Source organism: Paenibacillus sp. JGP012 (assembly GCF_014203995.1).
Taxonomy (GTDB): Bacteria; Bacillota; Bacilli; order Paenibacillales; family Paenibacillaceae; genus Paenibacillus; species Paenibacillus silvae.
The window spans coordinates 1-90,778 of the sequence record NZ_JACHKG010000022.1 but is presented as its reverse complement, the minus strand read 5'-3'; the positions used below and the strand labels follow the sequence as shown (position 1 = coordinate 90,778).

General features: G+C 46.9%; 74 protein-coding genes and 2 CRISPR repeat arrays. Of the genes, 28 read left to right on the top strand and 46 right to left on the bottom strand.

What is annotated here, in order from left to right; genetic code table 11:
• Nucleotides 1-126: 126 nt before the first annotated feature.
• Nucleotides 127-630: direct repeats of the CRISPR family, unit length 32 nt; unit sequence ATTTCAATCCACGCACTCGTGTAGAGTGCGAC.
• A 231-nt stretch (nt 631-861) separates the two neighbouring features.
• The gene (locus HNR77_RS22290) at nt 862-1,224 is read right to left on the bottom strand and encodes a hypothetical protein (protein WP_184189330.1); all 363 of its coding nucleotides are present in this window, start codon (nt 1,222-1,224) and stop codon (nt 862-864) included.
• A 225-nt stretch (nt 1,225-1,449) separates the two neighbouring features.
• Here HNR77_RS22290 and HNR77_RS22285 point away from each other — a divergent pair, with 225 nt between their 5' ends.
• The 3 genes from HNR77_RS22285 (at nt 1,450) to HNR77_RS22275 (ending at nt 6,777) form a co-directional block, all read left to right on the top strand.
• Nucleotides 1,450-1,680 (top strand): helix-turn-helix domain-containing protein, encoded by a 231-nt coding sequence (locus HNR77_RS22285; protein WP_184189327.1) that lies wholly within the window; start codon nt 1,450-1,452, stop codon nt 1,678-1,680.
• A 565-nt stretch (nt 1,681-2,245) separates the two neighbouring features.
• A CRISPR array of direct repeats spans nt 2,246-3,212; the repeat unit is 33 nt; unit sequence ATTTCAATCCACGCACTCCATACGGAGTGCGAC.
• 723 nt (nt 3,213-3,935) lie between these two features.
• Nucleotides 3,936-4,514 carry a TetR/AcrR family transcriptional regulator gene (locus HNR77_RS22280; protein ID WP_184189324.1) on the top strand — a complete coding sequence of 193 codons (579 nt, stop codon included), beginning with the start codon at nt 3,936-3,938 and terminating at the stop codon, nt 4,512-4,514.
• A gap of 220 nt (nt 4,515-4,734) precedes the next feature.
• Nucleotides 4,735-6,777, top strand: a complete 2,043-nt coding sequence (locus tag HNR77_RS22275; RefSeq protein WP_311768663.1) for a YhgE/Pip family protein — start codon at nt 4,735-4,737, stop codon at nt 6,775-6,777.
• Nucleotides 6,778-7,096: 319 nt separating this feature from the next.
• Here the strand turns inward: HNR77_RS22275 and HNR77_RS22270 are convergent, their stop codons facing one another.
• The 13 genes from HNR77_RS22270 to HNR77_RS22210 form a co-directional block, all read right to left on the bottom strand.
• Nucleotides 7,097-7,432 (bottom strand): DUF4190 domain-containing protein, encoded by a 336-nt coding sequence (locus tag HNR77_RS22270; RefSeq protein WP_184189321.1) that lies wholly within the window; start codon nt 7,430-7,432, stop codon nt 7,097-7,099.
• A 936-nt stretch (nt 7,433-8,368) separates the two neighbouring features.
• Entirely contained in the window at nt 8,369-9,121 is a 753-nt protein-coding gene (locus HNR77_RS22265) for an amino acid ABC transporter ATP-binding protein (protein WP_184189318.1), read from the bottom strand.
• Nucleotides 9,122-9,154: 33 nt separating this feature from the next.
• Nucleotides 9,155-9,814, bottom strand: a complete 660-nt coding sequence (locus HNR77_RS22260) for an amino acid ABC transporter permease (RefSeq protein ID WP_184189315.1) — start codon at nt 9,812-9,814, stop codon at nt 9,155-9,157.
• Nucleotides 9,815-9,995: 181 nt separating this feature from the next.
• The gene (locus HNR77_RS22255; protein ID WP_184189312.1) at nt 9,996-10,766 is read right to left on the bottom strand and encodes an amino acid ABC transporter substrate-binding protein; all 771 of its coding nucleotides are present in this window, start codon (nt 10,764-10,766) and stop codon (nt 9,996-9,998) included.
• Between the two features lie 127 nt (nt 10,767-10,893).
• Nucleotides 10,894-11,454 (bottom strand): DUF4825 domain-containing protein, encoded by a 561-nt coding sequence (locus tag HNR77_RS22250; RefSeq protein ID WP_184189309.1) that lies wholly within the window; start codon nt 11,452-11,454, stop codon nt 10,894-10,896.
• Nucleotides 11,451-12,155 carry a permease prefix domain 1-containing protein gene (locus tag HNR77_RS22245; protein WP_184189306.1) on the bottom strand — a complete coding sequence of 235 codons (705 nt, stop codon included), beginning with the start codon at nt 12,153-12,155 and terminating at the stop codon, nt 11,451-11,453. Before HNR77_RS22245 ends, HNR77_RS22250 begins: the two co-directional genes overlap by 4 nt.
• Complete coding sequence (locus HNR77_RS22240) at nt 12,152-12,511, bottom strand: PadR family transcriptional regulator (protein ID WP_184189303.1); 360 nt, start codon at nt 12,509-12,511, stop codon at nt 12,152-12,154. Before HNR77_RS22240 ends, HNR77_RS22245 begins: the two co-directional genes overlap by 4 nt.
• A 203-nt stretch (nt 12,512-12,714) precedes the next feature.
• The gene (gene melA, locus HNR77_RS22235; protein ID WP_184189300.1) at nt 12,715-14,220 is read right to left on the bottom strand and encodes an alpha-glucosidase/alpha-galactosidase; all 1,506 of its coding nucleotides are present in this window, start codon (nt 14,218-14,220) and stop codon (nt 12,715-12,717) included.
• Nucleotides 14,221-14,601: 381 nt separating this feature from the next.
• Nucleotides 14,602-15,366 (bottom strand): carbohydrate deacetylase, encoded by a 765-nt coding sequence (locus tag HNR77_RS22230; RefSeq protein ID WP_184189297.1) that lies wholly within the window; start codon nt 15,364-15,366, stop codon nt 14,602-14,604.
• Nucleotides 15,367-15,394: 28 nt separating this feature from the next.
• On the bottom strand, nt 15,395-17,293 hold the full coding sequence (locus HNR77_RS22225; protein ID WP_184189295.1) for a beta-glucoside-specific PTS transporter subunit IIABC: 1,899 nt from the start codon (nt 17,291-17,293) through the stop codon (nt 15,395-15,397).
• 186 nt (nt 17,294-17,479) lie between these two features.
• Nucleotides 17,480-18,331, bottom strand: a complete 852-nt coding sequence (gene licT, locus HNR77_RS22220; RefSeq protein ID WP_184189291.1) for a BglG family transcription antiterminator LicT — start codon at nt 18,329-18,331, stop codon at nt 17,480-17,482.
• Between the two features lie 237 nt (nt 18,332-18,568).
• Nucleotides 18,569-19,660, bottom strand: coding sequence for an AraC family transcriptional regulator (locus HNR77_RS22215; protein ID WP_260410769.1), 1,092 nt, complete (start codon nt 19,658-19,660; stop codon nt 18,569-18,571).
• Between the two features lie 74 nt (nt 19,661-19,734).
• Nucleotides 19,735-20,349, bottom strand: a complete 615-nt coding sequence (locus HNR77_RS22210) for a Type 1 glutamine amidotransferase-like domain-containing protein (protein ID WP_184189289.1) — start codon at nt 20,347-20,349, stop codon at nt 19,735-19,737.
• A 156-nt stretch (nt 20,350-20,505) separates the two neighbouring features.
• On the opposite strand from HNR77_RS22210, the gene HNR77_RS22205 reads away from it, so the two are divergent.
• The gene (locus tag HNR77_RS22205; protein ID WP_184189287.1) at nt 20,506-21,129 is read left to right on the top strand and encodes a histidine phosphatase family protein; all 624 of its coding nucleotides are present in this window, start codon (nt 20,506-20,508) and stop codon (nt 21,127-21,129) included.
• A 309-nt stretch (nt 21,130-21,438) separates the two neighbouring features.
• Here HNR77_RS22205 and HNR77_RS22200 read toward each other — a convergent pair whose 3' ends face one another.
• Together HNR77_RS22200 and HNR77_RS22195 are read right to left on the bottom strand one after the other, a co-directional pair.
• Nucleotides 21,439-23,865, bottom strand: a complete 2,427-nt coding sequence (locus HNR77_RS22200) for a rhamnogalacturonan lyase (protein ID WP_184189285.1) — start codon at nt 23,863-23,865, stop codon at nt 21,439-21,441.
• Nucleotides 23,866-24,091: 226 nt separating this feature from the next.
• Nucleotides 24,092-25,075, bottom strand: coding sequence for a LacI family DNA-binding transcriptional regulator (locus HNR77_RS22195; protein ID WP_184189283.1), 984 nt, complete (start codon nt 25,073-25,075; stop codon nt 24,092-24,094).
• 86 nt (nt 25,076-25,161) lie between these two features.
• On the opposite strand from HNR77_RS22195, the gene HNR77_RS22190 reads away from it, so the two are divergent.
• A complete protein-coding gene (locus tag HNR77_RS22190) occupies nt 25,162-25,989 on the top strand; it encodes an HAD-IIB family hydrolase (protein WP_184189281.1) in 828 nt (275 codons plus the stop codon).
• A gap of 125 nt (nt 25,990-26,114) precedes the next feature.
• Here the strand turns inward: HNR77_RS22190 and HNR77_RS22185 are convergent, their stop codons facing one another.
• The 8 genes from HNR77_RS22185 to HNR77_RS22150 form a co-directional block, all read right to left on the bottom strand.
• Nucleotides 26,115-28,556 (bottom strand): glycoside hydrolase family 6 protein, encoded by a 2,442-nt coding sequence (locus HNR77_RS22185; RefSeq protein ID WP_184189279.1) that lies wholly within the window; start codon nt 28,554-28,556, stop codon nt 26,115-26,117.
• A gap of 469 nt (nt 28,557-29,025) precedes the next feature.
• Nucleotides 29,026-29,199, bottom strand: a complete 174-nt coding sequence (locus HNR77_RS22180) for a hypothetical protein (RefSeq protein WP_184189277.1) — start codon at nt 29,197-29,199, stop codon at nt 29,026-29,028.
• 108 nt (nt 29,200-29,307) lie between these two features.
• Nucleotides 29,308-30,384, bottom strand: coding sequence for an efflux RND transporter periplasmic adaptor subunit (locus tag HNR77_RS22175; RefSeq protein ID WP_184189275.1), 1,077 nt, complete (start codon nt 30,382-30,384; stop codon nt 29,308-29,310).
• 71 nt (nt 30,385-30,455) lie between these two features.
• Nucleotides 30,456-31,823, bottom strand: a complete 1,368-nt coding sequence (locus tag HNR77_RS22170) for an ABC transporter permease (protein ID WP_184189272.1) — start codon at nt 31,821-31,823, stop codon at nt 30,456-30,458.
• A gap of 23 nt (nt 31,824-31,846) precedes the next feature.
• Nucleotides 31,847-32,530 carry an ABC transporter ATP-binding protein gene (locus HNR77_RS22165; RefSeq protein ID WP_184189269.1) on the bottom strand — a complete coding sequence of 228 codons (684 nt, stop codon included), beginning with the start codon at nt 32,528-32,530 and terminating at the stop codon, nt 31,847-31,849.
• A gap of 237 nt (nt 32,531-32,767) precedes the next feature.
• Nucleotides 32,768-33,925 (bottom strand): hypothetical protein, encoded by a 1,158-nt coding sequence (locus HNR77_RS22160; protein WP_184189267.1) that lies wholly within the window; start codon nt 33,923-33,925, stop codon nt 32,768-32,770.
• The gene (locus tag HNR77_RS22155) at nt 33,922-35,388 is read right to left on the bottom strand and encodes a sensor histidine kinase (RefSeq protein ID WP_184189264.1); all 1,467 of its coding nucleotides are present in this window, start codon (nt 35,386-35,388) and stop codon (nt 33,922-33,924) included. The genes HNR77_RS22160 and HNR77_RS22155 overlap by 4 nt, the downstream gene beginning before the upstream one ends.
• A complete protein-coding gene (locus HNR77_RS22150) occupies nt 35,385-36,098 on the bottom strand; it encodes a response regulator transcription factor (RefSeq protein WP_110898261.1) in 714 nt (237 codons plus the stop codon). Before HNR77_RS22150 ends, HNR77_RS22155 begins: the two co-directional genes overlap by 4 nt.
• 210 nt (nt 36,099-36,308) lie before the next feature.
• Between HNR77_RS22150 and HNR77_RS22145 the strand changes: the two genes are divergently transcribed.
• From HNR77_RS22145 to HNR77_RS30830, 5 genes are all read left to right on the top strand, one after another.
• Nucleotides 36,309-36,785 (top strand): RNA polymerase sigma factor, encoded by a 477-nt coding sequence (locus HNR77_RS22145; protein ID WP_167434013.1) that lies wholly within the window; start codon nt 36,309-36,311, stop codon nt 36,783-36,785.
• Between the two features lie 217 nt (nt 36,786-37,002).
• On the top strand, nt 37,003-39,810 hold the full coding sequence (locus HNR77_RS22140; protein WP_397367353.1) for a DUF5689 domain-containing protein: 2,808 nt from the start codon (nt 37,003-37,005) through the stop codon (nt 39,808-39,810).
• A 398-nt stretch (nt 39,811-40,208) separates the two neighbouring features.
• Nucleotides 40,209-40,526, top strand: coding sequence for a transposase (locus tag HNR77_RS22135; RefSeq protein ID WP_090921784.1), 318 nt, complete (start codon nt 40,209-40,211; stop codon nt 40,524-40,526).
• An 11-nt stretch (nt 40,527-40,537) separates the two neighbouring features.
• Complete coding sequence (locus HNR77_RS22130; RefSeq protein ID WP_311768662.1) at nt 40,538-41,209, top strand: IS3 family transposase; 672 nt, start codon at nt 40,538-40,540, stop codon at nt 41,207-41,209.
• Complete coding sequence (locus HNR77_RS30830; RefSeq protein ID WP_184189261.1) at nt 41,188-41,400, top strand: IS3 family transposase; 213 nt, start codon at nt 41,188-41,190, stop codon at nt 41,398-41,400. Before HNR77_RS22130 ends, HNR77_RS30830 begins: the two co-directional genes overlap by 22 nt.
• A 615-nt stretch (nt 41,401-42,015) precedes the next feature.
• Here the strand turns inward: HNR77_RS30830 and HNR77_RS22120 are convergent.
• From HNR77_RS22120 to HNR77_RS22090, 7 genes are all read right to left on the bottom strand, one after another.
• Entirely contained in the window at nt 42,016-42,276 is a 261-nt protein-coding gene (locus HNR77_RS22120; RefSeq protein WP_184189259.1) for a hypothetical protein, read from the bottom strand.
• A gap of 206 nt (nt 42,277-42,482) precedes the next feature.
• Nucleotides 42,483-42,761 (bottom strand): hypothetical protein, encoded by a 279-nt coding sequence (locus HNR77_RS22115; protein WP_184189256.1) that lies wholly within the window; start codon nt 42,759-42,761, stop codon nt 42,483-42,485.
• A 187-nt stretch (nt 42,762-42,948) separates the two neighbouring features.
• A complete protein-coding gene (locus tag HNR77_RS22110; protein ID WP_184189253.1) occupies nt 42,949-43,323 on the bottom strand; it encodes a hypothetical protein in 375 nt (124 codons plus the stop codon).
• A 69-nt stretch (nt 43,324-43,392) separates the two neighbouring features.
• Nucleotides 43,393-44,205, bottom strand: coding sequence for a phosphonate ABC transporter, permease protein PhnE (phnE, locus tag HNR77_RS22105; protein ID WP_184189251.1), 813 nt, complete (start codon nt 44,203-44,205; stop codon nt 43,393-43,395).
• Entirely contained in the window at nt 44,202-45,068 is an 867-nt protein-coding gene (phnE, locus tag HNR77_RS22100; RefSeq protein WP_184189248.1) for a phosphonate ABC transporter, permease protein PhnE, read from the bottom strand. The genes phnE (HNR77_RS22105) and phnE (HNR77_RS22100) overlap by 4 nt, the downstream gene beginning before the upstream one ends.
• On the bottom strand, nt 45,065-45,862 hold the full coding sequence (gene phnC, locus HNR77_RS22095; protein ID WP_111270275.1) for a phosphonate ABC transporter ATP-binding protein: 798 nt from the start codon (nt 45,860-45,862) through the stop codon (nt 45,065-45,067). Before phnC ends, phnE (HNR77_RS22100) begins: the two co-directional genes overlap by 4 nt.
• Nucleotides 45,863-46,008: 146 nt before the next feature.
• Entirely contained in the window at nt 46,009-46,995 is a 987-nt protein-coding gene (locus tag HNR77_RS22090; RefSeq protein WP_184189245.1) for a phosphate/phosphite/phosphonate ABC transporter substrate-binding protein, read from the bottom strand.
• Between the two features lie 107 nt (nt 46,996-47,102).
• On the opposite strand from HNR77_RS22090, the gene HNR77_RS22085 reads away from it, so the two are divergent.
• The 3 genes from HNR77_RS22085 to HNR77_RS22075 all read left to right on the top strand — a co-directional run bounded on the left by HNR77_RS22085 (nt 47,103) and on the right by HNR77_RS22075 (nt 49,799).
• Nucleotides 47,103-47,243, top strand: coding sequence for a hypothetical protein (locus HNR77_RS22085; RefSeq protein ID WP_184189242.1), 141 nt, complete (start codon nt 47,103-47,105; stop codon nt 47,241-47,243).
• Between the two features lie 26 nt (nt 47,244-47,269).
• On the top strand, nt 47,270-49,033 hold the full coding sequence (locus HNR77_RS22080; RefSeq protein ID WP_184189239.1) for a bifunctional metallophosphatase/5'-nucleotidase: 1,764 nt from the start codon (nt 47,270-47,272) through the stop codon (nt 49,031-49,033).
• 595 nt (nt 49,034-49,628) lie between these two features.
• Nucleotides 49,629-49,799 carry a hypothetical protein gene (locus HNR77_RS22075; protein ID WP_184189236.1) on the top strand — a complete coding sequence of 57 codons (171 nt, stop codon included), beginning with the start codon at nt 49,629-49,631 and terminating at the stop codon, nt 49,797-49,799.
• A gap of 574 nt (nt 49,800-50,373) precedes the next feature.
• Here HNR77_RS22075 and HNR77_RS22070 read toward each other — a convergent pair.
• The 3 genes from HNR77_RS22070 to HNR77_RS22060 form a co-directional block, all read right to left on the bottom strand.
• Nucleotides 50,374-52,215 (bottom strand): ABC transporter ATP-binding protein, encoded by a 1,842-nt coding sequence (locus HNR77_RS22070; protein WP_184189233.1) that lies wholly within the window; start codon nt 52,213-52,215, stop codon nt 50,374-50,376.
• Entirely contained in the window at nt 52,196-54,166 is a 1,971-nt protein-coding gene (locus tag HNR77_RS22065) for an ABC transporter ATP-binding protein (RefSeq protein WP_184189230.1), read from the bottom strand. The genes HNR77_RS22070 and HNR77_RS22065 overlap by 20 nt, the downstream gene beginning before the upstream one ends.
• A gap of 268 nt (nt 54,167-54,434) precedes the next feature.
• Nucleotides 54,435-55,487 carry a CotH kinase family protein gene (locus tag HNR77_RS22060; RefSeq protein WP_260410767.1) on the bottom strand — a complete coding sequence of 351 codons (1,053 nt, stop codon included), beginning with the start codon at nt 55,485-55,487 and terminating at the stop codon, nt 54,435-54,437.
• Between the two features lie 342 nt (nt 55,488-55,829).
• Here HNR77_RS22060 and HNR77_RS22055 point away from each other — a divergent pair, with 342 nt between their 5' ends.
• From HNR77_RS22055 to HNR77_RS22040, 4 genes are read left to right on the top strand one after another with little or no spacing between them, the layout of a single operon-like run.
• On the top strand, nt 55,830-56,552 hold the full coding sequence (locus HNR77_RS22055; RefSeq protein WP_184189225.1) for an LSm family protein: 723 nt from the start codon (nt 55,830-55,832) through the stop codon (nt 56,550-56,552).
• Nucleotides 56,553-56,604: 52 nt separating this feature from the next.
• On the top strand, nt 56,605-56,742 hold the full coding sequence (locus HNR77_RS22050) for a hypothetical protein (RefSeq protein ID WP_184189223.1): 138 nt from the start codon (nt 56,605-56,607) through the stop codon (nt 56,740-56,742).
• Nucleotides 56,743-58,104, top strand: a complete 1,362-nt coding sequence (locus HNR77_RS22045) for an arsenic transporter (protein ID WP_184189220.1) — start codon at nt 56,743-56,745, stop codon at nt 58,102-58,104.
• A gap of 13 nt (nt 58,105-58,117) precedes the next feature.
• Nucleotides 58,118-58,786, top strand: a complete 669-nt coding sequence (locus HNR77_RS22040; protein ID WP_184189217.1) for a DUF2642 domain-containing protein — start codon at nt 58,118-58,120, stop codon at nt 58,784-58,786.
• A 119-nt stretch (nt 58,787-58,905) separates the two neighbouring features.
• Here the strand turns inward: HNR77_RS22040 and HNR77_RS22035 are convergent, their stop codons facing one another.
• A complete protein-coding gene (locus tag HNR77_RS22035; RefSeq protein WP_184189214.1) occupies nt 58,906-59,652 on the bottom strand; it encodes a nuclease-related domain-containing protein in 747 nt (248 codons plus the stop codon).
• Between the two features lie 313 nt (nt 59,653-59,965).
• Nucleotides 59,966-60,859: an NAD(P)-dependent oxidoreductase gene (locus HNR77_RS22030; protein ID WP_184189211.1), complete on the bottom strand. Its 894-nt coding sequence runs from the start codon at nt 60,857-60,859 to the stop codon at nt 59,966-59,968.
• Between the two features lie 645 nt (nt 60,860-61,504).
• Here HNR77_RS22030 and HNR77_RS22025 point away from each other — a divergent pair.
• From HNR77_RS22025 to HNR77_RS22015, 3 genes are read left to right on the top strand one after another with little or no spacing between them, the layout of a single operon-like run.
• Nucleotides 61,505-62,641: a GerAB/ArcD/ProY family transporter gene (locus tag HNR77_RS22025; protein WP_184189208.1), complete on the top strand. Its 1,137-nt coding sequence runs from the start codon at nt 61,505-61,507 to the stop codon at nt 62,639-62,641.
• Nucleotides 62,598-64,103, top strand: coding sequence for a spore germination protein (locus HNR77_RS22020; protein WP_184189205.1), 1,506 nt, complete (start codon nt 62,598-62,600; stop codon nt 64,101-64,103). The genes HNR77_RS22025 and HNR77_RS22020 overlap by 44 nt, the downstream gene beginning before the upstream one ends.
• The gene (locus HNR77_RS22015; RefSeq protein ID WP_184189202.1) at nt 64,100-65,263 is read left to right on the top strand and encodes a Ger(x)C family spore germination protein; all 1,164 of its coding nucleotides are present in this window, start codon (nt 64,100-64,102) and stop codon (nt 65,261-65,263) included. Before HNR77_RS22020 ends, HNR77_RS22015 begins: the two co-directional genes overlap by 4 nt.
• A gap of 127 nt (nt 65,264-65,390) precedes the next feature.
• Here the strand turns inward: HNR77_RS22015 and HNR77_RS22010 are convergent, their stop codons facing one another.
• From HNR77_RS22010 to HNR77_RS21990, 5 genes are read right to left on the bottom strand one after another with little or no spacing between them, the layout of a single operon-like run.
• Nucleotides 65,391-65,795 carry a RidA family protein gene (locus HNR77_RS22010; RefSeq protein ID WP_184189199.1) on the bottom strand — a complete coding sequence of 135 codons (405 nt, stop codon included), beginning with the start codon at nt 65,793-65,795 and terminating at the stop codon, nt 65,391-65,393.
• Nucleotides 65,782-67,011 carry an MFS transporter gene (locus HNR77_RS22005; protein ID WP_184189196.1) on the bottom strand — a complete coding sequence of 410 codons (1,230 nt, stop codon included), beginning with the start codon at nt 67,009-67,011 and terminating at the stop codon, nt 65,782-65,784. The genes HNR77_RS22010 and HNR77_RS22005 overlap by 14 nt, the downstream gene beginning before the upstream one ends.
• Nucleotides 67,008-67,880 carry an alpha/beta fold hydrolase gene (locus tag HNR77_RS22000; protein ID WP_184189193.1) on the bottom strand — a complete coding sequence of 291 codons (873 nt, stop codon included), beginning with the start codon at nt 67,878-67,880 and terminating at the stop codon, nt 67,008-67,010. Before HNR77_RS22000 ends, HNR77_RS22005 begins: the two co-directional genes overlap by 4 nt.
• Nucleotides 67,877-74,059, bottom strand: coding sequence for a non-ribosomal peptide synthetase (locus HNR77_RS21995; protein WP_184189190.1), 6,183 nt, complete (start codon nt 74,057-74,059; stop codon nt 67,877-67,879). The genes HNR77_RS22000 and HNR77_RS21995 overlap by 4 nt, the downstream gene beginning before the upstream one ends.
• On the bottom strand, nt 74,059-77,238 hold the full coding sequence (locus HNR77_RS21990; protein WP_184189188.1) for a non-ribosomal peptide synthetase: 3,180 nt from the start codon (nt 77,236-77,238) through the stop codon (nt 74,059-74,061). The genes HNR77_RS21995 and HNR77_RS21990 overlap by 1 nt, the downstream gene beginning before the upstream one ends.
• A gap of 318 nt (nt 77,239-77,556) precedes the next feature.
• Here HNR77_RS21990 and HNR77_RS21985 point away from each other — a divergent pair, with 318 nt between their 5' ends.
• On the top strand, nt 77,557-78,084 hold the full coding sequence (locus HNR77_RS21985; RefSeq protein ID WP_184189185.1) for a hypothetical protein: 528 nt from the start codon (nt 77,557-77,559) through the stop codon (nt 78,082-78,084).
• A gap of 103 nt (nt 78,085-78,187) precedes the next feature.
• Here the strand turns inward: HNR77_RS21985 and HNR77_RS21980 are convergent, their stop codons facing one another.
• Nucleotides 78,188-78,469, bottom strand: coding sequence for a hypothetical protein (locus tag HNR77_RS21980; protein WP_184189182.1), 282 nt, complete (start codon nt 78,467-78,469; stop codon nt 78,188-78,190).
• Nucleotides 78,470-78,748: 279 nt separating this feature from the next.
• On the opposite strand from HNR77_RS21980, the gene HNR77_RS21975 reads away from it, so the two are divergent.
• Complete coding sequence (locus HNR77_RS21975) at nt 78,749-80,077, top strand: MFS transporter (protein WP_184189179.1); 1,329 nt, start codon at nt 78,749-78,751, stop codon at nt 80,075-80,077.
• A 111-nt stretch (nt 80,078-80,188) separates the two neighbouring features.
• Here HNR77_RS21975 and HNR77_RS21970 read toward each other — a convergent pair whose 3' ends face one another.
• From HNR77_RS21970 to HNR77_RS21960, 3 genes are all read right to left on the bottom strand, one after another.
• Entirely contained in the window at nt 80,189-81,484 is a 1,296-nt protein-coding gene (locus HNR77_RS21970; RefSeq protein ID WP_184189176.1) for a galactokinase, read from the bottom strand.
• A 431-nt stretch (nt 81,485-81,915) separates the two neighbouring features.
• On the bottom strand, nt 81,916-82,404 hold the full coding sequence (locus HNR77_RS21965; RefSeq protein ID WP_184189173.1) for a copper amine oxidase N-terminal domain-containing protein: 489 nt from the start codon (nt 82,402-82,404) through the stop codon (nt 81,916-81,918).
• 139 nt (nt 82,405-82,543) lie between these two features.
• Entirely contained in the window at nt 82,544-83,917 is a 1,374-nt protein-coding gene (locus tag HNR77_RS21960) for a lipase family protein (protein WP_184189170.1), read from the bottom strand.
• A gap of 73 nt (nt 83,918-83,990) precedes the next feature.
• Between HNR77_RS21960 and HNR77_RS21955 the strand changes: the two genes are divergently transcribed.
• The 6 genes from HNR77_RS21955 to HNR77_RS21930 all read left to right on the top strand — a co-directional run bounded on the left by HNR77_RS21955 (nt 83,991) and on the right by HNR77_RS21930 (nt 87,889).
• Complete coding sequence (locus HNR77_RS21955) at nt 83,991-84,335, top strand: outer membrane protein assembly factor BamD (protein ID WP_184189168.1); 345 nt, start codon at nt 83,991-83,993, stop codon at nt 84,333-84,335.
• Entirely contained in the window at nt 84,332-84,547 is a 216-nt protein-coding gene (locus HNR77_RS21950) for a hypothetical protein (protein ID WP_184189165.1), read from the top strand. The genes HNR77_RS21955 and HNR77_RS21950 overlap by 4 nt, the downstream gene beginning before the upstream one ends.
• A gap of 29 nt (nt 84,548-84,576) precedes the next feature.
• Nucleotides 84,577-84,939: a hypothetical protein gene (locus HNR77_RS21945; RefSeq protein ID WP_184189162.1), complete on the top strand. Its 363-nt coding sequence runs from the start codon at nt 84,577-84,579 to the stop codon at nt 84,937-84,939.
• A 168-nt stretch (nt 84,940-85,107) separates the two neighbouring features.
• On the top strand, nt 85,108-85,707 hold the full coding sequence (locus HNR77_RS21940; protein ID WP_260410763.1) for an RNA polymerase sigma factor: 600 nt from the start codon (nt 85,108-85,110) through the stop codon (nt 85,705-85,707).
• Nucleotides 85,655-86,629 carry a DUF4367 domain-containing protein gene (locus HNR77_RS21935; RefSeq protein ID WP_184189156.1) on the top strand — a complete coding sequence of 325 codons (975 nt, stop codon included), beginning with the start codon at nt 85,655-85,657 and terminating at the stop codon, nt 86,627-86,629. Before HNR77_RS21940 ends, HNR77_RS21935 begins: the two co-directional genes overlap by 53 nt.
• Nucleotides 86,630-87,043: 414 nt before the next feature.
• Nucleotides 87,044-87,889, top strand: coding sequence for a DUF4367 domain-containing protein (locus HNR77_RS21930; protein WP_311768661.1), 846 nt, complete (start codon nt 87,044-87,046; stop codon nt 87,887-87,889).
• 429 nt (nt 87,890-88,318) lie between these two features.
• Here the strand turns inward: HNR77_RS21930 and HNR77_RS21925 are convergent, their stop codons facing one another.
• Complete coding sequence (locus HNR77_RS21925) at nt 88,319-90,685, bottom strand: DEAD/DEAH box helicase family protein (RefSeq protein WP_184189153.1); 2,367 nt, start codon at nt 90,683-90,685, stop codon at nt 88,319-88,321.
• Between the last annotated feature and the right edge of the window lie 93 nt (nt 90,686-90,778).

Below are 90,778 nucleotides of genomic sequence, written 5' to 3'. Positions count from 1 at the left end.
CCATGATACTTTAATTATAAGCGAAAAAGGTACAGTCTCCACAATTTTCTTGAGAGCTGTACCTTTAACATGGAATGGACTTTTTCAGTGGCCTCCGTTTAATGAGATATGTCTTTTTGGGATTTTAGTTCATTTCACGCACTTGTGTAGAGTGCGACATGATTTTACATATTTAATTATCGATTTAGCCTATATCATTTCAATCCACGCACTCGTGTAGAGTGCGACTTGAACATGGTCATCGAATTGAATTACATCACAAGATTTCAATCCACGCACTCGTGTAGAGTGCGACGACGGCTGCTGCGCAACATCTAAAAACTGGTCAAACATTTCAATCCACGCACTCGTGTAGAGTGCGACTGCTCTGGAGCGACATTTACAACCTGACCACGCTGATTTCAATCCACGCACTCGTGTAGAGTGCGACTACTGGAAAAGTCCTTTGATCCGATGAGCCACGAAATTTCAATCCACGCACTCGTGTAGAGTGCGACCGTTCTATCTTTGCGCTAATCCAGACGAAGGCAGCATTTCAATCCACGCACTCGTGTAGAGTGCGACTTAGCTTGGTCTGATACCAGCGATAAACGTAAAGATTTCAATCCACGCACTCGTGTAGAGTGCGACAGCGAAAAATAACGTATAAACATTTCAACAAACGAAAATGTTCCGTAATTCCGCACTTTCTAAACAAGATTTCACACTGATTTTATACAAAACAATCAATTAATTCAACAAATATGTTGCCAAAAGGGAATGAGAAGAGCGATTTTTGGTGCGAATCCCCCAGGAAAATCGTGTGAGCTTAGCATTCGCACCCGTCGTATTTGAACTCATTTAGAAAAATTTACTAGATTCCTATTGAAAACGATCCAGTTTCAAGCTCATATCTACCCGTTCTGGAGTCCACAACAATACATCTGTTAGAAATGTAAGAGCATCCATTCCAGATAAACGATCAACGATCCTTTGGACTATCTCTGTGATATCTCCTCGTGTTTGCTCAATCAGCATAATCCCTCCTCCATCTCCGTTTATGTATAAATTATCTATATGTTCCACCTTACACACATGACGAAGCCATAGCACTCCAGAACTCTCTTCAAGAAAAATGAAATAACATTCATTTACAACATAACCTTGGTAAAGACAAAAATCATTAGCGTAGTCTAATGGACCAAGTATTAATGAAGCAAGTTTCAACTTTCCTGATGTCTTCATTGCGTATCTCCTTCACAAGTTCTATACACACCAAAAGTAGAAAATGTAATGACTACGTGGACATGTTGATATTGCTATAGATAATTCCTTTTGTTAGGATTAAAGTAAAAACAAATACTAATGTCACTATGTCAACATATTGACATTACTTATATTCCCATCATATTAGTTCCTTGAACATATGTCAACATATTGTGCAAAAATATTTTTATTGGAGGAAATTTCATGAATGAATTACTTATCCGCTGTCGTCTTGGTGATATCATGAAAGAACGTGGATTACAAAATAAAGACGTGGTCGAATTAACAGGTGTGAGTCGCAATACGATTACTTCACTGGCAGGTAATGCTACCAAACGTATTGATTATGATACTCTTGGTGCACTTTGTAGAGGTCTGAATGTTTCACCAGGGGACCTATTAGAATATATCCCTGCTAATTCAAAAAGCAACTAATCACGGGCTCTTTACATATTTCCATTCACTCGGGAGCTCTTGTACATATTCTCGAAGAAATGTATTTAACTTTTCCGAGGAGCCTTTTCACTTCATAAGAATAAATATATGTATGTAGGGGTTGTATGCGGTAAAGATGTTTAATAAAATGAAAGCAAGAAAAAAAAGAGTAGCCACGCCAATGGCTACCCCTGCACAGCTTATATGGTGTGATCACCTATGAGTGGTGCTCATTCAAAGTGAAGTGACCCTACCTCTGGCGGTCAACCTGTGGTGGGTCACCTGTTCTTACGATCAGTGTATGTCAGCAACGCGATTACCAACATTGCTATAAGCATCACTTGTTCGATAGTAAAGTTCATGCGATCACCTCCTTTCAGGAGATGGCCATTTCCCACCACAAATTGGCTGTACATTATAAATCATACCAGTGTATAGATGCTCGGACGAGCATCTTTTTTATTTTTTTAAATTACTTCCCTTCCAAGTAAGCAACCACAACAAATATTTCGATCAGTCCATATGGAGTGCGACCAGGGTAACAACCCAAGCAGCCCATTGCATCATTTCAGTCCACGTACTTCATACAGAGTGCGACGCCATGCATTTTACTGGATTCTATTTCAATCAACACATTCCATACAGAGTGCGACGTTGCATCTGTCATGCAGGCCAAGGCACAAGATGTATTTCAATCCACACACTTCATACGAAGTGCGACTACATGAAAAATAGCCCGTTGCACTTGGCTATCTCAATTTCAATCCAAACACTCCATACGGAGTGCGACTCGTTCCTGTATTAGACAATTTAACTGTGAGCTGCATTTCAATCCACGCACTCCATACGGAGTGCGACGGGGATAAATTTGCGCCAGTCATCCGATCAGTTGCGATTTCAATCCACGCACTCCATACGGAGTGCGACGCTGTTACAAGCGCTCCTGCTACGCCTACGGTCATTTCAATCCACGCACTCCATACGGAGTGCGACAATATGGTGGTGGGTGATATGACATGAGCCTAAGTATTTCAATCCACGCACTCCATACGGAGTGCGACTACCAAACCAAAAGGAGCGAATGAACATGTTCACTATTTCAATCCACGCACTCCATACGGAGTGCGACAATACTCGCCATGTGTTACCACCACCTCTCTGAAATTTCAATCCACGCACTCCATACGGAGTGCGACGGAGGATAAATTCAGGCTAGTTGTCGAATGGCTGATTTCAATCCACGCACTCCATACGGAGTGCGACGTTTAAGGATGACCAGTCAGGAACCAGCAAGAAGATTTCAATCCACGCACTCCATACGGAGTGCGACGATATTGCGGCTAATCCTTCCGAACCCGGTACATGATTTCAATCCACGCACTCCATACGGAGTGCGACTGGATTTGCAGGCGAAACTCAAGCTTGGTAGCCTATTTCAATCCACGCACTCCATACGGAGTGCGACTAAAACGCGGCTTCTCCAAGCGCGAGACCTCCAGATTTCAATCCACGCACTCCATACGGAGTGCGACAGCGAAAAATAACGTATAAACATTTTCTCCAACGAAAATATTTCGTAATTCCGCAACTTCTTACCTTGATTCCCCCTAATTTTATACAAAGCAATCAAATAATTCAACAAAAACGTTGCCAAAAGGGAATGAAAAGAGCAATTTTTGGTGCGAATCCCTCAGGAAAATCATGTGAGCTTGGGGTTCGCACCACGAGCAAGCTTGATCTCAGGAACCTAACGATTCACAGCGACGCTATTTGGCCCATTTTGGGCATTCTCATATTCTAACGATCTCCAGAAACCTTATTTACTTGAAATGACGCGTTTTGTGCCACATTTTTGAGGTTTGAACTACAATAGCGCTTCTGGGGATCGTTAGATTTTAAAACTTCACTCAGGTTGCAAAATAAGGTTCTGTGGGATCGTTAGCGTGATGGTTCCCCCTCCTTCTCTTTCACTATGACAAACATCACATCCAACATCTTCCTCAAATGCTACATTAAATAACGACCAAGTGACCGAAATAGTAAAACGGTCAATCGAAAGTTCAGCTTCATGGACTACTTCCATCGTTCCACATGTTCAGCACCACGAGTTACTTACATTTGATTCACATGTTCAGTGCTCCACAGTTTACTTACATTTAGATTCACAACTTCTTCACCTGCAACACCAGTGCTTCGCACGTGTTTCACCCGCCTCACCCATTAAACATATCTCACATCAAGGAGGTGCATATGCCGTGAAAACGATAGATCGAAGGCAACAGGTAATGGACTCTGCCGAGAAATCCTTTGCCCTGTTTGGCTACAAGGCCACAACGATGGAGCAAGTTGCGAGACTGGCCAATGTGGGCAAAGGAACGATCTATACCTTTTTCGAGAATAAAGAAGAATTGTTCGATGAGATCCTGCGCTCGATTATTTCCGATATGAAACAGATCACGGAACAGACGGTGAATGAGGAAAACTCTTTTTTGGATAACGTACATCAGAGTATGGACTCTTTGCTGGAATATCGGGAGGAGCATGAACTGCTGATCAAGCTGTTCCAGGAGGTCAATGAGTTCGGAACGCCGCAAGCGAAGGAGGGTCTGCAAAAGGTAGAGAAAGCCATCCTCGAATACCTCGAGCGTCAGGTCAGTCGTGCCATGGAACTACAGCAGATTCGCACCGACGATCCCAAGCTGGTTTCGTTTGTACTAATGAAGCTGTACGTCAGCCTGACATCCGATTGGAACAAAGCGCATCCTACGCTGCACAAGGATCAGATCAAAGCATTTGTGGGCCTCTTTCTCAAAAATGGATTGTCCCCCACATAGAGAAACGCCCACAGACGCACATAGACCATACTAGAGATAGAAAACAAGGGATTAGCGTAAGATAGGGAGAGAACATCATGAAATCATTGCGTGTATTTGGGCAGGATTTGAAGTCCGCCTTCAAGAAACCAAAAGTGTTTATTCCAATTCTCGTTGTACTGTTCATTCCGGTGTTATATAGCGGGCTGTTCTGAACGCCTTCTGGGACCCGTATGGCAAAATGAATGAATTACCTGTAGCCGTGGTGAACACGGACCAGGGTGCAGTTTACAATGATAAATCGCTTGAGGTCGGCCAGAATCTGGTCGATGAGCTGAAAAAAAGTGATGATTTTAACTGGCAGTTCGTCACCCGCGAACAGGCAGAACAAGGCATGAAAGACAACAAGTATTACATGACGATTGTCATTCCGGAGGACTTTTCCGCCAAAGCAACCACGCTGATGGATGACCACCCCGAGCCCGCAGAGCTGATCTACGAGCCCAACGAAGGCTACAACTTCCTTGCAGGTCAGATCGGCGGTACGGCGGTCAAACAGATTCGCACCAAAGTCTCTGCCAAAGTCACTGAATCGTATACCGAGTCCCTGCTGGATAAGGTCGGAGATGTGTCGGACGGTTTGGCGACTGCCGGAGATGGCGCTGAGAAGATTCACGATGGAGCAAGCAAACTAGACGCAGGAGCGGCTACGTTAAAAGAAAACCTGGCGAAACTGGCGGATGGTGCAGGCAAGCTGCAAAACGGCACAGTTTCGTTAAAAGAAGGCACAGCCTCCCTTGCCAAAGGCGCAGGTGATCTTCACACAGGCGCGAGCACACTATCCAGTGGACTCGCTCAATTAGCTGCTGCCGGCACCAAGCTCGGTGACGGTACAGCTCAGGCAGCAGCCGGCGGCAAGCAGCTGCATGCCGGCGTGCAAGCGGCGCAAGAGGGTGCGTCCAAGCTGGACGCCGGACTCGCCGCTACCGAGCAAGGCAGTGCGAAGCTGACTGCCGGGCTGCAGGCTTCTGTTGAGGGCAGCGGCAAAGTCAGCGAAGGCGCCAAAGCGGTCGCTCAAGGTCTGGAACAGTTAGCCAAATCCAGCCCTGAGCTCGCGGCCAGCCCCGCTGTTCAGCAGCTGCTCGCAGCCAGTCAGGCTGTAGCCGCTGGCAGTGAGCAGGTATATCAAGGCGGGCAGCAGCTCGTTGCCGGAAGCCAGCAGCTTCAAGCTGCACAGCAGCAGCTGCACCAAGGCAGCAGTCAGCTAGTGCAAGGTGAGCAGCAGCTGGTGCAGGGCGCTGCTCAGTTGTCTGGCGGGCAAGAACAGCTTGCCGCTGGACTGGAGCAATTCAACGCCAAATTAAATGAAGCGGCGGCGGGTGGTGCCAAGCTGGCAGCAGGTTCAGAGCAGCTGAATGCTGGTGCGGGTAAGCTTTTGAAAGGTGTGGGCACACTGGAAGATGGAGTCTCTACTCTGACGGACGGTTCTCAGAAGCTTGCAAACGGTGCGGGTGAATTGAAAGAGAGCACGGTCAAATTAACCGATGGCTCCGGGGAGCTCGCCACCAAATTAAAGGATGCAGCCGAGCAAACCAGCAGTGTGCATCAAACAGATGAACTCGTCCAGATGTATGCTGAACCTGTGAAGGTCGATGAACACAAACTGAATCAGGTCCCGAATTACGGCACAGGCTTCTCGCCTTACTTCCTGTCTCTTGGTCTGTTTGTTGGTGCGCTGATTGCTACACTCGTTGTACCGACACGGGGGAGCAGTGTGAGCGACGCTACAGGCTGGAATCGATTTGTGAGCAAAACGCTTGCCTTCACGATCATGAGCGGTGTTCAATCGTTGCTCGCTTCCGGGCTCGTTTTATACGGTCTGGGATTGAAGGTACAGAGTGTCCCATTATTTCTGTTATTCAGCTTTGTAACCAGTCTGACCTTCATGTACATCATTCAGGCACTCGTTACCTGGCTGGAAAATCCGGGGCGTTTCATCGCGATTCTCATGCTGATCTTCCAGCTCACCACAAGTGCGGGCACGTTCCCGTTGGAGCTTATCCCGAACTGGCTTAAAGTGTTTAATCCATGGCTACCAATGACTTACTCGGTAACCGGATATAAAGCTGTTATTTCCAGCGGAGAGTTTGGCGTCGCCTGGGATCAGATCGGAATCTTGTGCCTCTTTGCCATCCTCGGCCTGGCGGGTACATTATCGTATTTCCTGAAGCATCGGACTGCCGAGGACAACAGTGTTAGTCAGGAAGCCGTACTGCAGGCTTAGATTCATTCTTTGATAAATGCAAGAATGCCAGTCACCACATAAAGACGGATAATAGCGAGTGGAAGGTTATTCTGTCATCGGAACGTAATAAAAAGGCATATCCCTCGTCCTGACCTGCTATGTGTAGCAAGTGTGACGTGAAGGATATGCCTTTTACTGATCATGGGCTTTGAGATTTCTAACGCTAGCTCTAGTAACAATCCTTTGCTTTCGGATAAGGCTTTCTTTCAAGAAGCTTGTAGGCTAATCCGCCCTCTACTGGACTTGCTCTCTAATTAGATTGTGCTAACCCGTCGTCATGCTCTCAATACCTGAATACCTAGTATGTAGAATAGCTCGCAAAAAGGAACACGGCCAATAAAATCACAATAATAATCGCATAGAAAGCTGTACCGATAATACCACACACAAGTCCTGCAACGGCTAATCCTTTCCCCTGCTCCATGCGCATACGAATTTCCTTGAAGGATATGGATGCAAAAATAATAGCCACAATCCCGATTAGAAATCCAATGTATGGAATCGTAATTGACAAGATGCCCAAAACCAGCGACACAATCGACTTCGAGTTTGTTTTTGGCGGTGGTGCATAAGGTGTTGGCGCGAAGCTGTCATCATAGTAACGATCAGCACTTTTGTAATTTTGTTGATTCAAGGTAAATCCTCCCTGTTATTGTTGTATTCTCACATTATAAACGATAAGCGGGAATATACCTTTCCATTTTATGGTTTTTTTCAAAAAAATATGATCCTTCGGACGCTACAATAACCAGGTCGTGTCTTGAATACCACTGAAGCGCATTTTGAAACGCCTTTTCTCCCGCTGCTGCGTCACTTTCCATTAACGCGCTCCGACATAACTGCGGGAACTTTCTGGCTTGGAACGAAAGGCATACCATAGATAGCAAAGAATTCTTCAGCATCAGCTTCCTGCAGCATCTCCAGACACACCCTATTGTGTTAACTTTCACTGCTGATATTGCTGAGCTTCATCATGAGTGTCGTAAAATGAACCGCTCTCCTCAGCTACCTGCCCAGGTGCAACACAAACTGAACTTTTGGAAAAAAACTGGACGCTACACACAGAAGTGGACGCATGTCACAAAATTAGACGCTACGCCACTAATTGATCCATAAATTTCGTCACAGCCAGTCAGTTTAAGCAGCACATATGAGTACCGAAAGTTGTAACGATTCCTACAGACGCTATTTTGCTCTTTTTAGCCGATTTAAAATTCTAACGATTCCCACAAACCTTATTTACTCTAAATACTGCGATTTCAGCTACTTTTTGGTCATTTCAGTCTAAATAGCGCTCCTGGGAATCGTTAGATTTACAAACACTGCTTAGGAAGCCAATAAGGCTCCGTGAGATCGTTAGCGTGTCAGGTGCAGTTCAATGCGATAGGTTAGTTCATAGGCAGCTTGGTATGTCTTTCAATTCAATCCAAGATCTCCATTGTAAAATGCGACAACAAAAAACACGTAATCAAAGCATATCATATGCATTCGTTACGTGTTTTCCTTCGATCTACTTTTTAATTAGCTACATCTTTCATAGGAGCGTGGCACTCGCACAGTTTTCACCCTGCTAATCCACATCCACCCGTTGGAGGAAGGTTTGTGTGCGGGCGAGTTTCGGAGCGCCAAAGATTTGTTCTGGCGGACCTTGCTCCGCAATTTCGCCATTGTCCATAAAGAAGACACGGTCCGCGACATCACGAGCAAAGCTCATCTCATGCGTCACGATCATCATTGTCATGTTCTCCTGCGCCAGCTGTTTGATGACACGCAGCACTTCGCCGGTCAATTCCGGGTCAAGGGCCGAGGTCGGCTCATCGAAGAGCAGGATGTCGGGCTGCATCATCAGGGCACGGGCAATCGCCACGCGCTGCTTCTGTCCGCCGGACAGGTTAGCCGGATACGCATCGGCCTTGTCCGACAGCCCAACTTTCGCAAGCAGCTCCATGCTGCGGGTGCGAATGGCTTTGCTATTTTCCTTTTTCAGCGTCTTCGGTGCAAGTTCCAGATTCGCCAGTACAGTCAGATGCGGGAACAAGTTAAAATGCTGGAACACCATGCCCATCCGATCCGTAATCTTCCGAATCTCGCCAACACCCGCATACCGTCCATCGTCCACGAGTGTCTGATTCTGAATACGAATCGTACCGCCTGTAATATCCTCCAGGTGGATCAGGCTGCGCAGCATCGTACTTTTCCCCGAACCCGAAGGACCAATTACCGCAATAACTTCGCCTGGCGCCACGTCAAAAGACACCTGTTTGAGCACATCCAGAGTGCCAAATGATTTTTTCAACTGTTTAACTTCTATACTATATGTCATATGCAGACAGTCCTTTGATTAATCAGATTGGATTTATTCATGGGAGAAGCGTTTCTCCAGAGTCTTGAACAGCAAAGTGAGCACCAGGGTCATAAGCAGATACATGATGGCTGCCACGAAAAATGGGATCAACTGCAAATCCCGATTCACTGCGGCTTGCGCGTAATAGAGCAACTCAGGTACAGCCACTGCATACAATAATGCCGTATCTTTAACCAATGTAATCGCTTCGTTTGCTGTTGCAGGAAGTACGACACGAATCATCTGCGGGATAATGACTTTGACCATCGTCTGCCACTTCGTTAATCCAAGCACCTTCGCGGCTTCATGTTGACCTTTGTCAATCGACAACAGCCCGCCTCGGAAAATCTCGGCAAAATAGGCCGCATAGTTTAGCACAAAAGCAATTCCCGCTGCCACAACCCGATCGAACACCAGATATTCTCCGATGACAGGAAGGAGCGGCAGGCCAAAGCAGAAAAACAAAATTTGCAGCAGCAGCGGTGTCCCACGCATCACATACACATACGTATGCGCGATCCATGCCAAAGGCTTGAACCTGCTTCTCATCGCTAACGTAACCATGAAGCCAAGTGGAACCGAGAGAATGATCGCCACCAGAAACATAAAAATGGTCGTCTGAGCACCCTCAAGCATCGGTTTTAAAATGGTCGATATATAATCCCAACTCATATGAAGTCTCCTCTAATCTGTTAACCCCGCACTCCTCGGAAGCATATTGCTCCAGCGTGGAATACGGGGTCATCATTTTCGTGAGTGCTCTCTATAATAAGAGAACGCCCCACATCGTTATATGTCAGGTCAACGGACCTGTCTGATCTCATCCCGAATGCAAATGCTTTATCGCGTCAGATTACTTCAGAACCTTGTCTTCACCAAGCCACTTTTTGGAGATTTCAGCGGCTTGGCCATCTGCATTCAGCTCATCCAGCGCCTTCTGCAGCTGGTTCAGAAGCTCTTCATTGCCTTTTTTGATCCCGATGCCGTACTGCTCAGGGGCAAGTGATTCATCCAGCAGCTTGAAGGTGCCTTCTTCTTTGGACATATAATATCTTGCAACCACTTCGTCAATGATCACGGCATCCAGACGTTTCGTCTTCAGATCTGTAAGGGCAAGCACGTTATCCTTGAACTCGGAGGCTTTGACCTTGTCCTTCAAAGGACTTGCCGCAAGCGCATCTGCCGCTGAGGACAGTGCTTGTAAGCCTACATTTTTGCCATCCAGCTCATCCAGCTTCGTGATCGGAGAGTCCGCGAGTGTAATTGCAACCTGACTGTTCTCCAGATAAGGCTTGGTGAATAGCACCTTCTCTTTGCGCTCATCCGTAATGGTATATCCGTTCCAGATCATATCAATTCGTCCGCTGTTCAGCTCCGACTCTTTGGAAGACCAGTCGATCGGCTGGAACGTCACCTTTTTCCCCATTTTCTCGGCAGCAGCACGGGCATAGTCAATATCAAAGCCTACAATTTCATTCTGCTCATCCCGGAATCCCATAGGTGCAAATTTATCGTCAATACCGACAATAATCGTGTCATCGTCCTTGCTTGCAGAGCTCGAACAGCCCGCCATAATGACCATACATATGCTGATAAATAATAATAAAATCGCTTTTTTTCTCATCTTTCGTACCCCTCCATGTCTATGACCAAGCCAAATGCTTTAGTTCGTTACCACGTTATCAGAGCCTTATAATAACATAGCATGAGAGAAGAGTCGAGCATCTTGCCCATTTTTCAGCGATGTATTCCTAATATTTGTAAACGATTTGTGAAAATGCAGCCTGCACCTGCGCCGGTTCCACCAGCTTCTGGCGAACAACCGAATCCCATTGCTCCGGCTTTTGCAAAGCTTTTAGCTCCATTCCAGCCCACTGCTCAGCCCGCTTACGGTCAAGTACAATCCGTGTATCCTTGAATTGATAGGCGACCTGCTCCAGATTATCAATCAGGACGAAATTCGCAACCGCGTTATACACAAGTACCCGTTCAAGCTCCACTTTGTTCATTTCATCTGTGTTCATGCTGTAATTGATTTGAGCTGTGAACGTCTCCGGGAACAGCTGATAGCCGTCCAAACGCTCATGCATCGGCAGACTCTGGTTCAAATGGCTAAGATTCGAGAAATTGCCCATATAGGCATTTTGATATTTAGTCACGGCAGTAAAATCATGCGTCAGTGGATGCTTCTGCTGCTCTTCATACCTGCTCTGATCTGCTGCAAGCCTCGGATTAACAAAGCCCTCCACCACAATCAAACTGATTAATCCTATCACCAAAAGGCAGACAATCCATACGTTTCTCGACTTCATACGTTATCACTCACTTCATATTTGCTAACAATCCGGTATGCCCGGTTTACGATTAAAGGAACCATAATGCTAAGCAGTGGTACGGCAAAAGCAATCAGAATAACAGCCAGCTGGTAAGGTCCTTCCACCTCAATCGGTCGGTCAAACCAGATATTGCTTCCGAATCGCAACGCCGCCTGCGTCCCCCACAGCGCAAGCACAAATCCTGCCCACAGCCACCACACTCTGCGCTGCCACTTCTTCATTAGCGGCATACGGATACGTGTTGTTTTTTGACCCAGAGAAGATTCGTTCTCTCCATTTCCCCTATTGCTGATTAAATAAAATACATAACCTGCCCCCACGACCAAACTCACGATCAGGAGTAAATTGTTCAGAGCCGCACCTGCCACCATCACTCGCATAGGAATGGTTACAATCCAGGCTACAAGACTATACATTAGCGCGGATTGCCATAATGTAGTCCAATACGGAACACGTTCTACACTTAGATATTCACCCATCAACTCCTCCACGCCCGAGATATGCTGAATGGCTGTCTGAAACGCCTGCTCCTCACTCATGCCCTCTGATAGATAATCTTCTATGCGTGCTGTCAGATTGCTGCGAATCTCTTCCTTCAGCTCCTGATGCTCGATCGTATTCCGGGTGCCTGCGAACAAACGATCCAGATGCCGATCAATCCGTGTTTCCATTCTCATCTTTGGTCATCTCCCTGTTCACCCATTGCAATCATGCAATCGATTAATGTTTTGGCTGCATGCCAGGCCTGCACCTGCATTTGATAAGCTTCACGCCCCTGGCTTGTGATGCGGTAATATTTTCTTCTGCCGCCTTGCGTCTCTTCTCCCCAGTAAGCCTGCACGTATTCACCTTTCTCCAGTCGTTTCAAGCTGGAATACAGCGTAGGTTCCTTGAGTTCAAACTTCTCTCCGCTTTTGCGATAAATTTCCTTAATAATGCCGTATCCGTAGTTATCCGCTGGAATCAGCACGCTCAATATGATCGGATCGATATTTCCTCGAATCAGATCACTGTTGATTAATTGTATATCCATATGTGGGTTTCACCGACTTTCCTTCTTACCTTCATTTATATGTATAGCATAAGACATATTACTATGTCTGTAAAGGTAATATGCCTTGTGCTGTATAAAAAAAGACGAAGCAGCTCCATTGCTGTTTCGTCCCTTGTAATCATCTAATTAAATTTCACCTTAATGATCATCGTTTGGGTTGCCAGTCTGATTCCTATTGTAAACTATTGCTGAACCTTCTCGCGATCCTTGCCTTTGTCCGATTCCCCCGCGTTTTTGTTCGCGGCGTCCCGGTCCTGCTGCATCTCTTCCACCGTTTTGACCTTCAGACGTGCGGCTCCTTCGTATGCCTTGGTTGGAAGAAGATTGCCCGCTGCAAGTCTCGCTTCAGCAGCCGTGATGGCTTCACCGTATTGCGGCAGCCACTGCGCCTGCGCTACCAGCATCTCATCGACCATCTGCCAGATTTCCTTCGGATTGCAGACCGCACCGACCAGCGGGTCCATCATAAATGCCTGTCGCAGCAGCTTGTCGTCTCCACGTACTGCCGCTTCAACCGCAAGGCGCTGAACCGAAATGCTCACATTACACACGGCTGCCGGCCCCAGCGGCAGATCACCCACATGCGGCATCGAGATGCCATTGCGGTCCACATAACCCGGTGCTTCAATAATGGCATCATCCGGCAGGTTGGAGATCACGCCATTGTTTACCGTATTGAAATGACCGCGGTACACACGCCCTGTCTCCAGCCCTTCAATAATGTACGAGCCATGTTCTTCACCACGTTTTTCCGCTATATATTGCATCGGCTCATCCTTCAGCCAGTTTGGAAAATCGGTTTCAAACCAGTTGCGTCCCTCCGTACAGACTCGCAAATAACCGCCTGTCTCCCCGTTAATCCAGCTCCCGAGATCAATCCAGTCGTTGATTTCCTCCGGGCGTTTCCGATACCATGGCACATATTCGCTCAGATGTCCATTGGATTCCGTGCTGTAATAACCGAAGCGGCGCAGCATATCGATCCGCACCTTCTCGGTACGGCTGTACTCCGGGTGCTTCTCAAACGCTTCAAGCAAGTCGCCCGTAAGGTCCCTGCCTTTATGCGACGCCTGAATATACCACGTTTGATGATTGATGCCTGCACATACGATATCGACTTCACTTTTTTTCAACCCGTATACTTCTGCAATCTGATGGTGACCATGCTGTACCCCGTGACAGAGCCCGATCGTCCGCACACCACCGTATTTATTGCAGGCCCATGTCAGCATCGCCATCGGATTAGAGTAGTTTAGTAGCAGTACATCCGGCGCACTCTGCTCTCCAATGTCCTTGCATATTTCGAGCATCTCGGCAATACCGCGCTGTCCGTACATAATGCCGCCTGCACATAACGTGTCACCCACACACTGATCGACACCATATTTCAGCGGAATATCTACATCGGTTGCAAAAGCCTCCAGCCCGCCCACACGAATGGTACATAACACATACTTTGCGTCTTTGAGCGCTTCTCTCCGGTCTGTTGTCGGCTGAATCTGAATATTCAGTCCATTCTCCCGAATGTCACGCTGACACAGTTCCGTTACCATGTCCAGATTATGCTGATTAATATCACAGAAGGCGATCTCGATGTTATTAAACTCCGGTACAGTAAGTAAATCCCGCAGCAGTCCACGAGTAAATCCAATACTGCCCGCTCCAATAAACGCCACTTTAAACGACATGCACATGTCCTCCCGTAATCCGAACCTTGCGGCTTCGGTTAATGGCTTGCTTCATGGGTTCATTGTAGCAACGGGGCGATAGAGAGCGTTATCAAAATCATGACATGTTCGCAAGCAAGGTGTCAAAAATTCTAACTTATATACGCTTATACTTTTACATCTTCTATTACTAGCTATATAAGTTGAACTAAAGAATTTACACAATCCACTCCGATGACAGAACAAACTTCCAATCGCTGTTATCCCCAGATTTTTTCGATTCCCTTTTCTAAAGGGAAAATCCGGTGATAAAGGCGACCGCTTCGCTTTTTCAGTTTTTTTCTGTCCTCCTCGTTCACGTGTAAATGAATAGTCTAACTTATATAAATGGACCTGACTCTTCTACAGCTGGCTGTAGCTGATGAGTTGAATACCTTGATCTCTCACATACTGTCGCAGTGCCGGATTCATCAATAAAGCGAGATCGTGCTCACGCTCATCTACCAGTGATGAAATACTGCGTAGTTCCTCATCCGCATATCCTGGATGTCCAGCAATTTCAACAATACAATCGGTATCTTTATACTGTTCCAACACACCACGGAACCAGGCTTCCTGAAGAAAAGGCATAGCCGGATCACCACATAACATATCTGTGGACCGAATACCTGCATCCGCAAGCCTTCCTTCCAACTCGGGAGATATGATATCATCTCTTCTCATGGGAACGTTATATTCCCGAGCCAGCTCTATGATCAAATCAAGCATTTGCGCATCTTTTACACTCACACCATGATGCGTGTCCAGATGATTCAACCTTAATCCGGAAGCCAGAAACTTCTCAATCTGCGCCTTCAGCTCCGCTCTGACCTCCCCGGGATTATAGGACGTAGGGATAAGTCCAGGTTTTCGATAGAAATGCCCCGATTCGTTGACGATACTCTGAACAGCCGAAGCTTCCAGCACAGGGGTCATGAACGTCAGGTTCAAATGCACGCCCATAGCTGTGATGCCCGCTTCAAGGGCCATGGCACTACTTCGCTCAAAATGTACCGAATTCACCAGGGCTGAGGTATCCGTAATCAGACCTTGTTTCATCCCCACAATGATACCTTCGCTGACTTTCATGGTGATCCCATAATCGTCTGCATTGACAATCAGCCTCATCTTGCTCCTCCCCTTTTCTGTTTACTTCTTAGGATCGAACAGCTAATAGTTCCTCTTTTACAGCAATCTTGCCTTCTGACAGCAGCGGTGAGATGACACGGAAATGATCGGAATTGGTTACCACAATCGGGGTTGTCAGCTTAAAGCCTTCGTGCTGGATACGATCCATATCAAACTCAATCAGCACCTCGCCTTTACGGACCCGATCACCTTGCTGAACCTTTTGTGTAAAATGCTGCCCTTTTAATCTCACCGTATCTATGCCGATATGCATGAGAATTTCAACCCCTTCATCGGAGGTGACTGCGATGGCATGTGCACTTTTCATCGTAACCGAAACGACCCCGTCTACCGGAGATAGCAGCTGACCTTTGGACGGAATGATGGCTATGCCTTTCCCCATCGACTCCGAGGAAAACACCACGTCCTCCACTTCATGGAGTGAAATAACCGTACCTTCGAGTGGGCTCGTAATCAAGCATTCCATCACTGTGTTCGTGTTGATGCCTGCTGCGTTTTGTTCCATTTTTCCCGTAGATGATTCAACACTCAACAACTGCTTATTTTTATTTTCAGCCGCCTGATCCGTCTTCTTACTCTCATAACCAAACAGCACAACACATAAGGCTCCGCCAGCAATAGCCGTTAATACACCAATGATGTAGAACAGCATTGGACTCTGTGCCGGCAGTGTGAACACATTAAGGAAAAAATTGAATACAATCAGCTTCACGCCGAGATAACCCATCAGACCGCCTCCGATGGCTCCAGCGGCTACCAAATAAATGAGTGTTTTGCGATAACGCAGAATGATCCCATACAGAATAGGTTCAGTAACACCCGACAGGATGGCAGAAATGAATGATGAACCGCTTAAAGCCTTGAGGTCCTTATCCTTCGTTTTTAGGAATACCCCGAGACCGATTCCCATAGAAGCCGCTACCGATGTCCCCGCAAGAGGTGCGATGAGATCTCCCCCTGCACTCAGATTCCCCATAATAATAGGCACTGTCGCCCAGTGTAATCCAAACAGCACAAGAAAGGACCAGGTTCCCCCCAGAATAATCCCGGCGATAACAGAATTACTGTTAATGAGGAAATTAACGATATCCCCAATCCACTGGCCTACATATTGACCGAATGGACCAATCAGCATCGCTGTGAGCGGGACCATAATGACAAGGGAGAAGAATGGAACCGCGAACAGCTGTACATTTTTATGCATGATTTTTTTCAGAAACTTCTCCAGAACCGCATAGATACTAACGGCGATGAACATCGGAAAGACCGATGAAGCGTAATTCATTAACGATACGGGAATCCCTAGAAAATGAGTAGTACTGCCTGCTGCTGTCAATGCTGTAAAATTCGGTTCCATTAACGCAGCTCCGATCGCTGCCGCCACATAAGAATTCACATTCAGAACTCTGGCAATCGTGATGCCGAGCAGGATGGGCAGAAAATAAAAGATTGAGTTGCCTGCCGCAGCCAATATGGCATATGTTCCACTATCTACAGCAATCCAGCCCGCTCTTTCGAGGACAATTAACAGAGCCTTGACCAGACCAGCTCCGGCAAATACCGGGATTAATGGCGTCAGACTTCCTGATATCAGGCCAAAGATGGCTGAACGGATGCTCTTCTTTTCTTGTTCAGAGCCAGCAGCAGCCCCTGCTCCGTCGAATTCCCCTTCCGCAACGATATGTTTGTACACCTCGGACACGTCATTGCCTACAACAACCTGAAACTGGCCGCCGCTTTCAACGACCTTCAGGATGCCCGCCGTGTTTTCCAACGTCTTTGCATCGGCCTTCCGGTTATCGTTCAAGACAAATCTTAAACGGGTAGCGCAGTGAGTCAGCGATTGAATGTTCTCCCTTCCTCCAACGCGGTCTACAATGTTTTGAGCCAATTTGAGATGATCCATGTTGCTCCCCCCATACTGTTGTTATATCACTACAATTCACGTCTTACTCCATCATCATCTACGATGACAAAATAAAAACCTGAACTGAAGCTCGTCTACTGACCTTAGTCAATATACAAGCCTCAATTCAGGTTTCGCCTGCCGAACAGTCACAATCCCTTTATATAAAATTTGTATGAAAACCGTTCATTCATCCGCAAGATCATGCTCACGATTGGTGACCCGATGAATATGGATCATGAAATACACCATTTCTTCATTCGTTGTTTTCTTCTCGTAGTTAATCTCCAGATAGTTTCTAATCTTTCTCGCGCATGCATATGATTCGGGGTACTTGTCCTTCACATGATCATATAACGAATCTCTTTCTTCCGGTATCAACTCATCATGCAAAATTCTGTACGCAAAATATCGCAAGTGTGTGAGGAAACGGCTGTAATTAATCGAGCTTTCGTCCAGTTTGATTCCGAAGTGATATTTGACGATGTTCGCCAGATCGTTAACAATCTTTGTCATCTGATAGGTTTGTTTCATATCCTGCCCACGCTGCTGTGCATTGACAAAATGAAGGGCAATGGAGCCCGCTTCATCCTCTGGCAGCTTGATGCCTGTTTTCTGTTCAATAATGTGCAATGCATTCAGCGCAACCTCGTATTCGGCTGCATAGAATTTTTTGATCTCCCATAACAAAGCATTCTTTACAATGATGCCTTCAGGAAACCTTCTGAGTGCGAAGCTGATATGATCCGTTAGCGTGATGTAGATGTTGTCACTGAATTTAAGAGCAAGCTGTTGTTCGGCATATTCAATAATTTCATTGGATAACTCCAGATGTTCGGTTGGGATCTCCCCAATCAGACTCATCAATTTGTCAGACATCGCTTTTTCAACGACAAACTTTTTCTCCACTTGCGAAAAATCAATCACATCACTGTTATGTTTGTTGTATCCGATCCCTTTTCCCATCACAATCATTTCGTTCCCGTTATCGTCCGTCAATAAAATTACGTTATTGTTAAAGATTTTCCTGATCTTCATCTGCATCACCCCCATCTCATCCATAGCTGCATAAAAAAAACCTAAATTGAAGCAGCAACATGTACAATTCATGTCTACTACGAACAATTTAGGTATCGCCTGCCGAACAGTCACAATCCTCAATATATTATGATATTAAATGCTACACAATTGTCAAATCCGTTGCTTTGAACAAAGGATATCATGAATACCCTTTCAATTCAACATTTAGTTTCTACCAGCCCATCAATCCGTTCCTTACCTTGAATCATCAGGGTAGTTCCACTGAGTGCGCTCTATGGAACTCCGATATTGAACAGGTGTGCTGCCCGTATATTTTTTGAAAAGCATGTGAAAATATTGCCGGCTTCCTACACCAACGTAGTCCGAAATTTCGGAGATCGGAATATTCGTCTGCTGAAGCAGCATCTTGGCCTTCTCCATCCGCAGCATCGTTAGATACTCCGTAGGGGTCTGCCGGGTATAGTTACGGAAAATGCGGTGCAAATATCCCGGATGTAAATTAACTGCAACGGCCATGTCCTTCACCTGAATGCCGCGATCCATATTGTGATGCATGAATTCAATCGTACGTTTCACATACAGCTCTGTATGATCCAGTGCACTCCGTTCCATCTCTCCTCGCAGTCTGGCGATCCGAACGAGCAATTGCATAAATAACGAGCGGACCAGCGTGCCCTGCTCCGGGGATGTCAGATTTCTTGCCTCACGATGAATTATGCGCTCTTCAGCGGGAATAACGCCCATTCGAACAGCCTCACTCCCTGAAGCCTCTGAAGCCTCCCAACCTTGGGGTGGCCCTTGTCCCTGCTTGCGCTCCCTGCGCTCCTGTCTTTGCTCCATGAGACCTCGCTGGTCCAGCTCCAGCACCAGGCTTTTCATCGTGTGATACACATCTTCCGGGTCAGGCAGCACAAGATAAGGAACGGCACAGGTAAGCAAGTTGTGCAGCTCCTCCTCTTCAAACGCGAGCTGCCGGATGGAGGGCTGTCCAGGGGCCAGACGGACAAAGCCAAATTCCACATTCAGCATACGGCACGGTACGCCGTCCTGCACCAGCAGCCGATGGGGAACCCCTGCATCCAGCAGGATGAATTGTCCTTTTTTCAGCACAGCCTGTTCCGAGCTTCCGTCCTTCATCATCACATCCACCCGGCACATGCCTGCCATGATGTACATAATCTCCGTAGAATCATGAGTGTGATAGGACATCTGGTAATTCTCCCACTGCTTGTAATAGTACGCGAAAAAACGCGGTCCACAATCCTCTGTTCTGAGTTGTTCCTGAAAAAGACTGCCCGTCCAGCAGCGAGCCGGATGCATCTCCATCCTGTACACCTCCCTATACCTGCTGTATGGAGTACAGCAGCCTTTATTTTGGAATACACCTCAAGAGACTGACGTTAAACTTCAACGATTCGATGCTGCTCTCCATTCACGACAATGACCTGCGCATTCGTAATCGGAACAAGTGGCAGGGTGGACTCATATTCTGCAATGACTTGTGCCGCCGATTCAACAAACGGGAAGCAGCCCACATGCGGCAAAGGATAAAAATCAACCGAATTCAGCCCGCGGTAATCGGACAGGTCCGGCGCTGCGGCGCAGTCATCCATAGCCTTCACATACGCAATATCTGGAGCCAAGATGATGGAACCCGCCGACTCTCCGATATACATTTTCCCCTCTTGAATATGGGACTGGATTAACAAATCTGCTCCACTTCGACGAAGCTCCTGTAACAGAAAAAAGGTGTTGCCGCCCGATACATAGATCAGATCGCTCTGCTGCAGCTTGCTAGTCACTTCTTCCGGTGTTGCAGTTGATACGTCCAGATCCTCTACGATAAGTCCCCATTTCTCCAAAGCTTCTCTACCCGCATGTACGTAAGCGTCATAGGACTCCGTGGCAGCAGCTGTAGGGATAAATGTAACTCTTCTGCCAGCGAGCTCCTCCTCCAGTGTATGCAACAAGCTTGCTGTCTCCTCAAACGAAGCCGATAAAAACAATTTTTTCACTTTCTTCAACCTCCGGCCATTTCGATTTCATGATATGATTTCATTATAACCCTTTGAAAACAGGATTCCATTATGCATTATCACAGCTTCTATGGAAGTGGAGCAAGATGATTAACCATTTCAGGACATTTCAAATTCGTAAAGGAGAATCCATGGATGAGTACAACCTTTTATCTGGTCAGGCACGGTATCAAAAAAAGTGATGTAGGTGATGTACCGCTTACCACCGAAGGCAGCCACCAAGCCCATTTAACTGCCCAATACTTTGCAAACGCTTCATATCCTGTGCATCGTATCGTGGCAAGTCCGCTCCGACGGGCACAAGAAACGGCCCAGGCCATTGCTTCCCTTACCCAAGCTGCAGTAACGGAGGATGCACGGTTGCGTGAGCGTGCCAATTGGGGTGATGATCCTGAGCAAACCTTTGAACAGTTCGTAGCCCTGTGGGACCAATGTACAGCAGACCCCGAATTTATTCCGCATGTTGGTGATTCCGCCAAACAAGCAGGCAAGCGCCTCGCCTCGCTTCTGGATGAATTAGCCGCACAGGAGCCGGCGGGCAGCCACATCGTACTGGCTACGCATGGCGGACTGATCACCGATTTTCTGGTGCAAAGCTTCTCGGAGCAGGAGCTGAATGGCTGGCATCCCAATTTCCTGGTTGAGCAAAAACGTTTGATTCCCGAATGCTCCATCACCAAGCTGATTTATTCGGATGGACAATTTATACTGGAGTCTTTTGCTTCAGCAGACCACTTGATACAACGCACGGAGGGATAACCTCAGGTGTTGAGGCAGGTCACAGATGAACAGAAGGGTTTGAAGCACAAGTAATACAACAAGCAGTGAGTAGTGAGTAGTGAGCGGTGAGCTTTACTCTTACTGATTTTGCACGTCCAACGATATGTGCGGCAATAAACCTTCCCAACATTACAGAACAAAAGCTCTGGAGTATGCCTGCATCATCGTGCACAGGCATATCCAGAGCTTTATCTGTTATAATGAACTATTCATTAATAAAAGTGAATCCTGATCCTACTTATGCTACTTTTGTTAATATAGCTAACTTTACTAATTTCGCTCCCTATGCTACTTATCCCCTTTCCCTTTCCCCGGAGTGTAGTAATGAGGCAGTGTCACTTTCGACCAGTCGATATCAGATGCCATATAGAAGGACGGATAAGATGGCTGGTTATACCCGCTATTCTGTCCGGCAATGCCTACGCGGTACATCGCATCATGCATCAGCGTATACAGCTTGCGGTCAGTCTTCTCCGTGCTCAGATAGATGCGGATGGCTGAGCTGTCCGCTGTACGAACCAGCATCTCTTCTCGCCAGTCCCCGAAGACATCTGCCACCAGTGATGGCGTGCCTTTCGTATGATTATTTGTCAACGTGCCTGTCGCAGTCAGCAGCGTGCCGCGTTTCCAGTCCTTAATCGAAGGGGTGACATCGATAGAACCGTCTACGATCTGGGTTGTCATGTCGGCAGCCCAGCGAATGCTCATGTTGGTTCCGGGCGCCTGATCGCTTATTTTTTCACCCTGTGCTGTCCATAATCCTACGGCCCATGTTTCCAGTCCGCGCCGGGTTGGATCAACATCTCCGACCATGCCTCGTCCCGTGTCTTTACCCGTGTATCCACCATAGATTACTTCGCCCGTCTTTGCATCACGCAGAGAGTATCCATACGGCGCCCAAGGTCCACCCTCATGCACCATAAAAATCTCAAGCCCCGGGCGATCCGGGTCGATATCTGCAACATGCAGTGCATCACCGTGCCCCAGACGGGCAATCGTTCCCGGTGCGGCACTCTGAGGCGGCATCACATCGGTGGAGCTATACAACACGCTTCCATCATGGTCGATCGTGGCCGAGCCGTAGATAATCTCGTGTTTGCCGTCACCGTCCACGTCCGCCACACTGAAATAGTGTGCGCCTTGTGTTGTAATTGAACCATACTGCGGGTCTGTGCCATCTACTCCATGCGGCCCATCGTTAAATGGATTTTTCATCGGTGTCCAGCCGCTATCCACCATCCATTCCTTCTTTAGCTTTTTCCCATCCCAGTTGTAGGCAACCAGGGTGGAGCGGGTATAATATCCCCGTGCAAAAATCGCAGACGGTTTCTTGCCATCCAGGTACGCAACCCCTGCCAGGAAGCGGTCTACCCGGTTCGCTGGCTCAATGCGCGCCATAGCATAATCGCCCCACATCAGGCCGTCATCATGACGTTCCGGCTCGTACGGGACCGTTTGCAGTTCTTTTCCCGACTTGCCTTCAAACACGGTAATGTATTCCGGGCCATCTACAATAAAACCTTCAAACTGCCGCAGCTCATTGCGAGCGCTCCGTTGCGGTGCGTACACATCAATAAAGTAGTCTGCCAGACTCTCCGCATCCTGCCGGGATAGAGGATAGTTATACGTTTTCTCGATGCCAAATGCCTCTTCCAGCGTTGCAGGCCAGTTACCTTTAACGACCTCCTCATGCTTATGCCAGTCCCTGAACATATCCACAACATGATCATAGTACCCCTCAGCACTAAGTCGATAATCGTCCTCGTTGGTCACTCCTGCCTTACGGTCTTCCTTCGGCAGTGTAATGTACTTCTGTGAGATTGGTTTGCCCTTTTTGTTGTATTTGATGATCTGTGTGCCCGGCGCGGTCTTGAACATCAGCTCGGCTTTGCCATCTCCGTCAAAATCATAAACCAGCATCTGGGTGTAATGCGCTCCCGAACGAATGTTAACCCCGAGGTCGATCCGGTACAGCAGTTGTCCGTCCAGCGTGTAACAGTCTACGTAAGTGTTGCCTGTGTAGCCTTTTTGCGATACGTCCTTGGCGTTGGAGGGGTCCCATTTTACGAAAAATTCATACTGCCCGTCTCCGTCCACGTCCCCCACGCTCATATCATTCGCTGAATAGGTGTATGCTTCACCCGCAGGTGTTACCCCATCAGCCGGCTTCTGCAAAGGAATATCCATGTACCCGTTTGCCCAGGGTTTGACGGATGCACTGCGTTTGCTTTCTTTGCCTTTGCTGTTGACCGCTGCAACTTCATAACGAGAAGCTGTCGTGCCTGTGCCGTCCACATAGTTTGTGCTATCTGTAACCGTAGCAATCTTCCTGCCATCCCGATAAACGTTAAAATCCGTGCCTGTCAGTCCCTTGTCGCTGTGACCCGTCGCCTCGTCCCCAAGCAATCTCCAGCTCAGGAAAACACCTTCGGATGTCGATGCCGCTACCAGCCCGCGATTCAGCTTTTCGAGTTGAATGCCTTTCACCTGGCTGCCTCCTTTGTCTTTGACAAGTTTCTCCGGTTCCATTGCCCCGTTTCCTTGGGACGGTGAAGCCTCCGCTCCGGCAATCCCGCCAAAAATCAGGGCTACACTGAGTACAGATAAGAGCACCTTGGCCGCAACTGGCGAACACAACTCCCCTATTCCTCCACGTCTGGATTGCACTCCTGAAGCCGATCTTTGATGTACCGGTGCAGCTGTTTTTGAATTCATCTGCCTTCACGCTCCTTTGGACTTGATGTTTGCGCTTACATAAATGAAGGACGTTTTTCCAGGCAGCGCTGCCCGCTCCTTCTTCCATTCTTTCAAAATGGATTCCAGTGCACGCATTGCTGCCCACCCGGTACTATTATAGACAGCTTCATCTTCTGACCATAGGCAAATATCCGTCTAAAATAATTAATTATCAGTGTATATCCAAGCGTAGAGATCATCGGAATCATCCGGACTCACGAATAATCAGGGATGTTTTATACGTTTGCACAACAGGGTCAGACTGCAAACCTCCCAGCCTTTGAATCAGGCATTCCGTAACATCCCTGACCATATCCGGGATACGGTTAGGCAATGTGGTCAATTCCGGATTGGTCATCCGACTTACAGGATGATCATCAAAACCGATCACAGACACCTGCTCCGGAATGGATATCCGATACTTCTGAGCTGCCTTCAATAAACCCGCCGCTACGTAGTCACTGCCCGTTATGATTCCATCCGGCCATGCTGACGAGGCAAATAATTGTCCCCCCCACGCATACCCGTCCTGCATCGTGACCAATCCCGAATGGCACTGGGAGCTTGAGCAGGGTAGTCCTGCTTCTTGATGGGCCTGTTGAAACCCGCACCATCTTTTCTCCTGCAGCCGTGTCTCATGATCCATACCAAACAACAGTTGACGATGCCCTCTGGAGAGCAAATAGGCAGCCGCCTGGTACACTGCATCCTGCTCATCCAAGCGAAAGACATCCAGCAGCTCGCCTTCCATAGCTTCATTGCAGATAATGCCCACGCCTGGGCCTATAAACTCTTTAATTTCTTTTTCGGTGTACTGTGAGTGAGCAATAATGACCGCATCCATCTCTCGGTGCAGCAAGCGGGCATATACTTCACGTTCAAGCGTTTGGGATGACTCGGTTTGATAGATGACAACCCGGTATCCTCTGGACCCTAAAGAACGACTTAACTCACTCACGAGCTGACTGAAAAAGGGATGCTCCACATCCGGGACAAGCACGCCGATGTGACGGCTCGCCTGAAGGCGAAGCTGCACCCCGTGTGTGTTGCGGACATATCCCAGCTTTCGGACAGCCTCCTTCACCTTTTCCCTGCTTTCATCGGAGACATGCGGATGATTGTTCAATACCCGGGATACGGTTGATTTGGACAGACCGCTTGCACGTGATATATCAATAATGGTTGGCAACAAAAACACCTCGTCATAAAGAATTGACCTGGGAACGTTCCCAGCCTCTAAGATACAGGTAACTAACCTTAGGAGGTATAACACAGATGGAAACGATACACATCCCGGTTAAGACCCAATATCTGATATTGTTTGATTTTGACGAAACGTATTACCCTCATGAATGTTTGCCGGAACAGCTGGAGAGCGTATACGAACTGGAACAATATTTGAAGACATTGACATTAAGCCATCAAATAAAAACAGCCTGGATTACCGGAAGCAGTATGAAGCAGATTCAGAATAAAATGAAAATGGCCGGCATGACACATCTCCCCCATTTTATTGCGAGCAATCTGGGTACAGATCTGTGGGAGCTCTCTTCAGATGGAACATGGACTGCAGTCCCTTCCTGGCAGCAAAAGATTCAAAGCTCCGGATATTCTCGCGGAGAGGTCGAAGACCTGATCGCAGAATTGAAACAAATCTACAATATTGTTCTCCATGAACAAACACAATTTGGGCAATCCGGATATAAAATGAACTATTACTATTATGCAGAATCCACAGTCAAAACCCAATATGATCTGCCTGTAATTAAACATCTGGCTGCCCGTTCAGGAATTGGAATCAACATCAATCAATGCAATCCCAAAGCAGGCGACCCCGCGGGTGCCTATGACGTCGATTTTATCCCGGCAGGAACGGGAAAAAAAGCAGCGGTTCAATTCCTGATGCAGTATAATCTGGTCCCCCCCTCTAATACACTTGCCTTTGGTGACAGCGGGAATGATATTGAAATGCTCCAGACGGCAGCTCACGGTTATCTTCTCCAGAATGCCACAGCCGAAGCAAAATCATGCCATACATCCATCGCCCCTTATCCCTACGCTAAAGGAATTTTACATGTATGCAGACAGTTCTTTCAGGGGTAACAAATTCGCAGCCAGAAAACATAAAGTACCGCCGCTTTTCCAGAAGGAGAAGGCGGCGGTACTTATGGTTAACAGCGGATTGTTTATCCTTGCTTAATGACCAGGCATTAACAACGATGGATATATTACGGTTCAATTCCCCATACAAGGCTGCCACCTTGATAGAGCGTAACTTTGTCCCAATCCTGATAGGATGTTTTGGTAGGATCATAGGAGTAGTCATTGCTCTCGTCAAAGTTGGACCAGTCTGTTTTGTAGATGCGAAGCTGGATGTCACCCGACTGCCCGCCAGCAGGAATGCTACCCGCGCCGGAAGTAAAGCTCAGCTCCACATATCCGTCTCCAAAGGTACGAACGATGTTGGCCCCGCCAACAACGGCCCAGTCAATCGCAGAATCCAGTGCCGCTGTGCCTTCTTTGGAGAAATAATAACGAATTTTCAGATCACTGAGATCAACTGCGGTGCTGCCCAGGTTTTTGATGTTGAAGAACGGTTTGATCTGGTTGTCCGTTGCATTGCTATCTCCTGCACGGTACTGCAGTACCAGATCACTTGTCGGAGCAACGACACCTGCCGGGGTTGCAGACACAGCAGCCGAATTGGCACTTTGTCCAGCCGCGTTCACCGCACTCACCACATAATAATAGGTTGTACCATTTGTCAGGGAAGTATCGATATATGATGTTGCAGTCACATTCGAGGCAACATTCACAAACGGACCTGCTGCGCTCAGCGCACGTTTCACATTATAGCTGGTTGCACCGGCCGAAGCTGTCCACGACAGACTAACCTGTGCATTGCCAGGTGTTGCTGTTAATGCCGTTGGTGCCGCCGGAGCCGTTGCACCTGCTGCTGGTGTTGCCATAACAGCTGACGAATTCACACTTTCACCTGCTGCATTGCTGGCTGTCACAACATAATAATACGTTGTTCCGTTGATCAGACCCGTATTGGTGTAAGTTGTTCCACTAACATTGGCTGCAACCGTCACAAATGGGCCGCTGGCACTCAGCGCACGCTTCACAGTATAACTTGTAGCACCTGATGAAGCTGCCCATGACAAGGTTACTTGAGCATTACCGGCAGCAGCTGTTACAGAAGCAGGTGCTGCGGGAGCTGTGTTTCCACCTGGAGGATTGCCTCCGCTGCTCTCAGGCAGTACAGGGAAGGAATTTTTCACCAGCTGTACAAATTGATCATGGAACCAATGACCGGATACCGGTGCATTAGGCAGTGCACCTGTGAGCACGCCATCCTTCGTTGTATACGTTGGATCACACATCCGGTCGAAGCCTTTACCTTCATTGTTCGGAATTTCGGAGCTGGAGCCATCGGATTCACCCGGTGGTTTTACCCATACATAGGCATCCAGATGCGCAGGTCCTGGAGCTGCCTTCGGTGCTTCGCCGATACCGGCTCCACTAGCGTTACACCAGTTGCCCCGGTGCTCCCGGCGATCGACACGACCGGAGTTCACATAATCATTGATGTTGTTGCCCGTAGCTGTGGAAGGACGATTCACCCCGCCCCATCCGTTACGGCTGGTATCAATGAGGAAGCCGGTGCTGGCAGGCCATCCTGCCTGTACAAAATCAGCATACAACTTAGCTGTAAAATCGGTTTCGTCAAAGTAAGGATTCCATTCATAGAACTTGGCCGAGCGGATTGGTTGTCCACCAATATTCAGATCCGGGTTGGACAGGTTCGGCTCGGACAACGGTGTTGTATTGGCCGTATTTGTAATGAAGCCATCTGCACTGCTCAATCCACCCAACGTTCCGCCTACCACATCGGTATACAGCGCAACCGCGCCTGTGCGGTTGTTATCCCATCCGAGCCAACCGGAGTGACCGATATCAAGGTAGTTGTATACATTCGGAATGGCGTGCAGCTTGTCCAGCGCATACTTTATTCCAGCCTCATATATGCCAGTTGAAGCGGCTTGACCACAAGCTGGTGTGCTGAGGTTGGTTACCAGGTTCGGCAGACTATCCGGCTCAATAATGGCGATGATCCGGATGTCCTGATATTTCGGATCGGCAAAAATATCGGCAATTACGTCAATATAATCCGTTTTGTACGTCTGCAATGCAGCCTGCGTTAAAGGAAGCTCCCCGTTCGAGGCGAGGGCGTGACAATCCCGTCCCGGTAAATTGTAAATAACGAAGGACGCCGTAATCGGCACGCCTGGCTTCTTCTGGGCAAGCACAGCATCAAGATGCTCTTCCACGCTCTTGCGGCCAGCGTTCTCGGCCCCGCCGTAGATGGCAGCAATCCGGTCAATCCATACCGCTGTTGGATAGGATTTTACCGTCTCCATCTGTGCTTTCAGCTTGGCATCGCTGGTGAGAGCAATGGAGGTATCCACAAGCGCAGAGTAATCCTCATTGAGGTAAGCCGTTGCACCGACAAAAGGATTATTCACATGCGCTTCAGCTGCCTGCGTCACGCCTGGAGACATGCCCGGAAAGATTCCTGCTGCCAGCAAGGCAGCTGCCATCATTTGTTTTACACCTTTACGCAGCAACTTCTTGCCTTTCGATTTTGTCTTCAATGTTGTCTTCATAGTTCCACCTTTCCCTTATATAAGATTGAATTGGACTCGTGTCCGCTGTTCCTCTGTGTGTAAGCAGGATGCATGGCACAAAGAGCATCAAACCTATGGGTGTCTCTTTCACCTCCATACGAAAAATAAAAATAGAGTACAAAAGTCAAAATAAACAATCCGTCAAGGGTATCCAGTACAATTGCTATGTGAGTGTGTGGGGGTCAAAACATGAGAGTGCAGAGCCATTAGAGTACAACGTGGTGGGTGTGGGTGTAACTGATCCAAATTCTAAGGAGCCAGGAGTGAAGGGTCCAATCTGGTGAAGCGATGACTTGTACAACTGTTACTTTTGATGTTACCGTAAGCGCTTACCAATATAACTTGTTTAAAAATCACCTCACGGTGATTCGACTACCTGCTCACCTCCTTTATAGTGTGATTATACGACATGTAAATATTACCTGTAAATTGAATTATATAAAATTAATTATATTTTTTTCCACATTTGAAGCAGGATTTTTACATAACCTGTCATAACAAAAAAAGGCCCATTACGGCTGCAAACTGCAATGAGCCTTATATCGTACAAGGAAAATTCCGAAAGATAGATAGCCTGAGCTTCTCTTTTTCCAAGATAACCTTCGCTTGTTCCCTTTTTCACTTTATGACATCCTCCCCCTCTTCATTCATTCCATCTAATATTACACCTTCACACCATCCACTCTTACACCTTCATGCCATCCTCTCTTCTTCCTTTATGCGCCTCATTCTATGGAATAACCACGACATCGCCCGGCTTCAAGCCGCTTACAATCTCTGTTTTGTCACCTGACTCCATCCCTGTCTTCACGTTCACTTGCTCGGTCTTCCCATTCCCTTTATCCAGCAACACATAAGGCTCGGGCTGATCACGCATAATGGCCAGGCTGGATACTGCCGTTACCTTGTCCTTGCGCATCGTTTCAATATCCCCTTCCAGACTGACACCTCCATACATCCGGGCATCCGGCTTCAGATCAATAACAACATCAAACTGCGAAGCCTGCTTCAGATCGGTATCCGAGCTTTTGCGGGCGAACTTCGATACCTTGCTCACCGTTCCCGTAAATTTCAGATCCTTCTGAGCACTCATCCGTACCTGCACGGGCATTCCCGCCTTGAGCCTGAACATCTCTTCTTCACCAACAATGGTTAGAAATTTCATTTTACCCGTATTCGTAATCGTGCCTATGAGCTGCCCTTCCGTAACGGCTCGGGTTTTACTGTCTCCCTCATTCATCTGAAATACCCCAGAGCTTGCTGCGTACACCACTGCTTTGCTCATCACGTCCTGCTTCTTGCGGATTTCCTTCTCCTTGAGCACCAGTGCCTTCTGATTCAGCTCGTTGGCCAGACGTTTGCTTTCCCGATCTGCAAAAGCCTTCTTGCGCTCCTCCTCCGTCACACCAAGCGTTTCGGTCATGCCAGCCTGATCAATGCTGATCTGATTCATCTCTACATCCAGCTTTGCTTTTTCCAGATCACTCTGCATCTGATCCAATTCGGTCTGTAATGCAGACGTATCCAGCGTGAACAAAATATCCCCTTTTTTAACCTGATCACCGTTCTTAACATGCCACTGTTTGATGCTCGAAGCATACGGAGCGAATACATCCGCCTGCTCGGTATACACCGATTTGCCCTTGACCAGTATCGTTTGTGTCATCGTCTCCTGCGTCACATCAAATGTAATGGGAGGTGGAACCTCCATGGGAGCCTCAGGCTGGGGTTTATACTTCTCATACGCCCAGTATCCCGCCCCCGCCATAAGTACAATCGTAATGATGATGCTGATCCATTTCTTCATGCTCTATATTCCCTTTCACTGATAAGTTTGACTCTGAAAATAAACCGGTAGACTCTACTCGTCCCTTGACGTCACATGGATTTAATGACGCTCAGCGCGTTGGTTCGGGATGCACTGATCGCCGGATAGATCCCGGACACCACACCCACAAGCACTGCAAACACAATTCCGAGCGGCAGCGCCGACTGCTGAATGATTACTGTCATCGGTCCACCCGTCTGATCAGCCATCTGACTGGCAAGCAGGCGGTTCACTCCGTCCAGGGCTGCATATGCAATACCTACACCCGCTACACCGCCCATCAACCCCAGCATGGCAGCCTCCGCTATGAACATCTGGCGTATCTGCCACAGATTGGCGCCCAATACCTTCATGACTCCGATCTGCTTGCGGCGCTGATGGGTAGACATAATCATGGCTACAATGATGGACAACGAGGCCAGCACCATAATAAAGCCGCCAATGCCTATTGCTGCTTTCTGATACATAGCCAGCTGACCAGCCATCGCTTCCTCCTGAAACAGATTGCTTTGCGTGTTTAGCGTCAGCTTTTTAATCTGCTCTTCCACCTGCGCTACATGACTTTTGTTATCCACCTTGACCAGCGCTGAATTGAGACGTTGAAGTGCAGAGCTGTCAGCCTGCTGTAGTCCCAGCTCATCCTGTAAAGCACGTGCCGTATCCAGCGGTATGTACACCTTCTTGTCGCCTTGCGCGCTCATATCATCCATAGTTGAAGGTTTTATCAGCTCACCCGATACACGAATCGATCCGCTTGTTTTGGTCTTGCTTGCATTGGAGAAATCCTGATAACGGAATACAACACGCTGCTGCATCAGCTGATCCTGCTTGCTCATCATCTCGTTGTATTGCTGCAGGAGATCATTGTTATAGGGTTCGGCATTCAGCTGATCAAACAGCTTCTGGGTCACCTTTTGATCAATAAATCCGTAAGTCGCCCCGTAGTTCACTACAGCAATCCGTCCATTCCCTGCTCCATTTCCTTGGGAATAACGGTATCCGAACCCATTTAACGTCTGCATCTCGGTTCCAATTACTTCCACATAGGTACTGCGACCATCGGGAAGCACCATATCGAGCATATCCAGCTTCAACATGGGAGCAACAGCAACGACATGTGGAAGGCGCTGAATAATCCGGATTTTCTCCATCGTTAGCGCGCCGCGCTCAAACTTGGTCTGACCGCCTCCGCTTCCGTTTCCCGTTTTGATTCCCTCATTCGGGCTGATCGTAATTTCATCCATTTTATAATTTGCGTTCAGCGTGTTTTCGCTGTATGTCTGAACCGACTGCCCCACACTAAGTGCAATAATCATCGCTGCTGATCCGATCGACAGACCGATCATACACAGCAATGTAACCATTTTACGGCGAATGATCTGTCCCCAGGCCATGCGCACGACATCCCGTATTTTCACTGTTCCTCTCCTTCTGCTCTGTCTTATACGCTCTGAGCCTGCTGCTCGACCAGTTTTCCCTGCTGCAGGGTCAGCACAACCTGCATCTGCTCCGCAACCTCTGCTTCGTGGGTCACGATGACAAACGTGGTCTTCATCTCCCGGTTCAGCTGCTGCAAAATAGCGATAATCTCTTCCTCTGTTTCTGTATCCAGATTGCCTGTCGGTTCATCCGCGAAGATCACCGAAGGCTCGGTGATGAGCGAACGTGCGATGCTGACCCGCTGCTGCTGGCCGCCAGACAGCTGGGAAGGAAAAAGCCTCGCCTTCTCGCCCAGTCCAACCTGCTCCAGCAGGCGCAGCGCCTTTTCTTTACGTTTGGACGGTCTGACCCCCATAAACACCAAAGGCAGCTCAACATTTTCCCGGATCGTCAGATTGGATAACAGCTCGTAGGATTGAAAAATAAAGCCAATATGACTGCGTCGAAACTCGGCCAGACGATTCTCGCTGAAACGTACGATATCCTGACCCGCAATCCAGATCTTCCCTTCGGTTGGCTTCATTAAGCCTGCCATCAGATTTAACAGCGTTGATTTGCCCGAACCTGAGCTGCCCAGCAAGGCAACCATCTGACCTTCCTGAATTGTCAGATTAATATCCTGCAGCACAGGAACCACCCCTTGTGCATTGCGGAAAGCATGGGATACATGTTCAACATGAAGCATTCGTGCTTGTCTTCCTTTCTATTTTCCTGATTATGTATATCCATGTAACATTCTCTTCATTATAGTGTGCAGATGTAACGTGCCTGGACGGAGTTGTATCCAACTTGTAACAAGTCGGCACAAAAAGCCCTGCAGCCAAACGTGTAACGCTTGACTGCAGGGCCGCTATTTTATTCGAATAACTTGTATGATCCACTGATCTGTAGTTTCCATGCAACAGTGATCCTGGAACCACCCCTACCACGCTCTGAAGCTAAAGCGATACAACTCGCTCTTTTTGGTGGAGCTGCTTACAAAAAACAGCTCTTCCTCCAACCACTTCAGCTTGATAAAATTGTCGATATTGCGGTATAACACCGTATCGGACGTCAAGCTTTGATCATTTAGAAAAGCGATATGCAATTCGTTCTTCTGGTTCTCCGTCGTATTCACGTAAGCAATCCGCGATTCATCTGCACTCAGATCAAAATTCCAGAACGCTCCCTCAGCCAGCAAATTCAGCTTGTTTTCTTTCGCTTGATAACGGTACAGTCCCTGAACCTCATCTACTTCTCCCAGAAAGACCATATCTCCGTTCTTTAGCACCCTATACTGCTGTATTCCCTTGGCTCGCACATAGAGTGACACTTCCGGGTCCTTCTCCAATGAAACACGGTACACGGCATAATCATTCTCATGCATGACCAGCACATAAGCCTGTTTCAGATTCTGACTAATTTCAAAAGCGTCAATGACAATGTAAGTATAACCTGATTTCCCCTCAGGTGTGTCAACGCCCACTTTTTTCAGCATTGCTTTGTCCGTGAAGAGAAGCTGCTCCTTCCCGGTTTTCAGATCGGTCTCAATAAATCCTCGTTCATCGTGGCTGATCGATATATTATTGCCAACAAACCGTCGATAGAATGAGTTCTCTTTGCCCAGCTTGGTCCGCTCACCACTCGTCATGTCGTACACAAAGGTTGTGGGCTGTACCTGCCCTGAACGATACTGTGAATACATCAGCTTCGTTCGATCAGCGTTGAATACAACGCCATAATCGGTATTGCCCGCGATATCCTTCACCTGATTATCATTCAGATGCAGGAGCAGCAGCTTTAGGCCCGAGTACGAGCGCTCCGTGCTGTTGACGACAATCGAATTCCGGTCCTTGATATCAAAATCATAGATGGCAAAGTCATTCGGGATTTTAGTCGCCGACTCGATCTGGATTGTGCTGCTTGCTGGCGGAGCCAGCTGGCTGTTGAATTGCTTGTCAGGCAAAATTACAGTGCGCGGTTTAAGCTGACCAAGGCTGAACAGACTGCCGATTCCAAATATCCCGCCAACAAAGGCGATGAGCAGCCCCGAAAGCATCAGCTTGTCGCGATGTTGACGCCAAAAGCCGGTACGTTTCATGTATTCCTTTCCCCCGGCAGGCGGATATGGACTTGAGTTCCTTCGCGCATGATACTTTTCATATCTACAGTTCCTCCATGACGCTCCACAATGTTTTTCACAATTGACAGTCCCAGACCTGCACTGCCCTTCTCTATTCGATTAACGCCCTTCTCTTGATAAAAAGGTTCAAATACATAATTCAGCGCTTCCGCACTGATTCCCTCTCCCTGATCCCGGATCATAATTGCGATAGACTCCTGTTCACGGCTGGACTGCACCTCAATGATCGAATTCACATCACTGTACTTGACCGAGTTGTCCAGCACGTTCAGGAAGACCTCCTTCAGCTTGTCCCTATCCCCCTGCACATACAGCTCTTCCTCAAGCTCATAATGGATGCCGATATTGTACTTGCCTGCCTTGATCGACATGTCCTCACACGCTTCCCGAATAATCTCGGATACATCCACCCGTGCGAATCGATAGTTCTCAATGACTGCCGAGGATACCGAAACCTCCAGAATATCCGCAACCATCGTGTTGAGACGGCGGGTTTCCTTAATGATATAATTCATGCCTTTGTCGAAAAAGTCCCTGTCCGTAAAGCCGTTATCCCGCAAAATCTGTGCATAGCCCAGAATGGTCGTCAGCGGTGTTTTTAATTCATGCGTCACATTGTCAAAAAAAACCTTGCTTCGTGCCTGAACTTGCTTCACCTCGTCCCGTTCTCGCTCAATGACATCAATCTGCTCCCGTACCCGGTCAATCATGACCGTAAAGCTCGCAGCCAGCTCCCCGATCTCGTCCTTTGTGGCGATCTGAATATCGGCATTCAGACTGCCTTGGGCCACTTCAGCAGAACGTTTCGTGAGCACGCGGATCGGCTGTGTAATTTTCCGGGAAATAAAGATCGAGGCAATAAAAACAAACACAAATATAGCCGCCGCGAACAGCTTGATCGTATCCTGAAAACGTAAATTGCGCCGATACAGGTCGGTATAATCCTTCTCAAGCTGCACAATGCCAACCAGCTGCTGGTCACTCTGAATCGGAAACGACAGGCTCGCCATGACTCGCCCTTGATCCACCATCGTTGTATATGCAATCCGGGATTGCATCGCTTCTCTGAGATCAGGCAAAGCCGTCTGCTTCGCCAGCTTGCTTTCACTCGTGCTGGAGCCGTATTTTGAAGCATCTGGACGATAGAGCGTGATTTCACCGCCAACCGCCGAGCCGATCTGCTCCTCCAGCTCCCGGCTGCCAGCCTCCAGCGAACCTTTGCTGATTCGTTTGTTATGGATGAGAAAATATTGATTCAGAGCGATATCCAGATTTTTTTTGGACTGCACCATATCCTCACGCACTTCACGGTACATATTCTCCTGGGCAACCTTGTTAGACAGAATCAGCAGTGCCGAGAAGCCAATAAACACGATTACCGAGAACAGCACGACCATTTTGAACTGGATCGTCCATTTCATGTCTGCACCTGAATATTCAGCTTGTAGCCTACGCCAAACACCGTTTCTATCATAGATATGCCCTGGTCGCCGCTATCCAGCTTTTTGCGAATGCGCTGCACGTGGATGTCCACGGTCCGGGTATCCCCTGCAAAATCAAATCCCCACACCTTGTCCAGCAGTTCCGAACGTGTATGTACCTTGCGATGGTGGTTCACCAGGAAAAGCAGCAGATCATACTCCTTGTTGGTGAGTCCTGCCCGTTCGCCGTCCTTCCATACCTCGCGCTCATCCTTGCGTATTTCGATATGCTTGCCCAGTCTGACCACCTCATAGGACTGATTCTCCAGCGTTTCACTGATCAGGTCGATCCGGCGGAAAATCGCACGTATGCGCGCAACCACCTCGCGGATGTCAAAAGGCTTGGTAATATAATCGTCAGCACCCAGCTCCATGCCAAGCACCTTGTCCAGCATATCCGACTTCGCCGTAATCATGATGACAGGAATTTTTGAATTCACAGACAGCTGTCTGCACACATCAAAACCGCTCATGTCCGGCAGCATCAAATCCAGCAGAATCAGATCGGGCTTGAACTCCCGCAGCAGATTCAGTCCTTCCCTGCCCGAAGCCGCCTCCTTGATCTCAAAGCCTTCCTTACGGAGTGAATAGGACAAAATATCGCGAATGGATTCTTCATCCTCGATAATTAATATCTCTTTTGGTCTCATAATACATTCGTAATCTCCCTGCTCTATGAATTTCATCTGCCTATATTTTGTATCCCAAGGTGTCTGCTTGAACAGAGGAAATCAAGAAATGTTACAACTCCGATACAACTCTGAACCTTTTGGAAACAACCTCCCGCTATACTAGCATTAACGAACATCAAACCGACCGGAATCAAGGCTTGATCCATGTCCAAGGGGGATTCACATCTTATGAACCACTCACAGATCAATGATGCTTATATCAACTATAAATCAGAAATCACCAGGTATCTATCTCAAATCCTGAAACAACCACAGGACGCAGAGGACTTGACACAGGAATGCTTTATTCGCCTGATGAACGTGACTTCACCTGTGCCTGACGATCGAATTTTGTATTATCTCAAACGCATCGCACGCAACCTGGCTATGGACAGCTTTCGCAGACGTACCCGCACCTTGCGGCGTGACAGCCGGCTTGAAATCCCTACATATCATGTGGATACACATCAGATGGAAATTAACGAAGGGGTAGACGAGATTGTCTCCCATATTAACAACACCGAGCATCGCAAAATTTTGGAACTGCGCCTAATCCACGGGTATTCGATCAAAGAAACCGCGGAGATCGTCAATCGCAGTGAGGGCATGATCAAATCGTCTGTCTTTCATGCCGTCAATCGGATTCGTGCCAAAGTCATCTCGTAGAGATGGCTTTTTCTTTTATTTTTCTTTTTTCTTTTATTTTCACCGTCCCCAAACAGTCCCCCAGCACTCAATAATCCTAATTACCTATTTACAAGACCATGTACCTAATTTTACAAAATTCGATCTAAATTTTACATTTTGTTATGACTATGTGAGATTTTCGTGTGGTAGAATATGGACGAACTTATGAATCAACTAATTTTTGGGAGGGATTTGGTTGGGTAAATTGACACGTTTGCGGGGAGTCTGGTTAAAATCACTCCTGGCATTGTCTATGGCTTTGCCGCTTCAGGTCGGATTATGGAACGGAGATGCTGCGGTCCATGCGGAAGGACCGACAGATCCGGCTCCATTCATTCAAGCCAAGGTCATTAATGAAAATGCTGGCAAAAAGGTTCTGTTCGACAACTCGCACGGACAGACAGCCGGCGCAGCAGATTGGGTTATTGATGGCGGCTTCTCCGATTTCGGGAACGCTTTGGCGAATGACGGTTATTATGTAAAGGAACTGCGCAAAACGACACCTTTTACCTATGATGATCTGAAAGATTATAACGTATTCGTTATTGCCGAACCTCAAATTCCGTTCAAAACGTCCGAACAGGCCGCTTTGAAACAATATGTGGAATCCGGCGGCAGCATCTTCTTTATTGGAGATCACTACAATGCCGACCGTAACAAAAACCGCTGGGATGGCTCCGAGGTTATCAACGGATACCGCCGCGGGGCATACGAGGACCCGGCCAAAGGCATGAGTGCTGACGAACGCAGCTCCGAAGCGATGCAAAATATCACCAGCTCGGATTGGCTGTCCGATAACTTCGGTGTTCGTTTCCGTTATAACGCTCTTGGTGACATCAATGCCAACATTATTGTGCCAGCGGATCAAGCCTTTGGCATCACCGAAGGTGTCTCTGCTGTAGCCATGCATGCAGGCTCCACACTGGCAATCACAGACCCGGAGAAAGCGAAGGGCATCGTGTACCTGCCAAAAACCAACGCCAAATGGAATAACGCTGTAGACCAAGGCGTATACAATGGCGGCGGTGTTGAAGAAGGCCCGTATGTGGCTGTATCCAAGCTGGGCGCAGGAAAAGCAGCCTTCATCGGAGATTCTTCCCCGGTGGAAGACGCCTCTCCAAAATATCTGCGCGAAGAGACGGGCACACGTAAAACAACGTATGACGGCTTCAAAGAGGTCGATGATGCCGCGCTGCTCGTCAATACGGTAAACTGGCTCGCTACACAAGAAAACTACACTAAACTGTCCGAGGTAGCTGGCTTGCAGCTTGATAGTGCAACAGCACTGCTGCCATTCGAGGAGCCTGCCGCTTCGACGGAGCCTCAAGCTGAGCCTTGGGCTGCCCCCGCTGCCGGATACAAATGGTACGACCGCTCCACATTCAAGCCAGGCTCTTATGGTGGTCCTGCATCGAGCGCCAACGCGGCATACAGCTTCGTAAAGCAGGATACGCTGCCTAACGCAGAAGACTTCCAGATTCGTGTCGTTGTTGAAAATATGGCCCCTAATACAACGGTTTCCGGTTATAGTGCCGGAATCTATCTGACTGGCGGAACCCAGGTAGCCATGATCCAGAATGAAAATGGGACATGGCCTAGCTCTTACGGATACAGCGCAGCGTTCAGCGTAACCTCCGACAGCAAAGGCCGTGCGATCAAGGACTTGAATGTACGCATCAAGCCGGGTACAAACGGCAATGCCAGCTTACGTCTGCGCCTAAATGGCAGCAATCTGATTACGAATGCTGTGAGCATTGCCAACGTCCCTGCCCAGCCGCTGCCAGAGGAAGAAGGACCGATTCCGGCAGCGATTACGGTTGCTGAAGCACGTACCAAAGCCGTGGGCACAACGGTAACGGTGGAAGGTGTGGTCACAAGCCAACCCGGGTTATTTGGCGGGCAAGGTTTCTATCTTCAGGATGACACTGCGGGAATCTACGTGTTCCAGAACACTAGCGGTTTCAATGTGGGCGACAAAGTAAAAGTGACTGCACCAACAACAGTCTATAACAGTGAATTCGAGTTAACGGATGTGGTCGCGATTGAGAAAACAGGAACCGCTTCTGTCCCAGCTCCGGCACTCGTTACCGCGATCAGCGATGCCAATCAGGGGCAGCTTGTTCAATTGAAAAACGTGACGGTTCAGAACATCATTAGCGCCACACCTGCCGGTTCATTTGAATTCGATGCGGTAGCCGAGGATGGCACAAGCACGCATGTCCGTGTGGATACACGCACAGGTGTAAGTGAGACCAACTTCCCTTATGCTGCTGGTGACAAGCTTGATATCACGGGCATTGCAGCGATTTTCAAAGATGTATATCAATTGAAGCCTAGAAGCCTGGATGATATCGCAGCTGCGGAAGAACAAGGTGGAGGCGAAGGGCCTTCCACTCCAGCGGAAGGAGCGCCGGGTAAACCGGTGCTTTCGTCCGATAACGGATACGCGAGCGGATTGTCCGATGGTTCCTACACCGTTAGCATGAATCTGTGGTGGGGCGAAAATGCCACTGAGTACAAGCTGTACGAGAACGGCGTGCTCGTGGATACGCAGAAGCTAACGTCAGCTTCCCCATCTGCACAGTTTGCGAAAACAGCGATTACCGGCAAGGGGAACGGAACCTACACCTATGTTGCCGAGCTGATCAATGCCAAAGGGGCTACTCGCAGTGACGAATTGACCATTAACATTGCGCATGCCGCTCCAGGTAAAGCCGTTCTGTCTCAGAACAACTGGGATGGCGATGGTGACTACACCGTAACGATGAACCTGTGGTGGGGCACCAATGCAACCGAGTATCGCCTGTATGAAAATGATGTATTGATCGACACGCAATCGTTATCTGCCGCTACACCTGCTGCACAAATGGCAAAAACCGACCTGAGCAGTCGTGCCAATGGAACGTACACGTACCGTGCGGAGCTTGTGAATGCTGCAGGTGTGACCAGTACGGAAATGATTACGGTTCAGGTAAGCAAAGGAGCTTTGCCACTCGCGAGCTAGTTTGAACGTAGCGCAAGGATCAGGAGTAAACGTAGGATTAACGGTAAACACCAAGATAACGGAGTAACAGCAGTAGTACAAGAAGCGGAAGCAGCTGCGTAGACAGCAACGCGTAATCCAGCAACGGGCAACCCTGGGACGCGAACAACCGAAACCATACAAGCCAGAGAACTGGCCTGTTGGTTTCGGTTTTTTGTGTTATTTTTTCTTCAACAACGGAGAGTTGGATAGGGAATGTTTGTTGAGACCGTCGTTTGAGAGCTTTTCACGATATTTTGAGTCGAAATCCACCCGTTCCCTTGGTCACCGCAACTCTAACGAATCTGATGGAACTAGAATAAAAAGTGGACACCCGTTAACGGACAGAAGGATAATAAGTCTAACGGAGGTGTGTCCATATGGGAGAACAGCGGCAACGATACAACGAAGAATTCAAGAAACAAACGGTGAAGTTTATCCAAGAACAGACCAAGACACTCGGAGACTTAGCCGAAGAACTCAACATTCCAAAAAGTACGTTACACCAGTGGATGGGCAAGTATCGTGAACTTAAACATGAGCCCGTAGCTAGCGTAGATCGAGTGAAAGAACTGGAAGCTGAGCTCAAAGAAATGCGCCGGTTACTCCAAGAGAAAGAACATACCCTTGCGGACACGCAAGAAGAACTGGCTATCGTAAAAAAAGCAGTGCACATCTTCAGCAAACCAAAGAACTAAGATTTCAGTTTGTGGAAGACCATCGCTCCGAGTTTCCTTTGGAGAGGATGTGCAGAACCTTGCAAGTGTCACGGAGCGGATATTACAAGTGGCGGATGGACCGAACTCGCAGCCAGCAGAACCGGAGAGCTGAGGTCATGGAGCGTATTCGGTATTATTTTTACGACCACCAGATGCGGTGCGGGAGTCCTAAAATCACGTATTTGCTTCATCTGGAAGGGTATAGAATCTCTTCGCGTACGGTGAGTATATACATGCGCCAAATGAATCTCCGTTCCGTGTATGCTCCCAAGTATCGTGTCCAGACGACGGATTCCAAACATGACCATCCCATTGCGCCGAATACGCTAAATCAGCAATTCAAGACATCCAAACCCAATACCGTATGGGTTACCGACATCACCTACATCCCCTGCCGAGGAGGCCGGTTATATCTGGCCAGCGTTTTGGATTTGTGTACGCGTGAAATTGTAGGCTGGCGTCTATATAGCCATATGGAAACCCGTTTGGTGCTTGGTGCATTACAGGATGCTTATGAAGCGAAACGCCCCGCTCCAGGTTTACTTCATCACTCGGATCGGGGCTCACAGTACACATCCAAAGAGTACGTAGAGCAACTGAAAACATACGGTATGGAATCCAGTATGAGCCGACGAGGGAATTGTTACGACAACGCTGTATAGAGTCCTGGCACAGCATTTTAAAGAAGGAACTCATTTACTGTAATCCTCGGTTTAAGACGCCGGAAGAGGCGTACACCGCCATCTACCAGTACATTGAGTTTTATTACAACCGCAAGCGAATGCATGGGGCGCTAGGTTATCTTTCCCCTGCTCGTTTTGCAATGAAATTTACGGACAAATCCGTAGCGTAGTGTCTACTTTCTTGACATAGGTCCACCGCAACTCTAACGAATCTGAGAAACCTTATTCAGCCATTTTAGACGCCTTTTACATTCTAACGATCTCCAGCAACGCTATTTGGCTAAATTTCGGGTACAGGAGAGCAAAAATGGGCTAATTGCAGCAAATAGCGTTACTACGAATCGTTAGAATTTTGAAGCCCCCTTTTCAGGCCAAATAAGGCTTCTGGGAATCGTTAGCTTCCCGACCCAGCACGAAATGCCACTAAACGGCACCAACTTAATACCCAAGCAGCACCCACACATTACCAAGCGACACTAATTACAACAGCTGAGTACCGTAACACTTAGTCATAACAAATCAGCACCATACCTAGCAACTTAACACTAGTGGTGATTCAGCGCCCTTTAGCAGCAACTTAACACTTATTAGTAATCACATCACTTTACACTCACTGTGCGACTTCTACCGAACCTTCCCTCGCACCGAAAATATTAGTTATTTCAATTCAATTCAATCCAATTCATTTCATTTCATTTCAGTTAATTCCATCTCGTTTTACTTTACTTCGCTTTTCTTACTTCATATCATTTCATCTCACTCCATATAAATTCACAACATTCACATCACTTCAAGCGTGCTTTCTCGTAACCATTCCTTGTAAAAAGAATACTGTTCCAGACCGCACAATAAGCACCTAGTGCAATAACGGCAATCACGAAAAAAAGATTCATCTGCGCGAATGCATAACTGCTCCCGGTAAACAAGATCAGAATAGTGCTAAGTCCAATATTTTCACGGTGATGTCGTTGAAACTTCTGAAAAATCATCCTGTACAGCAATACCGCTGCCACAAACATGATCCAGATAAAATAAAACTTTTCCATAGGCTAATTACCTTTTATTTATTTTTTCAGAGCTTTAATATAACTGCTCCTTCTATCTTTGGCACCCTATTCTTCTCATAAGTTATCTCAATATGCCTTCCCGCTGACTGCTTGTTTACCTTTGCCTTTACCTTTAGTTGTTCTTCTATGTACGTTACATAGCAACTCTTCCCAACAATTAAACCCATTCACCCGCAGTCCAATTGTTATGGATTAATCAACCGGATAAACCCTAAAAGCCAAGCTGCGATGAAAAGATACACCATAATTTTGATAAACACATATTCTCGTTTTCGATGAAGAACATACCCGGCCACCACAAAGGGGAGCAAGGTTAACACCATACTCCACAGGGTACGGCTTAGCGACGGTCCAGAAAAAACATTCAGACCAACATCTATAGTAGGAATCAGTACAATCGAATATTTCAAAAAAGTTAATCCGCCACAAATGCTGAGCGCACCCGTGATCATCAACAGCAACATCCGTAAAATGATTCACGCCCCCTTTACATAGAGCATCGGCATCTTCTACGGATAAATGAATAATACAAGCTTAAATAGAAATAAAATACATTTTTAAACAATGTTCGCCTTCATATAAAAACTCAGCTTGAAGAGAAGCTCTCCACGGAACCCTTATTTCTTCTGCCTCAAGTACGAATTTTCTCAGTTACTTTGCTTGTAAAAGCTTACTCTCTTCATATTTTTCACCATTTACATCAGTCCATTTGATCTCAACCGTTTGGTCGTCTTCATCACTAACCTTAGAGCCTTCTGTCCTCATGATCGGAAACTGAATAGAAGCAGATGCTAGACCGATTTCCTGTCTGATTATTTGTCCATTGTTTATGCTGATTTCGAAATTCCGAACATTCCCCCAACTATCTTTATTGTAAGAGATGATGTATGCTCCCTGCTCGCTTTCGCCCTTTGTAACCGTCGTGTCCAGCTGGCTCGTCCAATGCTCACTCTCTCCCGTCAATAGTACATATCCAATACACAAAAAGCAGCTCATGCGCTGAGGCACGGCTGCTTTGCGATCCATGATGGATCAATCGTGTATAAAGTATTGCTTCGTTTTGTGTTGGAGAAAAAAGTGTATTACAATCCCCTGTTACACCAGCTTCTTGCGAATATATCCCGAGATCAGGTCAATGATCGTGATCATCACGATGATGCCGAGCAGGATAATGCCGACACGCGGCCAGTTGCGTGTGCTGAGTGCAAAGATTAGCGGTGTCCCGATGCCACCCGCGCCGATGACGCCGAGAATCGTGGCCGAGCGCACATTAATTTCAAAACGATACAGCGTATAGTTCAGGAAACCCGGAATAACCTGCGGCAGGATGGCAAACCACAGCTGCTGCATCCGGGTTGCCCCTGAAGCCAGCAACGCCTCGGACGGGCCGTAGTCGATATTTTCAACCTCATCCGCAAACAGCTTACCCAGCATGCCGATCGAGTGAAGTCCAAGGGCCAACACACCGGCGAACGAGCCAGGACCGACAGCCTTGATAAACAACAGTGCCATAATAATCTCGGGGAACGTGCGGATGAAGCTCAGCATCATTTTACCCGCACTCGAGATGGCCCGGTGGCCGCTCATATTGCGTGCTGACCAGAAGGCAAACGGGATACAGAGCACAGCAGAGATTACGGTACCAAGCACAGAGATCGCGAGTGTATCCAGCAGTCCACGCAGCAAATCCTCACCTTCAGGCAAATAGACAAAATTCCAATCGGGCGAGAAAATACCTGCGATAATCGCCTTCATAATCTGTCCGGCGGTTTCCTTGAATCCGGTAAAAGGCACGCCCGCAAGCGCCCACGCATAGACCAGAATTAACAGCAGAATAATGATCCAGCGCAGCGGATTTTTTCGTGGTTTGGGTCTGGGCCGAAACCGGCTCACTTCATTTTTCATCATAACAATTTCTCCCGCAGCTTAGTGCTCACATAGTCGATAATCAGAACGATAGCCAGTGTGAAAATAATGATTGTATTGGTCTTGTCGTATTCAAGGAATCCGAGTGTCGCTTCATAGTAAAGCCCAATGCCCCCCGCTCCGACCAATCCCAGAATGGCAGCGGCGCGCACGTTAATCTCGAAGGCATACAGCACATAGGAGGTAAACTGTGCCGCGATTTGGGGAACAACACCGTACACAATAAGCTGAATCCGGTTCATCCCCACAGCAGTCATTGCTTCGAGCGGCCCTTTGTCGATCGTCTCCAGTGTTTCATACGTAAGCTTGGCAATCAGCCCCACCGAGAATACAGCCAGTGCGAGAATACCCGGAACCGGCCCCAATCCAAATACAGCAACAAACAGTGCCGCCAGCAGCAGATCCGGGATCGTACGAATCAGGTTCAGCAGAAAACGTGCCGGATAATAAATCCAGCGGCTCGGCGCCAGATTACCAGCACAGATAATCGAGGTCGGAATCGCGAGAATCGCACCAATTGTCGTACCCAGCAGCGCCATACGAATCGTCTCCAGCATGCCTTGAACGATATTGTCAAAATAACTCCAGCGCGGTGGGAACATTTCCTTCAGCAGCTTCCACATCTCGGGAATGCCTGTAATCAGATCGGTTATCCCCGCACCCGTCTGCTTCGCACTGGCCCATAACAGCAGCAGAATAAGCAGCAGCGTCAGTACATGTTTGGTACGACCAGGCGGCTTGGGACGATGCACGACCAGACTCGGACTAGTTCCAGAGCCCGGCCTCCTTCCGTTCCCTGCCGATCCTCCTGCATTCTGAAATGAAACGTTAACCTCTTCCTTCATACCAGCACTTCTCCCTGCTCATGCACAGCCTGCTTGTCCAGCAATTCGTCAGCCAGAATCGGGCGGCCATATATTTCAGCAAATCGCTCATCCGTTGCCTCTTCTACCGGGCCATCAAACACCACTTCCCCTGCCCGCAAGCCAACAATTCGGGTAGCATACTCTCTGGCCAGATCAATAAAGTGCAAATTAACAATCGTGGTAATCCCGAGCTCCTGATTGATCCGTTTGAGGTCATCCATAACCTGTTTCGTGGTGAGCGGGTCAAGTGAAGCGACGGGTTCATCGGCCAAAATAATTTTGGCTTCCTGTGCGAGCACACGCGCAATAGCCACACGTTGCTGCTGTCCGCCAGACAGCTGGTCCGCACGAGAATAAGCCTTCTCGGAGATATTCACCCGGTCCAGTGCATCAAAGGCCAGCTCGACATCCTCCTTGGGAAAACGACCCAAGATGGTACGAAGTGTGGAATGATATCCCACCCGACCAGCCAGTACGTTGCGCAGCACGCTAGAGCGTTTCACCAGATTAAAGCTTTGAAAAATCATGCCGATATCCCGGCGAATCATGCGCAGGCGTTTGCCTTGTGCCTTCGTGATAGAGCTTCCGTTGATCAATATCTCACCTTCACTAATATCATGCAGCCGGTTGATGGAACGCAGCAGCGTGGATTTACCCGCACCGGATAAACCCACGACTGCAATGAATTCCCCCTGCTTCAATGTCAAATTGATGTTATTCAGGCCCTTCGTACCGTTAGCATACGTTTTGGTCACGTTGTGAAGCTCAATCATCGCTATAATCCTTCCTTCATCCATAATGTTTATCTGGTTTCCGCTGTTCCAACAGAGACTTGTAATAACGGCACAAGCCAGAACAGCGATAATTCCGCTGAACTGGCCTGTTCACTGCTGTAAGCGATACATATCATCTAAAAAAACTACTCGGTTTTCACTTTCTCGTTATACTGGCGAACGATATCAAATTTGCTGTCATCGGACTCCACATAACCTTCGTGCGTGTAGATTTCTTTGATGATCTGATGACCTTCTGTATCTTTACCGATATCGATGAAAGCTTGTTTGATCTTGGCAGTCCAATCTGCATTCATATCGCTGCGAACAGCAATCGTATCGTTAGGAATAGGCTCAGTGAAAGCAAGTACGCGTGTGTCTTTGAATACATTCGGATAGTCTTTGGACACCGTATTACGGGCATCCTGGAAAATAGCTGCGGCATCCACATCACCGTTCAGTACAGCGATAACACCTTGGTCATGGCCTTTAACGGTTACAGGCTGAACATCCTTCAACGGATCAATGCCGCGATCCATCAGCAGTGCCGCAGGCCATACATAACCTGCAGAAGACGTTACGTTCTGGTAGGCAATTTTTTTGCCTTTCAGATCCTCAATGGACTGGATCGGGGAATCTTTTTTCACAATAATCATGGATTTATACGAATCTGCCAGCTGCTCTGTCGGAGCGCCTGTCTCATCATTCACACCAAAGCGTTGAGCCTGCAAAATTACCTGTGCAGCCCCTTTTTCCTTCGCGAGTACATAAGCCGTTGGAGGCAGGAAACCTACATCTACTTTTTTGGAAGACATCGCTTCAATAATGGTGTTGTAGTCTGTTGATACGCTGACTTTTACCGGGATACCCAGCTTGTCGCCAAGCAGTTTCTCCAGCGGTTTTGCTTTTGCTTCAAGTGTGTCTGCATTCTGGGAAGGAACGAATTGCACCGTCAGTTCCGTTGGAACATAGCCATCAGCCGTTTTGTCTTTCTCTGCTGTATCGGTTGATGTGCCGGACGCATTGGAACTGGCTTCAGCTCCGTTTGATGAATTGGTTGTTGCGTTAGACCCACATGCACTCAGAAACAGAACCAAAATTAACAATGGTAAAAATAAAGCAGACTTCTTCAATCGAACACCCTCCAAAAGTTTTTCTATTTTTCAATACTTGTCTACTATAATTGGCAAATATTCGCGTGATGTGAAACGAAATTTGGAGTTTTGTAAAGTTTGCTGTCATGCTGTCAACGGGACTTTCATCTGTTAAAATAGGCTCATTATGGTCGATGTTTCTGGATAAACATGCGTTTATCACGGCTTATCCCCTGTGGTTCAGGCTGTTTCCTGTGCAGCATCTGCTGCTTCTGCCATATATCTAAACTTATATATTAGAGGAGATTGTAAAATGACCCGCATTCCCGCTGCGACAAACGTTGAACTCATATTCACCAGTGACCTTCACGGGGCTATTCGCCCGATCCACTACAATACCAATGCATATCGTCCGGCAGGTCTCGCCATGCTGGCTTCTCTTATTCGCCAGGAACGGGAGCGTTCACCTGAGCTGCTGCTCATTGACAACGGAGACTTGCTGCAAGGTTCCCCCCTTGCCTCGTATGCGGCTTCACACATTTCCAGAGATGAAATCCATCCTTTCATTAACGTGTTAAATGAGCTTGGATACGATGCCGCCGTGCCGGGTAATCATGAGTTCAACTATGGACAGGAGCTGCTGCGCGGAGCGGTGGAAGGTTCTTCTTTTCCATGGCTATCAGCCAATATTGTGATGAAACGTGAAAAGCAAACGTCAGAGCTTGCAAATGCAGAGCATCCTGCCAATCAGCCAGCGTATATGACCTATGAGGAAACATCGATCGCGGTTCATTGCTATAATGCAGACTCGAGTGGAGATTCGGAAAATACTCAACTGGAACGTCCTATTGCACCTGCTGGAGCGGGTATCCCTGCTTTTGGACATCCGTATCTGGTCAAAACACTTTCTTCAGGCGTAAAAATCGCCTTACTCGGTGCGACCACACATTACATCCCCAACTGGGAGCATCCGAAAAACATCGAAGGCCTGCACTTTCTGGATGCACTGGAAACCATTCGTGCGTGGGTGGCATACATTCGTGAATATGAGCAGCCCGATGTGCTGGTGGTCAGTTATCATGGTGGATTCGAGTGTGAACTGGAAACAGGAGAGCCTGCGGAGCGTTTAACGGGGGAAAATCAGGCCTATGCCATCTGCCGGGAGATCGAAGGTATTGATGTATTGCTCACGGGGCACCAGCACCGCCAGTTGACTGATGAAATTCATGGGGTAACCGTGATTCAACCCGGATTCAACGGAAGTGCAGCAGGTCATGTATCAGTACAGCTTGAGCAGCTGCCGGGCGGCAAATGGGCAGTGACGGACAAAAAAGCGCGTTTGTTGCTGCTGGAGGAGTATCCTGATCTCAAGCCTGACCCACTCGTGATGAAGCTGACTGAAGAGCTGGAGGCCTCGGCACAGACATGGCTGGATCAGCCGATTGGCGAAGTCGCGGGAGATGGAGATTTGTCTATTGCGAGTGCCGCGCAACTTCGGCTTCAAGCCCATCCCTTTATTGAATTTGTGCATCAGGTACAGCTCGAAGCAACAGGTGCTCAGTTATCCAACACAGCTATGCTTAGCGAAGAGGCTCGCGGATTCGGCGGACAGATTACAGTACGTGATGTGTTATCGAACTTCATTTATCCTAACACCCTGACTGTACTTGAACTGAGCGGAGCGGATATTCAGGAGGCACTGGAGCAGACCGCACGTTACTTCGAGCTCGACGCTTCAGGCAAAGTGGCCGTGAATCCCGCATACATGCAGCCGAAACCCCAGCATTACAACTACGACATGTGGGCAGGGATCGAATACGAACTGGACATCTCTAAGCCAGTAGGTAGCCGCGTGGTACAGTTGGAGCGTGAAGGAAAACCGCTGGAGATGGACGCAACTTACGCTGTGGTGATGAACAGCTATCGTGCAGCAGGCGGTGGAGATTATGCGATGTATCCGGGCAGAAAGGTGCTGCACGAAGGCGCCACAGATATGGCTGCACTCGTGGAGGATTACATTCGACGGCATCAGCCGTTGCAGGTAAATGAAGTGCATAACTGGAAGGTGACTTGTTAAGTGGACTTTCTGAGGCTGGGCCAATCACCGTCATGCGTGGAAGGGAAGCAGCATAGGTAGACACCATACTCTCTGGGGATCACTAACAATGTTCACGCAAAGCCCCCAGTTCACAGTGCGCGTGGCTTTGCTGCATAACGACAGTTGAATGGATGTTGGGTGGATGCTGGATGGAAATTAGATGGGCGTTGGGATAAACGTTGGGTGGACATGGATAGATTTTGGGTGGATGTTGGATGGACATTTGATGCATGGGTAGATATTGGGTGGAAGTTGGATGGACGTTCTATGCATGGATAGATACTGGGTGGCGTTGGATAGACGTTCGATGCATGGGTAGATACTGGGTGGACGTTGGATAGACGTTCGATGCATGGATAGATACTGGGTGGACGTTCGATGGAGTGCCTTGCATAGATGGGAAGGTTGGTTAAGCAGTATAACGAACGAGGGAAATGTACTTCGTTTAGGCTCGGTTAATGATGCGAATCGTTGTAGGCAAAACGTAGAATCAGGTGGTGGAATTAAGCACGGTTAGCACAGGTGGGGACGCGAGGTTATCCCGGAAACCGCGGCACATGCTGGATCGGCAGGCGTGGAATTATATACACGTCTGCCGATCATGCTCAACCGGCAGGCGCCGGGGCTATCTACGCATCGCTCGACCAGCAGGCGCCGGGTTATCTACGCATCTGTGGATCATGCTCGACCGACAGGCGCAGGGTTATCCAGAAAACTGTGGCTCTCCAATTCTAACGATTCCTAGAAACCTTATTTTTGTCATTTCCCAGCATTCTGAATTCTAACGATTCCCAGTGACCTTATTCCTCCGTGAAATGACGATTTCAGCTCCAAATGAGCTGAATTTCACTAAATAACGTCTCTCAGAATCGTTACATTTTAAACTTGGGCAAAAACAGCCAAATAAGCTTTCCTGGGATCGTTAGAGTTCAGCTACCATAAAAAAACACTTCCTCCCCTCCCCAATTTCATCAGGTTAGCGTGACTTATCGGGTAAACATATCAAAGAGGACTTCCCGTCATCCCAATGACTTTGCAGAAGTCCTCTTTGTTCTACTTAATTCAACAATGTAATCAAAGTTAGTAGCGGAACCAGCCATAGGAGAACAGGATTAGCCACAGCGATGGCTATCTTGTATTTGGCGCTGTGCATGATGCTATACTTAATTAGATCTCTGCGCCATTCACCTAATTCCCCCTATACTTCTCGTAACTCTTCTCTTCTTCACTTTACTTTACTTTACTTTACTTTACTTTACTTCTCTTCCCTGCTGTGCACTGCTCTCCGCTTCCACTCCAATCCGCTCCGTTTCTACAGCCTACTGTGCCTTCTTCCGTAGCTGACTGTGGTACAGCTCACTATAGAATCCGCCCTGCTTCAGCAGCTCGTCATGTGATCCCTGCTCCAGCAGCCGTCCATCCTTCAGCACCAGAATCCGATCAGCCTGGCGGATCGTGTTCAGCCTGTGCGCAATGACAAAGCTGGTGCGCCCCTGCATCAAACGTTCCAGCCCTTCCTGAATTTTGATCTCGGTCACGGTGTCAATGCTGCTGGTGGCCTCGTCCAATACCAGAATGGACGGGTCAGCCAGAATGGCCCGGGCAATCGCAAGCAGCTGCTTCTGCCCTTGGCTAATGCCGCTCCCATCCGCTTGCAGTACCCGGTCGTAGCCATCCTTCATTCGCATAATGAAGGAATGGGCATTTGCCAGCTTCGAAGCAGCCTCCACCTCTTCATCGGTGGCATCCAGACGTCCGAACCGGATGTTATCACGAATCGTTCCTTGAAATAAAAATGAATCCTGCAATACAAACGCCATGTGCGAACGCAGATTATCACGACGAATGCTCGTCATCGGATGCCCATCCACGGTAATGGCTCCACTTGTCGGATCATAGAAACGGGATAACAGCTGAATCAGCGTAGTTTTCCCCGCTCCTGTTGGCCCCACCAGCGCAATCATCTCGCCGGGCTTTGCCTGGAAGCTAATGCCGCGCAGAATATCACGACCCTCATCGTATCCGAACGATACGTTGTCGAACCGGACGTTGCCCTCCATTTTATCCAAAGCAATCGCTGCCCCTTCATCCTTCGCTTCCTCATCCTCGTCCAACACCTCGAATACCCGCTCTGCACCCGCAATCGCAGACAACAATGTGTTCCACTGATTCGCCAGATCGTTCAGCGGACGTGTGAATTGACGCGCATATTCTACAAAGATGATAATGACACCCACGGTCACAGAGCCCTGAATCGCCAAGATACCACCGATGCCCGCGACAATCGCAAAGCTCAGATTGTTGAGCCCATTCATCAGTTTCGGGATAAAACCGGATATGGTCTGCGCCCAGAAGGCCGAAATGCGAATACGCATATTCCGCTCTTCAAAGCCGCGAATAACCCGCTCGTCCTGTGAAAACGCCTTGATGATGCGCTGACCGGATAACGTCTCCTCAATATAACCGTTGAGTTCACCCAGATTGCGCTGCCGCTCTTTGAAGAGCGGGCCTGTTCGGCGTGTAATCCATCTCATGCCGAGGGCCATCAGAGGCACAACGATAAAGGTAAGCAAGGTCAGCAGCGGACTAAGCCACAGCATTACGCCTAATGTGCCAAGCAGGGTTAATACACTCGAAAAAATCTGAATGGCCGAGCTGTTCAGCGTACTGCTGACATTCTCGATATCATTGGTCACACGGCTCATAATCTCACCCTGCTGACGTTTGCCAAAGAACGGGATTGGCAATTTGTGCAGATGGGAGAACAAGTCATAACGCATACGGAATACTGTTTCCTGTGCAATCTCGATCATCCATATATTTTGCAGCCAGGAGGTGAGCGAAAAGAGGACATACACCGCTGTCAGCCCCAGCAGAAACGTGATCCAGCTAGAGCTTGTCGCTTCTCCGGCAATGAATTGATCCACCGCCACGCCGACCATATAAGGACCAAGCAAAGCCAGACCCGAACTCGCCAATACCATGAGCAGCACAAGCGAAAGCTTGACCTTGCGGCGCGCAAGGTAACTCCAGATTCGCCCCAGTGTACCTGACCAGTTTTTGGCTCTTGCCTTAGGCTTGCGCCCACTGCCTGAACGAAGTGATTCGGGATCAAGTGCAGGCCGTGGCTGACGGAACGGCTCAATGAATGCTTTGAACATACTGCGCACCCTCCCCGTATTGTGATTCATGAATTCGACGATAAAGCTCCGAGGACTCCATCAAATCTTCATGTTTGCCCTGTCCGATCAGTCGGCCATCGTCCAGTAACAGGATCAAGTCGGCCGAAGCCGTCGAGCTGATCTTCTGCGTAATAATAAACGTCGTACAAGAAAGCTCCTCCAACGCATCCAGCAAGCGTCCTTCCGTGGCTACATCCAGTGCGCTTGTGCTGTCATCCAGAATGAGAATGCTTGGACGGCGCACCAAAGCTCTTGCAATCGAGAGACGCTGCTTCTGCCCGCCGGAAAGGTTAACCCCTCTTTGGCCCAGCAGCGTATCATATCCATTCGGCAGCTGCTCAATCGTCTCATGAATTTGCGCACGCCTCGCAGCCTCTACAATCTCCTCCATCGAAGCATCCTCACGTCCCCAGGCAATATTCTCCCGTACGGAGCCGGTGAACAAAATGACCTCCTGAGGCACGTACCCGATCGAGCCGCGCAGGGTCGGTAAATCCAGCGTTGACGCATCGGCGCCATCAATGCGCACCTGCCCTTGTTCTTCGGTATACAGCCGCGGGATCAGCTGCACCAAAGAAGATTTTCCAGAACCGGTTGCGCCCATGATGGCAATTCGCGCCCCTGCTTTGGCTGAGAAAGAAATGTCCTCAAGCACTTTAATCTCGCTCCCCGGATAACTGAAGCACACTTTGCTAAACTCTACCGCACCTTGCACAGCACGAAAATTCTGTTTTTCCCGTGTAGAGCAAACACCAGCGCTCCCTGAATGATGCATTGAACTTGTAGATTCTGCATGCACTGCCCCTCTCTCAGACACACCGATTTGGGCCTTTTCACTTTCACTTTGATCCCTCTGCCCCATCTTCCCAATCTTGCTGCGCTCTTCCATCCATACAACCTGCCCTGTCTGATCACTCTTGCCATCCTCACTAATCTGTGCAATCCGACCTGCCAGGCTGCCTTGTCCCGTCCGTTCCGTCTCCGACGTATCTTCTGTCTCGAACACTTCATTCAGACGCTGTGCTGAAGCACTTGCCCGGGAAAAAGTGACCAGAATCCACGATAACGCCGACATTGCTCCAATGGTACGCAGCAGATAATTGATAACAGCAACGACTTCACCGACCGTTGCTGAGCCCGAGGCGATGTCCGCCCGCCCGAACCATAACACGGCAATAATACAGCCATTCATCATCAGCAGCATGAACGGCATTGTTGTCTCCGTCAGGCGCAGCGCGGAGATTGTGCCCTTCATCAGCTTGCCGCTGAAGCCGGCAAAGCGTTCAATCTCATGGCCCATCCGAACAAAGACACGGATCAGCCGAATGCCTGTCAGATTTTCCTGGATGACACCGTTCACGGCATCCAGTCTGCGCTGCACATTGCGGAACAGCAGCGCTGCCTTTTTGATCATCCAGATAACAAAGACAAGCAGCACAGGCACCATAACCACCAGCAGCAATCCCAGTCTCGGGTTTACCACCACCGCCATGATCATGCTGCCAATCACCACCAGCGGAACTCGCGTCATGAAGCGCAGGCTCATGAAGATCGTATCCTGCACCTGAGTGACATCCCCGGTCAATCGGGTAATAAGCGACGAAGTAGCAAAGCGGTTAAACACCGCATAGGAAAACGTTTGCATCTTCTCATACAGCTTCTCCCTCAGGTCATATCCAAACCCCAGACTGGCATGAGAGGCAAAAAATGAACTTGCAATGCCCGCGGCAAAAGCGATCAGCGCACTTACCACCAGCACGCCTCCCCACATCCACACAACGTTCAGGTCCCCCTGCTGGATACCATTATCAATAATTTTGGAGATCAGATACGGCTGGGCCAGCTCCACAGTTAATTCAATCAGCATCATGACTAATGCTGCAATGGCGGCGACCCGGTACTTTTTCAAGTGAACAAACAGCTTGATCATTCCCATTCCTCCGGACCGGAGCATCGTTCAGGCGATCCTGCACCAGGTTCTTGCCATCAGCTCCGTTATTCTCTTTCTTTAACTCTATGTAAAATTTCACGTAACCTATACGACTATTATATCGCATTTTTCCCACTTTACATCGTTACGTTCTTCTCATTCTTAGTATTAACCTTAAAGTTAGGCCTGAAATCCGCTATATATAAACCTGCTCGCTTAATCAAAACAAAATACCCAAGGCAGCGCCGCCCGTTGCCTGGGCATCCTTTTACAGCTGTCTCAACGCGGCGCTCACATGCTCGCGGCGTTCTTTCACATACGTACGTATCTTCTCAGGTTCACTCAGAAAAACGTCCATCGGCCATTTCATATAAGGGTCATTTCTCACATCTTCCTTTATCTCATCGTGCAATCGGTATACCAGCGGCATGACTCTCTTCTCCGTAAAGGCACGCTCCAAATGTTGTTTCATCAGCTTCTTATACTGCCCGCGGAATGTGCGAAATGCCAGCAGCCGGCCTGTTAGCTTGTTATACCCTTGAATACGAACCAAATTCGGATTTACCTTTGCACCGTAACAATTTCTCCCCCAGGTCCCTTCATAGTCCCAAGGCAGAATGCCGTATTTTCTACTTTTCTCTTTTTCGTACCATGTATAGTTTTGATGAAACCCGTCAAAGTTGCCTGTCAGCACAGCCCCGCTCAACCAGCGCAGATAGTTGTTAATATCCACTCTGGATTGCAAAAAACGAAACAGATCCATTTTGGACTTGCCATTTAATTGTTGAATAAACCTGCGCAGCCTTTGGCGATCCTCCATATTGCCCCGAATCAGACAGTATCCGGACAGCAGGTCGGTTCCTGAATTTGAAGATCCCGGTGACAGTGAAAAACTGGCGTTATCGTTGACGGCATAGAAAATACTCCGAACAGGCATTCTTCTTTGGCGAAAAAAAAAGGATTTTACCCCTTCGATTCGCACATACACCCCTAAGAGCTCACCATTGAAATACAATACACAGTGGCGCGTAGAAGGCGCTGGTACACGAATCGATTCAAAGAATTGAAACGAGAGTGCATTGCGCAGCAATGAGGGATCATCATACTCGGCATTGAAATGAAATGTTCTGCTGGACGTTCGAATTTCAAAAGACTTTTTGACATAGCCGCGTGTATGCCCTCCCCGATATCGAATTCGAATGGGAAGCTGCTTGCCATGCATCTGCATCGTACCGTTCACAAACGTATCTGACCAGATATTAGATGTTAACTGTTGATACTCGTTATCGGACACCGTGATGTGGTAGACAGGTAGAGCCATTTCCATCCGCCTTTCGAAAACCCCTGAAATTGCCCGTAGGCTATTACATCATCCTATGCACATATACATCGGGCCGTAAGGGCGAATGTACAGCCTATTTTCGGAACCATATGTAAATCAAATCATAACCTCACTTGAAAAACCACAACATAAATCTATAAATTACCATTTCTCTCATAGATTACTGCCAATTTACTATAAAAATAGTTGTCTGCTGGTTCCTCAGATGTTACGGACACATATGATTAAACTACAGACAGACTCCAATGACGAGTGTTAGGGATTCATATAACAACCGTCAACGGCCTATCTGAACTTATATCCGGGAAGGGGTAAAATACAATGTCTATGAATGGTCATGGAATGAGAAGTTTAGTTGGAAGAGAAGTCAAGATTAATCGTGGGGGACCTGATTCAGTACAAGGCACATTAATGGATGTACGCTGGGACTATATGGCTGTGAGCTGCAAGGAAGGTATCGTGTATGTGAGTGATTCTCATGTCAAAAGCATTACGGACACAGGTCGTTCCGGTGGAGCCAGAGGACCGATGGGGAATCCGATCCCAGCTAACACATTCCTTGGCGTTATGCAGGCACTTCGCTTCCGTCAAGTACAGATCAACCGTGGAGGTCCGGAAAAAGTGGAAGGCATCCTGGCCGATGCCAACCAGAGTCAATTGATTTTGACTTTGAAAAACCAGGAGATCGTTCGTATTCCTTTACAACATGTGAAATCCGTCTCCCTGGTTCGCGGAAGCAGCAACAATAATAACAACAGCAACAACAGCAACAGCAATAACAATAACAATAACAATAACAATAACAACAGTAAAAACACAAGCCAGGGGAACAAAACACAAAATACGCAATCCGGGGGAAATCGTTCCCAAGGGAATCGCAGTACAGGTAACCAAGCCTATGGGAATAAATCACAAGGGAATAAATCGAACAACAATTCACGTGGCAATCAATCTCGCGGAAATAAGTCTGGTGGAAACAAGTCTGGTGGAAACAAAACACGGGGGAATCAATCTCGCGGAAATAAGTCTGGAGGCAGACGGTAATTTGACTATGCTGAGGAGCTAAGCTACTACCAGTTTAAAGGGGGGAATGATCATGCTGATCTTTATTGCAATCGTCTTGACAGGTGTGCCTTTCTATTGGCTCATTATGCCAGGAAAGCCCACTCCGACTTATGAACATCCGATTCAATCTTCTAAAGGACTTCTCCCCCTGGGAGGTGAATCACAGTAAATGCCTGATTACCAGTTGTGGTTAACCTTCGGGGTATTTATCATCACTGTTATTTTCCTGATGTGGCGGCCTGGCGGATTAAATGAATCCATACCCACCTCGCTTGGCGCCCTGCTTCTTATTCTAACTGGTGTAAGCAGTTTGGGGCATATCCTGGGCATTTTCGAAATTGTATCCGGGGCAGCGATTACGATCCTCTCCACCATTGTCATGTCCATTATTCTGGATAGTATCGGCTTTTTTCGCTGGATTGCTGTGAATATGATTGAAAAGGCACGAGGCTCCGGCTTTCGATTGTTCTGGCTGATTCTATTACTCTGTTTTCTCATGACCATTTTCTTCAACAACGACGGCAGTATTCTGATCACGACCCCCATCATCATTCGAATCTGTTCCATGTTACGTCTGAAAATGCATCAGCAGCTGCCCTACCTCATCTCCGGTGCACTCATCGCTACAGCTTCCAGCGCTCCCATTGGACTCAGTAATCTGGCTAACCTGATCGCTTTGAAGATGGTGGGATTAAACCTAAACACCTATACTCAGATGATGTTTGTACCATCCATGCTCGGGATTATCGCCATGACTCTCCTGCTGCTCTACTATTTTCGCAGAAGCATACCCAAAGTTATTCATCAATTCCCCGTATCCATGCAAAATTCATCTGGATCAGGTTATCATCCATTGCAGACAACAGAATCCGAATCCGATAACTCCAAAAACAATGTAGACTGGTGGTTGTTCCGTGTCTGTATCGGGATCGTTGTATTGATCCGGGCAGGATATTTTCTCGCTGAGCAATTCGGTATACACATGGAGATTGTCGCCATCACCGGAGTTGTTATGATGCTCGCTGTACGGTGGTATCGCACACGATCCGGACTGAAAGATGTCGTGACACAGACGCCGTGGCATATTCTTCTCTTTGCTTTCAGCATCTATATTATCGTGGACAGTCTTCACCGAGCCGGGATGACAACATGGATTACCGAATTCACAGGTCCGATTGCAGAAAGAGGAAATGCCAGTCTTATTGCTGTATCCGGGCTACTGTTAACGGTGCTATCTAATTTGTTCAACAATCTGCCTTCGGTCATGATCGGAACATTCGCTGTTACTGACCTTCATTTGAGTGATACCCAGTTACATCTAGCATACCTTGCTAATATACTAGGCAGTGACATCGGAGCATTACTGACACCCATAGGCACACTTGCCACCTTAATCTGGATGTATATATTACGGACTCACCATATTCGAGTATCATGGAAACAGTATATGAAAGTAACCTTCATAGTGATACCCATCAGTTTAATTATTAGCCTATTTTCCTTATATATTTGGGTGGCTATGCTGTTTTGAGAGGAGGTAAACTGTGAAACCTGCTATGATATGGTTAGGTAAAACCATTGAGTTTGAACTGTCCGGCTGCAAGTTGCCTATTCAGGGTGAGGTCATTGATGTAGGCGAGGATATCATGGTTGTGTATGGTAATCAGCGTTACATTTATGTGCCGCTCCATCATCTTCAAACGATGCATTTTACCAGATCAGAAGAAAATACAACTAATATGAACGTGCCTGCACCTGATCCTGAAATGGACCATAACAATATCTCGTACCGAAAAGTACTGATGAATGCTCGCGGAAAATTTAGTGAAATCTCTATTGGTCGACGAACGCTGCACGGATATATTACCAGCATCATGAACGACTATTTTATCTTCTATTCACCTTTGCACCAATCTGTCTATGTATCCATCCACCATCTGAAATATATTATCCCCTCTCCCTCCAACAGCAGACCGTTTGCGATGGATCATCAACATTTCCCGATACAACCATCATCGATCTCCCTCTCTCGCACACTCGATCAGCAATTGCAAAAAATGGTAGGGGAACTCGTCATCCTGAATCTGGATTACAAACCTGAGCAGACAGGATTGCTGAAAAATGTAAATGACAAGTTAATTGAAGTCATTGATGCAGAAGGCTGCACACGGTTTATGCACACGAGTCACGTTCAAACACTTCATTTGCCCTAATGGTTAAAGGAGGACGAAAACAGGGATATTCCGAAGATTGACAGTATCTTCTGGAATATCCCTGTTTCATGTTGCTTTTGCCGACTCTGACCAAACTCTGAATTGGACTCAGAGCCCCGCTACTTAATCCCTTTGGCCTTAGCCATATGCTCGGCTCGAATCTGTTGATCCGTCGAATTCGCGGCATGCAGCATATCCCAGATCGCCTGAATGTCCTGCTCTTTATACAAGGTCTCGGGCAGCTCGGACTCCAGCCGTTCGGTTTTGCGCTGAATCGTTTCCACTAATTCATGGTCATAAATCACCATTTCATCCGAATTTACATATCTTACGGCCGGATCGACGCTGATGCGGCAGCGGTTCGTAAACGTGACCATGGAGACCACGCGAACCCGCTTGTAATCTCCAAGATGGGCCTGGACAGCTTCCACATGGGCACGGTGCTGCATGAGCGGATTGTACATTTTGACTCGACTGCTGCTGACCGTCCAATTGGCCTCCCGGCGGCCGCCGCGAATCTCTCCTGTGGTCAGATTCCGGGTTTCGATCACAAAGATCGACCGCGGGCCAACAACGACATGATCCACTTGCGAATATCCTGAACGCGACTTGGGATTGCTCACCAGCAGATCGTTCAGCACCTTATACTCACGAGGCAGACCTAGCAGAAGCTCGGCTGTGGAAGGCTCTTGCGGTATGCTGATCCATTCGGGATCAGACTTCTTCTTTTTGCGCCGACTGCGTGTCAGACGAGGGGGAATGCCCGCGGCTGGCGTTAAAGCAGAAGCAGGAGACGGGACAGCATCTGTAAGTGGACTCGCAAGCTCCGGTCGTGTCTTGAACAGAGACAGGATTTTCTTGAACATGGGCAAGCTCCGTTCTATTTAGAGTGGCATATTCATTATGTAGATGTTTCGCTACCCCACATCATGCAAGATGTTAGGCACCTTATGATCAAGCATACTTCTATACCTTATGTCGGATAAAGTCGAACAAAAGTAAAGGGCATTGGATCAAATTCATTGTTATGTTAAACGTACATGATATCCAATACCCTAATCTGCGACTTTAGACACATGCTGCACTCCAAAATCATGTCTGCAATTCCAAGAAAAAAGCAGCAGCCCCTTGCCTTACACCAAAGAGTCCGCTGCTGCCTTCACGTTGTACACACCTTATTTAAGCCTGGAGATAGTAAGTGTACAACACCTGTGTACCTTTCTCGTCCATGCCATTCTTCGATATTTCCTGATACAGAGATTCAGCAAGAGCCAGTCCAGGGGTTTTCATGCCCATCGCTTGAGCTGATTCGAGAGCAATTCCCATGTCTTTGATAAAATGTTTCACGTAAAATCCAGGCTCATAATCGCCTTTGATCATGCGCGGACCAAGGTTGCTGAGAGACCAGCTTCCAGCTGCGCCTGTCGCAATACTTTTCAGCACATTGTCCGCGTCCAGTCCCGACGTCTTGGCATAGGCGAGTGCTTCGCATACGCCCAGCATGCCAGAGGCGATGGCAATCTGGTTGCACATTTTGGTATGCTGCCCGGCGCCTGGCTTGCCCTGAAGCACAATATTGGTGCCCATCTGCTCAAAAATCGGACGCACCGCTTCAAAAGCTTCCGCGTCACCACCCACCATAATGGACAGCCTGCCGTCCCGTGCGCCGATATCGCCGCCGGATACAGGCGCGTCCAGTGCATGCAGCCCCTTGGCTGCTGCTGCCTCCGAGATGCGTGCAGCCAGCAGCGGACTGGAGGTGGTCATGTCAATCAGGTAAGAGCCTGGTTTCGCGTGAGCCACAAGCCCGTGTTCCCCGAGATAAATCTCTTCCACATCTTTCGGATAACCCACCATTGTAATAATTACATCACACACTTCTGCCAATGCAGCTGGTGTTTCGTGCCAGACAGCCCCTTCATTCACCAGTTCTTCTGCTTTGGCAGCTGTACGCGTGTATACGTGAAGTGCATATCCTGCGCGCTGGATATGACCGGCCATACTTTTGCCCATAACGCCAGTTCCAATAAAGCCTACTTTCGTCTCTTCAGGTGATTTTACCGATTGTGTCATTGCAGGTTTCCTCCCTGTACTTGAGTGTTATATGTGCTCGTCTATAATTCCATGAGCTTCAGTCCAACTTTTCAACTTCAAACTTCAACTTCAATTTCACTTCAACTTCTATGGACGCAGGTGGTAAAACGCTTCTCGCATTCCTGTAACGATCTCCAGAAACGCTATTTGGGCCATATCACCCAGCTTTATTTTCTAACGATCACAGGAGAGCTTATTTGGAGAATTCGATGTGAAAATGGGCATTCCTCGCGTGTTTTCAGCTAAATAAGGTTTCTGGGAATCGTTACAATTTCTGAAGGTCTTATTTTGCTCCAATAAGCTCATCTGGAATCGTTAAAATAAATAGGCTTCGTGGGGAACGCTGCATACCACATCCAATACCCGAAACCTCGTACTCCAACTTTAATCGGGTTATTAAGCCGTTTGAGCTCTTGATATCTACTCTTTCTTCATCCTGCACTATCATCCTGCACTACACAGCTCGTCCAAACGTTACTCGATCCTATATGTTATATGTTATAGCTTTCTCCCCGGCCCGTCTATCTCGGGCTGCGTTTTCTGTGAAAAAAACTGAAAAGCGAATCATTTTCTCATAGACTGTACAACCTAACGGAAACGTTGTGAAGCGGAAGGGAGATTCGCATGGGGCAGGATAAAGGACAGATTACAATCTGGTTATCCATTTCAATTATTTTACTCAGCGCAGGGCTGGTCTGCCATGTCTTGTCCATCCCGGCTATTCTGGATGCAGCAGGTCGTGATGGTTGGCTGTCTGTGCTTGCAGCAGCACCGCTATTTATGCTTTTTCTGGCTATGATGTTTATCATTATGCGCCGTATTCACGGGCAGCGGCTTCCGGACTGGATTGCAAGGGAATTTGGTCACGTAACTGCTTGGATTTTTCGCATTACCGCAGCTCTGCTGCTTTTTTCGCTGGGAACACATGCGTTATATGAAACAACCAACTGGACCGTATCGACTTACCTTCCTTTTACGCCAACCTATGTGCTCGCTGGTGCCGGTGCTTTGGTTGCTGCCTGGTCCGCTGCCAAAGGGATTCGCTCGATTGCGATGACCTCCAGCATTCTGTTACCATTTGTCATTGTGCTCGGGTACTTTGTGATGTCTGCCAATATGAAATACAAGGACTATAGCCAACTGTTTCCTATGATGGAGCATGGCTGGACTCCCGTGTTGCGGGGTGCAATCTACTCTTTGGCGGGGCTGATGGAAATCTGGATTCTGATGCTATTTCAGCATGAGATCAAGAGCAAGTTTCGCTGGTGGCATATTCTTCTTCTAGGCATCTTTATGATCAGTATGGCTGTCGGCCCCACGATGGGCGCTATTGTGGAATTTGGGCCAGAAGAGGCGGCCAAGCAACGTAATAGTCCATTCGAACAGTGGAAGCTGGTTAATATTGGAAAGTTGTTTCAACACGTTGATTTTCTATCCATCTATCAGTGGCTCAGCGGAGCTTTTGCTCGTATGGCGATCTCCATGTACCTGATTGTTGATCTGCTCAACTTCCGCAGACCCAGGAAACGATACATTGCCATCCTCTGTGTCACACTGCTGATGTGTGCTTTGGCCATTCAATGGTGGCGCATTGATTATGTCGATTATTATGTGAACCACATTCAATTTCCTGTCATGCTGTCATACGTCTCCATCGTCACCATTTTGCTTACACTGGCTGCTCTACTACATAAAAAGGACAAGGAGGAACCTGCTCATGGCCCTTCCACCACGAACGACACCAATCCATCCAGAGGATAAGGTTTTCCGCATCACACAGCATCATCTGAAGACCTTTTTCTCCGGGTCAGATGATGTCATTATCGACAGTCATACCCTTGGAGATGGGCAAACGAAGCTGCTAATGGCCTACTGCAGCGGTATGGTGGATACACAGGTGATCTATGACATCATCCTGCCCGAACTCAAACGAACCTATGAATTGACTCGTTTCATGCGTTTGTCCGATATAGAAAAGCATATCAGTCTGGAATGGAACATTGTGGATACACAGGACCCGCAATATGGCGCGGACCTGATATCACTTCGTGTTTTTGAAGGGCATCTTCTCATCGGTCTCCCCTCGCTTCAAGCGATGTGGAGTATGGATATTTCCAACATGCCAACACGAACTCCAGAAGAATCTACAACCGAGGTATCCATTCGCGGAGCAAGGGATGGCTTCATTGAACCTTTGGCGGTAAATGTCGCCTTGATCCGCACCCGGCTGCGAACAGCCGATCTGGCTTGTAACATTGAACTGATCGGTTCATTGTCTGCAACCAAGGTAGCGTTGATGTATATGAAAAATGTAGCCAACCCCGGGCTGATTGATGATGTAAAGCATCGTCTGCGCACCATCCAGACCGAGCGTCTGATGACAGCGAACGAACTGGAGGAGTTATTATCTCCTGCCAAGATCACTTTGTTTCCATTAACGCATTACACGGGAAGACCTGATTTCGCAGCAGAATGCTTGCTGAACGGTCGCTTTATTCTCATTGTCGATGGCAACCCGAGCGCCATTATCGGGCCTGTTAATCTGTTTCTTCTGCTCAAATCCCCAGAGGATGCAAGCTTTCCTTTTCTATCGGTTAATATGGGGCGTATGCTGCGATTCATCGGTCTGTTTGTCACCCTGTTTCTTCCAGGGTTTTATATTGCACTGACCTCTTTTCATATGGACCAGATTCCTTTCCCCCTTGTGGCAACGATCTCTGCAGGCCGAATGGGGCTGCCGATGGAGTCCGGTGTGGAAATGTTTCTGATCATGCTGCTTATGGAATTATTCCGTGAGGCCGGGGTTCGTTTGCCAAGTGCCATCGGTCAGACACTGACTGTTGTGGGCGGTCTGATTATTGGTGACTCCGCCATCCGGGCAGGCATGGTTTCGCCGCTGATGATTGTTGTCATTGCCTTGACAATTGTAGCCGGTGCAACCATTGTCAATCAGGTTATGATCAGTTCGATCCTGATTCTGCGTTTCCTGTGCTTTATCCTTGGAGCTACACTAGGAATCTACGGATTCATTCTGTCCATGATTCTGTTTCTGGTCTATTTGACAGATCTGAAATCCTTCGGCATCCCGTATCTGACCCCCTTATCACCGCTTAACATCAGGCAAGCCTTTGTGTCCCTGTTCAAAATGCCAACCAGTCTCCGAAAACGCCGTCCTGTCTATCTGGAGACACAGAAGCCGAGCAAGCAGGGTAAAAGAAAATGAGCCGATTCCTTGCACGCTGCCTGCTGACAATGCTGAGCCTGTCTCTTTGCCTCATGACAACCGGATGCTGGAGCTCTTACGAAATTCAGCAGGTCGATTACGCCAAAGCCATCGGTGTTGAATACAAGGACGGCATGTATCACCTCTATGTACAAACACTCGACTTCTCCAGTGTGGCAAAAAGTGATAATTCCAGCAAAACGTCCCAAGCTCCGCCAATCTGGGTAGGCCATGCTGAAGGCCCAACGATGAGCCTTGCCATGAATGAATTGTGGCGTGCCTCACAGCTTCACATCGCATGGGGGCATGTCACCGCCATCGTGTTGGCTGAGAGTGTGCTGAACAACAAGCATATTAAGGACGTATTTGATATGATGGGTCGTTTCCCGGAAGCACGTTACACAACTTGGGTGTACGGGACCAAAGATTCTCTGTTGGACATTCTCAGCACCGCGTCCATCTACAATCTGTCACCGCTGGACAGTGTGCTGCATAACCCGCTACCCAGCTATCTGGAAAATTCCTTGTTTAAACCTGTACTCAGCTTCGAGCTAATTGCAACACACAATGATCCGGCAACGACAACGTATCTGCCTGCCATTTCCTTGAATAAAGATCTGTGGCTCCAGAACAAAAAGAAACATGAGCTGTTCCTGATTGAAGGCGCCTTTTTCGAGCGGATGGGTGAGAAATTCGAGTTCCTGCCTAAAAGTCAGCTGCCTGGTTATCACTGGCTGGTCAAAGGTATGCGCCGAGCCCCTTTGCTTATTCAAAAAGATGATGTCATCTATGGGGCACTCAGTGTAGGGTTGCCTACAATCAAGATCAAGCCGATTATACGGGGAGAAAAGGTTACGTTCAAAATAGATGCCAAATACCTGACTGCCTTGTATGAATACCTTGTGCCTATGTCTTATGATGAAATGACCCGGGTTAGCGAGGAAACAATCAAAAAGCAGATCATGGAAACATACCGTAACGGTTTGAAGCGAGGGGTGGATGTGTATGGTTTGCAGGAGCACTTGTACCGCAAAAACCCGAAGCTGTGGAACAAGCTGAGCGGTGATGGGGAAAACTTGATTCTCACCGAGGATTCCATTGAAGAGTTAAACGTTCACCTCACGATCCCATATACAGGCCGCTATAAACGGAAAGTGTGACAAATAAAGATGCAAAGCCCTTTCCCGGTGCATGACAAACATGTACGGGAAGGGCTTTATCTATAGGTTATCTATTTGTCAGACCTAAGGTATCTAAAAAAAGATTTTTTACCATGTATTAAATGTACTAATGTTTAACTGCGATTGCCTCAATCTCAATCATCATTTCCTCGTTAATTAGTCTACGAACTTCAACCGCTGAACTTGCAGGTGGATATACTGTATTAATATATCGGTCCCGAATTTCACGTACGGTAGCCATCTGACTCATATCGGTTAAGAAGAAGGTTAACTTAGCTACATTATGAAAATTGACCCCGGCTGCTTCCAAAGCAAGCTTAATGTTTTCGAAGACCTGTGTTGTCTGAGCGGCCAGATCACCGGCACCGACTAATTGCCCTTCTTTATTTAGCGGTACTTGTCCCGAAATATAAATTGTCACATCGCTTCTGGTTTCTACTACATGAGTGTAACCAAAGGTTGGTGGCAAGTTCTCTGGATTCTTAAATTGCATTCGTTCATTGGCTGACATTGGCCCCGCTCCCTTCAAATTGTCTTGCTCTCAGACGTCTTTGTTGCAGCTCAACCAAGCCACACACCAGTATCAAAGGCACCAGACACATCCCCATCCATAGATAGCTGCTTGCAATACCAACTGACTTGGTTAATGGCTCTGTAATCATTGGAGAGAAAAATTGCCCCAGAAATGAAAATAAAGCCATCATTCCTATCGCCCGTCCTTTGAGTATAGCCGGGACTACAGAAAGTAACCAAGCATTCATATTAGGTAGAAGTGTACCAAGCCCTAAACCAATCATGACAAGTGCAACGATCATGACATAATAACCTGTCGCTAAAGACAGCAATACATAAGCCACGACAACAAGGGAGAGTGCCAGCATCGTAATCCACTCAAACGTCAGTTTTTTTCGAAGCCGATGATATTGAGAAGACACGATCCCCCAGCTTAAACCGACCAAAGCTAGCAAACCACCTGCTCTCACACTGTTTCCATCAGAAAATGACTGTACGTAAAATGGAAGATATACCGGTACCATGAAGTAAACAACCATATTTATGAACGCGATAATACATACAAATGCTGTCTTGATTTTTGGCATGTTTTCTTTTCCTGTTACTTGTGAGGTCACATTGGCTCGAGACCGGTCCACCCGTGTTTCGGTAACAAGCCAGATCGCTGCAGGCAGAATCAGGAGCGAAACAGTATAGATCAGAAATGGCAAACGCCAATTGATGTCTGCAAGCACACCACTAAAAGAAACAAAAAATACATTACCAACCGCCATAAAAAGTGACTGCCTTCCCATTGAAGTCGCCAGCTTGGAATCATGTGCGTAGTCTCCAATCAGTGCAGTAGCGCTTGTTGTGAGGGCAGCTACTGATATACCCAAAACGAAGCGGCTAATTAGAATTAAGGTCAACGAGGTAAGGAAAAAACCTGAAATGCCCGAAATTCCGTACAAAAGCAGTGCAGCAATCAATATTCTCTTACGTCCCCAACGATCGATAACAAAGCCCGTTAAAGGACCGAAGATACCTGCCGATAGGGCAGGTATGGTCATTGAAATCCGAACCAGAAAATCACCGTTTGGAGTATGTCCAAAAAAGTTAGCCATCTGAGGAAGACTAGGTGCAATTGCTGTTGTTCCAATGATCGTAATCATACTGGCCAGCATAAGAGTCAGATCACGCACCGCAATCCAAAAACTCGTGTTCTTTGCCTTCATTGGACTTCCACAATAAAGCTTGTTATGATTTCGGTTAATTGTTCTGGCTTGTCGAACTGCACAGCATGTCCAGCTTCCAGCATCTCCATCCGAATTACTGATGATTTGACCCGCTCCTGTACAAGTTGCTTGACTGACTCATTATCCACCAAGCGCTCCTTATTTCCAAACACCACCAGCATAGGCAACTTTTTAATCTCGGACAATGCGAGATGTGACCAGTCCGCTAGTTCAGACCAAACTTTATACGTACTCTCCGTAACTTTCCATAAACGAAGTTCATCATTTAAGACATATTCATGCCAATCTGTGTTATCCGTGAAATCTGTAGACTGGAGTGGAACAGGCATGAATGCATGGTTCGGTTCAGGGTTCAGATTGAATTCCTTGATAACTTCGAACATGGCATGCTTTGTCAGTCTCAGAACATCACCATAACGCTCCTGGAATGCAAAGCCTGGAGCAATCATCAAGAAGGAAGAGAGCACCCCCTCCTTCTCCAGCACCGAAGCTACGATTGCGGCCACCTGAGCACCAAAACACCAGCCTGCGAGGTGAATGCGGGTATAGGAGCCCTCAAACGCTCGAATAAAAGAAACCATATCCTCAATCTCTCTCTCTTTCGATGGGAGGTGTCCACGGTCTATTGCATTCAGGCCGGAACCTCGACGATCGACAGCGATGAAAGAAATCTTTGAGTTTGAACTGAGCCTTTCACCTATTGGACTTTGCCACTCTGAATGGCTGATGCCGCCATGCAACAGAATGATTACATCTTCACCTTGGGGTTGCCCCCAGAGCCGGTAGTGAGTCTCGTAACCATCCGACTGTAAATGCTTCTGGATAACCGCTTCTTGAAATTGAATCATCTTGTCATCTCCTCTTCCGTTTTCCAAAACGGGACTAATTTCTGAATGCTATGCTCAACAAGAGCATCAGCATCTTCGATCATTCGGGTGTAGACTGTGTCATACATCTTACCGATCGTCTGCAAATGCCGTTGCGACAACTTACGACCATCCGAGTTCAACGTCAAGACAAGTGTGTTATCCAGATCATGCCCCATGTTGGCCAACAGTTTAAAATCGGTATGCTCAAACCATTGCACATCCAGTAGTGCAGGATCAGAGTAGTGTTCAAAATGCGTATAATTGAAAATGGTCTCGAACAATCGCTCCTGCCCCATATCCTCCTGAATGCTTGTGAGCGGATAACGTCTATAAGGCAGGTAACGTCGTTCTGTCTCAAAGGCTCCCAGAATCAAATCACTCCATGTTTGAGTGCTGATCTCCTGCCGAAACGGTACAAAGTTCAGAAACATCCCCAAAATCTTTTCTCCTTCTTCTTCTTCCGGTCTTCCATTGGCAAATACCCCTGTAAGCACATCCTTCTCTGTGCAGCAATGGCTCATAACTGCCAGGTGACCGGCGAGAAGCACATGTTTCACAGGAACGCCCAAATGTTTTGCTAAAGTATGAAGGTTCTCTTGCACATTGGAATTAAAGCTCACCTTTGTCTCGCTCCATCTCTCTGTGTTTTCCTCTAAATGCGGCGAGAATAATGTGTTATAGCGGGAATTGTGCAACTCCTTCAACCAGAATTCTTTCATCTCCTTAGAGGACTGGCTCTTTTGTTCAATTTTTACATAGTCCCGATATCTCAGTGTCATGGGTTGTGGACGTTCGTGTTCACCAAACGAAATCGTCTGACGATACATCTTAATCAATTCATTAATGAACAAGGACAAGCTCCATCCATCGATCACGGCGTGATGAAAACTTAGAGTCAGTTTGAAATCCTCTGCGCCCCAGCGGTGTACATAAAACCTGATCCATCCCCTTTGGGAAGGTTCAAACCTTACACCTTTCTCCATTTCGAACCAAGTGTGAAAAGACTTCGCACGTTCTTCCTCAGGTAAAAAGCTTATATCTTCAACTTCAAGCTGAAGTTGAACCGAATCATATACCAATTGCATCGGGCAAGAATAACCTTTTAAATCAAAGGAAGTACGGAATATTTCATGTTCCACTGAGAGCACCTCTAGACAATACCGCAGTTCATTTTCCTGAAAAGGAAGGCCCAGATGATACGTAAAAACATCGTGATAAACAGACTGTTTCAGGTCAATACGATGCTTGTTAATCATGTACTGTTGCATTGCAGTGATCGGGTATGCATCCACTACATCTGGCTGGAACGACTTGTCTTTCATAGGAATCAGCTCAAAAGGAGACACTGGGGTTTGCTGTTTCTCTAACTCTGTATAAGAACTGTGTTCGGCCAGTTGTTGAATCGTTGTTTTCTCAAAAATATCCTGCAAACTGAGCCCTATACCCATTCGTTTAGCCTTGGCAACCACTCGAATGGCAATGATTGAGTCCATTCCAAGCCTCATGAAATCATCATCTATCGAAATCTTTTTCATGTTGAGCACCGATGAAATTATTTCAGCGAGATTAGCTTCAAGAGCGGTACGAGGTGCAATATACACGTTGTTCCCTTCGATCAAATGGGAATTCCTGTGCGCCCCATTACGGATTCTTTTCCTGCGGCTTGCTGCTTGGGACAGACCGGATACTTCTCTATCTGACAATGCGTCACTAGTAACTTCTTGGAACAATTCCAGGTATTTCTGCACGAGTTTGTGCTCCACATGGGCAACATCATAGTTAATGGTTAAGCGCATTTGACCCAAAAAGTGATCTTGATGTGCGTGTACGACGACAGGAATATTGGTCTGTTCGAAGTAGCGAGCATTAGATATTTTCACAGTATTGCCTTCCATCTCTTCATATACATGAAAATCTGTATAGTTAAATGCCACATCAAACAATGCTTTATGCCCGCTCTGCTTTACAATCTCAGCAAGGGGGTATCTGCGGTATCGTATGGTCTTCTGCTCAAGTTCAAACACCCTCTGAAAGATAGACGGCCATAGATCAGAGGACAATTCGATCGTCAACGGAATCGTATTCAGGAAAAGTCCAGCCATCTCTTCTGATCCCTGCATTTCAGGACGACCATTGACCACAAGACCGGTCGTGACATGGCGATCCCCAACCATGCGACTCAGAACATGGAAATGTATGGCAAGAAGTACACTTTTGATCGGCAGGTTGAACTCATGTGCAGCATTCTTTAATTGAACACTTTGTTGTTCGGATATCACCTGTTCCCGAGAAGCTATAACACCAGGTTTCCAATTCAAAGGGGTGTCAGATTTAACAAAGCTCATTCCTGATGTTCCACTACTGATGTTTGACATCCAGAATTGCCTATGTGCTGGGTCATTCATCGACTTCCGTTCAAGAGCTATATACTGGCTGTACAACAGCTGCTCTTGCTTCAGGGCGATATCTGCTCTTGCCGATCCCTTCACTAGCTCTGCATAAGCTTTACAGAAATCACGGAGGATCAGAGCCACACTCCAGCCATCCAGAATCGCATGATGGAAGGATAGCCCCAGACTGAAGAGTTGATTTGAGCGGATGTGAATGTGCACCCGGTAGAGTGGTGCTTTCGTAAAATCAAATTTTCGCTTCTTTTCATTTTCCATCCATAGTTGGATCGTTCTCTCCTGTTCAGATTCAGCCAGATAACGGATGTCCGTCAGTTCAACGGATGGCTCCACTTCAGAATAAATAAGTTGGAGAGGCTCATTAAATGTATCGAGGTCAAACGCTGACCTTAACTGCGGACGGTTACTTGCAACTGCTCGGAGTGCCTCCAAAACCAATTCACTGTATACGGGTGCTTCAATGTCGTAAGCAAAAATGTCATGATAAACGGGAGATTCCGCGTGAAGCATGGAGTGATAGATCATCCCGGCTTGAAGCGTTGCGAGCGGCCATGCATCTTCGATCCCCGCACCAAGCTGCTCACGGCAGGTCTGGTCAACAAGCATGAAAGGCATATTGATTTCATCCATTCCTGGTTCGGTCGTTATCAACTTTTTCGCCAGCTGTTGAATGGTCGGATTTGCAAAAATCTCATGTATCTCCACATGATAACCTAGTTCCCGCAGTTTCGCAGATACTCGAATACTCAAGATCGAATCTCCGCCAAGACGGAAGAAGTTTGTTGTGATGCCAATCTGATCTTGACCAAGTACTTCCCGCCAGATCTGAAGCAACAAGTGTTCTTGCTCTGAGGAGGGTTGCACGATATCCTCGGTCAGATCGGCACCTGCAAAAGGATCAGGAAGCAGACTCCGATTCAGCTTCCCATTTGCTGTTGTTACGAGCTGGGGCACTTGGACAAAGACACGGGGTACCATAAATTCCGGCAGCTGATCAGCAACCCATTCCTTGCCCTTTTGCGGATTGAACTCATCAGCTACTACATACGCACACAGCATCTTGGTCCCGTTGGCTTCATGCACCACAACTGCTGCGTCCTTCACGCCCTGTAAAGATCGGACAACAGCCTCAATCTCACCAAGCTCGATACGAAATCCTCTCAGTTTGACTTGGTTATCAATGCGGGTCAGGTACTGTATCTGACCATCTGGAAGATAACAGGCCAGATCACCTGTTTTGTAGAGCCTCGCTCCGGGTTCTATAGAAAAAGGATCGGGAACGAATGCTTTCTCTGTCAGTTCATCGCGATTGTGATAACCTCGTGCCAGAGCAAGCCCGCCAATGTACAGTTCTCCCGGAGTTTTGATAGGCTGAATCTGCATATACGGGTCTAACACATAGAGTCTAACGTTATCGATTGGTTTGCCAATCGGCACGACATTTCCGGGATAGTCAAGGGTGCAGGGCCAGTAAGATACATCGATTGCTGCCTCTGTTGGACCATAAAGATTATGCATCTCACAAGTCAGCGTCTCCATGAACTTCTTGACTGCGGAGTAAGGCAATGCCTCTCCGCTGCAAAAGACGAGGCGAAGTGAGCCGCAGTAATCTGCCAGGTTTTCTTCTTCAAGAAAAACATTCAGCATGGACGGAACGAAGTGCATAACACTTACGTGTTTCTCCTGAATGATTTGTTTCAAATAGTCCGGATCACGGTGCCCACCCGGTTCCGCCATCACAATCCGCGCACCAAACATCAATGGCCAGAAAAACTCCCAGACCGACACATCAAAACTGAATGGAGTCTTTTGCAAAATGTGATCTTCACCTGTTAACTGATAAGCATTCTGCATCCAGTACAGCCGATTAAATAATGCCTCATGTCGGTTGACAACACCTTTTGGACGGCCAGTCGATCCTGAAGTGTAGATCATGTAACAAGCTGAATCCGGACCCAATTCATGCTTTACATTGGACTCGTCCAAACCCGACAAATCCAGTTCGGCAAGAGTAATAACCTGGGTATCGAATGTTGCCAGCGCCTCAGTATGGTGCGCTTGTGTTAAAATAAGCGGAACACCTGAGTCATCAATCATATAGCGGATTCGGTCAGCAGGATACTCCGGATCAATTGGAACATAGGCCAAGCCTGCCTTCATGATGGATACCAAGGCAACAACCATCTCGATTGAGCGATCCATGTAAACGCCGATAAATTCCCCTTTTGTCTCCTGTCTGCTACGCAGGAATCTAGCTACCCGATTCGTCCAATTATTCAGCTCATTGTAGGTTAACGAATGCTTCCTGAATTGGACTGCCACGCTCTCGGGTGTCCGTGCTGCTTGTGCCTCAATCATGTCAATGACATTGCTTTTCGGGTAATCAACGTTGGTATTATTCCATACGTCAAGGATCAAGCTTTTCTCTTCATCAGGAATAATAGATACACGTGATACTTTCACATCCAGATCCATAGCCAAGTGATCCAGCAAATGTGAATAGTGATTCATGATCCTTTCAATTGAACTTTCATCAAACAGGTCCGTATTATATTCAACCTCAAATTCGAAGTCTTCCCCCACATCGCTGACATAGAGAAGCAAATCAAATTTGGCACCCGTACGTTTGAATGGTACTGGTTTGCAGATGATCTCATCACCGAGTTGTAACTCTGGCTTTTTTCCGAGGGACGTCATCATTGTTTGAAACACGGGATTGTAGCTGGTGTCGCGCTCCATATTGAGGCTCTCTAACACCTTAGGATAAGGTGCATCCTGGTATTGCAGCATTTCAAGCGACCGATCAGATACTTGCATGACTAGCTCTCGAAACGTCATCTCCCCGTCCAGTGACAACGCAATCGCTGCAGTATTTACAAAACAGCCGACCGTACCGAAGTAATCGTAATCATCACGATTAAGAACGGTTGTTCCAATGGTTATCGCATTTTGGCTGCTGTACCGATGCAGGAGAAGTGCATATGCAGACATCATAACGGCAAACTCTGTTGTGCCCGCCGCTTGAGATTTTTTATCGATTAGAGCCGAAATCTTGCTTTTGGAAAACCTGATTGTATAGGTCGAGCCTCGAAATGTTTGCTGCGAAGGTCTAATTCGATCCACCGGCAGGTTGAGCAAATCAGATCTGTCCTGAAGCAGACTCTTCCAGTACTCCACTTTCTCTTGGAACACCCCTTGTTCATAATCCTGACGTAATTGTGAGACATAATTATAATACGAGGTCACAGGCAGATGAGCGGCTAGCTCACCTGAGCGGCACAAGGCAATATAACTTTTACCTATCTCGCTTAAAATCACTCCCATACTCCATCCATCTATAACGATATGGTGAGCCGTAATACCAAGTACGTATTCATCCTTAGTGACCTTGACTATAATGGCTCGAATTAGTGGGCCATTCGCGAGATCAAACCGCCGACCATATGTATCGGTAATTCTTCTCTCTGCCTGCTCACGAGCTTTCTCAGGAATTAAATGTTGCAGATCGACAATCTCTACAAACTCGGGTATGTTATCATGAACAATTCCCTTTAAGCCATCTACTGTCTCCACAAACGTTGTACGTAAAGACTCATGACGTTCAACCAAGTGGTGCATAGACCGAATGAGCAACTCCATATCTAGATGCCCTTTTAATTGAAAAACAAGTGGCTCATTATACGCCGGGCCGCTTTCTCTACTCATGCGTTCAAGCAACCAGAGCGTCTCTTGGGTATAGGAAACCTTCATTAGCTCAACCCTCCAATCGGTAATTCAATTTTTTTCTTTTGATCTCGATCACTCTTTCGTGTCTCAACGGCCTCTGCAATCACATCAATCCGACGTAGCTTAAACACATCCGTTGGTGTCAGGTAAATGCCTTCCCGTTTACATAACGCCAATATTTTCAGAGCAGCGAGGGAATCGCCGCCTAAATCGAAGAAGTCATGTTGTATTCCGACTTCAGAGATCCCCAGCACATCCGACCAGATTTTCGTCATCGCCACTTCAGTTCTGTTTCGCGGAGCAATGTAATTTCCACCTTGTGTCTGTTCATTAACATCCGGCTTGGGAAATTGACGGCGATCTACTTTTCCATTTGGCATCAGAGGCAACTCATTAAGGTAAACATAATAAGAAGGCACCATATATTCAGGTAACTTATCACTAAGGAACTGACGCAACTCCCGGGTTTCGGGATGTTCCCCTTTGCAGCAGACAACATAAGCAACTAACAGCGGATGTCCAGGCTTGTCTTCACGCAGCAGAACAACCGCTTGCAGTATGTCTTCATGCAGCTGAAGTACAGCCTCAATTTCTCCCAATTCAATACGCAATCCACGCAGTTTGATCTGATCGTCCATTCGAGCCAAAAATTCGAGGGCACCGTTCGGTAACATCCGAACGAGATCGCCTGATTTGTATATTTTCTCACCCTTTGCAAAAGGATGATCCAAGAATCGCTCCGCCGTTAACTCAGGACGATTGAGATATCCGAGTGCAAGACATGCTCCACCAATGTACAATTCACCAGCAGTTCCTTGAGGAACTGGTGAAAGGAACTCATCCAGGACATAAAGCTTCACATTGGCAATTGCACGTCCAATCGGTACAACGTGCCCGTCACTGCCACGCTCTGCAACCCAGTAGGTAGAATCAATACAGCACTCCGATGGACCATAGAGATTAATCAGAACTACATTGGGTAAGAGATTTTGTAATTTGTCTTGCAAGTTCCTTGTTAACTGCTCTCCTCCAACAAATAAACGGGACAATGTCGTGCAACTCTCGAAATCCGCCTGTTCTAAAAGCATGTTCAGCATCGTAGGTACCACCTGCATAACTGTAATACCACGATTCTGTATCTCCTGCACCAGACTTGCCGGATCCAAAAGCGGCGTTTCTTGTGCCGGGAAGACCAGTTGAGCACCTGCGATCAAAGGAGCGTAAAACTCCCAGACCGACGCATCAAAGGAAAACGCTGTTTTTTGCAAGACACGATCCGAAAAAGTCAGTGGGAATTCCTTTTGCATCCATTGCATATGATTACAGATTGCTGCATGTCCCATCACAATTCCTTTAGCCTGACCTGTAGAACCTGACGTATAAATGACGTAAGCTGGTTGTTCTCCTGTAACCTGTAAATTGAGATTAGACTTATGTTCCTCTTCCAAGTAAGTAGTGAGATTATCATCAAGCAGAATTACTTCTACGGATTGACCTGCAAATTGCGCAGCAAAATCTTGTTGCGTTAACAAAAGTTTAGTTTGAGAATCCTGCAGCATGTAAGCAATACGATCTATCGGGTAAGCAATGTCAAGTGGCAAATATGCCCCTCCTGCCTTGAGTACAGCGAGCATCCCGACAATCATATCGACTGAACGTTTGCAAGCAATGCCTACAATGCAGCCAGCTGATACTCCTTTGGCTTGTAAAGCATATGCTAAGCCGTTAGCCCGATTGTTCAATTCTTGATAGGTTAATGTCCGTTCACCACAGAGGACAGCGACCTGATCTGGAGTCTTCGCCGCTTGAATTTCGAACAACCGATGCAAAGCTTGCTCATTTGAAAAGGTTACATTCGTTTCATTCCAGTCAAAAAGCAGCTGCCTCTGTTCCTTCTGGCTAATAAGTGTGGCATAGCCAATTGGAGAATCAGTTTTTCCTAACACATGTACAAGTAACTGTTCGAAATACCCCCTTAATCGCTCCGCATCATCATCTTTCAGTATATTCGCATTGTAGTGAAGCTCGATAAGTAATCCCCCATCCGCTTGTTTGCTTCCTGAGAGACGTATATCGAATAGATCCGCACAGATTCTTTGACGTAAAACGGTTAACGTCAAATTACCTGTAATGTGACTCTTCTGTAGTTCCGCAAAGTCGTATCCGAAGGGGAAATAAGCCACATCCGTATCTGTTTTCAAATGCTCCCAAGAAAAACTGTCCAGCCACTTAGAGCACTCTTGTACCGTAGTTTTCAGCATTCTTAATATTGAACGAAAAGACTCTTCTCTCTCAATATGCACTTCTAATGGTAAATATCTTCCCTGCCGGCCGATGTCATGCTGTACCTTCTCATTAGAGCCCTCATTAAAAAAGGTACCAATTACGAGAGGTTCTCTCGTCAACATTGCTAAGAGTGTTTGCCAGGCTGCCATAAGTACAATAGATAACTCTGTTTTTTCAACTTTGGCCAAACTATCCATTTTGAGCCTTGTTTCTGCGGGAACTTCCCAAGTCAACGAACGCAATGTAATGTTGGAATTCTCCTTTGAAGTATCAGCAAAAGGTAAATGCGTTTTAAGACTTGTGTTGAAATCCTGGATTTTCCAATAATTTCGTCCGTTTTCTCTTGTTTCTAAGTCTGAAAATCCTTCTTTCGATACAATATGAGGAAGATTCCGCTCCTCGTGAGACATAGCATGACCTGCAAGCCTTGCATACGTTTGAGATAACTTTTCGATAAACACCTGCATTTCATTGCTAATCCACATCGTTGGCATCGTCATGATTAACACATACTTTTCCGGTAGAAGCTTGACTATTTGCGCTTGCAGCATCCCGGTTACACCGTAATCAAGAGCTTGCTCAGAAAACTCGACGAACAGATGATTCAAATATTTTTCTTGCTCGGCATTTGAATAAGAGTGCCCATCCAACTCCTGTTCTCTCCAATCGAAATGTTGAATACCCTTTGTTACTTGCACCCAGGACAGAAAATCTGTATCAGAAATTGACTCAGCCCATATACGTTTATTCCATGCTACCATTTCATCTAATGTGCTTTTCAACAGATTTGGCTCTACTTCCCCATCCAGTTGCAGCATAACTTGTGTCAGTAATGCTCCATATTCTTCAGGCTTCCATAATTCCAATATTTTTTGCTGCTGCATAGCAAGACGACATTCTTCGAATTTCTTCAACATCTTTTTAACTCCTCCATTCGGATGCTGAAAACAATAGAGATTTAAATCAAACCAAAATAACTAAATATATACATATATATGATATATATGTCACTATATCACAAGCCTAATGTCGAAGTAAGGAAAAAAATGTAATTAAATATATAATTAGAATCCTTTTTTTCTTTGAATTAACATTTTTTTGATTTTCGTTCGAATGCGTATTCTCATGCCTGATTGGACTCATTTCGTTGATCTGGAGAAACATTGCGAATTCAAGCATATTTTTGGAATCTACAGTTCACACTACCTTTAGAAAAATACGGAAGGAGTAACGGCATGAGTTTGAAAAAACAATTAGTCGCTATAGGAGCCATATTCGTATGTACATCCTTGGTATGGGGGTGTGGAAACGGGAACAATAATACCAGCCGATCTGCCGTAGATCAGCCTAGTCATAATGAACAGGCCCAAAGCTGGGGAGACCCTAAACGCCTGGAAGCCTCTCATCTTGAAGCACTTGAACGCATGGAGAAGGATCACATTCATCGCATGGTTTCCCTGAGCGTAAGTACGGATGAGGATCAGGTCATGACAACACTGGAACGTTCCAGTCAGAAACTTGAAGAGATGAGGCCACTCGCCGAGATGCTCCAGTATGACGGTCATCCTGCTTTACTACAACGAATTCAGGAAATGTCAGGAGATATTGAAGGCTCCAAGAATGCAGTGACCGAAATGAAAAGCAAACCTCAATCTGGAAAAATTAAAATCCAGTCTGCGAAGACGGATGCCCTGCAGCATATCAACAGTTTTCGTGACTACCATGAATATGTACAAGGTCAGGTAAAAATGATGAGTAAATAATTTTTAGCCGCTTGTATGCCACAGCCAACCACATATAAACTATCCATAGTTAGACTCGGAGCTTGTTTCCTCCTGATTCTAACTTTTTTTATTTCTTATACCGCTACTCCACCCAAAGAGATACCCAGATGAATACACAGAAAAATACAACAGGTGCCAGCGCTCCAGTGGCGATCCAGACCCAGAGCTTGGCTGGTTTAGCACTATTCCAAGAGCCTTTAATCCAGCTCAAACGCTCATTGCGCCATTGCTTAAACTTCAATTGGCGGATCATACGCTGCATAACCTGCCTCCGTTCCCCTTCCGAAAACTCGCCTAGTACATGACCAAGCTCCTCATACAAATGCCCCTCTGGCTGACTTGTTTCAACCTTTGTTGTATTCATGAATATCCCTCCTCTTAGTTCAATTCCATAAAATAAATAACACTCCAGAGACAAACAAGTTTGATGCAAAACATGTTTTATATCATGCACATCAGGATTACGTACATCAAAACCATGCACTTAGAAAGCTTACAAAATAAGGATTGAAATCCATTTTACAATAACATACATTGGTATTGTACCAAGTTTATCATGTTGCCTTGCTAATTTTGACAGAAAACCACTCACTTCTACATCTACATCTACATCTACATCTACATCTACGAAACGGAGGAAGGAATGAAGAACGAAGCACACGCTGTGAAGCATAACTACTCCAAGCTGTTCGGTGCCTTCTCCCTTACTTTTCTAGGAGATGGATTAACGCTTGCCGCAGTGCCCTGGCTTGTCTCCACCCTAACGACAGATACGTTATATGCATCCATTACGATGACAGCCTTACGTCTGCCTTGGCTAATTTTCAGCTTGCCGGTTGGTGTTCTCATTGACCGTTATTCACGCAAGCATATGCTCGTTGGAGCCAGCTTTACCCGCATGCTGTTTCTATTCCTGCTGACGATCTGTATCTGGGGAGGCTGGATAAGCATACCGCTGCTTGCCTTGTTTATGTTCGGAATCGGTCTGAGTCGTGTTGTTTTTGACAGTACGGTGCAAACGATTATTCCGCAGATTGTGGAGGAAAAGAAGCTGGAAAAGGCCAACGGCCAGTTCACAGCCGGGCAGCTGATTACCAGCGATATTCTGGGTGTAGCCCTGGGCGGGTTTATTATCGCGATGCATATCGTGTATCCTTTTGCCATCGACACTGTAACAGCAGTGCTCTCCCTTCTGCTAATCATTGGCTTACGCGGCAGCTTCCAGCCGACTATCACGAAAGCAGCCCAAGCCCAAGGAACTTCTGAGGGAGCGTCCCGGCAAACAACTCAGGAGGAGAACAAGCAGCAGGCCCGTGCGATGAAAAATTGGAAAAGGGAAATGTGGCTGGGGATTCGATATGTATTCCAGGATCAATTTCTACGCGGTCTGGCTATATTGTCAGTTACCATTACGCTGATGTTCTCCATGATTCTCGTAACCCAGATTTTCTTTGTCCGTGAAGTACTGCAGCTTGAAGCCTATGCTTTTGGTATCCTGATCTCGATCGCCACCCTCGGCAGTATTCTGGGGAGTCAGGCTGTTGCTTCCATGCGCAAACGCTGGAGTTCGAAGCAGCTCATCCTTTTATCTATCCTAGCTATGGGCCTGCTCTATGGATCCGTTGGTCTGACATCCAATGCATATGCAGTCGGTGGTCTATACTTCTGCGCAGCCTTTTTCATTGTTGTCTACAACGTAACCCGTTCGTCGATCCTGCAGCGTTCCGTGCCTAATGAATTGCTCGGGCGTGTAGGGAGCGTGTTCAGGTTCCTGTCCTTTGGCATCAGCGCCATTGGCACCATGCTGGGCGGATTGCTCGTTCGCGTGAGCGAAAATTTCTTTGACCGCCTGTTCTCCCTGCAGTTGCCTTATCTGCTGCTCAGTGCAGTTTACATCGTCGCCTGCTTCCTGTTTGCTTCCAAAATGCGAAATGTACCTGAACAGCAACAGCAGCACTCTTCCATATTATGATGTAGTTCATTGTTCACACTTGAAAAAAGAACTGAAAAAAAGCGGGCTCAGTGGGATGCATCCCACCAAGTCCGCTTTTCATCAATGAATTTTAGTCTACGTATGCTCTAATTAAGCCTGGTTCAGTTCCGCATTCAAGCAGATCGAACCGTGCTGACGCACGTTAACAACGATTACTGGCGTATCCAGCATACCGCGCATCCAGTTCATATATTCTTCAGCCTTATCGTTTGGCACAATCGCCAGAATAACGCCTGCGAATCCACCGCCATGCACTCGGCATGCGCCGTCTCCCAGATTGCTCAAATAGTTCTCGGTCAGCGCAAGCGCAACGGAGATTTCCTGCGCACGAGTCGCACCGCTTTGATATACGTTTTGCAGCCATTTCCATGACGAGTTACCGGATGCAGTGATCAGTGACAAGAAATCATTAAAACGACCGTCACGCAAAGCCGATACTTGTCCGTCCACCCGTTTGTTTTCTTCCAGAAAATGCAGCGCACGCAATACCGCACGATCTCCAGCCGCTTCACGAATCGCAGGCAGCTTCGCATAGATGTCCTCTTCCGAAATTTCACGCACGTATTCAGCGCCAAGTGCCTTCGCGACAGCCTTCATCTCGTTCGGAACAGCAGCATAATCTTCTGTCAGGTCAGCATGGTTGCCGCCTGTATTCACGATGACCAAGGAATATCCGTTCTCTTGGAAATTCCATTCCACAGGCTCAATCACAGGTTCAGCCGGATTGGCAAAATCAATCGAGATCAGGCCGCCATATGCGCAAGCCATCTGATCCAGAAGGCCGGACGGTTTGTTCCAGTAATGATTTTCCGCATACTGTCCGATTTTTGCCAGTGTTACCACATCCAGCTTGCCATCATTGTAGAAATGGTTCAGGATGGTGCAGATCAGCATTTCGAAGGACGCAGAAGAACTTACACCTGAAGCCGCGAATACGTTACTGGAAATGTCCGCTTTGAAGCCGCCAATGCTGTAGCCCAATTCCACAAAGCCTGCCGCCATACCACGGATCAATCCGGTTGTACCGTCATCTTCCGCGTTAGGCTTCAGGTCAGCAAGGTTGATCACATACTTTTTGTCGTATCCCTCGGAGTAGAACGTAATTACGTTGTCGCCCGTAGGCACGGCTACTGCAATCGTGTCCAGTGTAATGCTTCCCGCGAGCACTTTGCCATGGTTATGATCCGTATGATTGCCGCCAATCTCGCTGCGTCCCGGAGAACTGAACAGATGCATGTTATCCTGCTCACCAAAGTGTTCACGGAATGAAGCATCCAGCTTCACATAACGCGCACCCTGCTCCTCTACATGCTGTGGTCCGTACATTTGTGCAAGCAAGGCCTGTCCCTGTGTTGATTGAATAAGCTGTGTTACCTGTGTGGTCATCTCTATTCCTCCCATTTCATATGCAAGCGGCATGTAACCGCTATCCCTTATGTCGTCTAAAATCCTTCATCGGATTAGCCATCCCCATTATCTCAGCTTCTGCGCCGAAAAGGTAGGGCAGAATTGAAATTTTGGAAGCGTTTTTTGAAACATGTGTCCAATTCGAAAAAATGCAGAGGGGTTAGGTTATCCGATGCGTAACACACATGCTAGCAGAGAACAGAGAGAGGCGGAGCGACGATATCATTTCTATCTTATTTTTATTAAATTGATGTGGGACTATACATGCCGATAAGAAAGTTCTTCTTACTATGGCGTTTCCTGATGATGGTTCTGCAAAATAAAGAAACCTTCAAGACTCGCTCCCATGTGGAGCAGATCGTTAAATGTTCGAGACATACGGTGAACAGCAAATATGACTATATGTGAACTTAATGGATTGTTGCAGACTGTGCCGAGATCGAGACGTTGCCTTCCTTGACGATGATCTCGTTAAAGAAAGGCTCAAAAAATGTCACGGGTACATACATCACACCCTTTTTCGACTGCACAGCCGCAGGCAACTGCACATTCTGGGTCAGATTAATAATCTTCAGCTTGCCCGTAAATTTTGCCTCTGTACTGCCTTCCTTCACTAGTGCAGACTGTATACTCTCATCCACCTTCACAGCTTTCTCCTCTGCAATCCAGCTAACTTTATAGCCAAGGGCTTCCGCCGCAGCTCGCAAAGGCACCATCACTGTTCCTTTTTGTTCATAAGGCATCTGCTCTGCACGTTTAACTTCTACCACTCTTCCATTGACCGTTAAGCTGTATTCTGGCGTAGACGCGGCTGCGCTGACTTTGGCAGCTGAAGCATATAGTGCACCTGCCACAGATACAACGCATAGCGCAGCGACGAACATCATCATTTTTTTCATAGGAAGCCCATCCTCTCCTGGTATGTAGATTGGCTCAAGCTTCAGACGTACTTAGTGATTATTTTGTTTCACTTGTTCATTGAGATGCTAATGGGTTCCTGCACGTTCTGCTTCTTCCATCCGAAAATACTTAGTCAGATCAATTTGTTGGGCCCTCGTCAGCTGCTCGGAAGTCCTCTGCCTTCTTATCAATATATGTCGCAATAACATGAGCCTCTTCTTCGTACCATCGGCTAAATTTGTGTAAATCATGCGTCAATCGGTCTACAATAGGTTCTAATGACCGGCTTTCGCTGGTCTCGATCAATCGCAAGATTGAATTAATCGCCGTTGGCAAACTTGCCTGAAATTCCTGTACATGCTGCTCCATTTTCTGCCCGGCTGCTTTCAGATCCTCAACAGACAGCTGGATCGTGACCCCAGTTGCCGCTGCCGCATATTGTCCATATGCTCCCATTTTAGATCCATATTTTTGTAAAAGTTGATCAAATGCTTTCTGCATATTATCTTGTGCAACCAGTGATTTTAAATATGTATCAAAACGCAGGTTCTCATTGATCGGCTGTCCATCTACTGTTGAAAACAACTTGTTCTTAATGAATCCATGTTCATCAAACTGAAAATAAGCTAAATCATGCGTTTTCTCGTTGCTGAAAGAGTTCAAAAATTTCTTAAATGGATTTTGGTGAAAAAATGGGATGTCGATCGGGATATAATATTTGTCTTGCATACCCAAAAAGCTTTTGAAAAAGTTATACTCACTATACTTATCAGACTTCGGGATGGGGATATATATCCTTTGGTTCGCCTCATCGTATGTTTTATCGATGAACACACCTGTACCTACATTTTTCCTAGCGCTCATGACACCAGAACTAACAACATCCCCGGGATGTGAAATGGAATAGATTTTGTTCTTAAAATCTCCGTTATCTATTTTCTTGATAATATCATCTGACAGAACAGGCAATATATTGGCTGGATCGTAAGTTACTGCGGATAGATCATTTCGTGCTGCGACATATTCGGCTAATCCACCGCCCAATGAATGTCCTGTTGTCGTGATATCTGCTGTAGGGTACTCCTTCTTAACAGTTTTATACAGCTCTTCTGCCTGATAAAATTGTGTATCCTTATATCCTTCATTCATCAATTTTTGACTATATTTGCTTGGTAGTCGTTCTACTCCACTCTGATGCTGATTATATGTATTTTCAAGCTGTTTTGCTCTTCCAAGCACAACGTCCATTACGTCTGTTTCAAGGTCGGGAAGCTTTGTGCTCAGAGGTCGGTCTCCGGGTTCTGTACCTCTAAAACCTATAATTATTTGATTGGTATTTTCATTGTAAAATACTTCAGCGTCAAATCCAGTCTTGCTGTCGTGTAATGTAGCTTGGGGTTTAACAATTTTCCAGCCGGGGATTTCGTCAAATTCCTGCCCAATATTAATCTCCGTATCGTACACTTTCCTAGATATACTATGATATGTTTCTTCTGTTATATAGACGTTCATTAGTATTCTCCTTTCTTTAGGTTTATAGTATACTATGCTACACACTTTTTCCATATTAGGAGGAATTTTTATTATGTTAAGAAGGATTAGTAAGACTTCAATGATTTTATTTTTCATAGCTATTCTCACAAGCTGTGGTGGCCTCTCTAAGGCTGAGAAACAAGAATTTTATGAGAAAGCCATTCCTATTGGACAGGAATATTTCAAGAAATATTATGAGGCTGAGGTTGAGTTCAATCGTTACGAGGTACATTTACCAATGTCATCAACAATTGTATTATATGGTCATGTTAAAGATGACCCGTACACTTCTCTTTCTTTGTCTCTTTCTCTTCCATCTTTAAAAGTAAATTCTGCTGGAGGACCTGGAGAGTTTATAAAAAAACGAAAGAGTGAGGATGAGGCTAACCCCCAATGAAGCTTACAGCTGAAACCCTTATACAGATGTGGATAATTGGATTGCTCAAATATTTCCTCAAAATTGGGTATGGCTCATTTAGCCTTCCTTCACTAGGGATTGATTCAGAAGGTGGACCAAGAGAATTTATAAAAAAAGAAAGAGTGAGGATGAAGAGTTTATACTCAGTGAAATTTAGTTTTTCCTCTATAGGCTCTATAAAGAAAGGATAAATCCGAATAAAATGACATTCACATAAATTTTGAAAAAAGGTACTAGCTTGCTCAAAATCATCCGCTTAGGAATATTATTTTTAGGGGTTGTAGCTGTTACAAGTGGATGTGGAGGTTTATCCAACAAAGAGAAAAATACATATTATCAAAAAGCCTTGCCTATCGGGCAAGAATACTTCAAGAAATATTATAATGTTGAAGTGGAATTCACTGAATTTTACATCAATATCCCTATGTCTTCAATAATACTTTTAAAGGGGCATCTTGAGAATGATCCATATACAAAAGTTTCTCTGTATTATGACTTCACTTCTCTTAAAGTAAAGTCGGAGAGTGGCCCTGAAGATTTTATAAAAAAACGCAAAAGTGAAGAAGAAATTAATTCTCAGTGAAACTTTCCAATCAAACTTTCCTACATAATCCCCCATTCGTTAAAGCTGCTTCGATTTATGCGAAGTAGCTTTTTTCATACTGCAAACAAATCTCTTCTCTCTTTTTCATCCTACCTGTCACATTTTGTATCTCTCATTCCGTCATACTATATGTTAGGGGGGAATCACTTGGAAGAACCAATTCAGCAGATCATCAAGGATGTGCTGCAAGGAGAAAAAGATAAGTATGCCTTGATCGTCACTCGCTGTGAAAAATTCATCTTTAATTACTGTTACCACATGCTGGGGGATTACGGAGAAGCAGAGGACTGCAGCCAGGAGGTATTCCTGAAGGCTTATCGCGGACTGCATACCTATCAACCGGATCGACCTTTCGAAGCGTGGCTGTACCGCATTGCCTATAACCATTCCATCGATATGCTTCGCAAGCGCAAGGTCACAAGGCTGCTGCCTTTTTTGTACAAAAATGAGCGGGAGAACAATCACGTGGATCAAGCGATCGATCACAAATATTATAACCCTGCCGTTTTACACGCACTCGCTGCACTGTCCGCAGAAGAACGAAGCTTGCTGATCCTGCGCTGTGTCGAGGACAAAAGCTATAACGATATCAGTCTTGTACTGAATCAGAATACCGCTTATTTACGCAAAAAATTTCAACGTGCTGCTGCCAAATTCAGAAAGAACTACGTCAGCCAAGAGGAGGAAAAGCCAAATGAAGCACAACGATCCCGAACACGAGCTGAAACGACTATTTCAAAAAGTTGAACCTTCAGGCACTGCCCTGCAAGATCGGATCATGAGCCAGATTCACAAAGAATCCGCACCAAAAGAGCGATTCATCGTCAAACATCGTGTCGGGGTCCTGCTCGTGGCAGGCTTGCTGCTGACAGCATCCACCGGATTTGCGGCAATGAATTACCAGTCGTTATTCAACGATAGAGGCGATGTGCTTTTGGAAGAAAAACCACTCACTGCTGATCCTGTCCACCAACGATCTCAAGAAGAACAGCTGCGATTGGGACGTATGAATGAAATCTGGATGAATGAGATTAAACCGGGTGAAGCCGCATTGATCTATGTCGTTCCGAATAATCCACATCATCAGTTTGATATCCGCTCTAACCCGTTTAGAGTTGAAACTTATGAGCAATTAAGCCACATGGTTCATGTTCCTGGCATACCACTATCTCAAAAGCTATCAGGTGCTTCACGTACATATACTTTTCAGAAGGCAAGTGTGAGTATGGAGTACAAGCAGGATGTATATGAGCTTTCGGATGAGAAAAAAGAAGCGCTGGTTCAAGAGCTGCGCCTTCAAGCTCAAACCTCAGGTCAGGATCATGCGCTAATGTCTGTGCCTGTAACCGATCAATTCTGGCTCTCTTCCATGACCTACGTTAGCGGACAGAATGAAATCTCGCTAAGTATTATGAATAACAAGGATAACGAACCACTGATCGCTTCATATGATGAGGATCTCAACACCACCAGTCGCAAAATAAAAATTCACGGGCAAGATGTGATCGCGCGAACATACGGCGGTGATTTCACAGAACTAATGTGGGCTTATCAGGAGCCGAAAACCAAGTATGCATACCACTACACGCTTGGTGTTCGAGAAGGTGTGGTTCCTCTGGAAGAGTTAATTCACATTGCCGAGACTTTGATTCCAGCATCTGACCGATAAATTTTCCGAATCCCAATAGGAAAAAATAAAGGCTTATCCACTTCAACGAATGAAGTATGATAAGCCCTTTTTCCCCGTATATTCGGATCTCTATCTCTATCTTTATTTCTGCAGCAGTATGGTAAATATTCTTGCGGCATACTTCTCTTCAGAAACAACCCGTAGTTAACACGTTAATGATTGCAATAAAAACTATAAATTACATTATTTATTTAACCATTTGTCACACTATAACCCCTTCCTTCCGTTATATCCAGTGTAAGAAGGGAGGGGAAATGATTGGAGCACTTCGATCCCGGGCAGGGTCTGAAATTACGATTTCAGAAAGTTGAACCCGTTGGTAATGCCTTATGTCACCGGATTATGAACCAGATTCACCTTGAAGAAAAAATAAAAACAAAGGAGCGATTTTTCGTGAAATACAAAATCAGTTTTCTACTCATGTTAGGTTTATTATTAACCGCCTCAACCGGATTTGCTGCCGTGAAATACCAGTCTCTAACCAACGGCAACGGGGATGTCCTTTTTCAGGAGAAACCTATGACCCACGAACCATCTACTCGTACCGAGGATGACGACAAAAGAATTCGTCTAATGAATAACATCTGGGTGAATCAAATTAAACCAGGTGAAGCAGCGATCATCTTCATCGTACCCAACAATCCGAATCAGGAGCTCTACCTCAAGGCGAATTCGCATATTGTTAAAAATTTTACCACCCTGCAAAAGATGGTTAACATTCCAGGCAAATCTCTAGCTAAAGAGATTGCTGGCAAAGGAAAAGAAAAATATACGTTCCAAAAAGCAAGCGTGCATATGGAGCATGGAATGGACCTCAACAAACTCTCCGAGACGGAAAAGGCAGACATCGCTAACAAGCTCCTTCTGGAAGCACAGGCTTCAGGAAAAGACTACGCCTTGATGCCCGTTCCTTTTACGGACCAGTTCTGGCTCACCACCCTGACTTACACCAGCGGCAAAAATGAAATTTCTCTTAACATTCTGAACAGTCAGGACACGGGTACAGTCACGGCTTCATATCAAGATAGCGTGAAAGTCACTAGTCATAAGATTAAAATTAACGGGCAGGATGTCATCCAGCGGACTTATGGCGGTGGGTCATCGGAGTTCATATGGGTATATGAAGATCCAAAAACCAAGTATGCATACCACTACACCCTGAGATCAGCTAAAGGTAACATCTCCAATGAAGAGCTGCTTCGCATTGCAAAAACGCTGATTCCGGCAGCAAAAAAATAATGTTTTCTGCTCAAAACACATGAGAAAAAGCTTATCTGTTTCGCTAAGACGATGCAGATAAGCTTTTCTTTTGTTTGTTTTATGTCTACCGCTTCATCCCGTTCAAAGTAAGAATACAACCGAGATCGTTATAAAAATGGAAAACTAAACTCTTCTTACGGTGTTATACACTAATAAGAAACAATGTTAGTTTTGTTGCTTATTTATAGAAAGGTCGTTATCTATGAAAAAAATAATCATAAAGTTAGCCTCTATACTAGGTTATGGACTTTTAACTTCCCTTTTTATTTTCTTTCTTATAGCACTAATTGCAATTATCATTCTGGCTATCTATGAGTTCAGAAACTAATCACCACAAAAATATAAGCAACAACAAAGCCCATGTTGAATCAGCTTCGTTGCCGCTCATATCTTATTTAACTTATTCAACTAAACTATAGAGACAGGATTGCCTTTCTCGAAATACGCATGCAAGCGATACAAGCATACTTCCCGTGTCCAGCGATATAACACTGCCCGTTCCTCCGTATTTTGCACTTCTACATTCAGTGAAAACACGCCATCTTCGTACCGGGTCATACTGTTCTTTGCTCCGCTCCACTTGGACATGGGCATGTCGATAATAAGCTTTCTAATCTCCATTTCCGTTTTCTCATTCCATTCCACCAGCGAAGCTTTACCTTTGTCTGAAAAGTCCTTTCGTTTTCGATACTCCTTCTCTGTAAGATACCTATAGAAAAATTCAGCCATTTCTCCCGGGATGACCGGGTCCAGCCAGTGGGCTTCTCCTCGATCGAGCATATAAAGCAGCACGATCATTTTGTAGCTTTTGTTCATGATCGTCTTTTCTATATCTCGCAGCCATGCCTCGTGCCGAACATAGATATCTCCCTCCACAGGAGATAACAACTCCGCCCAGTACAGGAAACCGACATATGAGCCAAATTCGCTCCGGTATCCGATACTTTTAGACTGCCCCATAAGATGGAGCTCCAGATAGGTCGGGATACGTCCCAGCTCACGTTTGACATCCAGAAAATCCTGAAGCAGCTTTTCGCGGCGCGGCATTCGTTTGCGGCTTAGCTCCTGAAGCAAGTTCACCACTCGGGTCTCCAAATGAATACCGCAGTTGTCTGGAACTTCCGGTATAGCCGAGTCCAGTGCTTTTCCACTGCGTTCCTCATTCCCTCGTACATCAAGCAGGCTAAGCTTCACATCCGCATTGCGGTAATTCCCGATCAGGTCGATGATAACGCAGTGAGACTTTCCTTCTGACAACCTCAAACCTCGCCCTACCTGCTGGGTAAATACCGTAAGTGACTCGGTGGGACGCACGAAAAGCAACGTATCTACACTCGGAATATCCGTCCCTTCGTTAAACAAATCTACGGTCAGCACAACTTCCAGTTCACCCGCACCAAGCTGCCGGATGGCTTCCTCTCGCGACATCTCCGATGTACGCGAATGCAGGCTAAGTACCTTCACCCCCTGACTGCGGAAATATGCAGCCAGGTAGTCGGCTTGACGAATGGATGAGCAGAAACCGATGGTTCTTGTCTGCTTGTGCCGCATCCACGCCGCATAGATCGTTTCCACATGCTCTTCTTTCAGTTGAACAGACGTGAGCTGTTCTTCATCATATTTGGTACCGATCCAGCGAATCTGTGAATAGTCCGTATCATCAAATACGCCATAGTATTGAAAAGGCGCCAGCCATCCGCGCCGAATCGCTTCAATAAAATGCATCTGGTACGCGACATTCCCGTCACACAGTGCATATACATCCTTGCCATCCAGTCGATCCGGGGTTGCCGTAATGCCCAGCAAAAACTGCGGACAGAAATATTCAATGACCTTCATATACGTCTTCGCCGCCGCATGATGGAACTCATCCACCACGATCAGATCAAAAGCATCCGCCGCAAATACATCCCGGTGTCGTTGCAAACTCAGTGTATAGATTGAAGCATATACACAGTCTGCCTCTCCATCCTTTTGCTTGCCATTAAATATCCCATGACTGCGTTCTGGTATGATTTGCTGAAACGACTTTTTCGCCTGATTCAGAATTTCTTCCCGGTGCGCTATGAACAAAATCCGCTCAAACCTTTGGGCGAAAAAGCCCGCCAAATACGTTTTCCCAAGTCCAGTCGCCATGACCACCATGGCTTTTTCGTACTGCTCCTCCATCGTGGCGTTCAATGCTTCGAGCGCATCTAACTGAGCAAATCGTGGCTGAATAGGCAGGAGAGGCAAGACAGCAGATTCTTGTTCGGTTTCCTCCTCTGGCAGCCTTGTGCCGAACTCTGCTTCCTCCATCTCGGTGATCCGCTGGATCATCTCCGGGTTCTTCTGGTGATACTGTCGATACTCTTCTTCATACAACGCGATGGAATCCGGGTTCACTGGCAAGGTTGTCTCGTGATAAAAACTCTGCATAAACTTTTCCAAAGCCGACTGAAACGTATACGGCTCTGCCTCCGCATTCATTGCCAGATTCCATTCATACCCCGTTTTCAATGCTGTGAATGAAAAGTTCGATGAGCCGACAATCAACATGCCTTCCCCATGTTCATGATCAAACAGATACGCTTTCGGGTGAAAAGAAGTACCCATGCTTCGCCATAGCCTTGCTTCAATTCGTGAATCAACCTCACAGAGCGCCCGCAATCCTTCGGGCTGTGTGATGTACAAATAGTCTCCTGCGAGCATACGCACTTCTGCTCCACGTTCTGCCGCCCGCTTGAGATGTGGGGCAAGCAGCTTGACTCCAGATTGCATAATAAAGGATGTCATAAATCGAGTAGGAGGCTACCCATTAGTTGAGTAGCCGACCTCTCACACCACCGTACGTACCGTTCGGTATACGGCGGTTCAACCGCTTGCGTG

Bases quoted from the DNA above. Each gene is read 5' to 3' on its own strand.
- HNR77_RS22160 (WP_184189267.1), bottom strand. From the start codon at position 33,925: ATGAAACGTACCGGCTTTTGGCGTCAACATCGCGACAAGCTGATGCTT.
- HNR77_RS21980 (WP_184189182.1), bottom strand. From the start codon at position 78,469: ATGAATACAACAAAGGTTGAAACAAGTCAGCCAGAGGGGCATTTGTAT.
- HNR77_RS22255 (WP_184189312.1), bottom strand. From the start codon at position 10,766: ATGAGAAAAAAAGCGATTTTATTATTATTTATCAGCATATGTATGGTC.
- HNR77_RS22260 (WP_184189315.1), bottom strand. From the start codon at position 9,814: ATGAGTTGGGATTATATATCGACCATTTTAAAACCGATGCTTGAGGGT.
- HNR77_RS22290 (WP_184189330.1), bottom strand. From the start codon at position 1,224: ATGAAGACATCAGGAAAGTTGAAACTTGCTTCATTAATACTTGGTCCA.
- licT (WP_184189291.1), bottom strand. From the start codon at position 18,331: ATGAAGATCAGGAAAATCTTTAACAATAACGTAATTTTATTGACGGAC.
- HNR77_RS22000 (WP_184189193.1), bottom strand. From the start codon at position 67,880: ATGATTCAATTTCAAGAAGCGGTTATCCAGAAGCATTTACAGTCGGAT.
- melA (WP_184189300.1), bottom strand. From the start codon at position 14,220: ATGTCGTTTAAAGTGGCGTTTATTGGAGCGGGCAGTATTGGATTTACT.
- HNR77_RS21995 (WP_184189190.1), bottom strand. From the start codon at position 74,059: ATGAAGGTTTCCTATACCCAAGAGACGCTCTGGTTGCTTGAACGCATG.
- HNR77_RS21960 (WP_184189170.1), bottom strand. From the start codon at position 83,917: ATGAACGTCTATATAACAGAAGAAACATATCATAGTATATCTAGGAAA.
- HNR77_RS21985 (WP_184189185.1), top strand. From the start codon at position 77,557: ATGAGTTTGAAAAAACAATTAGTCGCTATAGGAGCCATATTCGTATGT.
- HNR77_RS22065 (WP_184189230.1), bottom strand. From the start codon at position 54,166: ATGATCAAGCTGTTTGTTCACTTGAAAAAGTACCGGGTCGCCGCCATT.
- HNR77_RS22240 (WP_184189303.1), bottom strand. From the start codon at position 12,511: ATGGATATACAATTAATCAACAGTGATCTGATTCGAGGAAATATCGAT.
- HNR77_RS22110 (WP_184189253.1), bottom strand. From the start codon at position 43,323: ATGGATCGCAAAGCAGCCGTGCCTCAGCGCATGAGCTGCTTTTTGTGT.
- HNR77_RS22005 (WP_184189196.1), bottom strand. From the start codon at position 67,011: ATGAAGGCAAAGAACACGAGTTTTTGGATTGCGGTGCGTGATCTGACT.
- HNR77_RS22050 (WP_184189223.1), top strand. From the start codon at position 56,605: ATGCTGATCTTTATTGCAATCGTCTTGACAGGTGTGCCTTTCTATTGG.
- HNR77_RS22155 (WP_184189264.1), bottom strand. From the start codon at position 35,388: ATGAAATGGACGATCCAGTTCAAAATGGTCGTGCTGTTCTCGGTAATC.
- HNR77_RS22070 (WP_184189233.1), bottom strand. From the start codon at position 52,215: ATGTTCAAAGCATTCATTGAGCCGTTCCGTCAGCCACGGCCTGCACTT.
- HNR77_RS22145 (WP_167434013.1), top strand. From the start codon at position 36,309: ATGAACCACTCACAGATCAATGATGCTTATATCAACTATAAATCAGAA.
- HNR77_RS22045 (WP_184189220.1), top strand. From the start codon at position 56,743: ATGCCTGATTACCAGTTGTGGTTAACCTTCGGGGTATTTATCATCACT.
- HNR77_RS22230 (WP_184189297.1), bottom strand. From the start codon at position 15,366: ATGAGGCTGATTGTCAATGCAGACGATTATGGGATCACCATGAAAGTC.
- HNR77_RS22250 (WP_184189309.1), bottom strand. From the start codon at position 11,454: ATGAAGTCGAGAAACGTATGGATTGTCTGCCTTTTGGTGATAGGATTA.
- HNR77_RS21935 (WP_184189156.1), top strand. From the start codon at position 85,655: ATGAAGCACAACGATCCCGAACACGAGCTGAAACGACTATTTCAAAAA.
- HNR77_RS22035 (WP_184189214.1), bottom strand. From the start codon at position 59,652: ATGTTCAAGAAAATCCTGTCTCTGTTCAAGACACGACCGGAGCTTGCG.
- HNR77_RS22020 (WP_184189205.1), top strand. From the start codon at position 62,598: ATGGCCCTTCCACCACGAACGACACCAATCCATCCAGAGGATAAGGTT.
- HNR77_RS22080 (WP_184189239.1), top strand. From the start codon at position 47,270: ATGACCCGCATTCCCGCTGCGACAAACGTTGAACTCATATTCACCAGT.
- HNR77_RS22285 (WP_184189327.1), top strand. From the start codon at position 1,450: ATGAATGAATTACTTATCCGCTGTCGTCTTGGTGATATCATGAAAGAA.
- HNR77_RS21970 (WP_184189176.1), bottom strand. From the start codon at position 81,484: ATGACCACACAGGTAACACAGCTTATTCAATCAACACAGGGACAGGCC.
- HNR77_RS22265 (WP_184189318.1), bottom strand. From the start codon at position 9,121: ATGACATATAGTATAGAAGTTAAACAGTTGAAAAAATCATTTGGCACT.
- HNR77_RS21975 (WP_184189179.1), top strand. From the start codon at position 78,749: ATGAAGAACGAAGCACACGCTGTGAAGCATAACTACTCCAAGCTGTTC.
- HNR77_RS22085 (WP_184189242.1), top strand. From the start codon at position 47,103: ATGCTGTCAACGGGACTTTCATCTGTTAAAATAGGCTCATTATGGTCG.
- HNR77_RS21925 (WP_184189153.1), bottom strand. From the start codon at position 90,685: ATGACATCCTTTATTATGCAATCTGGAGTCAAGCTGCTTGCCCCACAT.
- phnC (WP_111270275.1), bottom strand. From the start codon at position 45,862: ATGATTGAGCTTCACAACGTGACCAAAACGTATGCTAACGGTACGAAG.
- HNR77_RS21955 (WP_184189168.1), top strand. From the start codon at position 83,991: ATGTTAAGAAGGATTAGTAAGACTTCAATGATTTTATTTTTCATAGCT.
- HNR77_RS22010 (WP_184189199.1), bottom strand. From the start codon at position 65,795: ATGTCAGCCAATGAACGAATGCAATTTAAGAATCCAGAGAACTTGCCA.
- HNR77_RS22225 (WP_184189295.1), bottom strand. From the start codon at position 17,293: ATGGATCATCTCAAATTGGCTCAAAACATTGTAGACCGCGTTGGAGGA.
- HNR77_RS22060 (WP_260410767.1), bottom strand. From the start codon at position 55,487: ATGGCTCTACCTGTCTACCACATCACGGTGTCCGATAACGAGTATCAA.
- HNR77_RS22030 (WP_184189211.1), bottom strand. From the start codon at position 60,859: ATGACACAATCGGTAAAATCACCTGAAGAGACGAAAGTAGGCTTTATT.
- HNR77_RS22015 (WP_184189202.1), top strand. From the start codon at position 64,100: ATGAGCCGATTCCTTGCACGCTGCCTGCTGACAATGCTGAGCCTGTCT.
- HNR77_RS22175 (WP_184189275.1), bottom strand. From the start codon at position 30,384: ATGAAGAAATGGATCAGCATCATCATTACGATTGTACTTATGGCGGGG.
- HNR77_RS21950 (WP_184189165.1), top strand. From the start codon at position 84,332: ATGAAGCTTACAGCTGAAACCCTTATACAGATGTGGATAATTGGATTG.
- HNR77_RS22190 (WP_184189281.1), top strand. From the start codon at position 25,162: ATGGAAACGATACACATCCCGGTTAAGACCCAATATCTGATATTGTTT.
- HNR77_RS22120 (WP_184189259.1), bottom strand. From the start codon at position 42,276: ATGGAAAAGTTTTATTTTATCTGGATCATGTTTGTGGCAGCGGTATTG.
- HNR77_RS21990 (WP_184189188.1), bottom strand. From the start codon at position 77,238: ATGTTGAAGAAATTCGAAGAATGTCGTCTTGCTATGCAGCAGCAAAAA.
- HNR77_RS22150 (WP_110898261.1), bottom strand. From the start codon at position 36,098: ATGAGACCAAAAGAGATATTAATTATCGAGGATGAAGAATCCATTCGC.
- phnE (WP_184189248.1), bottom strand. From the start codon at position 45,068: ATGAAGGAAGAGGTTAACGTTTCATTTCAGAATGCAGGAGGATCGGCA.
- HNR77_RS22245 (WP_184189306.1), bottom strand. From the start codon at position 12,155: ATGAGAATGGAAACACGGATTGATCGGCATCTGGATCGTTTGTTCGCA.
- HNR77_RS21965 (WP_184189173.1), bottom strand. From the start codon at position 82,404: ATGAAAAAAATGATGATGTTCGTCGCTGCGCTATGCGTTGTATCTGTG.
- HNR77_RS22055 (WP_184189225.1), top strand. From the start codon at position 55,830: ATGTCTATGAATGGTCATGGAATGAGAAGTTTAGTTGGAAGAGAAGTC.
- HNR77_RS22135 (WP_090921784.1), top strand. From the start codon at position 40,209: ATGGGAGAACAGCGGCAACGATACAACGAAGAATTCAAGAAACAAACG.
- HNR77_RS22215 (WP_260410769.1), bottom strand. From the start codon at position 19,660: ATGGAGATGCATCCGGCTCGCTGCTGGACGGGCAGTCTTTTTCAGGAA.
- HNR77_RS22205 (WP_184189287.1), top strand. From the start codon at position 20,506: ATGAGTACAACCTTTTATCTGGTCAGGCACGGTATCAAAAAAAGTGAT.
- HNR77_RS22185 (WP_184189279.1), bottom strand. From the start codon at position 28,556: ATGAAGACAACATTGAAGACAAAATCGAAAGGCAAGAAGTTGCTGCGT.
- HNR77_RS22115 (WP_184189256.1), bottom strand. From the start codon at position 42,761: ATGTTGCTGTTGATGATCACGGGTGCGCTCAGCATTTGTGGCGGATTA.
- HNR77_RS22165 (WP_184189269.1), bottom strand. From the start codon at position 32,530: ATGCTTCATGTTGAACATGTATCCCATGCTTTCCGCAATGCACAAGGG.
- HNR77_RS22025 (WP_184189208.1), top strand. From the start codon at position 61,505: ATGGGGCAGGATAAAGGACAGATTACAATCTGGTTATCCATTTCAATT.
- HNR77_RS22275 (WP_311768663.1), top strand. From the start codon at position 4,735: ATGAATGAATTACCTGTAGCCGTGGTGAACACGGACCAGGGTGCAGTT.
- phnE (WP_184189251.1), bottom strand. From the start codon at position 44,205: ATGATGAAAAATGAAGTGAGCCGGTTTCGGCCCAGACCCAAACCACGA.
- HNR77_RS22200 (WP_184189285.1), bottom strand. From the start codon at position 23,865: ATGAATTCAAAAACAGCTGCACCGGTACATCAAAGATCGGCTTCAGGA.